This window comes from Mycobacterium sp. OAS707, assembly GCF_014873705.1.
Classification (GTDB): Bacteria; Actinomycetota; Actinomycetes; order Mycobacteriales; family Mycobacteriaceae; genus Mycobacterium.
The window spans coordinates 1,307,338-1,420,584 of the sequence record NZ_JADBDS010000001.1 but is presented as its reverse complement, the minus strand read 5'-3'; the positions used below and the strand labels follow the sequence as shown (position 1 = coordinate 1,420,584).

Here is a 113,247-nt window from a genome sequence, read left to right as displayed (position 1 = left end):
CCTCGACCGGCCTGCGCTCGGCGGAGGTGGAGGCGCTGGAGGCACTGCCGGACAGCGAGATCAAGGAGGCTCTGCAGGCGCTGCCTGAGGAGTTCCGGATGGCGGTGTATTACGCCGACGTCGAAGGCTTCCCGTACAAGGAGATCGCCGAGATCATGGACACGCCGATTGGGACTGTGATGTCCCGGTTGCACCGAGGCAGGCGCCAACTGCGCGAGTTGTTGGCAGACGTGGCACGGGACCGGGGCTTCATCCGCGGACAGCAGCTCGACACACCCGAGGAGGTGTCGTCATGAGCGACCGTAATGCCGAAGAACGCTGGTCCCCGCCGGTCGGCCCGGTAGACCCCGAGCACCCCGAATGTGCGGCGGTGATCGCGGAGGTCTGGACGCTGCTGGACGGCGAATGCACCGCAGAAACCCGCGACAAGCTCCGGCATCATCTAGAAGAGTGCCCGACGTGCCTGCGCTATTACGGCGTAGAGGAGCGGGTCAAAACTTTGATTGCGAAGAAGTGCAGCGGTGAGAAGGCGCCCGAAGGGCTACGTGAGCGGCTGCGGGTCGAGATCAGCCGCACCACGATCATCCGGCGCGGCTAGCGCCCCACCGATTTCGAACCGGCGTTCGGCCGCTTTCCGTGGTTGGCCTTTGAGTGTTTGCGGTCGCGCTTCTTGCGGCCACGCTTGGCCATGATGATTCTCCCGTTTTGTTGAAGGCTTGCTGAACTTGCGTCCATTGTCTCATGGCCTGCCGCAGCACCCGAACCGTGCCGTTGTGGTTCGATAGAGCGGCATGGAGCAGCCGAAAGGGGTGAAGATGGCCGAGGATGTTCGCGCCGAGATCGTAGCCAGTGTGCTCGAGGTTGTGGTTCACGAGGGCGACCAGATCGGTGAGGGCGACACCCTGGTGCTGCTGGAGTCGATGAAGATGGAGATTCCGGTGCTGGCCGAAGTAGCGGGCACCGTCAGCAAGGTGAGTGTGTCCGTTGGCGATGTCATCCAGGCCGGCGACCTCATCGCGGTGATCAGCTGACGCGCGCTCTTTTAGCCCCGGCGCCGGAGTAAGCCCCGATGTCCACTCTCGGTGATCTGCTCGCCGAGCACACGATTCTTCCCGGCAATGCCGTCGACCATCTGCACGCGCTGGTCGGCGAGTGGCAGCTGCTGGCCGACCTGTCGTTCGCCGACTACCTGATGTGGGTGCGCCGCGACGACGGGGTGGTGGTGTGCGTCGCGCAGGTTCGTCCGAACACGGCGCCGACGGTGCTGCTGGCCGATGCGGTGGGCACCGTGAAACACGCCGACAAGATGCCGTTGGTGACGTCTGCATTCCTGTCCGGTGCGATCGGCCGGGAAAACGGTGCGGGCCAACAGGATTCGGGCGGCCTCAAGGTGGAGGCAGTGCCGGTTCGGTATGGCAACGATGTGGTGGCAGTCCTGACGCATCAGACGGCGCTGGGATCGCGCAACGCGAGTCCGCTGGAGAGCGCCTACCTTGACTGCGCAGGCGATCTGCTGTTGATGCTGTCCGAGGGCACCTTCCCCAACGTCGGCGACCTCGCGATGTCACGCTCGAGCCCGCGCGTCGGCGACGGATTCATCCGACTCGACGAGGCGGGCGTCGTCACCTTCGCCAGCCCGAACGCGATCTCGGCCTATCACCGAATGGGCCTGGCCGCCGAACTCGAGGGCCACAACCTCGTCGCAGTGACGCGGCCGTTGATCGGCGATCCCTTCGAGGCGCAGGAGCTGGCCAACCATGTCCGCGACTCACTGGCCGGCGGGTCGAGCATGCGGATGGAGGTCGACGCAGGCGGAGCGGCGGTGCTGCTGCGCACGCTGCCATTGGTGGTGCACGGCAAGGCCGTTGGCGCCGCGGTGCTGATTCGCGACGTGACCGAGGTGAAGCGCCGCGACCGTGCACTGCTGTCCAAAGACGCCACCATCCGCGAGATCCACCATCGCGTGAAGAACAACCTGCAGACCGTCGCGGCGCTGTTGCGGCTTCAGGCCAGGCGCACCAACAATGCCGAGGGTCGCGAAGCGTTGATCGAATCCGTCAGGCGGGTTTCGTCAATCGCGCTCGTGCACGACGCGCTTTCGATGTCGGTCGATGAGGAAGTCAACCTCGACGAGGTCATCGACCGGATCCTGCCGATCATGAATGACGTTGCGGCGCCGGACAATACGGACGCTCCGATCCGCATCAACCGCGTCGGCGACCTTGGTGTGCTCGACGCCGATCGCGCCACTGCGCTGATCATGGTGATCACCGAGCTCGTGCAAAACGCCATCGAGCACGCTTTCGACGGCAGCAAGCAACAGGGCTGTGTGACGATCCGGGCGGAGCGCTCAGCGCGCTGGCTGGATGTGGTCGTGCACGACGACGGCAGGGGCCTGCCCGACGGCTTCAGTCTGGAGAAGTCCGATCGGCTCGGTCTGCAGATCGTGCGCACGCTCGTATCAGCCGAACTGGACGGTTCGCTGGGCATGCATGATGTGCCGACGGGCGGGACGGACGTGGTGCTGCGGGTACCGATCGGGCGCAAGGCGCGACTAGCGCAGTAACTCCACAGCAATGTCACAATTTGTGATGCGTTTTGGCAAATTGTCGTTGTGTGACGTAATTCTCATTAAATTGCATTTGCACATAGTTACGGCCCCGACAAGATTTGCCGGGGCCGTAGCCAAATTCGAATCGCTGGTGGCGGTCAGACCCCGCTGCGGGCCTTGGTGCGAGCGTTGCGCCGCTTGAGCGCACGCCGCTCGTCCTCGCTCATTCCACCCCACACGCCGGCGTCCTGGCCCGAATCCAATGCCCAGGTGAGGCACTCCGTGGTCACCGGGCAGCGGTTACAGACAAGCTTCGCGTCAGCGATCTGCGCGAGCGCCGGGCCACTGTTCCCCACGGGGAAGAACAGCTCCGGATCTTCGTCGCGACAGACAGCCTTGTGGCGCCAATCCATAGGTCCCAATCTCCTTACTGTGTGCGCAGCAGGGCGCACGAGCTATTTTCTTCGGCTGTTAACGCGTGCACTTGAAATGTTTCTGCACTGTTGCATCCGATGCTTTCACAGGCTGAACAGATGTCAATACTCGTGAGTTAACAAGTGGGTAATCTCACTAACGAGGGTCGTTAGCAGAACCCCCACTCGTTTGTACTACACTCAACCAATCTGCGCCCTCAATCGGAGGGGCGAAATCCATCAACGCTGGTCAGGCGCTTGTTTCGCGGGCGGTGCAACCACGCCCAGCGCGTCGGGAACCGCTGTGAACGTCATCGACCGCCTCGGACCCAGATAGTCGCCGTCGATCTGACACGCCACCGGCGTGTCGCTCGTCACCCGCACCCACGGCAGGTCGTCGTGGCGGATCAAGTGCTCGGCTTCCAGCCGTGGTCTCTTGGACACCATCTGTCGCACCAGCCTCAAATTGGCCCAGACGTTCATGCTGGTGATCGCGAACAGGCCGAGGCCGGTCTCGAACGTGGTCGCCGGATTCGTCCAGACCGGTCGCGTGTTCGCGTACGTCCACGGGCTCGAGTTGGACACGAACGCGAAGTGCACACCGGGGACGGGGTCGACGCCAGGCAGATGCAGTGTCAACGACGGTTCCTCGCGGGCGCTGGAGAGCATCTCCCTGACCGCGACCCGGATGTAGCGCGAAGCGGTCACCTTGCGGCCCTTGTCCCGCTGGGCCTCCACGGCAGCCACGACGTCGCCGTCCACGCCCATACCGGCGGTGAACACGCACCAGCGCTCACCGCAGTCCATCAACCCGATGCGGCGCCAGGTCTTGCGCCGCTTGTAGGCCGAAAGCAGGTCGACGAGCTGGTTGGTCGCCTCGAGCGGGTCCGGGCTGATGCCGAGCGCACGGGCGAAGACGTTGGCCGAGCCGCCGGGAACGATCCCGACCGCGGGAGCGGGCCCGCCAGGGCCGACCTCGCCGAGAATCCCGTTGACGACCTCGTTCACCGTGCCGTCGCCGCCGTGCACGATCAGCACGTCGACGCCCTCGCGCGCCGCGTCACGGCCGATCTCGATGGCATGACCCCGATGATCGGTGTGGGCGACGGTCAGCTTCACGCGGCTCTCCAGCGCGTGGGCCAGCAGGTCGCGGCCGGCAGGCGTGGTCGAGGTCGCATTGGGGTTGACGATCAGCACGGCGCGCACGGGGTCCGAGCCTATCCGCCAGCCTCTAGGCTCGACTCCGTGATCGTTCCCTCGCCATCCACTGTTCGGCAGGCAGCCGTCGCCGTCGCGCTCGAGGGCGCCGCGCTGGTCGGCGTCGCAGCGGTGCTGGTGGTGCGTCACCTCGGGGGTGTTCGGGATCAGCCGTGGCTCAGCGGGTACGGCACGGCCGCCTGGTTCGTCATCATGGGCGCCGGGGTGCTGGCCGCAGGATGGGCGTTGTGGACCGGCCGCCGGTGGGGCCGCGGCATTGCGGTGTTTGCCCAGCTGCTGCTGTTGCCCGTGGCGTGGTACATGGGCGTCGGCTCACAGCGTTGGGTTTATGCCATCCCGGTCGGTGTCGTCGCGCTGGCCACGCTCGGGCTTTTGTTCGCGCCGTCGACGCTGCAGTGGCTGGGTGCTCAGGATCCGGCCAGCGCCGACAACTCCGGGCCCGACACCCGGTAGGTGATCCACTCGGTCTGCGGCCGCCCCCCGACGGCGTCGTAGAGCGCGATCGCATTGACGTTCCAGTCCAGCACGGCCCACGACAGCCGCGTGTATCCGCCGTCGACGCAGACTTTGGCCAACGTGGACAACATCTTTCGGGCCAGTCCGCGGCGGCGGAACTGCGGGCGCACGAAGAGGTCTTCGAGATAGACACCCGCAACGCCGTCCCAGGTGGAGAAGTTGCGAAACCACAGCGCACCGGCGGCGGCCTGACCGTCGACCTCTGCGATGTGCCCGTATACCGTCGGGTGATCGGCGAAAAGGGCTTCCCGCAACTGACTTTCGGTAACCGTGCAGTCCGCGCTGGCGCGCTCGAACTCTGCCAGTTCGTGGATCATCGCGGTCAGTTCGGACTCGTCGCCGGGCTGCACCGGTCGGATGATTTCAGTCAAGGCTGTACTCCAAGGGCCGACAAGATCGTGTTGAATTTTGTTGTGGTTTCCGCGACTTCGTCGTCGGGATCGGATTCGGCGACGATGCCGCCGCCCGAGTGCGCGTCGGCGGTCCGCCGATCCGCCGACAGTTGCGCGCACCGGATGGACACCAGCCAGCGGCCGTCACCGCGCTGGTCGCACCAGCCGACCGCACCGGCGTAGAAGCCGCGGTCGCCCTCGAGCTCGTTGATCAATTCGGCCGCCGCCGACGCGGGCACTCCGCCGACGGCGGGCGTGGGGTGCAGCGCTATCGCCAAATCCAATGAGGTGGTGGATTTTTCGCGCAGCGTGCCGGTGATGGGGGTGTAGAGGTGCCAGACCGCCGCGGTCTTGCTCAGCTGCGGTGTCGGGGCGATCTGGAGATCGACGCAGAACGGTTCGAGGGCCTCGCGCATCGCGTCGACAACGAGTTGGTGTTCGTGACGATCCTTGGCCGAAGCGGCAAGGGCCGCGCCGCTGGCCTCGTCGGCCTCGGGATCGGGCAGTCGCGGCGCCGAGCCCGCGAACGGGCGGCAGGTCACCTGGTCACCGCGCCGCGCGACGAGTAGTTCCGGGCTGGCGCCGACCAGCGCGGCGCCCGAGTATCCGCCGCCCGCGGCGGTGAGGTCGACCAGATACGCGTTGGCTGCCGCGTCGTTGGCCACCAGTCGGTGCACGATGGTGCGGGCATCCAGTGGCCCGTCGGCGACCAGCCGCAACGCCCTGGCCAACACCACCTTGTGCAGGCCGCTGGCGGGATCCTGCAGTCGGCGCAGCGCCGCGCCGATGCGCGCGCGGTGCTCCTCGGGATCGGGCATCGCCTGCGCGATACGTACCGTCGGCAGCTCGCGTAGTGGCCAGTCGGGCAGCGCGTCGGTGAACTGCACCGCCTGCGGACGGATCAGCGCCGCAGGCTTGGTCAAGTCAAAAGGCAAGGCGCCCAAGATGATTGGTGTGCTGTGCGAGGCAAGCGCGGCTCTGGCTTCGGCAATCCGGGGAAAGGCGGTGTGCACACCCTCGGCGACCACCACGCCGGTGCGCCCCGCGAGCACGAAGGCCGGTTCGCGGGTCACGCCGGCAGGCACGGGTGGCGGTGGCCCGTCAGTCCTAGCGCGCTGATCTGGCGCACACCGTGTTCGAAGCCGCACACCGCGATCGACGCGGCCACCATCGCGAACCTGATCCCCTCGGAGATCTGAAGCTCCACCCACCGCGTCAGCACGGCGCGGGAGAAATGGCCATGCCCGACGAACAGCACGTCGCGCGACTCCATCTGCTCCAACGCATACGCGATCGCCTTGTCGGCCCGTTCACTGACCTGCTGCAGGCTCTCTCCGCCGGGGCAGCCGTGCGTCCAGACCAGCCAGTCGGGCACCTTCTCCTGGATCTGCTTGGTGGTCAAGCCTTCGTAGTCGCCGTAGTCCCATTCCGACAGCAGCGGAGACACCTCGTCGACTTTCAGGCCGGCCAGTTCGGCGGTGACCAACGCCCGCTGTCGAGGGCTGGAGACGACCAGCGGGTTGTCGAGGGTGAGCACCGAAAGCGCGTCGGCGGTCAGCTTGGCCTGTTCGCGGCCCGTCTCGGTCAGGTCGAGTTCGGTCCTGCTGGTGTGCTGACCTGACTTCGACCACTCCGTCTCGCCATGGCGAAGCAGAAACAGCCGATGCTGCACGAGGCCCACGCGGACTGATTCTGCCGCACGTCGGCTGCTGCGTGGGTACCCGTGCAACGATGAACACCGTGACGCGGGTACTTGCGGTCGCCAATCAAAAGGGTGGGGTCGCCAAAACGACGACGGTTGCGTCGTTGGGCGCGGCGATGGAGGAGAAGGGCAGACGGGTATTGCTCGTCGACCTGGATCCCCAGGGATGTTTGACGTTCTCCCTGGGCCAGGACCCCGACAAGCTGGCCGTGTCGATCCATGAGGTGCTGCTCGGCGAGGTCGAACCCGACGCCGCACTGGTCGACACGTCGGAGGGCATGACGCTGCTGCCCGCCAATATCGACCTCGCCGGAGCCGAGGCGATGCTGTTGATGCGGGCCGGCCGCGAGTATGCGCTCAAGCGGGCGCTGGCCAAGGTCGGCGGCACCTACGACGTGGTGATCATCGACTGCCCGCCGTCGCTGGGTGTGCTGACTCTCAACGGGCTGACCGCTGCCGACGACGTGATCGTCCCGCTGCAGTGCGAGACGTTGGCGCACCGCGGCGTCGGGCAGTTCCTGCGCACGATCACCGACGTGCAGCAGATCACCAACTCCGACCTCAAGCTGCTCGGCGCGCTGCCGACGCTCTACGACTCGCGCACGACCCACAGCCGCGACGTGCTGCTCGACGTCGCCGACCGCTACGACCTGCCGGTGCTCGCCCCGCCGATCCCGCGCACCGTGCGGTTCGCCGAGGCCAGCGCGTCGGGGTGCTCGGTGTTGGCTGGCAGGAAGAACAAAGGCGCGCTCGCGTACCGCGAACTGGCAGGCGCGCTGCTCAAGCATTGGAAGAACGGCAAGGCGCTGGCGACCTTCACCCCGGAGATGTAACCGGGCACCGATGAATCCGCGTCCTGCGGCGTATCTGAATTGCCATGACAACAATCGTGGACAAGACAGTTCTGATCACCGGAGGCAACCGCGGCATCGGCCGCGCGCTCGTCGAGGACGCGCTGAGAAGGGGCGCGAGAAAGGTCTATGTCGGCACCCGCAAGCCGGTGCCCAACTCCAATGCCGTACCGGTGCAACTGGATGTGACCGATGAGGAGCAGATCCAGCGGGCGGTCGCGCAGATCGGCTCGCTCGATGTTCTGGTCAACAACGCAGGCATCGCCGACTATGACGACCTCAGCGACCAGGCCGCACTGCAACATCACCTGGACGTCAACCTGTTCGGCACCTACCGGGTCACGCAGGCTTTCCTTCCCCTGCTGAGCAATTCACGCGGCTCCGTCGTCAACAACCTCTCGGTGAATGCGCTGGCTCCGTTACCGCTCATTCCCGCCTACTCGGTGTCGAAGGCCGCAGCGTTCTCGCTGACGCAGTCGCAGCGAACATTGTTGGCGGACAGGGGTATAACCGTTCATGCGGTCCTGACGGGAATCGTGGACACCGACATGACGCGGGGCCTCGAGGCGCCGAAGGCTTCGCCAGAGTCCGTCGCGCGCGCCATCTTCGACGGTGTGGAGAACGGCGAAGAGGACATCTTCCCCGATGCGATGTCGGTGTCGATGGCGCAGGGCTGGCGCAGCGGGCCTGCCAAGGCGCTCGAGCGACAGTACGCCGCATTGGCAGCGGCCGAATTAGCTAAGGCACAAGCGAATTCGGGCTGATCAGCCGATTGGTGGCGCTGGGATCGTGCGTCGGTACCACCGTCACGCGATCCCTGACGGCGTGCAGCCGGTGCAGCGTGCGGAACGCCTCGTCGCGGTCTTCGTCCGCGAGTCCTCCGGGATAGCTGGACTTCTGGCGGATGTCGTCGATCTGGTAGGTGTGCCACGCGGCGTCGCCGGCAAGCAGTACGGGACCGGCCGCGGTGTGCAGTAGCACGCCGACGCTGCCGGGAGTGTGTCCCGCGAGGTCGACGATGACGACTGAGCCGTCGCCGAACACGTCGTGGCTGCGGGTGAACGTCAGCACAGGTGGACCGTCGAGGTCGTATTCGACCGTGGTGCGGCCTTCCAGAGCATCGCGAACTCCACCCACAGGAGCCACGGATCCGGTTGTCACCCAAGCGTGTTCGACGTGGTGCAGGTGGATGGGCAGGCCCGGGAGGTCGAGGAGACCGCAGACGTGGTCCCAGTGCGCGTGCGTCGGCAGCGCGAAATCGATGTCCGACGCCGCGTAGCCCTGCTCCACAAGCGCGGACACTGTCGGGACGACGTCGGCCCCCGGTCGGACCGCCGCGCGCAGCACCGAGGGAAGTTGCACGACGGCACGCTCTGAAACGTTGACGCAGACACCGGGGTCCACGATGAACCTTGCCGACGGATGAGTCACGACGAAGGAGGTCAGCGCATTCTCGATGCGCCTCGGCTGCCTTCGGCCCTCCACGATCAATGCGGTCGGAACCGAGCGCGGCACCTGGCGCAGCGGCGAAACCGATACTGTCACAGCGGCATTCGGCAGGCCGGTATCGGGTAACGAGGCAAGGAACCGGGCGTCGGCGCGGCGCGGGCGAAGCATGCCCATCCCGACGCCGAGGAACGCGCCGCAGCAGGCGGCCAAGGACGGGGATCTGACTGGACTCGACATGTATGCCACGCTAGAACTTCAGGTCGACCTGAAGTAAAGGGGAAATCGTGACCGACAACGGCCAGCGGATCGGCGACGCGGCGGCCACGCTCGCGGTCGCCACCCACGTGTTGCGGCACTGGGAGGATGTCGGTCTGCTGCGGCCGCGCAGGCTCTCGTCGGGGCACCGCGCCTACGACGACCAGACGATCGGTCAGGCCCGGATGATCCAGATCTGTCAGCAGGCGGGGCTGTCGCTGGCGGAGATCAAGGAACTCGCCAGGCGCGACCGTGGACGCAGGATCGCGCTGATCGAGAGCAAGCGTGCCCAGATCGCCCAACAGGTTTCGAACCTTCGGCGTGCCGACAAGTTCCTCGAACACATCGCGCATTGCGAGCACCCGGTGATTTCCGAGTGCCCGGAGTGCTCGGCGCTGACTAACCCAGCGCGACCAGCTGGTCGCCGCGCTGCTCGATGATCGTCGACCCCGCCACCGCCGGTACCACCGCTGCCGAACTCGGCGGGCGTTGCACCGGAATGTGTTCGACGCCGGCTCCCGTGGCGGGATCGAATACGTCATAGCCGCCGGTGACAGGAACCAGCAATCGGCCGGCCATCATCGTCGCGGGGCCGAGCGGGATGTTGCTGCCCGCCGCGCTGACGCTGTAGCGGTAGTGAAGTCCGTTGGCGGAGAACACCATTACGGTGTCGCCGGTCCACCACGTGATCAGGTCGCCCGCACGGGACATCACCGCGTTCGGCGACGGCGGTTTGGCCACCAGTGTGCTGGCGACGGTAGCACCGGTCTCGTCGACGATGTTGACCGTCGGCTTCGGTGTTGGCACGTAGACCGCGGTCGTGGTGTCAGACACCGCGACCACGCGCGCACCCGAGCCGTCGGCGACGCCGGGCTGCGGCACGTATTTCAGGTCGGGTGTGTCTTCTTCGTCCGCGGGCCGCAGCAGCGTCAGCCGCAGATCGGTCTGCTTCGGGCAGGCCTCCAGCACCGAAACCGCCGTCGAACTCGACTCGGCCGACACCAGCCGGCAGATCGTCGACGCAGGCACGCTCGGCTTGATCCGAGCGTCGAGCGCGCCATACGACAGCATCCGGACCATGTCGGAGCGCCACAGCTCCAAGCGGCTGTCGCCGGCCGCGAGCACCACGGTGCCGTCGGAGGACAGCTTCACCTCTGGGTCGGCGTAGGCGGTGCGACTCGGTCCACGCTGGCCGGTCTTCGCGTCGATCGTGCTGACCTGCCCGCAGCCGCGGACGTCCGGATACACCGCGACCGCGTAGTTGTATACGTAGGTGACGCCACACAGTTCGAGGTCACGCGCATAGGTCCACCGCGCGTTCCCGGTGGCCGGATCACGGCCGTCGACCTCGCGGCCGTCGCCGGTGATGACATTGCCGCCGACCACCAACGGCGTAGTGGTCTTCGGGCTCGAAGCCGTCCACAGTTGCCGCAGCCCGGTGGGCACCGCCTTCGCCGACGGCAGGGTCGGTGCGGGCGTCGCAGCGGGCCTGCTGATCGTGGCCCTGGCATCGCTGGTCCACCAGATCAGAGCGGCGACGATGACGACCACTGCGGCGATCACCGCGGCCGCCACCAGGTCAGCCTTGGTGCGGCGTTCGGGTTTGACCATCCGTCGGACGGGGCCGGGCTAACCGGCGTTCGCGGCTGCGGCCTTGCGCGGGCGACGACGGCGACGGCGCTTGGCCGGTGATGCGCCGTCAGCGGTCGAATCGTCCTCGGCCGGTGCGCTCTGCTCGGGCGTCGCCTCCGGATGTCCGGCGGCCACCTGGCCGCCGCGGGTGCGCCTGCGATTGCGGGTGCGGTTGCGTGCCGGCTTGTCGGCGGGCTTGTCCGCCGGTGCACGCTTGGCCTGCGCCTTCTGCGGCTCGCCGATGGTGCCCTTCGCGTCCGTCGGGATGCCCAACTCCTCGTAGAGGTGCGGCGAGCTGGAATACGTCTCGGACGGATCGGGGCATGCCAGGCCCAGCGCCTTGTCGATCCCTTCCCAGCGGGCCAGCTCGTCCCAGTCGACCAGGGTGACCGCGACGCCGGTCTTGCCTGCGCGCCCGGTGCGGCCGATGCGGTGCACGTAGGCCTGCTCGTCCTCGGGGATCTGATAGTTGATGACGTGGGTGACGTCGTCGATGTCGATGCCGCGCGCGGCGACGTCGGTGGCGACGAGCACGTCGATCGCGCCGGTGCGGAATGACTTCAGCGACTTCTCGCGGGCGGCCTGCCCGAGGTCGCCGTGCACAGCGCCGACCTTGAAGCCGCGCTCGGCCAGCTCGTCGGAGACCTTCTGGGCGGTGCGCTTGGTGCGGGTGAAGATCATCGTGGCGCCGCGTCCCTCGGCCTGCAGGATCCGGGTGACCAGTTCGACCTTGTCGAGCGCGTGCGCGCGGTAGACGAATTGTTCGGTGGTGTCGTGAGTGGCCGCCGAATGCGGGGCCTCAGCCCGGATGTGCGTTGGCTGGTTCATGAACGTGCGGGCCAGCGTGATGATCGGGTCCGGCATGGTCGCCGAGAACAGCATGGCCTGCCGCTCGGCGGGAATCTGCTTGAGGATCCGCTCGATATCGGGCAGGAAGCCCAGGTCGAGCATCTCGTCGGCCTCGTCGAGCACCAGCATCGACAGCCCACCGAGCTGCAGGTGACCCTGCTGCGCCAGGTCGAGCAGACGGCCCGGTGTGCCGACGACGACGTCGACGCCCTTCTGCAGCGCCTCGATCTGCGGCTCGTAGGGCCTGCCACCGTAGATCGAGGTGACGGTCAGCTTGCGGTCAACCGCGGACAGATATTTCGCCGCCATCGCGAGATCTCCGTAGACCTGCAGGCACAGTTCGCGGGTGGGGACGACGATCAGCGCGCGGGGGATACCGGTCAGCGGGCGTTCCTCGTCGGTGGTGATGCGCTGCAGCAGCGGCACACCGAAGGCCAAGGTCTTGCCCATGCCCGTGCGGGCCTGGCCGATCAGGTCGTCGCCCGCGAGTGCGAGCGGCAACGTCAGTTCTTGGATAGCAAAGGGGTGTTCCTTGCCGTCTTCGGCCAATGCGCGCACTATTTCGTCGCGGACGCCGAGCTCAGCAAATTTTGGATTCAGATGAGTCATTCTTGGGGTACGTAGCCTTTCTGGGTCGAACCTCGTAAGTCCTCGCGGATTTCCACGCGCGCACGAGTTCGACGAAGCCACGGCCGAGGGCCCTGCGTTGAGGTCGCGGGCCGACTGGTGCACGCACATTTCTTAGGTAATGGCCGGTCAGTTTCGACCTTGTCAGTGCCAATGCCTGCACCCATGATAGCTGGCCGGGTTTGCCGGGCGCTCGGTGCGCTCAGCCAACCAGGTAAGGCCGTCTAGAGTTGGGCCATGAATTCGACGCCATCCGCGCCCTCTCCCGAGCAGACCGCACCGGGCGTGTCGGCCGACCATCCTGGCGTCAACGAACTCTTCGCGCTGCTGGCCTACGGCGAGGTGGCGGCTTTCTACCGGCTCACCGAAGAGGCGCGGATGGCGCCGAACCTGCGCGGCCGGATCAACATGGCGACCATGGCCGCCGCGGAGATGAACCACTACGAAGTTCTGCGGGATGCGTTGGAGCGCAGGGGAGTCGACGTGGTACCCGCGATGACGCGCTACGCCTCGGCGCTGGAGAACTACCACCGGCTGACAACGCCAAGCACCTGGCTGGAGGCTCTGGTGAAGACCTACGTCGGCGACGCGTTGGCCGCGGACTTCTATCTGGAGATCGCCGACGCGATGCCCGACGAGGTGGCCGACGTCGTGCGCGCCGTGCTGTCGGAGACCGGGCATTCGCAGTTCGTCGTCGCCGAGGTGCAGGCCGCGGTGACCGCCAGCGAGAAGCAGCGCCACCGACTGGCGCTGTGGTCGCGCCGACTGCTCGGTGAGGCCATCACCCAGGCCCAGTACGTCATGGCCGACCACGACGAGCTCGTCGACCTGGTGATGTCCAGCGGTGAGGGTCTGACGCAGATGACCGAGTTCTTCGATCGGCTGCAGCACACCCACAGCACCCGGATGCGCGAACTGGGCCTGGCCTAACCCGCTGGTCTACTTCGTGCAGTTCGCGATCATCGTGTTGTTGTTCTGCAGCGCAATCGTGGCGCCCGACGCGTCGGTGATGCTGCAGTTCAGCTGACCGGTCACGCTCGTCGCGGTAACGGAGCTCAGCGTCACACCGGGATCCAGCACAACGGTCTTGGCCCACGGCAGCGCCACGTTGACGTCGGTCTGTAGCGCGCCTTGGGAATCGGTGTAGATGACCGTCACGAGGTCGAGCAGGTTGCGGTTGCCCGTGACCCGGTAGGTGATCGTGTTCGGCGCCGCCGCGGGCGGGGGAGCCGCCTGGGCGGGCGTATCGGTCGGTGGGGCGCTCGCAGTCGGCGTCACGGTGGTGACGGTCTCCGGCGGTAGCGTCGCCGATGGCGGTGCGGCTGACGTGGTCGCGGGCGGCGCCGACGTGGCTGCCGGTTGGCTTGTGCTGACAGGCGGAGCGACCGTCGTTGAGACCGAGCCGCTGTCGCCCCCGCCGAGGATGACGACCGTGCAGATGACCGCGACGAGCAGAATCGCTCCTGCCACCCCGGCGACCCAGATCCACCGGCGATCGATCGGCTCGTAGTACTCCTCGATGTCGCCGTACTCGTCGTCGTACCCCTCGACACCCTCGTATTCGTCGTAGCGCTCGCGTTCGTCGTAGCGCCCACGGTCGAGATCGACGGTTTCGCCGCCGTCCGCCCAATCGCTGCGAATCCGTTCGGTCGGGGTCAAGGAATACGGTGAATGTGCGGTATATGGCCTGTTCATGCAGCTACCCCGGTCGTTTCGGTTAATGCCGGGCCTGATGCTATCGAGACCCATGTGACGAATGAGGTTGACGCGCTGGGCCTTTGGTCACGGTCCGGACTCGGTTCGGTCGCGGCTGCTTCGGTTTCGCTACTCGCACCGCATCGTCGTTCGCTGAGCGCACTACATCGTCGTTTCGCTGACCGCGAAGTGGCCGGGGCGGCGCCGCGCCGCGGGCGTCCACTAGCCTTCTGACCAGAAGCACACAAACGAAAGGGTCCAGGCGTGGAGGTCAAGATCGGTGTCACCGACAGCCCGCGCGAGCTGATCTTCAACAGCGCGCAGACACCCAGCGAAGTGGAGAAGGCCATCACCGACGCGCTCGGCAAGGATGCCGGCGTGCTGGCCCTGACCGACGAGAAGGGCCGTCGTTTTCTGGTGCAGGCGAAGAGAATCGCCTATGTCGAGATCGGCGCCGCAGACGTGCGCAGGGTCGGTTTCGGTGTTGGCGCCGTCGGCTCTGAGGCCGTCAAGACCGGGTAAGCGGCACGTGCGACAGGCCGCCCCAGATGAACTGCACCGTGCCCTCCACGGCGTCGTCCTTGGAGATCGGCCGGTCGTTGTTCAGCCAATACCGCGCTGAGTCGACGCTGATGCTGACCAGCCCGACCGCGATCATCCGCGCCCGGTGCGGCTCCAACCCGGAATCGTGGCTGATCAGGTCGAACACCGCGTCGGTGCACGCCTCGGTGGCGACCTTGACCTGCGCGGACACCTGAGGTTCGGTCACGTAGTCGTTCTCGAAGATCAGCCGGTAGCCCTGGCCGTCGTGCTCGATGAAGTCGAAAAAGGCGTCGACGGCCGCGCGCACCCGCTGACGGTTGTCGGTGGTGGTGCGCAGTGCCTGGCGCACACCGGAGACCAAATTGTCGGCGTGCCGCTGCAGCACGGCCAGATACAGCTCGAGCTTGGACGTGAAGTGTTGGTACAGAACGGGTTTGCTCACACCGGCCCGGTCGGCGATCTCGTCCATCCCTGCGGCGTGGTAGCCGCGGTCGACGAAAACCTCGCTGGCAGCAGCGAGTAACTGTCCGCGCCGCTCGTCGCGGGGCAGCCTGTTCCCCCGCCGGCCTGCCCCGGAACCGACGCCGGTCACCGCGCCGCCGTTCGCCGATTTTCTGGCGGCGGTGTTGGCGAGATCGCTCATCACGTCCTTCATCCGACTGCGTTTCGCAACGACACTACTACCGTTGCTTGGGGCTTTGCGGATCCACGCCATCGCGCCGTGGCGGTGGCGCGCCGGAAGTGCAAGCCCAGCAGTCTGTGCCATCCTGTTTCGGTGACCTACGACCCGGGGCGTCGCGGGAGCGGTCGCGTGCCCGTGTTGCGTGATGAGTGGCGAGAGCCATTGCGCGCGCAACGCGACCCGATCGCCGAGAGCTCCGGTCGGGTCAGGTCCAATCGCGACGAGCATCGCAGGGCCCGCAAGCAGACATGGCTGGGCCGCTTCATCCACACCTACGGATGGCGCGCCTATGCACTGCCGGTGTTGATCGCGCTGACCGTGATCGTCGTCTACCAGACCGTCACCGGAACCAGTGCACCCGCGCCCAAGCAAGCCGAGGGGCCGGTGCAGGGGCCGCCGACCATCGGCGTGGCCAGCACGCAGATCATCGGCGCACCGCCGAAGGGGCTGACTCAGTTCGACGCGAACCTGCCCACCGGAATCCTTCCCGAGGGTGGCCCGTTCACCGAGGCGGGCGCCAAGACGTGGCACATCGTGCCGGGGGCCGCACCGAAGGTCGGGGAGGGCACGGCCAAGGTGTTCACCTACACCGTCGAGGTGGAGGACGGCGTCGACACGACCGGATTCGGCGGGGACGACGGGTTCGCGCGAATGGTCAGCGAAACCCTTTCCAATCCCAAGAGCTGGACACACAACCCGCAGTTCGCGTTCACCCGCATCGACAACGGGGTGCCCGATTTCCGCGTTTCGCTGAGCTCGCCAATGACAGTGCGCGAGGGGTGTGGCTACGACATCCAGCTCGAGGCGTCCTGCTACAACCCCGCCTACGACAGTCAGCCGCGCGTGTTCATCAACGAGGCCCGCTGGGTGCGCGGCGCTGTGCCGTTCCAGGGTGACGTCGGCTCGTATCGGCAGTATCTGATCAACCACGAGGTGGGCCACGCGATCGGCTATCAGCGCCACGAGCCGTGCGGCGAAAACGGCGGGCTGGCGCCGGTGATGATGCAGCAGACGTTCTCGACGAACAACAACGACGCCGCCCGGTTCGACCCGGAGTCGGTCAAACCCGACGGCAAGGCGTGCCGGTTCAATCCCTGGCCGTATCCGATCGCCTGACATCTCGTCGGGAAGCATCGCGACCGGACTACCGTTGTGCTGGGTACTGCAGTGACCGTCAATCAAGGAGATTTCGTGTCGACATCGTTGCCGCCGCTGGTCGAGCCGGCGGGCGAACTGACGCGCGAAGAAGTTCAGCGCTACAGCCGTCACCTCATCATTCCGGACCTGGGTTTGGCCGGACAGAAGCGGCTCAAGAATGCCAAGGTGCTGGTCATCGGCGCGGGTGGACTGGGTTCGCCGACTTTGCTTTACCTCGCCGCGGCGGGCGTGGGCACAATCGGCATCGTCGAATTCGACGTCGTCGATGAGTCGAATCTGCAACGCCAGATCATCCACGGCCAGTCCGACATCGGCAGGTCCAAGGCGCAGAGCGCTCGCGACTCGATCCTGGAGGTCAATCCCCTTGTCGAGGTGCGGCTGCATGAGCTGCGCCTGGAGCCCGACAACGCGGTCGACCTGTTCAAGCAGTACGACCTGATCCTCGACGGCACCGACAACTTCGCGACGCGGTATCTGGTCAACGACGCCGCGGTGCTGGCCGGCAAGCCGTACGTCTGGGGGTCGATCTACCGCTTCGAGGGCCAGGTGTCGGTGTTCTGGGAGGACGCGCCAAACGGTCTTGGCCTGAACTACCGCGACCTGTACCCCGAGCCGCCGCCACCGGGCATGGTGCCGTCGTGCGCCGAGGGTGGCGTGCTCGGCATCCTGTGCGCGTCGATCGCGTCGGTGATGGGCACCGAGGCCATCAAGTTGATCACCGGCATCGGCGAGCCGCTGCTGGGCAGGCTGATGGTCTATGACGCACTGGATATGACGTACCGCACCATCAAGATCCGCAAGGACCCCGCGACACCGAAGATCACCGAGTTGATCGACTACGAGGAGTTCTGCGGCGTGGTGTCCGATGCGGCTGCCGAGGCCGCGGCCGACTCCACGATCACGCCCCGCGAGCTGCGCGAGCTGCTGGACTCCGGTAAGCCGTTGGCGCTGATCGACGTTCGTGAACCCGTCGAGTGGGACATCAACCACATCGACGGCGCGGAGCTGATCCCCAAGGGCGCCTTCGAAACCGGCGAGGCGTTGGCAAAGCTGCAGGTCGAGAAGACCCCGGTGTTCTACTGCAAGACGGGTGTTCGCTCGGCCGAGGTGCTTGCCATCGTGAAGAAGGCCGGTTTCTCCGACGCGATGCACGTGCAGGGCGGAATCGTCGCGTGGGGCAAGCAACTCGAACCCGACATGGTGATGTACTAACGGCTCGTTTGCCGTACCTCGCCTTAGGCTGAGGTGGTGAGTGTCGAACCGCCGCCGGATCATGTGCTGGCGGCGTTCGGATTGACGGGTGTGCGCCCCGTCGCGCTCGGCTCCAGCTGGGAGGGCGGCTGGCGCTGCGGTGAAGTCGTGCTGTCGATGGTCGCCGATCACGCGCGTGCGGCGTGGTCCGCCAAAGTTCGCGAGACATTGTTCGTCGACGGTGTCCGCCTGGCCAGGCCGGTGCGCTCGACCGACGGCCGCTATGTGGTGGCGGGCTGGCGGGCCGACACCTACGTCGCCGGAACGCCGGAGCCCCGCCACGACGAGGTGGTTTCGGCGGCGGTGCGGTTGCACGAGGCGACGGCCAAACTGGAACGGCCTCGCTTTCTGACTCAGCCGCCCGTCGCGCCGTGGGCCGACGTCGACGTTTTCATCGCGGCCGATCGGGCGGCATGGGAAGAGCGCCCGCTGCACTCGCTGCCTCAGGGAGCGCGAGTGTCGCCAGGATCTCCTGACGGCCAGCGTTCGGTCGAGCTGATCACCCAGCTGGCCTCGCTGCGCCGACCGACCAAGAGCCCCAACCAGCTGGTGCACGGCGACCTATACGGCACAGTGCTTTTCGCGGGCACCGCGGCTCCGGGCATCACCGACATCACGCCCTACTGGCGGCCATCGTCGTGGGCGGCGGGCGTGGTCGTCGTCGACGCGCTGTCGTGGGGCGAGGCCGACGACGGGCTGATCGAGCGGTGGAGCCCACTGCCGGAGTGGCCACAGATGTTGTTGCGCGCGTTGATGTTCCGGCTCGCGGTGCATGCACTGCATCCGAGGTCGACGGGCGCGGCGTTCCCGGGTCTGGCGCGCACGGCGGCGTTGGTGCGGTTGGTTCTGTAGCGCGAGTGTGGCTTATTGCACGCTCGGCGCTAGAACTCGTGTCGGACCTCTGACAATTTGATGCGGCCGTCGCTCGCCAACACTCCTTCGGCGCGCAACAGTTCGAGCTGTCGCGTCGTCAGGTGCGGCGCCGGCCGGCCCGACGCCCTGATCACCCGATGCCACGGCAGATCCGACGAATCCGTTCGCATGATCCAGCCGACGATGCGCGGGCTGGAAAGCCCGACCGCGTCGGCGATGTCGCCGTAGGTCGATACGCGCCCGGCTGGAATCGATGCGACCAGAGCCCGCACGGTTTCGACCTGTTCGTCGGTGACCGCGGGCACGTCAGCCGCGCTCCAACTGCTTGCGGATCACCGCCGCGGTATCGGCAGGCCGCGCCTGGGGAACCATGTGGTCGCAGTCGAACTCCAGCAGCGTGAAGTCGGGTCGCTCGCGCAATCCGGCGAGAAGTTCATCACTGACATACGGCGGGTCGGTTTTGGTGGCGAGCACGAGTGTGATCGGTATGCCATTGCGCGGTAACACAATTGGTCGCGCCAACTCACTCCAGTACGACAACATCGCCGGAATGCTGAGCCGCCAGCCCACCCGTCCGTTGGGCCGGTCTATCAGGTGCTCGTCGAGCTCGCGGTCCAGCTCGTCGGAGTCGACCTCACCCCACGACCCGTTCACCTTCTCCGAGCGGGCCTCTGCGCGGTCGGTGTAGTCCGGCGAGGCGAACATGTCGTCGGCGATGTCGCGCATCCAGCCGCCGTCGAGTCCGACCGCGGGATCGAGCAGCACCAACCCCGACACCAGATCAGGGCGTGCCGCAGCCAGATTCAAGGCGATCGCCCCGCCGAACGAATGCCCGACCACGACCACGGGTCCGTCCGCCTCGGCGTCGAGCAGCGCGGCCAGCGCGTCGACGTTCGCGTCGATGCTCCACGGTGCCGCCCACGACGACCGGCCGTGCCCGATCAGGTCCGGTGCGGCGATCGCGAATTCGGGCAGATGCCTGACCGCCAGGGTCTGCCAGCGCAGGCCGTGCCCGGTCAGCCCGTGCACGGCCAGGATCTGCGGCGGGCGGCTCGGTCCGTAACGATGCACATGCAGGCTCACGGCATTGATGCTGCCAGCAGTCGGTGACAGTCGCTTGTCGGACCCCCATGGTGTCATGCATTCATGTCCGCACCGCAGACCGAACTGACCCTCACCGCCCTCACTGAACCAGGCATGCGCGGTGTGGTGCGCGTGCTCGGCGGCGCCGGTACGGGCAAGAGCAGCTTGCTGATTCAGGCCGCGACGGCCCACATCGCCGCGGGCAGTGACCCCGAATCGGTTCTGCTGCTGACGGGTTCGGCGCGGCTCGGCAGCCAGGCGCGGGCAGCCATCACGTCGGCATTGTTGTCGGCGGGCAGCCGCGCTGTCGTCCGCGAACCGTTGGTCCGCACCCTGCACTCGTACGCGTTCGCCGTACTGCGGTTGGCGGCGCAGCGCAACGGCGATCCGCCCCCGCGACTGATCACCAGCGCCGAGCAGGACGGCATCATCCGTGAACTGCTCGCAGGTGACTTGGAAGACGGTGACGCGTCACCGGTGGGCTGGCCCAGCCAACTGCGTCCGGCGCTGTCCACTGTCGGGTTTGCCAACGAGCTGCGCGACCTGCTGGCCCGGTGCACCGAACGCGGCGTGGATCCCATTGCGCTGCAACGCATCGGACGAACCAGCGGCCGTCCCGAATGGCTGGCGGCTGGCAAGTTCGCGCAGGCCTACGAGCAGATCATGCTGCTGCGTTCTGCCGTCGGCATGGCGGCACCGCAGGCCACGGTGCCCGCGCTGGGCGCCGCCGAACTTGTCGGCGCCGCGCTCGAAGCGTTCGCGACCGACGCGGACCTGTTGGCGGCCGAACGCGCCAGGATCAAGCTGCTTCTCGTGGACGACGCGCAGCATCTCGATCCACAGGCGGCCCGGCTTGTTCGCGTGCTGTCGGCAGGTGCGCAGCTGACCGTCATCGCCGGAGACGCGAGCCAGTCGGTGTTCGGATATCGCGGCGCCGACCCGTCGCTGCTGCGCGGTGACGAGCCCGCCATCACGCTCACGCGATCGTTTCGCTGCGCGCCGGTCATCGCCGACGCAATCACCGCTGTTGCGCGCCGGTTGCCGGGTGCCGACGCGGCGCGGCATATGACCGGTGCCGAGGACCGGCCGGGCGAGCTGAATGTGCAGATCGCTGCGACGCCACACGCGGAATCCGCGTTGATCGCCGACGCCCTGCGCCGCGCCCACCTGGTCGACGGTGTGCCGTGGTCGCGGATGGCCGTGATCGTGCGGTCGGTGCCGCGGCTGGGCGCGCCGCTGGCCCGCGTTCTCGTCTCGGCCGGTGTGCCGGTGGACGCCCCGCTGCCGAGCACCCCGTTGGCCGATCAGCCCGCGGTGCGCGCGCTTCTGACTGTCCTCGACGCCACCGACTACGGTCTGGACGGCGAGCGCGCGCTGTCGCTGCTGACCGGGCCGATCGGCCGTGTCGATCCAGTGTCGCTGCCCCAGCTGCGACGGGCGTTGCGCAGAGCCGACGGCAGCCAACCGCCACGGGAGTTCACCGACCTGCTTGTCGAGGCGCTCGACAACGACACCGACCGACTGTCCGCCGAACTCGGTAGGCCGTTGCGCCGGGTACGGGCAGTGCTCACCGCCGCGCGCAGCAGCGCAGCACAAGGCCAAGATCCCCGCTACACGCTGTGGCAGGCCTGGCATCGGTCCGGCCTGCAACGACGCTGGCTGGCGGCCAGTGAACGCGGCGGCCTTGCGGGTGCGCAGGCGGACCGTGACCTCGACGCGGTCACCGCGTTGTTCGATATCGCCGAGCAATACGTGAGTCGCACGACGGGCGCGTCGCTGCGCGGGCTCGTCGACCACGTCGAGGCGATGGGCCTGCCTCCGACACCTCGCGAGCAACGGCCTGACCCCGACGCGGTCGCGGTCCTGTCCGCCCACGCGGCGCTCGGCAGGGAATGGGATTTCGTCGTCATCGCGGGAGTGCAGGAAGGGTTGTGGCCCAACACGACCCCGCGTGGCGGCGTGCTGGGCACCCAGCAGCTCGTCGACGTGATGGATGGAGTCGAGACGCAGGTCGATCGGGGCTTGTCGAGTCGCGCGCCGCTGCTGGCCGAGGAACGCAGGCTGTTGATCGCGGCGATGGGCCGCGCCCGCACCCGCCTGTTGGTGACCGCGGTCGACAGCGACTGCGGCGACGAGTCGATGCTGCCGTCACCGTTCTGCTACGAACTCGCGGCGCTCGCGACCGACCCGGAACCCGACCCGCCACAGCCGATCCATGCCCCGCGCGTGCTGGCCCCACCTGCGCTGGTCGGACGGCTGCGCGCGGTGGTATGCGCGGCGGATGAAAACATAGACGACAGCGAAAAGCTTTGTGCAGCAGCGCAACTCGCGCGGCTGGCGGAGGCCGGTATCGCCGGTGCCGACCCGGCTCAGTGGTACGGCATGACGCCGTTGTCCAGTGCGGAACCGCTGTGGGACGGTGACGACCACGTCGTGACGCTCTCACCGTCGACGCTGCAGATGCTGACCGACTGCCCACTGCGCTGGCTGCTCGAACGCCACGGCGGCTCCGACGGACGCGATGTCCGCTCAGCGATCGGATCGCTGTTGCATGCTCTTGTCGCCGAGCCGGGCAAGACCGAAAACCAGATGCTCAACGAACTCGAAAAGCTCTGGGCCAAGCTGCCGTTCGAATCGCAGTGGTTTTCCGACAACGAGCTGGCACGCCACCGTGCGATGCTGTCGACGTTCGCGCAGTGGCGTGCGCAAACCCGCGGCGAGCTGACTGAGGTGGGCACCGAGGTCGACATCGACGGCACAGTCGGTCCGGGGGTGCGGGTGCGTGGTCGCCTTGACCGGCTCGAGCGCGACGCCGAGGGCCGGTTGGTGGTCGTCGACATCAAGACCGGTAAGACGCCGGTCAGCAAGGACGACGCGCAACGCCATGCCCAGTTGGCCATGTACCAGCTCGCCGTCGCGGAAGGACTGCTGCCACAAGGTGATACACCCGGCGGCGGTCGGCTGGTGTATCTCGGCAAAACCGGATCGGGTGGGGCCACCGAACGCGAGCAGGACCCGCAGTCAGTCGACGCTCGCGCCGCTTGGCTCGCGTTGGTGCAGCAGGCGGCGGCCGCCACTCAAGGTCCCGAGTTCGTCGCGCGGGTCAACGACGGGTGCTCACACTGCCCGGTGCGCGCCATGTGTCCGGCCCAGGCCGTCGCCGGTGGGCGGTCATGACCCCTCGCTACAGCCCGGCCGAACTAGCCTCCGCGCTCGGCCTTTTCGCGCCGACCGACGAGCAGACGGCGGTGATCGCCGCCCCGCCCGGGCCGCTGGTCGTCATCGCGGGCGCAGGTGCAGGCAAGACGGAAACCATGGCGGCCAGGGTGGTGTGGCTGGTGGCCAATGGCTACGCCCGTCCCGGCGAGGTGCTCGGCCTGACGTTCACGCGCAAGGCCGCCGGGCAGCTGCTGCGCCGCGTCCGAACGCGGCTGGCCCGGCTGGCCGGCGCCGGTCTTGTTCCCGGCGGTGGCGAGGTGGCCGACGACCCCGCGACCGTCAGCACCTATCACGCGTTCGCCGGGAACCTGCTGCGCGAACACGGACTGCTTTTGCCCGTCGAGCCGGACACCCGCCTGCTCAGCGAAACGGAGCTGTGGCAGTTGGCTTTTCGTGTCGTGTGCGAGCATCCAGAGCACCTCGACACGGACAAGACCCCGGCCGCGGTCACCGCGATGGTGCTGCGGCTGGCTGGCCAGCTGGCCGAACACCTCGTGGACACCGAACAACTACGCGACACCCACGTCGAACTCGAGCGGCTGGTACACACCCTTCCGGCGGGTCCGTATCAACGCGACCGCGGACCCAGCCAGTGGCTGCTGCGCATGCTGGCCACCCAAACCGAACGCACCCAACTGGTTCCGCTGATCGACGCCCTGCATGCGCGCATGCGGGCCGAGAAGGTCATGGACTTCGGCATGCAGATGGCCTCGGCCGCCCGGCTGGCGGCCACCGTCCCGCAAGTCGGCCAGCAGCTGCGCGAGAGGTACCGGGTGGTGCTGCTCGACGAGTACCAAGACACCGGGCACGCGCAGCGCGTCGCGCTGTCGTCATTGTTCGGTCGCGGCGTCGACGACGGCCTCGCGCTGACGGCGGTCGGGGATCCGATCCAGTCGATCTACGGTTGGCGGGGTGCCTCGGCTACCAACCTGCCGCGGTTCACCACCGATTTCCCCCACGCCGACGGCACCCCGGCGCCTGCGCTGGAACTGCGGACCAGTTGGCGCAATCCGCCGCGGGCGTTGCACCTGGCCAATGCCGTGTCCGCGGAGGCGCGGCGGCGCTCCGTCGCGGTGCGTGCCCTTCGACCCCGACCCGATGCCCAGCCCGGCGTCATCCGGTGTGCGCTGCTGAATGACGTTGTCGCCGAACGTGATTGGGTCGCTGATCACCTGGCGGCGATCTATCACGGCGCGGACGGCCCTGCACCGACGGCAGCGGTGCTGGTGCGCCGGAACGCCGACGCGGCACCGATGGCGGATGCGCTGACCGCCCGTGGCGTCCCCGTCGAGGTCGTCGGTCTAGCCGGATTGCTGGCAGTGCCCGAGGTCGCCGACCTGGTGGCGATGCTGCGAATGGTCGCCGACCCCACCGCCGGCGCAGCCGCGATGCGGGTGCTCACCGGACCGCGGTGGCGCCTTGGCGGTCGCGACATCGCCGCGCTGTGGCGGCGTGCCGTCGAACTCGATGACCGGCCCACCCTCGAAGCCACCACCGAACAGATCGTGGCGCAGGCCGCCGCCGACGCCGATGCCGCGTGCTTGGCCGACGCGATCTGTGACCCCGGGCAGTCGGACGCGTATTCGCCTGCCGGGTATGCACGGATCGTCGCGCTCGGCCGTGAGCTGACTGCCCTGCGCGCCCATCTGACGCACCCGCTGCCCGATCTCGTCGCCGAGGTCCGTCGGGTGCTCGGGCTCGACGCCGAAGTACGGGCGGCCAGGCCGCTGGCCGCAGGATGGTCTGGCACCGAACATCTGGACGCGTTCGCCGACGTGGTGGCCGACGTCGGGGGCCGGTCAGGGGCGACGGTGCCGGGTCTGCTGGCGTATCTGGACGCTGCCGAACAGGTGGAGAACGGCCTGGCGCCCGCCGAGACGTCGGTCGCGACCGACCGGGTCCAGATCCTCACTGTGCACGCCGCGAAGGGGCTGGAGTGGCAGGTCGTGGCGGTGCCGCACCTGAGCGGCCGGGTGTTTCCGTCGACCGCGTCGCAAAGAACGTGGCTCACCGACGCGGGCGACCTGCCGCCGCTGCTGCGCGGTGACCGGGCCACGGCCTCCGAACTCGGCGTCCCGGTGCTGGACACATCGGACGTCAACGATCGAAAGCGGCTGTCCGACAAGATCTCCGAGCACAAGCGCAGCCTCGAGCAACGCCGCATCGACGAAGAGCGCCGGCTGCTGTATGTCGCGCTGACCCGCGCCGAGGACACCCTGCTGCTGTCGGGTCACCACTGGGGTGTGTCCGAGACCAAACCGCGCGGCCCTTCCGAGTTTCTGTGCGAACTCAAGGACATCATCGAGACGTCGGAGGCCGCGGGCGATCCGTGCGGCGTCATCGAGCAGTGGGCCCCCACCCCGGCCGACGGTACGCCGAACCCGTTGCGCGACAGGGCTATCGAGGCCATCTGGCCCACCGATCCGGCAGGCCCGCAACGAACACACCTCGACAACGGCGCGGTGATGGTAGCCAAGGCGATGTCGGGGGAGATCGACCTCAACGCCGACGATGTCGACGGCTGGGTGGCCGACGTCGATGCTCTGCTGGCCGAACGCGACCAAGCGACCGACGCGCCCGTTGCGCCGCTGCCGACGCAGCTGTCGGTGAGCACACTCGTCGAGCTCAGTCGTGACCCTGATGGCGTCGCGCAACGGCTGCGCCGTCGGCTGCCGACCCGTCCTGACCCGCACGCGTTGCTGGGCACGGCTTTTCACGATTGGGTGCAGCGGTTCTTCCACGCCGAGCGGCTGTTCGACCTGGACGATCTGCCAGGAGCCGTCGACCGCGAGGCCGGCGCCGCCGAGGAGCTCGCCGAGTTGCAGGCTGCGTTCGCGGTGTCGCCGTGGGCGGCGCGCACGCCGATCGACGTGGAGGTCCCGTTCGACATGGTCATCGGCGGGCGTGTCGTGCGCGGGCGCATCGATGCGATCTTCGCCGACGACGATGGCGGCACCACCGTGGTCGACTGGAAGACCGGCGATCCGCCGGACACCCCAGAAGCCAAGCAGCATGCGGCAATTCAGCTGGCCGTGTACCGGCTCGCGTGGGCGCAACTACACAACTGCCCCATCGAAGAAGTCCGCGCGGCATTCCATTACGTGCGGTCCGGTCGAACGGTCATCCCCGACTCGCTGCCCGACGCCGACGACCTCGTCGCGCTGATCGAGGCGGCCTAGGAGTTGCGGTAGATCTTCAGCGCGGAGGTGATCATCGGAATCTGCAGCGGCAGCCGGGCAATAGCGCCCAGCCGCATCACCAGCGGCTTGGCAGGGTCTTTGAACCACAGCCGCACCATGTTGACGTTGGCAGGGAAGACCGCGAGAAACAGGGCGACCGCGGACAGTGCGCCGAGCTTGCGGGTGCGTTGCGATAGAAGCAGGGCGCCGGTCGTCAACTCCGCCACCCCCGAGGCGTAGGTGTAGAACCGCGTGCTGCCCGGCAGTTCGACCGGGACGATGTCGTCGAACGGCTTGGGCGCGACGAAGTGCAGGGTGCCCATGCCCAACAACATCGCTCCCATCCGGAGGGCCGGTGCCGGGTTGGCAAGCTGCTGCAGTTCAGGCGGGGGTGAGGTCATGGTTACATTGTGGCGTGCGCCAACTCGGATCGATGACGGGTTCCTGTGGCTAAAGGCAAACTGCGAAGTCGGCTGGCGGCCGTCGAGGAGAATCTGACGTCGCGACCGGATGCCGCGCTCGTCGACGTCCTTCGCATTCCCGAGCCATTCGTCAGCCCTGGCCAGCGCATCTTCCGCCGGATCGTGTACGCGATGCTCGCGCTGTTCGCGGCGGTGGTCATCGTGTACCTGGACCGCCACGGATACCGCGATGTCCGCAATGAGATAAGCGACACGCCAGGCAACAGGGAGCTGTCGTTCCTCGACTGCTTCTACTACGCGACCGTCTCGCTGTCGACCACCGGATACGGCGACATCACCCCGATCACGTCGTCGGCGAGGCTGGTCAACGTCCTGGTGATCACGCCACTGCGGATCGCATTCCTGATCGTCCTCATCGGTACCACGGTGGAGACGCTGACCACGCAGTCGCGCCAGGCATTGAAGATCCAGCGATGGAGGAGCAGAGTGCGCAACCACACCGTCGTCATCGGATACGGCACCAAGGGCAGGACGGCCGTAGCCGCGATGGTCGGTGACGAGGTGGCACCGGCCGACATCGTCGTCGTCGACGAGAACGTCACCGCCCTCGAACGCGCGAAGAGCGCCGGGTTGGTCACCGTGCACGGCGACGCCACCAAATCCGAGGTGCTGCGGCTGGCCAGCGCCCAGCACGCCAAGTCGATCATCGTCGCGACCGACGACGACGCCAGCGCAGTGCTGGTCACCTTGACCGCGCGCGAACTCGCGCCGAACGCGAAGATCATCGCCGCGGCCCGCGAAGCCGAAAACCAGCACCTGCTAAGGCAATCCGGCGCGGACTCGACGGTGGTGTCATCGGAAACTGCGGGCCGTCTGCTTGGCATCGCGACGCAGACCCCGAGCGTTGTCGAGATGATGGAAGACTTGCTGACTCCCGACGCGGGCTTCGCACTGGCCGAGCGCGAGGTCGAGGCGAAGGAAGCCGGCGGCTCGCCGCGGCACCTGACCGACATCGTGCTCGGCGTCGTTCGAAACGGCGAACTCGTGCGGGTCGACGCGCCCGAGGTCGACGCGTTGGAGCTCGGTGACCGGCTGCTGTACATCCGCAGCGCGGAAGCCGACCGATGACATCCGGCGGGTTCCAGCTTCGCAATGTCCCGCTGCTGTCCCGCGTCGGTGCCGATCGGGCCGATGCGCTGCGCACCGACGTCGACGCGGCGATCGCCGGGTGGCCCGACGCCCTGGTGTTGCGGGTCGACCGACGCAACCAGGTGCTGATTTCCGGCGGCCAGGTGGTGCTCGGCAAGGCCGCCGGGCTGGGGGACAAGCCGCCGGAGAACGCCGTGTTTCTCGGCCGTCTCGCCGACGGGCGGCACGTGTGGGCGATTCGCGCCGCGCTCGAGGGACCAGAGGACCCGCACGCGGAGACCGAAGTGCTCGACCTGCGCCGCGCGGGTCAGATCTTCGACGACGTCAGCGCCCACCTCGTCGCAACCGCAACTGCCCTGCTGAATTGGCATGACAACGCACGGTTCAGCGCGGTCGACGGCGCGCCGACCAAGTCGATCAAGGGCGGGTGGTCGCGCGTCAACGCCACCAATGGCCACGAGGAGTTTCCCCGCATCGACCCCGCGGTGATCTGCCTGGTGCACGACGGCCACGACCGCGCGGTGCTGGCCCGCCAGACCGTCTGGCCCGAGCGGCTGTTCTCACTGCTCGCCGGCTTCGTCGAGGCAGGCGAATCGTTCGAGGCGTGCGTGGTCCGTGAGATCCGCGAGGAGATCGGCCTGACCGTGACCGACGTTCGCTATTTGGGCAGCCAGCCTTGGCCGTTTCCGCGGTCGTTGATGGTTGGATTCCACGCGCTCGGCGATCCCGACGAGGAGTTCGCGTTCAACGACGGCGAAATCGCCGAGGCGGCATGGTTCACCCGCGCCGAGATCCGCGAGGCGCTCGAACACGGCGACTGGAGCAGCGACTCACCGTCGCGGCTGCTGCTGCCCGGATCGATTTCGATCGCCAGGGAAATCATCGAGTCCTGGGCCGCACAGGACTGACGTCGCCGCCCCACATTTGGCGATTTAGCTGTCGAATAGTTTGCTGGCTGCCACGATTGGGGTCGTGTCTGCCGGTGTGGTGAGCCGTTCGGTCGAGTTCTCTGCGATCGCCGACTTTCTGACATCGGCACAGACCCAGCCGTCGGGATTGGTCATCGAGGGCGAGGCAGGGATCGGCAAAACCACGCTGTGGCTGGCCGCTGCCGAGCAAGCGAGCGAGCGCGGCATGCAGGTGCTGTCCGCCAGGACTGGGCAAGCCGAATCGGTGATGGCCTATACGGCGATGTTCGATCTCTTCGCGGCCGTGGACGACACCATCTTGGCGAAATTGCCTGGGCCGCAACGCCTTGCGGTCGACAGGGTGATGTTACGCGCCATCGAGGAGGGCCCCGCCACGGATCAGCGTGTGGTGGCCGCTGCGCTGCTGTCGGTGGTCAACCGGCTCGCGGCTGAAGCAACGGTTCTGCTGGCGATCGATGATGTGCAGTGGCTGGACCCGGCCAGCAAGGCGGTAATCGCTTCCGCGGCGCGCCGTCTCGATGGCTCGGTTGGAGTTTTGGTCACTGAGCGTTCGCACGCCAACGGCGGCGGCGCGGCCTCATGGCTGCAGATGCGTCGACCGGACGCGGTGAACCGCGTGCACGTCGGACCCTTGAGTATGGGTGGCCTACGTGAACTGATTTCGCAAAAACTGCACCTTTCGCCGCCTCGCCCGGCCATTGTGCGCATCGCCGAAATTTCAGGCGGGAACCCATTTTTCGCGCTTGAACTCGCGCGCGCGATAGACGATCGATCGCCCGCCGCGGACCTCGTTGTGCCGCCGACATTGGCCGAACTGATGCGCGCCCGCATCGGCCGCATCGAGGGTCAGGCGCGCGATGTATTGCTCGCTGCGGCATGTGTTTCCGCTCCAACCTTGGACCTGCTGGCGCAAGTCCTCGGCACCGGAGTCGACCGCATCGTGGAGTTACTCGAAGTGGCCGAGAGCAACGGCATCATCGTGATCGACGGCAATCTTGTGCGGTTTGCCCACCCGCTGCTGGCGCACGGTATCTACACGGACGCAGCTGCCAGTCGGCGGCGCAGAATGCACAGCGTCCTGGCCGAGACTGAAACGCAGCCTGAACTGAAGGCCCGGCATCTTGCATTGGCGTGCACGACCGAGGATCCGGCAACCCTTAAGGCTCTCGACACGGCCGCCGAAATGGCCCGCATCCGTGGCGCGCCCGCCGCGGCGGCCCAATTGATCGATCTCGCCCGAAACCTCGGCGGGGATACGCCATTGCGCCGGATCCGCTCGGCGAAGCACCATCTCGACGGCGGCAATGCCGCGCAGGCCCGGGCTCTGCTCGACGAGACGATCGGCCAGCTGCCGCCAGGCCCTCTGCGAGCCGAGGCGCTGACGCTCCTCGCAGTGGTGCGATTATCCGACGACAGTTTCATCGAAGCCGCGAAGGTGTTGGAACGCGGCCTCGGGGAGGTCGGTGATCATCCTGCGCTGAAAACGCAGATGCTGGTCATGCTGTGCTACGCCCTGCTCAATTCCGGCGACCTGGCGGTCGGCCTGCGGCATGCAGAAGAGGCGGTGGCAACTGCTACCCCCATTGGTCAGCCGCACCTGCTCAGCCAATCGCTGAGCATGCGGGTGTTCTTGAGCTTCATGCATGGAGCGGGTCTCGACGAAGCCGGCCTGCGGCGCGCCCTCGAATTGGAAGATCACGTGGCGACCACCCCCGCGCCGTTCCGCCCAAGCGTCCATAACGCGTTGCTGCTGGCCTGGGTCGGGCGACTGGAGGACGCTCGCGGCGAGCTGCTGAAGGTGTGGACCCACTGCGTGGATCACGGCGGTGAAGGCGAGTTGATGTTCCTCGCCATGCACAGGTTCTTGGTGGAGATCTGGAGTGCCGACCTCGACCGCGCCCATCAGATCGCCTCGGAAGCGATGGAACGGGCGTTACTGCTTGGCGGTGATGTCGCCATGTCTGTGGCTTTGACGACCCGTGCCGCCCTCGCCGCGTTCGCGGGAAACGCCGACGACGCGAGGCGCGATGTTGCCGACTCGCTGGCGGCGGCTGCAAGGGGTGAATCGCTCAGGCTCGCGGGCTGGTCGCTGACGACGTTGGCCTTCCTCGAGTTGTCTCTGGGCCGCCACGAGGAAGTGCTGGCGGCGCTTGGCCCGCTGTTGGCCCGGTTCGACGCGACGCCGGACGGCGCGGAGATCATCGTCGCAGCGTTCGTACCGTATGCCGCCGAAGCGTTGATCAACCTGCGTCGACTCGATGAAGCCGAGCCGTTGATCGAAAGACTCGAACGCAACGGTGTTCGGCTGAATCGCCCGTGGATGTTGGCGGAGGGGGCCCGGTGTCGCAGTATGTGGTTGGCTGCGCACGGCGACGTGGCCCTGGCTGCCGACAAGGCTCATCAGGCGATGCGTGAACACGCGAAGCTGTCGATGCCTTTCGAACGTGCCCGGACCCAGCTGGTGCTGGGCCAAATACAACGCCGCCAGCGCAAGAAGCATGCCGCCGAAGCAACGCTGCAGGAGGCGCTGCGCGCATTCGAAGACATCGGGGCGCCATTGTGGGCGGAGCGTGTCGGCAGCGAATTGGCCCGGACCAACGTGAGCCCGAGCCGTGACAGCCGCCTGACCCCCTCAGAACAACGTGTGGCAGAACTCGCGGCCACCGGCATGACGAACCGCGACGTCGCGGCGGCGCTGTTCGTCAGCCCGAAGACGGTCGAGTCCAATCTCTCGTCTGTCTATCGCAAGCTCGGCGTACGTTCACGGGCAGAACTCGGCCGCCGCATGGCCCAACCTGCGCAGGCTGACTAACTGGCCAGCTTCGCCAGCTTGGCCTTGACCTCCGCGCCGCTCGGGTTGGTCAGCGTCGAGCCGTCCGCGAATTTCAGCGTCGGCACCGTCTGATTTCCGCCGTTGACCGAGGCCACGAAGTCCGCAGCGGCCGGGTCGGTTTCGATGTCGACCTCGGCGAACGAAATCCCCTCCGACTTCAGAACCTTCTTAAGCCGGAAGCAGTAGCCACACCACGAGGTGCTGTACATGGTCAAAGCGCTCATAAGCCGTCCAACGTAACGGATACCCACAACATGCCCGCGCCGCACCCGGCATATGTCACAGCCCCCTGCCAAGATGGACCGCATGTCGGTCGAGGCGCCCATTTCGCGTGACGCACTCCTCGCCGACCTCGACGACGAGCAGCGCGAAGCCGTCCTCGCGCCGCGCGGGCCGGTCTGCGTGCTGGCAGGCGCGGGCACCGGAAAGACTCGCACCATCACCCGCCGCATCGCCCACCTCGTGACGGCCGGACACGTCGCGCCCCAGCAGGTGCTGGCCGTGACGTTCACGTCGCGCGCCGCCGGGGAGATGCGTGGCCGGTTACGGGCGCTCGATCAGGGCGTCGGCACCGGTTCGGTGCAGGCGATGACGTTCCACGCCGCGGCCCGCAGGCAGCTCTCCTACTTCTGGCCGCGCGTCGTCGGCGACACCGGATGGCAACTGCTCGACACGAAGTTCTCGGTCGTCGCGCAGGCCGCCAACCGCGCCGGGATGTCGACCAGCACCGACGACGTGCGTGACCTTGCGGGCGAAATCGAGTGGGCCAAGGCATCTTTGATCAGTCCCGAGGGCTACGGCGCCGCAGTCGCGCAGGCCGGCCGCGACATCCCGTTCGACGCAGCGAAGATCGCGGCGGTATACGCCGGATACGAAAAGCTCAAGGCCCGCCACGACGGCATGGCGCTCCTGGATTTCGATGATCTGCTGCTGCACACCGCCGCCGCGATCGAGAACGACGACGCCGTCGCCCAGGAGTTCCGCGATCGCTACCGATGCTTCGTCGTCGACGAGTACCAGGACGTCACCCCGTTGCAGCAGCGGGTGCTCGATGCGTGGCTCGGCAACCGCGACGACCTGACCGTCGTCGGCGATGCCAACCAGACCATCTACTCGTTCACCGGCGCCACACCGCGTTATCTGCTCGACTTCTCGCGGCGCTTCCCCGACGCCGCGGTCGTGCGACTGGAGCGCGACTACCGATCCACCCCGCAGGTGGTGTCGCTGGCCAACCGGGTCATCGCCGCCGCCCGCGGCCGGATGGCAGGCAGCAAGCTGCACCTCGTCGGTCAACGCGACCCCGGACCCAACCCGACGTTCAACGAGCATCCTGACGAGGTCGCCGAGGCCGCCGCGGTGGCCAAGAAGATCAAGAACCTGATCGAGTCGGGCACCGCGGCCTCGGAGATCGCAGTGCTGTATCGCATCAACGCGCAATCTGAGGTGTACGAAGAGGCGCTGACCGCCGCGGGGGTGCCGTTCCAGGTGCGCGGCGGCGAGGGTTTCTTCAGCCGTCAGGAGATCCGCCAGGCTCTGCTTGCGCTGCAGCGCGCCGCCGAACGGGATGTCGAAGGCGAACTGCCCGATGTCGTCCGCGCCGTCCTCGAACCGCTCGGCCTGACCGCCGAACCCCCGGCCGGTACCCGCGCCCGCGAGCGGTGGGAGGCGCTCGCCGGGCTTGCCGAACTCGTCGACGAGGAAGTGGCCCTGCGCCCGACGCTCGACCTGGCCTCGCTGCTCGTCGAGCTTCGTCAGCGCGCCGACGCGCGCCACCCACCCACAGTGCAGGGCGTCACGCTGGCTTCGCTGCACGCCGCCAAAGGCCTGGAGTGGGACGCGGTGTTTCTGGTCGGGCTGGCCGACAACACGCTGCCCATCTCACACGCGCTTGCGCATGGGCCCGACAGTGAACCGGTCGAAGAGGAACGCCGGTTGCTGTACGTCGGAATCACAAGAGCCAGAGTGCATTTGGCGCTCAGCTGGGCGTTGGCCCGGGCGCCGGGTGGCCGGCAGAGTCGACGGCCGTCGCGCTTCCTCAACGGCATCGCTCCGCAGTCACCCAGTGACGCCACCCCCAACCGGCCGCGCCGTCCCCGCGGTCCCACACCGCGCTGCCGCGTCTGCAACGGCACACTGACCACCCCGCCCGCAATCATGCTGCGGCGCTGCGAATCCTGCCCGTCCGACCTCGATGAGGAGCTGCTCGCGCAGCTGAAGGATTGGCGGCTGCGCACGTCGAAGGAGATGAGTGTGCCGGCCTATGTCGTGTTCACCGACAACACGTTGATCGCGATCGCCGAGACGCTTCCGGCAGACGATGCCGCACTGGTCGCGATCCCCGGCATCGGCGCGCGCAAGCTCGAGCAGTACGGGCCCGACGTGCTGGCGTTGGTCAAAGGCCGCAGCCGCTAGGCCGGCGACATTGAAGAGACGGCCAATCGTCGTAAAAATCGTGCCAAAACCGCTGGTCAAAAATTGATTGTCATCGAAAGCTGATACCGTTAGCCTCAAGATCACACCGCGAGTCGAAAGGAGGGTGCCCGGATCATGTTGAGCTTTAAAGCGTTACCCGGCGTAGGCGTTGACGTCATGGCTGCCGGCATGTCGCGCACCCTTCACATCGCCGAGGCTGTCGCCCCGGCGCATCCCGCTTTTTGGGCGTACCCAGGCGCGGGAAGGGCGGCCGCCATTGCGCCGCAGCGCAAGCGTCGCAACGCTACCGCGACTGGACAGTCCGTGGATCGAGGCACCACCTAGGTAGAGCCCCGAACGAAGCCGAAAGGCCACGGACCCAAAGTCAAGGATCCGTGGCCAATTTTTTTGGAGTCATTCGGACACCGAAAGACCTGGTCAAGGATCCATCAGAAGACAGATGGCCGACGAAACCAACGACCAGGAAGCAGAAGGTGCAGTCATGTCGACGGCGATGAGCGCTCGCGCGAAGAGCTTCGAATCAGAGACATGCCGTGAAAGACCGATGCTGTCGGTGCCATGTCATGTCGAGGATCCCGATCTGTGGTTCGCCGAGAACCCGCTTGACCTCGAACGCGCCAAGGCGCTGTGTGCGGATTGCCCGATCCGCCGCGAGTGCCTCGATGCGGCGCTGGCACGCCAGGAACCGTGGGGCGTTTGGGGTGGCGAGATCCTCGAGCGTGGCACGATCATCGCGCGTAAGCGCCCGCGTGGACGTCCACGCAAGAACACCGAGGAAAACCCGGCAGCCGCGTAAGGGCTGCCGGGTTTTCCCGTCTCAGGCGTCAATTAACTTGGGCGACAATGTCGCTCGAAGCCGTCGTGTCAGGCCGCTTCTTCAGCGAAACCCGGGATCAGTTCGGTGGCCAGTCGCCTGACCGGGATGTGCGCGTCGAGCTGACAAGCGATCGCGACGTTGGAAGCGATCACCCGCAGCGGAATCGCCAATTTCGCGGGGAGGTCCATCTGCCGGGCGGCCTTGATCTGGCCTGCGGCGCGGTCCGGCTTCATGTTCATGGCGGTGATCTTCTGCAGCCACTTTCGGGTGTAGTGGAACACCTCGACTTCGAGCGGTTCCACGTACTGCCGCATCATTTCGTCCATTTCGCGCTTGGAGACCTGCTCGCCCTTCTGGACGAAGCCGATCTTCTGCATCGTCGTCAGCAGATTCTCGTAGTCGTCGTTGAGCGCATAGCGCGTCGACAGCCCGATCTCGACCGGAATGCCGCCGGGCAGTGGAGCGACAGCGCCGAAGTCGATCACGCCCATCTTGTCGCCGGGCAGCAGCATGAAATTCCCGGGATGAGCGTCGCCGTGCATCATCTCCAGACGGCGCGGCGCGTCGTAGGTCAGCTCAAAAAGCCTGGTGCCCATGAGGTCTCGCTGTTCGGTGGTGCCCTCGCGGATGATCACCGACAACGGGATGCCCTCGATCCACTCCTGGATCACGACCTTCGGTGCGCTGGCCACGATGCGAGGCACGACGAAATGCGGGTGTCCCTCATAGGCTTTCGCGAACGCCCGCTGGTTGTCGGCCTCCAGCCGGTAGTCCAGCTCCATCTCGGTGCGCTCGATCAGCTCGTCGACCACGCCCTGCACGTCGGCACCCGGGGAGAGCTGCTTGAACACGCTGACCATCCGCTTCATGGTCTTCAGGTCGGCGCGCAGCGCCTCGTCGGCGCCGGGGTACTGAATCTTGACCGCCACCTCGCGGCCGTCTGACCACACCGCCTTGTGCACCTGGCCGATGCTCGCCGATGCGACCGGGGTGTCGTCGAACGAGGCGAAACGTTCCCGCCACTTGGTGCCCAACTGCGAGTCCAGCACGCGGTGCACTTTGGCGGCGGCCAGCGGTGGTGCCTCACGCTGCAGCTTGGTCAGCGCCTCGCGGTAGGGCTTGCCGTACTGCTCGGGGATCGCGGCCTCCATCACCGACAGCGCCTGGCCGACCTTCATCGCACCGCCCTTGAGCTCACCGAGCACGGTGAACAACTGCTGTGCGGCCTTGTCCATCAATTCGGCGTTGACCTCGTCTTTCGACGATCCGGTCAGCCGTTTGCCGAACCCCAGCGCGGCCCGGCCTGCCATGCCAACAGGCAAGCTCGCCAGCTTGGCGTTGCGCGCGGCCCGACCCCGTTTGATGTCAGTCACCAAACCATCATCCCTGACGTTTCTGAGTGGCCTGCAACGAGTTGGCAACAAACGTTTTCAACACCAGCAGCGCGGGTGCCGCGACCACCGGCGCGCCATGATCGCGCCGGCGTTGACGTCGAACTCCAACGTGGTGTCCAGGGTCGGCGGTGGCTCCGTGGATGTCTCGACATTCGGGTCCGATCCCACCGCCCTGATGACGCGGTCGATCTGGTTGAGCGCCAGCGCGGCCGTCGCCAACACAGTGGCCCGGTCGGCGTTGCCGACGGCGTTGCGCAACTGCGAGGCGACCGCAGGCCACGCCGCGTCGCGGTCGCTGCGATGCAGATCCGCGCAATCCAGGCAGCTGGTCACGCCCGGGATGACGAGCGGGCCCACCAAACCGGCGCCGTCGCGCAGTCGCACGGGCAGATGCGCGACGCCGGCACTGTGCAGGTCGCGAACGATCCGCGGTTCGGTGACCAGAAAGTCCGACAGCACAACAAGATCCGTCGTCGCCGGCGGCGGAGCCTGTGTGACGGTCGACCGCGTCACCCGAGCGCCCGAGCACCGCAGCGCGTTGGCCAAAACGTCGGAAAGCGGACCGCGGCCATGGATGCGGATCGACGCGCAGCGCGTCCGCGCGCGCACCGCAACGGTCACCACACCGGCCTGCGTCAACGACTCGACGAGTTCACCCGCGTCGACCTCGAAGCGCGCCTGCAGTTCGGGCAGTGTCGCGCCGGCCTGCAGCGTGCGCAACAGGTCGGCCAGGGCACCCGGCGTCAGCCCGGCGGGCGGCCGCACCAGCACCGCGCGGCGGGGATCCCAGCCGACCTGCACAGCACCGTCGGGGCGCAGCAGCACCGGCATCGCCGGATCAAGGGTGTAGCGCCCCATGCGCCGACTCTGCCACGAAGTCAGCGACGCCCCCGGAGGTTATCCACAGGCGCGGCGCTACTCCTTGCTGTCGTCGCCCTTGTCGGAATCCTTTTGCAGATCGGCGATCGCCTGATCGATGGCGTCGTCGATGCCGCTGGTGTCGCCGCCGATCATCCGGTCGATGAAACCGGCAGGCTCGTCGAGATCCTCGGCACTGGGCAGCAGGTCGGGATGCTGCCAGACGCCGTCGCGGGCGTCGGAGCCGACGGCCTGCGTCAGGCGTTCCCACAGCACCGCTGCCTCGCGCAGCTTGCGCGGCCGCAGTTCCAGCCCGACCAGTGTCGCGAACGTCTGCTCGGCGGGTCCGCCGGTGGCGCGCCTGCGGCGCAGGGTTTCGGAAAGCGCCGACGTGCCGGGAATCCGGTCGCCGAGCGCATCGGCGACGACGGTCTGCACCCAGCCCTCGATCAGCGCCAGCATCGTCTCCAGCCGCTCGAGCGCCGCGGTCTGCTCCGGCGTCGCCTTCGGTTCGAAGATGCCTTGATTGAGCAGCTCTTCCATTTGCGACGGATCGGTCAGCGACGCGGGGTTGAAGCCTTGCGCGAAGTCTTCGATGCCGCTCATGTCGATCTTCATGCCCTTGGCGAAGGCCTCGACGGCGTTGAGGAGTTGACTGGCCAGCCATGGCACGTGGCTGAACAAGCGGTGGTGCGCGGCCTCGCGGGCGGCCAGGAAGGTGAGGATCTCGCTGCGTGGCTGTTCGAGCCCCTCGGCCAGCGACTCGACGGCCTCCGGCATCAGCGCAGCCACCCCCTTGGGGCCCAGCGGTAGCCCAATATCGGTGGAGGTCAACACTTCTCGTGACAGCTTGCCCAGCGCCTGGCCGAGCTGCGAACCGAATGCCATGCCGCCCATTTGTGACATCATCGCCAGCAGCGGACCGGCCATGCTCTTGGCTTCCTCGGGCAGCGCCGAGGCCCACACCGTCGAAATCTGTTCGGCGACCGGATCGCACAGTCGCTTCCACGTCTCCAGCGTGTTGTCGAGCCAGTCGTTGGGGGTCCACGCGACCGCTTTCGTGGTGCCCGCCGGCAGTGCAGTGGCGCCGTCAAGCCACGTCTCGGCCAGGTGTACCGCGTCTGCGATCGCTGCGCTCGTCTTCTCGGGAACCGGTGCCACGAAACCGATCGCGCTCGACGCCAGTTGGCGGGCCAGGTCGTAGTTGACGGGGCCGGACTGCTTGCCGCCGGTCATCACGTTGCCGGCGCCGCTGAACATCTCGCCGAGCTTGCTGAAGATCTGCCCCAACTGGGACATGTCGAACTCGGACCCGCCCATCCCGAAGGGATCCCCACCCGAATCGGGGTCCTTCTTGCGCTTGTCGGGGTCGGGGTCGTCCCCGGGTGAGAAGCCGAAAGGCAGGTCAGCCATGCCCTCAACGGTACTCACCGGGTCTCGATCGCGTGGGTCGGCAGGTCACGCCGAGAGCGAACCGTAGATTGGTCGCCGTGAACAGGCGGATTTCGACGCTGCTGGTCGCCTTGGTGCCGATGCTGGTGTTCGGCGTGCTGGCGTGGGTGGTGACGGTGCCCTTCGTCTCGCTGGGGCCGGGGCCGACGTTCGACACCCTCGGCGAGGTCGACGGCAAACAGGTCGTCGACATCGAGGGCACCGACGTGCACAAGACCTCGGGGCATCTGAACATGACCACGGTCAGCCAGCGCGATGACCTGACGCTGGGGGAGGCGCTGACGTTTTGGATGTCGGGCCGCGAGCAACTGGTGCCGCGCGATCTGGTCTACCCGCCCGATAAGTCGAAGGACGAGATCGACCAGGCCAACAACACCGACTTCAAGCGGTCCGAGGACAGCGCCGAGTATGCAGCGCTGAGTTACCTCAAGTACCCGTCGGCGGTGACCGTGGCCAACGTCAGCGACCCCGGTCCTTCGGTTGGAAAGCTGCAACGCGGCGATGCGATCGACGGGTTCAACAACAAGCCGGTGGCCAACCTCGAGCAGTTCACGGCGTTGCTGAAGGCCACGAAGCCCGGCGAGACCATCGTGCTGGACTACCGCCGCAAGAACGCTCCTGCCGGCGTCGCCACCATCACGCTCGGCTCCAACCCCGACCGCGACTACGGATACCTCGGGGTCGGCGTGCAGGATGCGCCGTGGGCGCCGTTCTCCATCGATTTCAACCTGGCCAACATCGGCGGGCCGTCGGCCGGGCTGATGTTCTCGCTCGCGGTCGTCGACAAACTCACCACCGGAGATCTCAACGACGGCAAGTTCATCGCGGGCACCGGAACCATCGACAGCGACGGCAAGGTCGGCTCCATCGGCGGCATCACGCACAAGATGATGGCCGCGCGCGAGGCGGGCGCCACCGTGTTCTTGGTGCCCGCCGACAACTGTGACGAGGCCAAATCGGCACACGAAGATGGCCTGGAGCTGGTCAAGGTCGACAGCCTGACCCAGGCCGTCGACGCACTGCACGCGATTTCTGCCGGTGGCGAACCTCCTCGTTGCTGAGAAGTCGCCGTGCACCGAATGCGTAGAGTTGGGGCCACGTCGCCGGTAGACGTTTTCGACAAGCCAAGACTGGAGTTGACGAGTGGGTATGCGGCCCGCGGCACGAATGCCGAAGCTGACACGACGTAGCCGGATTCTGATCGGGGTCGCGCTGGCCGTCCTGGTGCTATTGCTGTTCGGCCCGCGCATGATCGACGCCTACGTGGACTGGCTGTGGTTCGGGGAACTGGGCTATCGCTCGGTGTTCACCACCCAGATCCTCACTCGGATCGTCGTCGGCCTGGTGGCGGGCGTTTTGATGGGTGCCATCGTGTTCGCCGCGCTCGCCGTGGCGTACCGCACCCGGCCGGTGTTCGTTCCGACGACCGGTCCCAACGATCCGGTGGCGCGCTACCGGACCGCGGTGATGACCCGGCTGCGGTTGATCGGCATCGGTGTGCCGGTGATCGTCGGAGTCTTCACCGGGTTCCTCGTGCAGACGTACTGGGATCGGGTGCAGTTGTTCCTGCATGGGGGCAGCTTCGGGATCGCTGACCCGCAATTCGGCAAGGACCTCGGGTTCTACGCGTTCGATCTGCCGTTCTACCGGCTGGTGCTCGGGTACCTGTTCGGTGCGACGTTCATCGCGTTCATCGCCAGCCTGGTGACGCACTACCTTTTCGGCGGCATTCGGCTGTCGGGCCGCACGGGGGCGCTGAGCCGCTCGGCGCGTATCCAACTGATCTCGTTGGTTGGCCTGCTGATGCTGCTCAAGGCCGCGGCGTACTGGCTTGATCGCTACTCGCTGTTGAGCAATACACGCCAAGGTAAGCCGTTCACTGGTGCGGGTTACACCGACATCAACGCGGTGCTGCCGGCGAAGCTGATCCTGATGGCCATCGCGGTGATCTGCGCGGCCGCCGTGTTCTCTGCAATTGTGTTGCGGGACTTGCGCATTCCAGCGATCGGGGTGGTGCTGCTGCTGTTGAGCTCCTTGGTCGTAGGTTGGGGCTGGCCGTTGGTCGTCGAGCAGATCAGCGTGAAACCCAATGCGGCGCAAAAGGAAAGCGACTACATCAGTCGAAGTATCACGGCAACCAGACAGGCGTACGGGCTGACGGCCGATACCGTCACGTACCGCGACTACAGCGGCAACACGCAGACGACCGCGCAGCAGGTCGCCTCCGACCGGGCGACGACGTCGAACATCCGGTTGCTCGACCCGACCATCGTCAGCCCCGCGTTCACCCAGTTCCAGCAGGGCAAGAACTTCTACTATTTCCCCGACCAGCTGTCCATCGACCGCTACAACGGCCCCGACGGCAACCTGCGTGACTACGTGGTCGCCGCGCGAGAACTCAACCCCGACAGGCTGATCGACAATCAGCGTGACTGGCTCAACCGGCACTTCGTCTATACTCACGGCAACGGCTTCATCGCCTCGCCCGCCAACACGGTGCGCGGGGTCGCCAACGATCCCAACCAGAACGGCGGCTATCCGGAGTTCCTCGCCAGCGTCGTGGGCGCCAACGGCAGCGTCGTCTCACCCGGCCCGGCCCCGCTCGACCAGCCGCGGGTGTACTTCGGTCCGGTCATCGCGAGCACAGGCGATGATTATGCGATCGTCGGCAAGAACGGCAATGACCGCGAGTACGACTACGAGACCAACACCGAGACCAAGAACTACACCTACGCCGGCAAGGGCGGTGTGCCGATCGGCAACTGGCTGGCCCGTGCCGTGTTCGCGGTGAAGTTCTCCGAGCGAAAGCTGGTGCTGTCCAACCCGATCGGGCCGGACAGCAAGGTGCTGTTCAACCGTGACCCGTCGGCGCGGGTGAAGGCGGTGGCGCCGTGGCTGACCACCGACACCAGCGTGTACCCGGCCATCGTGAACAAGCGGATGGTGTGGATCGTGGACGGCTACACGACGTTGGACAACTATCCGTACTCGCAGCAGATGTCGTTGTCGACGGCGACCGCCGACTCCAACGAGGTGGCGATCAACCGGCTGGCGCCCGACAAGATGGTGTCCTACATCCGAAACTCGGTGAAGGCCACCGTCGATGCCTACGACGGCACCGTCACGCTGTATGAGCAGGACGAGCGAGATCCCGTCCTGCAGGCGTGGATGAAGGTGTTCCCCGGCACGGTGAAGCCCAAGAGCGACATCTCACCGGAACTGCAGGCGCACCTGCGCTATCCCGAGGACCTGTTCAAGGTGCAGCGCGCGCTGCTGGCCAAGTATCACGTCAACGATCCGGTGACGTTCTTCTCCAACTCGGACTTCTGGGACGTGCCGCTGGATCCCAACCCGACCGCGAGCAGCTTCCAGCCGCCGTACTACATCGTCGCCAAAGACCTTGCGTCCAACGACAGTTCGGCGTCCTTCCAGCTGACCAGTGCGATGAACCGATTCCAACGCGACTTCCTGGCCGCCTACATCAGCGCGAGTTCGGATCCGTCGACGTACGGCAAGATCACCGTGTTGACCATCCCGGGTCAGGTCAACGGCCCGAAGCTGGCCAACAATGCGATCACGACGGACACGGCGGTCAGCCAGGACCTCGGTGTCATCGGCCGCGACAACCAGAACAGGATCCGGTGGGGCAATCTGCTGACACTGCCGGTCGCGCAGGGCGGTCTGCTGTACGTGGAGCCGGTGTACGCGTCACCAGGCGCCAGTGACGCGGCGTCGTCGTATCCACGATTGATCCGCGTCGCGATGATGTACAACGACCGCGTCGGTTATGGGCCGACGGTGCGAGACGCGCTGACCGAGTTGTTCGGCCCGGGTGCCGACGCGACGGCGACGGGTCCGGCGCCGGCCGGTCCGGTGAATGGGCAGCCGCCAGCGGCACCGCCACCCTCCGACGGTCAGTCACCGAACGCGCCGCCGCCCAGCCAGGGCCAGGCGCCCGAGGTGCCGACGCCGATCGCGGTGCCGCCGAACGCCAGCGCGACGCAGTTGTCGGCGGCGAAAGCCGCAGCGCTGCAAGAGGTCAACTCCGCGCTCGACGGTGTGCGATCCGCGCAGCAGAGCGGCAATTTCTCTCAGTACGGGGAGGCGCTGCAGCGCCTGGACGACGCGATGAAGAAGTATCAGTCCGCCAAGTAACAACTACGCCGAGCGTGCGTGTCTGCACGCAGACACGCCGCCAAACGGTGGCATTTTGCGCACGCTCGAGGCTGGCAACAGGCGATTTGGAAGTGAGGCGTTGCCTTCGGTAACCTTTCGTTTACCCGACGCGGGGTGGAGCAGCTCGGTAGCTCGCTGGGCTCATAACCCAGAGGTCGCAGGTTCGAATCCTGTCCCCGCTACCAGGTAAAACGGCCCTCGGAGGAGACTCCGGGGGCCGTTTTCATTCGCGTTGGGAAGGCGGCGCAACAGCTGAGAGGGCATAGTCGCGACAATCGGGCCATGTCTGCGACCGGCGAGTTCTGCGGCGGTTAGCCGTTCGCGTTGTGCGGTTCGGAATCGGGCAACGGCGAATCCAGTCCGTTTAGTCGCTTCAGTTGTCCCCGCAGAAGCACCCCTCGAGCCTCCATCAGACGACGCTGTACATCTGTATAGCACGCGTGACAGTGAGCCGACAACCGTGCTTGTGCTGCGAATCACAAGTGTGCTACCAATGACTCGACCGTGCTGTACGCCCGTACAGCGAGGTGGGATGGCCCGCTCTAGCAGATCGCTGGTGGCCTCCGAATCGATGACCACACCAGTGAGGATTGCATGAATACTTCATCAAGTCGTCGCCAGATCCCCACCGCGGCAGTCGTTGTCGCGGTTGCTGCAGGCCTTCTCGAATCGGCAGTGATGCTGAGCGCGACTGCCGGTGCGGAGCCGCCGGTACCGCCCAATGTCTGGATTCAATGCAGCAGCTTCTCGGGGCCCAACCAAACGTTTCCCCATCCGCTGGGAGGCTGCGTCGCCCGTGGTGAACAGCAGCCAGGGTCGGGCTATACGTCCAGGACAGCACCCGGAACAGAAACGATCTACTTCGACGCGCCGTTCCTCAACGGGGCTTCATTGCAGCTGACCAGTATCGCTACCGGTGCTCCGGCCGATGGGACGACGTGTCCGGCCGATCATCCTGCACGGGTGGGCGTCTCGGGTGTCATTTCGGCTACTGATCCCGGGACCAAGCAGTACGACGGTTCGCCCGTGTCGGCGACCATCTGCGGTAACGCGACCGACTTCGTCCTGGCGACCGGATCCAGCTTCACGATCTACAAGAAGTAGCCGGCTACCGTCCGCTCGGCCGAGTGATTCCATGACTACCGCTCGGCCGGGCGGCACGGTGTCTGTCGCGGAAAGATCATGGGGCGCCTAGTTTCGCGCGCCATGATCAGTGAGCCTTCGGGAGTGCCATGCCCCCACATCGATGTCGTCTTCATCCCCGGTCCGGTGGACACTCCGCTCAGCCGCTATGGAGGCGCGAATGTGCAGTCGGGCTCACCGATTCAGTTCCCGCTGGGACGGCAGGCGAGCTCGTGGGACATCGCTTACGCGACGGTGTTCATGTTGAGCGGGGAGGCCAGTTACATCACCGGAGAGTCTCTCGTCGTGGCTGACGGACTCGGCCGGATCCGCTGAGGCGCCGGCAGCCATCTCACCCGACGATCGCCGGCATGCTGTCCCAGCCGCGCACCGTCGATGTGCGCGACCGTCGGGCACCGGTCATGTCGATGTCCCACTCCGGCCAGCGCTTGAGAACTTCTTCGAGTGCGACGCGGCCCTCGAGCCGAGCCAGCGGTGCTCCGACGCAGAAGTGTGCTCCGCGACCAAAGGTGAGGTGGCCACCCGGCTTTCGGTGGATGTCGAACTTGTCAGGATCCTCGAAGTGCCGCTCGTCGCGGTTGGCTGAGGCCAGCATCATCAGCAGCGCACTACCCGCCGGTATGACCTGTCCCTGGAATCTCACGTCCTGCGACGCGACGTAGCGCGCCACGTGCGGACCCGGAGGCTCGAAGCGAAGAAGTTCCTCGATGGCCGTTGGGATCAACGAATGATCCTCGGCCAGTTCCTTGCGTTGGTCGGGGTGTTCGGCGAGCACCTTGCCCATCCAGCCAAATAGGCGACCCGTGGTCTCCACACCGGCTCCGGCGACGACGGCCAGAAACACGATGAGTTCTTGCTTCGCCAACTTGCGCGTGGTTCCGGTCTCATCTTCGAACTCGACATTGAGCAATTCGGTGATCAGATCGTCGGAGGGATGTTTCTCGCGCCACTCGACATACTCGCCGAACATCTCACCGGTGAAGTACCGATCCTTGTTGATCTCCATCGGCTTACCGGGTTCGTTGCGCAGCGCTTGATTGGCGTGCGCGCGTACCGCGGGCTGCTCGGCATCAGGAATACCGGCGAGCATGCCGACCGTACGCATGGGAAGTTCAGCGCCGAGGTCTTCGACGAAGTCGAACCGATCACCACCGACGAGCGGATCGAGACATGCGACGCAGAACGCGCGGATTTTGTCCTCGATCGCACGCATCTTCTTCGGGGTGAACGCCCGCGACACGATCGCCCGGTGGATCGTGTGCAGCGGTGGATCTTCGTTGATGAAGATTCCTGGGGGCATCAAGGGATCGGTCATCACCACTTCCAGGATGTCGCCCTTGGCCGAACTCAGCCGCGCGGTGTCCTTCAGCGCCGCATCCACGTCGGCGTAGCGGCTGACTCCCCAGAAGTCATGGCGGTCGTTGTAGTAGACCGGGCACTCATCACGCAGACGACGATAGGTCGGGTAAGGATCCAAGTCGATATCGAAATCCCAGGGGTCGTAGTACAAGTCGCTCAACGTCGGCTCCTCCAATGCGGTACAGCACATGCGCATGCCACGGCTGCTGTACGACTGTATAGGAGCAGTGATCAGTAGGCAAGCACGACTGATGCTTCGCAGACGGACGACTGTGCTATACGCTCGTACAACATCATGTCAGATACCGCGCCAGCGGCCGCCCGCCACAAATTTCAAGGAGCGCAATGTCTAGTCGATTCGCCTTGGACGGCCATGTCGCCGTCATCACCGGTGGAGGCACGGGAATCGGACGCGGTGCTGCTCTTGTCCTGGCAGAGCACGGCGCGGACGTGGTGTTGGCCGGCCGTCGACCTGACCCGCTGGAATCGACAGCCAAAGAGGTCATGGCCATGGGGCAGCGCGCCCTCGCGGTTTCCACCGACGTCACCAGCGCCGAAGCGTGTCGCGACCTGGTCGAAACCACTCTCGCCGAGTTCGGACGACTCGATGTGCTCGTCAACTGTGCAGGCGGCGCCGAAACCAAATCCATCCTCAAGTGGCCCGACGACGACTTCGAAAACGTATTGGCGCTGAATTTCAAAGCCGTCTGGCACTTGTCGAAGGCCGCAGCCAAGCCGATGATGTCGCAAGGCAAGGGAGCGATCGTCAACATCAGCTCCGGTGCCAGCCTTCTGGCGATGCCGCAGGCGGCTCCCTACGGCGCTGCCAAGGCCGCAGTCAACAACCTCACCGGATCGATGGCCGCAGCCTGGGCGAAGAAAGGCATTCGGGTCAACGCCATTGCCGTAGGCGCCGTTCGCGCTGCCACGCTGACCGACGACGCGGCCCGGTATGGCCTCGATCCGGAAGCGATTGCGCTCTCCAACGGTCTTGGCCGCCTGGGTGAACCCGACGAGATCGGCTACGGAGTCCTGTTCTTCGCCTCAGACGCATCAAGTTTCTGCTCGGGTCAGACGCTGTACATGCACGGCGCACCGGGCCCCGCGGGCGTATGACCGCACGGGCTTCTTGTGCCCGGATCGGCATCTGCTATACAGTCGTACAGCACATCTGGTGCAGCTAGCCGCAGTCGAGGAGTGGTGTCAATGAGCCGAACAGCGGTGGTGACCGGCGGCGGATCTGGCCTGGGGCATGCGATCAGCGCCAAACTTGCCGCCGACGGTCACAAGGTTGCCGTGCTGGACGTGAACGCCGAAGCTGCGGAAAAGGTTGTCGCCGAAATCCAAGCCGTCGGAGGTGGCGCGGTTGCATTAGGGGTTGATGTTTCGGACGAGACGGCAGTCGAAGCGGCTTTCGCAGAGGTGCGTGACTCGCTGGGCCCTGTGCAGATTCTCGTGAGCAGCGCGGCGATCGCTGGATTCACGCGGTTCGACAAGATCACGCTCGACGAGTGGAACCGTTATCTGGCAGTCAATCTCACGGGAACGTTTCTGTGCATCCGAGCCGCGCTGTCGGACATGGTGGTTGCCGGCTGGGGCCGCATCGTCACCATCTCCTCGGCCGCCGGACAGCAGGGCGCCCCGCGGCAGGGCCACTATTCGGCCAGCAAGGGGGGAGTCATCGCCATGACAAAGACGGTCGCGCTGGACTACGCGCGCAAGGGGATCACCGCAAATACCGTGCCGCCCTTCGTCATCGACTCGCCGATGCTTCGACAACAGCAGGCTGAAGGCAAGCTCCCGGGCACGGAGGTACTTACACAGGCCATTCCCGCGAGGAGGCTCGGCGTCGCTGAGGACGTGGCGGCGGTGTGCTCTTTCTTGTGCTCGGAGCAGGCGGGATACGTCAACGGTCAGGTGATCGGCGTCAACGGCGGAGCTGTCGTTTGAACCGACCAAATTCGAAGAGCCCAGCCACATAAGGAAGAGCAGGAGACCGTGCACTGCGAATCGACGAACACCAATGTCTGACAACACCATCATCGCGGTTGTGACAGGCGCCAGCCGAGGCGCGGGCGCAGGGATAGCCCGTGCGCTAGGCGCCCATGGCTGCACGGTCTATGTGACCGGCCGCACCAGCGACTCTAGTTCCGCGGCGGCGCCGGGCACCATCGACGAAACAGCTGCGCGCGTGACCGCCGCCGGTGGGAGCGGTATCGCTGTCGCCGTCGACCACAGCGACGACGCCCAGGTCGAGGCGTTGTTCGAACAGATCCGCGCGCAGCATGGCCGGATCGACATCCTGATCAACAATGCAGCGATCATCCGCGATGAGATGATGGGGCGAACGAAGTTCTGGGATGAACCCCTCAGTGTCATCGACACGCTCAACGTCGGTCTGCGCAGCAGCTATGTCGCCACGGTGTATGCAGCACCGCTGATGATTCCGCAAGGCAAAGGGTTGGTTGCTTTTTCGTCTTCGTCGGGGGCGGTTCACTACGCTTTCGGCCCCGCGTATGGGGTCCCCAAAGCCGGCACAGACAAGATGGCCGCCGACATGGCTTACGACTTCCGCGAATACGGTATCGCCGCCATATCCATCTGGATGGGATCGCTTCTCACTGAACGGGTTCGCACGATCATCGCAAGGAGCCCCGAGAAGCATGGACACATCCTCGACACCGCCGAAACGCCAGAGTTGACGGGCCACGTGATATGGGCGCTGTATAGCGATCCCGATCTGATGGCGCTGAGCGGCCAGACCGTCATCGGGGCGGAGCTTGCCAAAAAGTACGGCATCACCGACGAGGATGGTCGTCAGCCGCCGTCCTACCGCGACATGTTCGACGTGCACCCGCATCGTCAGTACCCGCATGTGATGCGGTGACCTACTGCCGTACGATCGTACAGCAGTAGAAAGCACCGTCTCAGCTGGTCGGCGGTCAGGAGAGCAACTGGAGGAGCGGGAATGTCCCTGCAGGGATTGGCTGGCCGGGTTGCGATCGTGGCCGGTGGTGCGACCGGTATCGGCGCAACCACGGCCGTCCGGCTCGGCGCCGAGGGTTGCCACGTCGTCGTCGGCGACATCGCCATCGACAGCGCACGACGCACCGCTGAGAGTATCTGTGAGGCAGGCGGATCCGCGCATCCGGTGGCCTTCGACTTAGCCGAACCTGAATCCATCGCAGTACTCGTAAACGACGCCGGAGACACTTTCGGCGGCGTGGACTTTCTGTTCACCGTCGGAGCGGACATGGGCGCGCTGCGGTCTGACACCGATGTCGTCGACATCGACTTGGACGTCTGGGATCGCGTGATGGCGGTCAACCTTCGCGGCTACGTCGCCGCCATGAAATACGTCATCCCAAAGCTGATGGCTCGCGGCGGCGGCGCGATTGTCAATATGTCCTCGGCGGCTGCGTTCCAGGGCGAACCAGCACGGCCTGCTTATGCCACCGCCAAGGCCGGAATCGGGGCCCTGACACGACACGTCGCCTCTCGCTGGGGCAAAGACGGAATCCGCTGCAACGCAGTCGCTCCGGGCTTCACCGCCACCGAGGCGATCCGCGCCGCCCCGCAGTGGGCCGAACTCGAAGCCGGCGCGCTGAGGCGCATTCGCGGTCCGCGGGTGGGGGAGACCGGCGACGTCGCAGCGCTGGTTGCCTTCCTGATGTCCGAAGAGGGTGCGTGGATCAATGGGCAGGTGCTCAACATCGACGGCGGGACCGTCCTCCGCTGAGACCGGCCTAGCGGGTCCGCCCCGCTGCGCGCCGGCGCGTGCTCGACTTTCGCTTGGGCGGATCGGCCGGCGGCTCCACGGATCCGATGTAGCGCTCGAAAGCCTTTGTGACCTCATCATGTCCGGACTTCACCCCGATGCCCTTCTCGAGGTTGAGGAATTTCGGTAGACCCGACATCAACAGCTGTAGCGCTGGAAGGGACAGGTCGCCGATCGGTCGAGCGTCCTTGCCATACTTGGCGACCAGTGCATCCAACTGCATTCGGCGCACGCTCTTGGTGACCGCCGCGATCTCGGTCCGCACGGACTCACGATGATTGCCCAGCGCCATGAACTCGGTGATCAGCGCGCCCGACGCCTCATCCCAGGAGTACTCCCACACAGCGCGCAGCGGATCCTCGGCACGACGCTTCAGCGACTCGGCGAGATATGTCAAACCGCGTTCTGAGTAACGCTTGATGGCAGCGACGAAGATGTCATCGAGGCTGGGGAAGTAGTACTGCACCAGACTGGGTGTGACACCCGCCTTCGTCGCGAGCGCCCGATAGGTGACGCTCGGATAACCCTCTTCGAGCATCATCTTTTCGACGCAGTCGAGAAGGACCTCGCGGGTCTTCGATGTCTCGGCGCCCACGCGCCGCGCCGCCGTCGCCATGGCTGCTCCGTTCGATCGGTTGATCCCTATTCTGCTATACGCCCGTCTGCTATACAGTCGTATAGTGGGCAGTGGCGTACCCATGAGCCGCCTTGAGGAGAACCATGACCGTTGACACCGACTTCGCAACGCTTCAAGCCGACGTGCGATATCTCCTGGACCGCACCGAAATCCTGGACTGCATCTGCCGGCACGCGCGCGGCCATGACCGCCATGACGTCGACCTGCTCACGTCGGCATATCACTCAGATGGTGTCGACGAGCACGGCGATGCGATCAACGCAGGCCCCGAGTATGCGCAGTGGGCGAACAAGACCCATGCCGAGACCTCACGGGTACACACGCACAACATCACAACCCACACCTGCGACATCGACGGCGAGACCGCGCACGCTGAAAGCTATGTCATCGTCGTCCTCATCGGGTCCGACACGAAAAGTGCCCAGTTCATCACCGGCCGCTATATCGATCGTCTCGAGCGACAAGACGGACAGTGGCGCATTGCGGTTCGCCGATCGACAGTCGAAGGAATGTTCATCGCCGATGCGCGAGTTCTGCAGTCGCCGTTCTTCACTGAGAAGGGGTATCCAATTGGTACCCGCGACCACACAGATCTCTCTTATCGGCGACCACTGACTATCGATGCGCCGGCACCCGCTCGCTGGTGACCCCGACTTGGGAACAGATGTCGGAACCAAACGCGGCGAAACCCGCGCTGACCGGTGCGACGATGTGCAACGGCGCGGACGTCGAAGAGGCACCGACCTGCAGGTATGAGACGGCGCGAGCACTCGCGAAGCCACGCTGCGTAGCTCATAACCCACAGGTCGCAGGTTCGAATCCTGTCCCCGCTACATCTTGTGAAGGTCCGTCAGGTCCAGCTTTCGAACTCGACGCAGATGCAGTGGTTGTCGCCAAAGGAATTGTCGCGACAGGCGCCGTGACCCTGCGCGGCCTCTTCGCGAGCCCTGACATGGTGCTTTGGATCTAGATGCACATTCAAGTCATGATGCTCTTTCGCGTGCCCGCAGACCTTGCAATACGTCGTTGTCGCCTCGGTCATCCGTCGATCCTTTCCATGGGCTACGGCGGACGCTACGCGCCGGCAGCGGCTCCCAATCAGATCCAATCGCCCCTGACTTGCAGTGCCATTGGTCCTTGGGTCTACAGCGCAGTAACGGCCGCCATCATCAGCTGGCGGCCGTTACTTGTCGACGTTGTGGGATCAGTAATCCCACACGGCCGGTACACAGCGGAACGTGTTGCCGGCGGCCGCCACCCGACAAACGGACGGGAATGGCAGATGAGTGGCCACCAATGCCTCCCCGGTCGACGCCAGCTCCCGCAACAGACGGATCCGGACCCGGGCAGCCTCGTCGGGGTCGTGTTCGAAACCGTTCTGCCACTCGGGATTATCGAACCCGACCTGAAATACTGCGTCGCCGGCGAACGTCAGCCGCTCGCCCTTGGACTCCACGCGGACCACGCTGTGTCCCGGAGTGTGGCCGCCGGTGCGAGTGATGAGGACTCCTGGCGCGACCTCGTATTCCGTCTCGAACGGCCGTAGGTGGCTGCGGTATTCGTCCAAGAACTGCGTTGCGGTTCGCCGCAGCACGTCGGGTATCGGCTGTGGCATGACGGTCCGCGAGAAATCAGGCGCCTCCCAGAATTCGGCTTCCCTGGCCGCCAGGTGGACTCGCAGGTCCGGACGCAGCCGTGCCTTTAGTCCGTCGGTGAGCAACCCGCCGACGTGGTCCATGTGCAGGTGGGTGAGCACGACGTCGGTCACCGATCCGGGGTCGATGCCGGCTGCCTCCAGCCGGTGGACTGTCTGCCCGGCCCGCGGGAAGTCGGGAAACTCCACCCCGAGCCCGGCGTCGACGAGGATGGTCCGGCCGCCCGTACGAACCACGACCACGTTGAGTGGCCAGTCGACCACGTCGGGCGCCAGGTACATGTCCGTCAGCCAGCCCGTCAAGTCGGCCGGGTCGGCATTGGTGGCCAACGTCGAGGCGGTAATCGGCAACACGCCATCGCTGATCACCAGCACTTCGATATCGCCGACCTGCTGCGCGTAGCGCGACGGAACCAACTCGTCGAGTCCCGTGCTGCCCAGCTGAGAAACGTTGTCCACGCTCATGTTTCCTCTTCTCTTGGCCGCCATACCCGGCGACGGTGTCACCCTCCCTTCTGGTGTTACGCGAGCTGGTCCTCGAGATCATCCCAACCGAACGCGGCGGGCTCAGTCCAGGTCGGCGAGGGCCTGGCGGGCCGCTTCCAGTTCGGCCTCGAGTGCGGCAACCTTGGCGGCCTGCACGGCGCGTGCCTCTTCGATGACCTCGTCGATCGGCATGGACAGGTCCTCATGCAGTTCCTTGGCCGCCCGGGAAACAGCGGCAGCGGCGACCGCGACGTTGCGGGCCAGGTATGTGGTGCCCCGTTTGAGTTCGGCGCGCCATTCGCCATCGGCGGTACCCGTGACCGTAAGAGTCAGCTCGAGAGTCTTGGTCTTCTTGGCGACCGCCTTCTTGGCCGGCGTATTCTTCGGCTTCTCGTCGGCAGGGGCGGCAGTGGCGGCCGCTTCGGGCGCCGGCCTGGTCTCAGGCGCGGAGCTCTCGCTGGAAGGTACGACGATTGCGGGGGTGTCGAACTCGGTGGACAGCGCTTCGGGTGCCAGAGTGTCTACAGTCATTGTTGCGGCGATCTCCTTTTTGAACATCGCCCGCAGTGAGCGGGCCTGCGAGAGCCCATTGGAACATATGTTCGACTCTCAAGCCACTCAACACTCGCGGTGAGTCGCCCCGGTTTTCACTGCTGCGTGGCGGACGCGAGGATCGGCAGCTTTTCGGGGCAGTAATAGCGCAGCGCGCCACCGAGAAACTGCCACGCCTGCTCCGTGGTGCTGCCCTTCGGCAGTTGCAGGAACACGAATTTCGCCGACTTGTCGGCGTCCTGGTCCAGCCCCTTGTCGAGTCGCTTGCACGTGATCTTCCCGATCCACGCGTTGTAGTCCTTGCCGCCGTAGATGCCATAGGTGTGCAGTTCGTTGGTGAAATCGGTGTCGGGGTCGGCCAACGCGGATGGGGCGAACACCAGCGCCGTCGCTATCGCCCCCGCGGCGACCGCTGCCAGTTTGGTCTTCATCTCATCCCTATCCGATTGGGCCCGTTGGATTCTCGTCGGAGGCGCCGACGCTGACCGGTGTATCGGGCGCGCGTTCTTTCGGCTTGGGCCACGGCGACGGTCTTGGCCGCATCCGGATGATCTGTGGCCACCAGAACCAGGGCCCCATCATCGCCGCGATCGCCGGCGTCATGAAAGACCGGATCACCAAAGTGTCGAAGAGCAGACCCAGACCGATCGTCGTGCCCACCTGCCCGGCCACCACCAGGTCGCTCACCATCATCGTCATCATGGTGAACGCGAACACCAGGCCTGCCGAGGTGACCACCGCGCCGGTGCCCGCCATCGACCGGATGATTCCGGTCTTGATGCCGGCGTGGATCTCTTCTTTGAATCGGGACACCAACAACAAGTTGTAGTCGGAGCCCACCGCCAGCAGGATGATCACCGACATCGCCAGCACCAGCCAGTGCAGCGGCCTGCCAAGGATGTGCTCCCAGATCAGCACGGACAAGCCGAAGGATGTGCCCAGCGACATCAACACCGTGCCGACGATGACCGCCGAGGCCATCACCGCCCGGGTGAGCAACAGCATGATGATGAAAATCAAACAGAGCGACGCTATTCCGGCGATCAGCAGGTCCCAGTTGGCACCTTCCTGCATGTCTTTGTAGGTCGAGGCGGTGCCCGCCATGTAGATCTTCGAGCCTTCCAGCGGTGTGCCCTTGATGGCCTCGAACGCCGCGCTCTTGATCTGTGGCACGAGTTTGATGCCTTCAGGAGTGGCGGGGTCACCTTCGTGAGAGATGATGAACCGCACGGCTTTTCCGTCCGGCGATACGAACATCTTCAGGCCGCGCTTGAAGTCGGCGTTGTCGAAGACTTCCGGTGGAAGATAAAACGAATCGTCGTTCTTCGACTGATCGAACGCGTGGCCCATGGCGCCCTGGTTCTCCTGCATCGCTTTCATCTGATCCTGCTGACTCTTCTGGCTCTGATACATCGTCAGCGTGATCTGCTGCATGCTCTTCATCGACTCGATCTGGGCGGGCATGATCGCGACCATCTGCGGCATGAGCGTGTCGAGCTTTTGCAGGTCTGGCAAGAGGTTCTTGATGTCGTCGGTCATCGTGTCGACGCCGTCGAGGGTGTCGAAGATCGAGCGCATCGACCAGCAGATCGGAATGTCGTAGCAGTGCGGTTCCCAGTAGAGGTAGTTGCGGATCGGGCGGAAGAAATCGTCGAAATCCGCTATGTGGTCGCGTAACTCCTCGAGATCGGCGGTGGTGACCACCATCTTGGTGACCATGTTGTGCGTGGTCGCGGCCATCTGCATGGTGATGTTCTGCATCTTCTCCATCGTGTCGATGGAGGTCTGCATGTCATTGGCCTGCGTCAGCATGTTGGCCATGACCTTGTCCATGTAGTCCTGATTCATCTGCTGGGTGGTGCCCTGCGCACCGACCATGAATGGAATCGAGGTGTGCTCAATCGGGACGCCCCGCGGTCTGCTGATGGCCTGCACCCGTCCGACGCCCTGGGTGTGGGCGATCGCCCTCGCTATCCGCTCGATCACCAGCATGTCGGCCGGGTTGCGTACGTCGTGGTCGGTCTCGACCATCAGCAACTCGGGGTTCATCCGGGCTTTGGGGAAATGCCGGTCGGCGGCCGCGTAGCCGATGTTGGCCGGGATGTCCGGTGGAAGGTAATCGCGGTCGAAGTAGCCCGGCTTGTAGGACGGCAGCGCCAAGAGTCCGATAAGCGCAAGGGCGACGGATGCGGCGAGAATCGGTCCGGGCCAACGCACTACGGCGGTGCCGACCCGCCGCCAAGTTCGGGTGTCGGTCTTCCGCTTCGGGTCGAACAGGCCGAAGCGGCTGCAGATCGTCAGCAGCGCGGGTGCCATCGTCAGCGCGGCGATGGTCGCGACGAGCATTCCGATGGACAACGGAATGCCCAACGATTCGAAGTAGGGCAGCCTGGTGAAGTGCAGACAGAACGTCGCACCCGCGATGGTCAGACCCGAGCCCAAGATGACGTGAGCGGTGCCGTGATACATGGTGTAGAAGGCGGTTTCGCGGTCCTCGCCGTTGTTGCGCGCTTCGTGGTAGCGGCCCAACAGGAAGATCGCATAGTCCGTACTTGCCGCTATCGCCAGCGTGGTGAGTAGATTGACCGCGAACGTCGACAACCCGATCAAGTTGTAATAGCTAAGGGCCGCAACGATTCCCCGGGCAGCGGACAACTCGATGAACATCATCACCAGAACCAGGAGCACCGTCACGATCGACCGGTAGACGAGCAACAGCATCACGAAGATGACGCCCATGGTGATGGCGGTGATCAGCTTGACGCTTTTATCGCCGGCGTGGTGCTGGTCGTTCGAGAGCGGCGTAGGGCCGGTGACGTAAACCTTGACTCCAGGCGGCGGGGACGACTGGTCGATGATCGTCCGCACGGCTTGCACGGACTCGTTGGCCAGGGTTTCGCCCTGGTTGCCCGCCAGGTACACCTGGACGTTGGCGGCCTTTCCGTCGGCGCTCTGCGCGCCCGTTGCGGTCAGCGGATCGCCCCAGAAGTCCTGAACGTGCTGGACGTGCTTGGTGTCGGCTTCGAGTTTCTTGATCAGGCCGTCGTAGTACTTGTGCGCGGCGTCGCCGAGTGGCTGGTCGCCCTCCAGGACGATCATCGCCGAGCTGTTGGAATTGAACTCCTGGAAATCGTGACCGATGCGCTGCATCGCCTGCATCGACGGTGCGTCCTTGGGAGCGAACGACACCGCGTGCGCCTCGCCGACGACTTCCAGCTGCGGGACGATGACGTTGACGATCACGACCAGTGCGATCCAGCCCAAGAAGATCGGCACACAGAACAGTCGGATGAATCGCGGGATCATCGGGTGCGCGCCGACGTGCGTATTACTCATGCGGTCACCTCGCAGGCTCGGTTACCGCATTCTGTGCCGATGATTCGCTCGCAAGCTTCGCTCATGCCGACTTCACCAAGCAGAAGGTCTGGGCGTTCACGCCGTTGGTCGTCCTCTCATCCTTGACCACGCCGTCGACGGTGATCCGGCAACTGATGGTGCCGCCGTCGCTCTGCGCGATGATGTTGGGGCTGGCTGCCGGAGCGGTGGTCGTCAGGGTGAGCTCCCACGGCAACGGCACATTCAGGGCCTTCTGCGGTTGAGCGTCCAGATCCAGGTAGTTGATTGTCGCGACCGACCCTGACCCGAAGATCTCGTACTTGACGACCTTGGGGTTGAACGGCTCCGGGTCATTGACCAGCCCGGCGCCCGGCTTGGTCAGCACCGTGTGGCCGAAGAAACCGCGGAAGCGGCCAACCACGAAAACCGCGATGGCCACGACCAGCAGGATGACCAGCAGCACCCAAATACGCTTGGCGAAACGCAGCATCAGGGGCCCTCCGTTCCTGCCCCGGACGCATCCCACGCAGGCATTTCGAAGCGATCAAGCCAGCGGTCGATGAACGCGGCGGCTTCGCGATGCCCGCGGGTGATGCCAAGTCCCTGTTCATGGAGCACCATCCGCGCCAGGCCGCCCATGATCATGGTCATGACCACCGGCGGGAACTGTTCGATGTCGATGCCGCGGGCCTTCAACGCCAAGGTGACTACGCCTTCTTCTAGGTCGCGGAATCGCATGGCATAGGCCACGATTTCGCTTCGAATTGCTTTGCGGTGGTTAGCCATCGCGAGGAACTCGGTGAACAACTGCGCATCGTGGGCGCTGCTCAGCTGCCAGAGCGCGTGCAGCGGTTGCGCCTCGGCGATTGCCTGACGCTGGCGTGCCAGATTGTCCTCGGCCTTGTCACGCAGAACGGCGACGAACAGATCGTCCATGCTTGGGAAGTAGTAGTGCACCAGCGCGGGCTTGACGCCGGCCTTGCCCGCGACCCTCCGTGACGTCGCCGCGGCGTAGCCTTCGTCGAGCATGATTTGGGCGGTTGCCTCGATTAGCGCAGCCCGAGTCGCCTCGCGTCGGACGCGCGGTCGCTCGTCAGCTGCAGTGCTGGACACGAAGGCAGACTAAGTGTTGAGCAGCCGCCCAACAACCATTTCTTGAGGAATTCGCTGGGCGGCGGGTCCGGCCCTGGCGCGACGGTGTCGGCTGGGTCACTTGCGACCGATTTTGTTGCGTATCGGGGTGCGTGTTGGTTTCCACGCAACAATGGTCGGAGTTGGCGACCAACCCAGGGGTCCTCTGTCATTCTGGCGTCTAGGGCCACAGGGGGAGGTGCCGGTTGGCGATGCCATCAATTCGATTGGCCGACCGGGTCATCACCCGGCTATTGCGGCTCCCGCCGCCCACCAATGCCTTCACGGTGACTCGCGACGTCGTCGTGCCGATGCGCGACGGGATAGATCTGCTGGCCGATCACTACGCGCCGTCGACGACGACACCAGCGGGCACGATCCTCATCCGCGGCCCCTACGGTCGCGGCCCGCTGGCCGCATTCCAGACAGTGCGGGCCTTTGCCTCGCGCGGATACCACGTCATCTTGCAAAGCGTGCGTGGCACTTTCGGCTCCGGCGGTGAATTCGAACCCGGCAGGCGAGAGGTCGAGGACGGCGCCGACACCGTGGCCTGGCTTCGGGCGCAGCCGTGGTTCACCGGGCGCTTCGCCACCATGGGCGGGTCGTACCTCGGCTTCACCCAGTGGGCCATGCTCGCCGATCCGCCACCAGAGTTGGCGGCAGCGGTGATTTCCGTTGGCCCGCACGACATAAGCGACGCCGTATGGGGCACCGGATCGTTTCTGCTCGGCGACTTCCTCGGCTGGAGCGATCTGGTGGCCCGTCAGGAGGACGGCAGATTCAAACCGTTCATCGTCGGCCTTGCGGGCCGTTGGCGCGTGGATCCCGCATTGCGTGCCCTACCACTGGGCGATGCTGCGAAGTCACTGCTTGGCGAGACCGCTCCGTGGTACCAGTCCTGGGTCGCGCACCCGGACACGACCGCCGAGTACTGGCACCCGACACAGTTGCGGTCGGCGCTCGACAAGGTCGATGTCCCCATCCTGTTGATCACCGGATGGCAGGACCTGTTCCTCGAGCAGACGCTGTATCAATTCCGGCACCTGCGGGCGCGTGGCGTCGACGTAGGCCTCACCGTCGGCCCGTGGACGCATGGACAGATCGGCCTGGGCGGGGCGGGCCAGACCACTCGTGAATCCCTGGACTGGCTCGCCGAACATCTGGCCCAAACGCATTCACGCGCGCGCAGAGATCGTGTCCGCATCTTTGTCACCGGAGCGCAGGAGTGGCGCGACTTGGCGCATTGGCCGCCCGATTACGACACGAAAGTGCTTTACCTGCACCCTGATTCGACATTGAGCAAGCAAGCGCCCGCCCCGCACGCCTCGTCGTCGCAGTTCGTCTACAACCCCGCCGACCCGACACCGACGATCGGTGGGCGGCTGTTGTCCACAGCGGCCGGATACCGCAATGACGCACGCCTCGCCAAGCGCGGCGACGTGCTCAGCTTCACCGGCCCCGCGCTCACCGAAGACCTCGAAGTGATCGGGACACTGTTCGTCGAACTCGTTCACAGCACCGACATCCCGTACGCCGACGTATGGGTGCGGGTCAGCGACGTCGACCCCAAGGGCCGCTCCCGCAACGTCAGCGACGGCTACGTCCGCCTCCCATCCGATCGGGCGCAACCGCTTCGGCTGGACCTCGACGCCATCGCGCATCGATTCGGCGCGGGCCACCGAATCCGGCTACTCATCGCGGGCGGGTCTCATCCGCGCTATGCGCGCAACCTCGGCACCGGCGAGCCGCCACTCACCGGCAGCCGACTCCAGCCGTCGACCCACACCATTGCGCACGGGAGCTCGCGGCTGGTGTTACCGGTGTGACCGTGCGCCCGAACGGTGTGCCGATCCCGCCCAGAATGAACGCGCCCGTCATGGCTTGAGCCTCTCAGTTGATCGCCGTTAGCGAGGCGTGAACAACTCTTCGGCGGCTACCGAGGCAACGCCGAGTTCTCCGGCGACGGCGTCGATTCCTCGCTGTGCGACGGCGAGATCCACGCCCCCGTCGGCGGTGAAGTACGGGCCGATGTAGCGCTCGTAATGCTTCTGCGCTTCCTCCCGGGTCAGCCGCGGTAATAATGCGGCGACGTAATCGATTGCCAGATTGGGCTTTTCGGCCATAGTGCGAAGCGCACGATGGTTGGCCCGCACTACCGCCTGCAGCGCTGGGCTGTCCGGCGGCGTATAAGCGGGAGCCACGGCAACACCCACGGTGGGAATCTGGAAATGATCGCCGACCCACGCGAGCACGTGGAAGCCTTCCTCCTCGGCGACTTGTTCGGGAGAAAGCGTGCTGCCCACGTAGGCGGCATCGATGGAGCCTTGGCGAAGGCGTCGCAGGTCCATCTGGTAGTCGGCGGGCGCGCGCACCACAGACTCCACATCACGGTCGGGGTCAAGACCGTGTGCACGCAACACGATCCTGGCGAAACAACCGGGTGGAGAATGAGGGGAGTGAACGGCCAGGCGCCGCCCGCGAAGATCAGCCATCGACGTCACATCGGGGCCGCCGAGGAACCAGAACAGCGGACGATGGGTGTTGACGCACAGCATCTTCCATTCGGTGCCGTCCGTCAGCCGCGACAGAAGTGCTCGGCCTAAACCGATCGTCGCGCCGAGGCGCACCCGTTCGATTGGCCACTCGACGCCGTCGCGCACGGCGACGTGCACCCCCTCGTCTTGGTAGTACCCCTCCTGGTCGGCGACGTACGCCACGAGTTCCTCGTGGATACCACGCCCGACAAAAGCCAGATCGATCGTCTGCATGAGCCTGCCTTCTTCCAAATCTATTGCTTCACAGCGAAGTTCAATCCATGGACAGGCCACCGTTGATGGTGAGGTAGTGGCCGGTGGTGAACCCTGAATCGTCGCTTGCCAGGAACGCCACCGTCCTGGCCACCTCGTCTGGGCGCACGAGCCGCCCCATGGGGTTGGTCGCGCCGAGATGATGAACTTGGTCGTCTGTCAACTGCTCGGTAACCTTCGTCTCGTCCACCGTGGCCGGGGCGACGAGGTTCGCGGTGATTCCGTGTGGCGCGACCTCGAGCGCGACGTACCTGACGAATTGGTCCAGCGCGGCCTTGGCGGTGCCCAACGTGATCATGCCCTCGCGCGGGCGCCGGGACAATCCGGTGCTCAGGTACACCAGGCGGCCATACCCGCGGGAAATCATGTTTGGCACAACAGCTTTGGTGACCAAAAAGGCAGCGCGCAGCTCGCCATCCAGCTTGTCACCCAGCTGCGCCCAGGTCAGATCGGCGAATGAGGTGACCTTGAACGGGATCATGGCGTTGTGCACCAGCACGTCAACCCCGCCCCACCGCTGCACGGTTTCGTCCATCATCGCGGTGACCGCATCGGCGTCTGTGACGTCGGCCCGAATCGCCACAGCTTCGCCACCCGCCGCCTTCGCGGCCCGGACAACTTCCTCCGCCTCGTCAGCACTGGACCTGTAATTGACGACCACCCGTAAGCCTCGCTCCGCGAGGACCAATGCGGTGGCCGCGCCGATTCCTCGGCTGGCTCCAGTGATTACTGCAACGCGACCCATCAGAGTGACCTCTCCGTCGTACTTGTACTGCCTAACACTGCGTCAGAACGCACACGGTTCGTTCGACTAATCGGGATCTTGGTCGCGGGCCGGCATTCACTCTGAACCCGTTTCCTGTGGTTCAGCTGTCAGGCAACTGCCCTTCGGCACCTGTTCGAATCCCGGCTCCCCGGCGTCGACAACCGAATTGAATCGAACCCGAGTCTTCAGGCGGGTGATCTCATCGACCGCGCTCTGGGGAAGCGCGGTGACATCGAAGTTCTCAACGATGCGTGCAGGCGTCACCGACGACGTGAGGACCGCGGAGTCGCGCTGAATGCCCCAAGCCAACAGCACTTGGGCGGGCGTCTTTCCGTAGCGCGCGCTGATATCGAGGATGAGAGGATCGTCGAGCAGGCGCGGCTCCAGCGCGTGTCCGAGTGGTGCGAATGCCAGCAGGACGATGTCCTCAGACCTGCAGTAATCATGGAGATCCCACTGCGGGTGATAGGGATGCGACTCGACCTCGACGACCGCCGGCTTGATCCGGGCCGAATCGACAATCCGACGAGTGCCGTCGACGCCGATGTCGGACAGGCCGATCCCACGGGTGAGTCCCTCGTCGACGAGATCCTCCATCGCGGCCCAGGTCTGCTCCAGCGTGACGCCGTCGTCGTAGATGACTGCGCCGTGGGCATCGCGGGGGTCTTGGTCGTCTCCTGGCTGAAACGCGAACGGCGTGTGCATCAGGTACAGGTCGACCGCGTCGAGTCCCAGTCGTTCCAGGCTGGCCTTGAGGGCGGCCCTGACCCGGTCCGGACGGTGGTTGTTGTTCCACAGCTTGGTGGTGACGAACAGGTGCTCTCGCCCGACGGTTCCGTCCTCGAACAGCTCTTTGAGCGCTGCGCCGACTTCCGTTTCGTTTCGGTACCTTTCGGCACAGTCGAGGTGACGGAACCCCACCTCGACCGCGGACTTGGTCGCGCGCCGCGTCTTCGTTTGGTCCGAAACCAGCGTTCCGAACCCCAGCGCGGGAATCTCGTCGCCGTTGTTCAAGGCCTTGCCGTGCTGAAACAGCTTGTCACTCAACGCCATGTCGATCGTTCTCCTTCATCTGTGCGACGGCTACGGCTGTGGTCCAGACCGCGCTCGCGAGGAATCGGTAGTTCACCAGCGCGGCCAGATAGCCGTCGCCTTCGGGAAGCCGTGGGCCTGCGGTGGCGTCTTTGACCACAGCCACCTCGAACCCTTGCTCGACGAGTTCGCGAAGATGGCCTTCCACGCAGAGGTTGGCGGCCATGCCCGCCAGGATGACCTGGTTCACGCCGCGCTTACGCAACTGCAGCACAAGGTCATTCGACTCGGGACCGACGATCTTGTGCGGCGACGCGATCACGGTTTGGCCGTCGTGGATGTGGTGCTGGTAGTCGGGCAGGAAGTCGGCACCCGAACCCGCGAAACCCTGCGTCGTGTACGCGCCCTGGCGGGTGAACATGCCGACGGAACCCATGAACTGTTCGAGCGGATCGCCGAACAACCACTGCTTGTCGGTGGGATAGAAGTAGTGCGGCGAGACCGCGACCGTGATGCCTGACAGCTTCGCGGCATCCAACAGCTCGCCGATGTGAGCGACGGTGTCGTTGTCGCGGATGCTGTCACCGAACACCGGCCATGAGACCCCGGCGGGGCTGAGGAAGTCGATCTGCGGATCGGTGATGACCAGTGCGGCGTGCGCGTGGTCGAGCTCGAAGCCGGACGGCGGGAGCGCCGGATGCTGTGGTTCCTGGTATGTGGACACGTCTTTGAGAATAGATGACCAGTCGTCTATAAATCAATGTGCGAAGGGTCACGTCGTGAACGGCAGGGGATCAGCGGAGCAGGGCTGGGACGGTAATGGCTTCGAACCGGTCATAGGGCGCGCGACTGCGCGTCACCTTGCCGCGAAGGGCCGCGCCCTCCCACGACTCGATCAACAGGGCGGCGAGTTCGGCCGCGTCGAGGTCCGAGCGAATGCCACCGGAGCGGCGCTGGCCGGCACGCACACATGCGGTGAGAGCCCCGCCCCAGCCGTCGAGGATGCGCTTGAGCTCGGCGCGGACAGGCTCGCTCGTTCCGCTGAGTTCTAGCGACAGATTGCCGATGAGGCAGCCGAGCAGGAAATCGCCTGCCGCGTGTTCGTCGGCAAGTGCATGGAAGAAGCGCTGAATTCTGTCCTGCGCCCGACCGTCCGAATCGAGGATCGGCAGCAGTCGCGCCTCGATGTCTGACCAGTAGTGGTCGAGGATCGCTGCGCCGAACGCCTCCTTGCTCGGGAAGTACGCGTAGAAGGAGCCCTTCGGCACACCGGCCGCGTCGGTGATGTCCTTGACGCCGCTGGCGGCGAAGCCGCGTGAGTGCACAAGGTCCAGGCCTGCGGCCAGCAGACGCTGGCGCACTTCGGGATTCGGCGGGCGTGGCATACCTTCGATAGTAGCCGACCGGTCACCTATCTTCGTTTCTGTCGAACGAGAACCTGGTGGGAGCCAGGGACCGATGCGAGACTGTGGGTTCATCAGTCCATCCCGAGACGCGAGGTGACTTCCCCATGGCCAAGGTTCTTTTCGTCGTGACCGGCGCGAGCTATTGGACACTCGCAGACGGCACGAGGCATCCGACGGGCTACTGGGCTGAGGAGTTCGCCGCTCCCTACAGCGAACTCACCAAAGCCGGCCACCAGATCGTCGTCGCGACACCCGGTGGTGTGGTGCCCCACGTCGACGTGATGAGCCTGCGTCCCGCGATGGCGGGCAGCGCGGAGATCGCCCTCGAACTCGAGGAGATCCTTCGTTCGGCGGAGGAGTTGCGCCACCCGATCGAGTTGGCCGACGCACGCGTCGAGGACTACGACGCCGTCTACTATCCCGGCGGGCACGGGCCCATGGAGGACCTGTGGGAGGACGCCGACTCCGGACGACTGCTGATCGCGGCGCTCGCATCCGGTAAGCCACTTGCCATCGTCTGTCACGCACCGGTCGCCATGATGGCTACTCGCCGCAACGGTACTTCCCCCTTCGCTGGATACCGCGTCACGGCGTTCACCAATGATGAGGAGGACGGGGTCGGCCTGCGCGCCAAGGCAAGGTGGACGGCCGAGGACGAATTGGTGAAGATGGGCGTCGATTTCCAGCGTGGCGAGATGTGGAAGCCCTACACGCTCGTCGACCGCAACCTGTACACCGGTCAGAACCCTGCGTCCGCAGGCCCATTGGCGCGCGAGTTCATGAAAGCACTCAGCTAGCGCTTCGACGCAGGAAGGCATCGTGAGCTCTACGCGAATCTCCGTTACGCGCCGATCGCCCGCGTACTGGCGAGTGACGTTCGACCACCCGCCGCTGAACATCTTCGGGCCGGAGAGCAGCCTGGAACTCGGGCGGGTGATCGCCGATCTGGAGAACGACGAGGACGTCAAGGTCGTCGTCTTCGACAGCGCCGTCGACGGGTTCTTCCTGACGCACTACGACTTTGACGACCGCTGGAGGAGTCGACCCGGCTACCGGTCGGCACGACCGGTCTGCAGTATCTGCCTGATCTTCTCGCCAGACTGAGCCGGGCCCCGTTCGTCTCGATCGCCGCAATTCGCGGCAGGGCAACGGGTGTGGGCAGCGAACTGGCGCTCGCAAGTGACATGCGTTTCGCCAGCCGGGAGAAGGCCGTCTTGTCGCAATGGGAAGTCGGCGCCGGCCTGGTGCCGGGTGGCGGACCGATCGCACGGCTGTCCCGGTTGATCGGTCGCGGGCGCGCCTTGGAAGTACTGCTCGGCGCGGACGACATCGACGGGGAGCTCGCCGAGCGGTACGGCTACGTCAACCGCGCGCTGCCCGACACGGAACTCGACACCTTCGTCGACGCGCTGGCGCTGCGCATCTCGTCGTTCGACAAGGAGGCCATCGCCGAAACGAAACACCTCGCGAATGTGAGCACCTTGCCGTCCGACGCCGAGATCGCCCCGGAGTGGGAGGCTTTCCTCGCTGCACTGGCCAGGCCCGCTGCCCAACAGCGGGTGCAGACGCTGATCGAACGCGGCTTGCAGAAGCCCGGAGACGTGGAGACGCGGTTGGGTTACCACGTCGGTCAACTCGGCGAAACGGATCATGCGTAGGACGCTGGGTGTGTGGCTCGCGGCCGCGTTGCTCGTCACAGTGGTTTCGGCGTGCTCGAACTCAGGCAGTGCGGCGAATCGGCCTCCAACCGAGCAACGGCCCGTGGCGTACAAGACTGCGGATGTCGACGGCCTTTCGATCTTCTATCGCGAAGCCGGTCCGACTGACGGGCCCGTTGTGCTTCTGCTGCACGGCTTCCCGTCGTCATCGCGGATGTTCGATCCGCTGTTCGCCCGGCTTTCAGACCGGTTCCATCTGATCGCCCCCGACCTTCCCGGCTTCGGCCACAGCGACTGGCCCGATCCAGCGAAGTTCGCCTACACCTTCGATCACCTGGCCACGGTGGTGGACCATTTCACCGAGAAGCTCGGCCTGTCGCAGTACAACCTCTCGTTCCAGGACTACGGCGCCGACGTAGGCATGAGAATGGTTGTCGCGCATCCGGAACGACTGCAGAGCCTCATCATCCAAAACGCCGCACTGCATGCTGACGCACTCGGGCCGCTGTGGGACGCGAGGCGAGCCTTCTGGGCCGACCGCGTGGCCCATGAGGCCCAGTTCCGGCGGAACTTTCTTTCCCTGGAGGCGACCCGGCAGCGGCATGTCGGCACCGATCCAAACATCGAGCGCTACGACCCCGATCTGTGGACCGACGAATACCGCTTCCTGACCGACCCGGCGCAGGGCAATATTCAGGTCGACTTGTTCTACGACTACCGGACCAACGTCTCGTCCTATGACGCCTGGGATGCGTGGCTGCGTGAACACAAGCCGCGCACCATGGTGCTGTGGGGAAAGTACGATCCGTCGTTCCTCATCGCGGAGACCGCCGCGGACCAACGGGACATTCCCGGCGCGGAGTTGCACATCGTCGACGGAGGCCATTTCGCGCTCGACACCGCCGCGTCAGAAATGGCGGACTACATTCGCAATTTCCTGTCAGCCAACCAGCATTGACTACCGGCACCGTCAAACAACAAGGGAGATTTCTATGGCAGTCACCGTGATACTCGAACTGAAATTCAAGCCTGAGTCGGTCGCGGCGGGCCGCGATGTCATGGGCCGGGCGCTTCAAGACACCCGCGCCTTCGACGGCAATCTCCGAACCGACGTCCTCGTCGATGAGGACGACGACGCGCACTGGCTCATCTACGAAATCTGGGAGACGGTCGAGCACGATGAGGCTTACCGCAGTTTTCGCGCGGGCGACGGCCGAATCACCGATTTACCTCCACTGCTCGCCGAGCCGCCCGTCAAGAAGCGGTACATCAGCAGCGACGTCTGACTCGACTAACTGTCGGTGGCGGCGACGGCGTCAGGCATCCGACGCCTCGCCTTGGCACGCCGCCGGTTCCAAGCGAACGAAAACCCCTTTGGAGGTTGGGGTGTTGCTGATGTCGGCGACGCTGTCGAGCGGAACGAGCACGTTGGTCTCCGGGTAATACGACGCCGCCGAACCTCGCGCAGCGGGATAGGCAACTACGCGAAAGTCCTTCGCCCGCCGCTCGATACCGTCTTCCCAACTGCTGACCAAGTCGACCCGCTGCGCATCGGCCAATCCGAGCGCATCGATGTCGGCGGGATTGACCAACACGATCCGGCGGGCGTTCTTGATGCCGCGGTACCGGTCGTTCGGGGCGTACGGCACAGTATTCCACTGGTCGTGTGACCGCATGGTCTGCAGTACGAGATGCCCTGTGGGGACCCGGATTCTGTCGAAGGTGTTGCGCGTGAACTGCGCCTTACCCGATGCCGTGTTGAACCGGTACTCGTTGACCGGATTGGTCAGTGCGAAGCCGCCCGGCCGACGCACCCGATCGTTGAAGTCCTCGAAGTCGGGGACCACCTGGGATATCGCGTCGCGGATCACGTCATAGTCGGATTCGAACTTCTCCCAGGAAATTTCCGGCCCGCTGTCCAGTGTGCGACGGGCGAGCCTGCACACGATCGCCACCTCACTCAGCAGAGTGTCAGATGCGGGCGTGAGCCTGCCGCGGGATTGATGCACGATGCTCATCGAGTCTTCGACCGTGACGAACTGCTCGCCGGTTGACTGGACATCGCGGTCGGTGCGGCCCAATGTCGGCAGTATCAACGCCGTCTGGCCGCACACCGCGTGGGAGCGATTGAGCTTCGTCGAGACGTGTGCTGTCAACCGGCAGTTGCGCATCGCACGTTCGGTCACATCGCTGTCCGGGGTGGCGCGCACGAAATTGCCTGCGAAGCCAACGAACACCTTGGCTCTGCCATCGCGCATCGCCCGGATGGAGTCGACCGCGTCCAAGCCGTGATGCGGCGGGGGAGTGAAGCCGAACTCCGCTTCGAGGGCATCGAGGAACGACTGTGGCATCTTCTCCCAGATGCCCATTGTGCGGTCGCCCTGGACATTGCTGTGCCCGCGGACCGGACAGACGCCGGTTCCCGGCCTGCCCAGGTTTCCGCGCAGCATCAGGAAATTCACCATCTCGCGGACTGTTGCCACGCCGTGCTTCTGTTGGGTGACCCCCATCGCCCAGCAGACGATGACCTTCGTGCTCTTCAGCACACGGTCGACCACGCTCTGGATTTCCTCACGCGAAAGGCCGGTCGCGTCAAGGACATCCGACCATGCGATCTGCCGAGCGTGATCGGCGAACTCGGCAAAGCCTGAGGTGTGGGTGTCGATGAACGCGAAGTCCAGCACTGTCCCGGGTGCGGCGTCCTCGGCCTTGAGCAGCAGCGCATTGATGGCCTGAAACAGCGCCAGGTCGCCGCACGGTTTGATGTGCAGGAACTGATCGGCAATCGGCGTTCCGCGGCCGACGATTCCGCTGAGCTTCTGTGGGTTCTTGAACCGGATCAGGCCTGCTTCGGGCAACGTGTTCACGGCGATGACATGGCCACCGTTGCGCTTGGTCTCCTCCAGCGCCGACAGCATCCGCGGCATGTTGGTGCCGGGGTTGAGGCCGACTGCGAGCACCAGGTCGGCCTCGTGCAGATCGTCGAGGCTCACGCTGCCCTTGCCGACGCCGAGCGTCTCGTTCAGGCCGGCGCCGCTGGATTCGTGACACATGTTGCTGCAGTCGGGCAGGTTGTTGGTGCCATACGCCCGGGCGAACAACTGCAGCAGGAAGGCCGCCTCGTTGCTGAGCCTGCCCGACGTGTAGAACAGCGCCTCGTCGGGTGAATCGAGGCTGCGCAGTTCGGCAGCCAGCAGGTCGAGGGCTCCGTCCCAGCTGATCGGTTCGTAGTGATCTGACCCTGGCGCCTTGACCATCGGCTCGGTCAGCCGGCCCTGCTCGTTGAGCCACATGTCGGACTTCGTGGCGAGCTCGGTTATCGAGTGCTCACGGAAGAACTCCCGCGTGAGCCGGCGCGTGGTGGCCTCGTCGTTGATGTGTTTGGCACCGTTTTCGCAGTACTCGTTCTTGTGTCGCTTGCCCGCCTCGGGCTCCGGCCAGGCGCAGCCAGGGCAGTCGATCCCGTTGGCCTGATTGATGCTGAGCAGATTGATCGCCGTTCGGACCAGCGACGTCTGCCCGAGCGAGTACTCCAGCGCGTGCATCACGGCGGGCACGCCTGCGGCTGACTTCTTGGGCGCCTTGATCTTTGGGTTCTCGACGCCCATGGTCAGAGAACCTTGAGTTCCTCGGCGACCTCGGTGACCGACTTCTTCGCATCGCCGAACAGCATGGTGGTGCCGTCGGCGTAGAACAACGGGTTTTCGATGCCCGCGAAGCCGGAGTTCATCGACCGCTTGAGCACGATCACCGACTTGGACTGGTCGACGTTGAGGATCGGCATGCCGTGAATTGGGCTCGACGGGTCGTTGCGCGCCGCTGGGTTGGTGACATCGTTGGCGCCGATGACGATGGTCACGTCGGTGCGCGAGAAGTCATCGTTGATGTCGTCCATCTCCTTCATCGCGTCGTACTCGACGTCGGCCTCGGCCAGCAGCACATTCATGTGTCCGGGCATCCGTCCCGCGACGGGATGAATCGCGTATTTGACTGGCACGCCGCGCTGTTCGAGCATGCCGGCCAGGTCCTTGACGGCGTGCTGCGCCTGGGCAACCGCCAAGCCGTAACCGGGCACGACGATGACCTGGTTGGCGTAGGCCATCTGGATCGCGGCGTCGGCCGCCGAGGTCGCCTTCACCACCTTCTCGACTCCGTCATCGCTCGACGCTGCCATTCCGCTGCCGCCAAAGCCGCCTGCCACGATCGCGGGAATGGAGCGGTTCATCGCCTTGGCCATCAGATTCGTCAGGATCGAACCGGACGCGCCGACGATCATGCCTGCGACGATCATCGATGTGTTGTTCAGAGCCAAACCCGCTGCAGCGGCCGACAATCCGGTGAGGGCGTTGAGCAATGAGATGACCACCGGCATATCGGCACCGCCGATCGGCAGCACCACCATCAGGCCCAGCACGCCCGCGGCCGCCAGCAGCCCGATCATCCACCACAATGCCGCCCCGCCGATGCCGGGATGCGCGCCAAGCCCGATAGCGACCGCGGCGGCCACCGCACCCAACAGCAGCAACAGGTTGAACGGCTGCTGCAGTTTCCCGATGCCGATCGGGCGGCCGGGCAGGATCTCCTGCAGCTTGCCGAACGCGATGATTGAACCCCAGAACGAGATCGAGCCGATGATCGCGGCGAACAGCGAGGCCACCACGATGTGCACCGTCGGCGACTCACCGTGCTTGAAATTCGAGAAGCCTGACGTATCAATGAATTCCGACAGTGCGATCAGCGCGACCGTACCGCCGCCCACCCCGTTGAACAGAGCGACCAGCTGGGGCATCGCGGTCATCTTCGTCAACCGCGCGGGTGGCACTCCCAGTGCCACGCCGAGCAGCAGGCCCGCGATGATGAGCCCCCAGTTTTCGGTGTGCCGGATCGCGATCAGTGTCGCCACCACCGCCAGGGCCATGCCAGCACCGGCGATCCAGTTGCCGCGCACCGCGGTCTTGGGACCGGTCAGCCCCATCAGGCCGTAGATGAACATCGCGAACGCGATGATGTAGAGCACTGTGACGAGATAGTTCATCGCGCGGCCTTCTTGCCCTTGAACATGCCCAGCATCCGATCGGTGACCACGAAACCGCCGACCACATTGAGTGTTCCGAACACCACGGCGACGAACAGGATGACCTGGATAGCGAGCGACGGATGCTCGACGCGGCCGAGCACCACCAGCGCGCCGATCAGCACGATGCCGTGAATGGCGTTGGTGCCCGACATCAACGGCGTGTGCAAGGTGTTGGGGACCTTGGAGATCACCGAGAAACCGACGAATCCCGACAACGCCAGGATCGCCAGGTTCGCCAACAACTGGTCGTACACGTCAGTTCGTCCTCTCGCGTGTGACGCAGGAAGCAGCGACGACTTCGTCGTCGAAATCCGGTGCTACCTCGCCGTCTTTGATCAGCAGATCCAGCAGTGCCGCAATGTTTTTGGCATACAACTCGCTGGCGTGCTCGGGCATGGTGGCTGGCAGGTTCAGCGGAGACGCGATCGTCACGTCGTGTTTGACGACGGTTTGTCCCGGTTCGGTCAGCTCGCAGTTGCCGCCGGTCTCGCCGGCCAGGTCGACCACGACGCTGCCGGGTTTCATGCCCTCCACCGCGGTCGCAGTCACCAACCGGGGGGCAGGGCGGCCGGGCACGAGCGCGGTGGTGATGACGACGTCGAACCCGGTGATCGCCTTCTCCAGTGCGTCCTGCTGCTGCGCCCGCTCCGCTTCGGTGAGTTCGCGGGCATAGCCGCCCTCACCGGCCGCGTCGATGCCGAGGTTCAGCCATTGCGCGCCGACCGAGCGCACCTGGTCGGCCACTTCGGGACGTACGTCGTAGCCGGTGGTCTTACCGCCCAGTCGCTTCGCCGTCGCCAGCGCCTGCAGACCCGCCACCCCGACGCCGAGCACCAGCACGGTAGCCGGCTTCACGGTGCCCGCGGCCGTCGTGAGCATCGGGAAGAACCGGGTGGATTCCGACGCCGCCAGCAACACCGCCTTGTATCCCGCGACGTTGGCCTGCGATGACAACGCATCCATGGCCTGCGCGCGGGAAATGCGGGGAATCGCTTCCATCGCAAAGCCGGTCACCCCAGCCAGTCGTAAGCCGTCGGCGACCTCGGGGCGAGTTCGCGGTGCCAGAAACCCGACGACGGTGGATTCCGGCTTCAGCAGCGCGATCTCATCGGTGGTCGGAGGGTTCACCTTCACCACAAGGTCTGCCGGCCATGGGTCGCCAATGCTGGCGCCCGCCTGTTCGTATTGTTCGTCGGGAATCAATGCTCCTGTGCCAGCACCACTTTCGACGACGACGGCAATGCCCGCGGCATGCAGTTTCTCAACGACCTTGGGGACCAACGCGACACGACGTTCATCCGCCGCTGTCTCACGCGGCACTCCGATCAGCGTCATATTCCTCTTCCTGGCAGGGCGGGACCATTGCCACAGTAGAGGAGATCGCATACTGTATGCAACCAGTCCAGACCATACCCAAGGAGTCGCCGTGAGAATTGCAGTCGTCGGGGCCGGAGCGATCGGCGCCTACTGGGGCGCCGCACTGCACCGGGGTGGTGCGGAGGTCCACCTGATCGCGCGCAACGAGCATCTGCGGGCGATGCGCGAGAACGGCGTCCAGGTTCTCAGCCCGCGGGGTGACTTCGTGGCTCACCCGCACGCCACGGACGACCCCGCCGAGATCGGCCCCGTCGACTACGTCTTCCTCGGACTCAAGGCGCACAGCTACCCGACGTGCGGTCCACTGGTCGAACCGCTACTCGGCGAGCACACCGCGGTGCTTCCCGCGCAGAACGGGATCCCGTGGTGGTACTTCCACCAACTGGCAGGCCCATACGAGGGTCGTCGCATCGAGGCGGTGGATCCGGGCGGGGCGACCAGTGCCGTGTTGTCACCCGAGCGCGCCATCGGTTGCGTGGTGTATCCGGCGACAACGATCGAGGCGCCGGGCGTGATCCGGCATCTGGAAGGCACCCGGTTCTCCATCGGCGAGCCGTCCGGGGAGGTCTCGCCGCGCTGTAAAGCGTTGAGCGACGCCATGATTGCCGGTGGGCTGAAGGCGCCGGTCGAGCCGAATCTGCGTGACGACATCTGGATCAAGTTGATGGGCAACGTCGCGTTCAATCCAATCAGTGCGCTCACCAGAGCGACGATGGTCGAGATCTGCCAAAACCCGCACACCCGTCAGATCGTCACTCAACTGATGGAAGAGACGCTCGACATCGCCGCGAGAGTTGGTAGTAAGCCGGACATTTCGATCGAGAAGCGCCTGCGCGGAGCGGAGAACGTCGGCCACCACAAGACGTCGATGCTGCAGGACCTCGAGGCGGGCAAACAACTGGAACTCGACGCGATCGTCACCGCGGTCGTCGAGATGGCCGACCTCACCGGTGCGCCTGCTCCGACGCTACGCACCGTCCACGCGGCCACCGACCTGCTCTCACGGACATGCGTGCCGGGCGCGTGGCACGCCGACGCCATCCCCGCCCTGCGCTGAAAGGAATACCGTGAATCGACGCGCAAAGATCGTCTGCACGCTCGGGCCTGCCACATCCTCTGTTTCGCGACTCACTGAATTGATCGACGCCGGAATGGATGTGGCGCGGCTCAACTTCAGCCACGGCACACGGGCAGAGCATTCCGCTGTCTATGACACCGTGCGCCGGATCGCTGCCGAGCGCGGTCGCGCGGTAGGCGTGCTCGCCGACCTGCAGGGCCCGAAGATCCGGCTGGGCCGCTTCGCCGACGGGCCGGTGTTCTGGGCCGACGGCGAGCAGATCGTGATCACCACCGCGCCCTGTGCCGGCGACCACGACAGGGTGTCGACGACGTATGACGGCCTGGCTTCCGACGTCGGGCCTGGTGATCGGCTGCTCGTCAACGACGGCAAGATCGAACTGCGGGTGCTCGATGTGGATATCGACGACGTCCGCTGCGAGGTTGTCCATGGCGGGCCCGTCAGCGACAACAAGGGCATCTCACTGCCGGGTGTCGCGGTCAGCGTTCCGCCCCTGTCCGAGAAGGACATCGAGGATTTGAGGTTCGCACTCGAGCTTGGTGTCGACATGGTGGCCATGTCATTCGTCCGCGCTCCCGAGGAGGTCAAGCTCGCGCATGCGGTGATGGACGAGATGGGCAAGCGTGTTCCTGTCATGGTGAAACTCGAGAAACCGGAGGCGGTTTCGGACCTGAGTGCGATCGTCGACGCGTTCGACGGATTGATGGTTGCCCGCGGCGACCTCGGGATCGAGATGCCGTTGGAGCAGGTTCCGCTGGTTCAGAAGCGGGCGATCAGTCTGTGCCGGCAAGCGGCCAAGCCGGTGATCGTGGCGACTCATATGCTCGACTCGATGGTCGCCGATCTGCGTCCGACTCGGGCCGAGGTCTCCGACGTCGCCAACGCGGTCTTCGATGGTGCCGACGCGGTGATGCTGTCCGCAGAGACCAGCGTCGGTGCCTATCCCGCCCACACCGTCGAGACCATGGGTCGCATTGTGGTGACGGCCGAAGATGCACTGCGCCAACGCAATGTGGCCGAAGCCGTGCTGCGGGAAGACGAGGATGCCGGCATCAGCGATGCCGTGGCAGCGGCCGCCTGCGATCTGGGCAGGCGGATCGGGGCGGTGGCGCTGTGTTGTTTCACCCGTTCCGGAGACACGGCGATGCGGCTGGCTCGGCAGCGATCGCCCCTGCCGTTGATCGCCTTCACGCACAACGACGCTGTCAGGGCGCGGTTGGCGTTCTCCTGGGGCATTCAGTCTGCGGTGCTGGCGCCGTCAAGCACGCCCGAGACCATGCCCGCCGACGTGAGCCGGGGTCTGTCCGCCTTGGGTGTCTCCCATCCGGGCAGCCTCGTGGTCGTGGTGTCCGGAAGCCGCAGCGGGGTGGCCGGTTACACCGACCGGATGCGTGTACTTCGGATCGAATGACGAAGGGGTGGGGGCCGCTCAGGCCGGCCCCACCCGGCTTTCGAGTTCGGAGATCTTCGCGCGCAACTCGCGTTCTGCGTTACGTCGTTCGCTGACCTCACGCATGATCGCCGAGATGCCGACGATCTGGTCGGCGCCGTCGCGCAACAGCGCCACGCTGAACTCGATCGACAACCGTTGGCCGTCGCGATGGGTGGCGGGCACGCTCAACAGCTTGTCGCCGTAACGGGTGTAGCCGGTGGCCATCGTCTGGAAGTAGCCCTTCCAGTGCCGGTCGCGCAGCTTCTCCGGAATGATGATGTCGAGGTTCTGGCCGATCGCCTCTTCGACGGAGTAGCCGAACATTCGGGCGGCCCCTTCGTTCCACAGTCGGATGATCCCCGCCGGGTCGGTCACCACGATGGCCTCGGCTGACTCCTTCACGACCGCCGTGGCAAGCCATTCCTCGGTCACACCGGCCACGTTTGCGCCTTCAGTCACATCACACCCCGTTCCTTATCCGTCACTCGCTGGACATCCGCGCAGCGGAGCCTTAGCATACGCAATATCGAATACTGAATACAATCCTGCATGACGCCTGAAGGAGGACCTGTGCTGCTGCGCCAGCTGGAGTACTTCGTGGCCGTGGCCAGGGAGCGGCACTTCGCACGCGCGGCCGAGAGCTGTTACGTGTCGCAGCCTGCGCTGTCGACGTCGATCGCCAAGCTGGAACGGGAGCTGAGCGTCACCCTGATCAATCGTGGCCAGAACTTCGAGGGCCTGACGCCCGAGGGGGAGCGCCTCGTCGTTTGGGCCAAGCGCGTACTCGCCGAACACGATGCCCTCAAAGCGGAGGCGGCCGCGATGCGGTCAGGCATCTCCGCGACGCTGCGGCTCGGGATAGGCCCCACCGTTTCGACGACCGCCGCGCTTCCCGTCGCGGCGTTCTGCGCGCTGCACCCGCTGGCCAGGGTCAAGGTCTGTTCGCGGCTCTCCTCAACCGAGTTACTTCGTCAGCTGCGTGACTTCGAGTTGGACGTCGCCATTGCGCATTTCGGCCCCGATGACCAGTCAGGCCTCGAGGTGGTGCCGCTCTACGAAGAGCAGTATGTGTTGCTGGTGTCGGGTGATCAGCTGGTGCCCGCCGAGCGAACCATCACGTGGGCCGAAGCGGCGCAGCTGCCGCTGGCGCTTCTGACGCCGGACATGCGGTTCCGCCAGTTCATCGACAAGGCGTTCGCCGACAGCGGTGCGACGGCCGCACCGCAAGTGGAGACCGATTCTGTCGCATCGCTTTACGCGCATGTCGCCACCGGCGCCTGGGCCAGCGTGGTGCCACACACCTGGTTGCGGGCGATGCCCGTGAACGGAGCGGCACGGGCCATTCGCCTCGTCGAACCGGATACCAGAGCGAAGATCTCGATGGCGATCCACGCGGGCACGCCAGGTTCGGTTGCCGCTAGAGCGTTTCTGAACGTCGCGATCGGAACACCGCTGAACGACATCTTTGAACTCCACGGAAAGGACCTCGTCCACGTCGCGTAATGACGCAATGTGCGGGCACTGTCGTGTCTCACGGTGATAACCGGCGGTTATCACGCGATCACAGACAAGTCTTGGACGCCGAAGGTCGCGACGCGGAAAGTTAACTCCAACAAAGCAATAAGCGCGAAACAGCCAGGAAGGGCTCACACCATGACCATTGCTTCCCTGCCGGACACGGAGGTAGACAGCACCCCAGATCCGCAAGGGCCAGGTGCTCTCACCGACGGGATCCACCTGGTGGTCGACGCGCTCAAGCTCAACGATGTGCACACCATCTACGGGGTCGTTGGTATCCCGATCACCGACCTGGCCCGCCTCGCGCAAGCCTCTGGGATCCGCTACATCGGCTTTCGTCACGAGAGCGACGCGGGCCACGCCGCCGCTGCGGCCGGCTTTCTCACCAAGAAGCCCGGCATCTGCCTGACGGTTTCGGCTCCTGGCTTCCTCAACGGGCTTGTCGCGCTTGCCAATGCGACCACGAACTGTTTCCCGATGGTGCAGATCTCCGGATCGAGCGAGCGCCACCTGGTCGACCTTCAGCGCGGTGACTACGAGGAGATGGACCAGCTGGCGGCGGCCAGGATGTTCGCTAAGGCGGCGTACCGAGTATCGCGCGCCGAGGACGTCGGCCGCGGCATCGCCCGCGCGATCCGCACCGCGGCCTCCGGTCGTCCTGGCGGGGTTTACCTGGACATCCCAGCCGCCGTGCTCGGCGAGGTGATCGATGCGCAGGAGGCGGCCAAGACACTGTGGCGTGTCGTCAACCCTGCGCCGCGCCAGTTGCCGGAGACCGAGATGGTCGACTCCGCAATCGATCTGCTGGCGAATGCGAAGCGGCCGCTGATCGTGCTGGGCAAGGGCGCGGCCTACGCGCAGGCCGACGAGCAGATCCGCGAGTTCGTCGAGACGACCGGTGTGCCGTACCTGCCGATGTCGATGGCAAAGGGACTGCTGCCCGATGACCATCCGCAGTCGGCCGCCACCGCCCGCTCGCTGGCCCTGAAACGGGCCGACGTCGTGATGCTCGTCGGTGCCCGGCTGAACTGGCTGCTCGGACACGGCGATGCGCCGCAATGGAATCCGGATGCCAAGTTCATCCAGGTCGACATCGCGGCCAACGAGATGGACAGCAACCAACCGATCGCCGCACCCCTCGTCGGCGATGTCGGCTCGGTGATGGAGGCGCTTCTCGAGCGCGCGAAGCCCGGCCAGATCACGGTTCAGAACGAGTGGCGCGAAGAGCTCGAGGCCAAGTCGTCCGGGAACGTCGCAAAGATGGCGGGTCGGTTGGAAGCAGCGCTGACCGCACACCCGATGAAGTTCCTCGGCGCACTGCAGGCCATCCGCGACGTCCTGCACGACAACCCGCAAGCCTACGTCGTCAACGAGGGAGCCAACGCACTCGACCTGGCGCGCAACACCATTGGCATGCAGGTACCGCGGCACCGGCTGGATAGCGGGACGTGGGGTGTGATGGGTATCGGCATGGGCTACGCCATCGCCGCCGCGGTCGAGACCGGTCAGCCAGTCGTTGCGATCGAGGGCGACAGCGCATTCGGGTTCAGCGGAATGGAGCTGGAGGCGGTTTGCCGCTACAACCTGCCCATCGTCACCGTCATCTTGAACAACAGCGGTGTCTACCGCGGCGACGAGGCGTCAACCACGGCCGACCCCGCTCCGACGGTGCTGCAGGCCCGGCACGAGTACATGATCAAAGCCTTCGGCGGCAAGGGATATCAGGCCACCACACCCGCGGAGGTCGGCGCGGCGTTGCGCGAGGCCCTCGCCTCGGGCCGGCCTGCGCTCATCGACTGCGTCATCGACCCCTCCGACGGCACCGAGAGCGGCAATATCGCGCACCTCAATCCCAAGGGCATCACCGCAAAGCACTGAACACCGACACGATCAACAAACGAAAGGAAACGTGTCATGACCGATTTACCGCTCTCCGGGATCAAGGTGATCGACTTCACCGGGGTCCAGGCGGGCCCGGCGTGCACTCAGATGCTCGCCTGGTTCGGAGCCGACGTACTCAAGGTGGAGCGCACCAGCGGGGGCGACGTGACGCGTAATCAGTTGCGCGACATCCCCGATCTGGACGCGCTGTACTTCACCATGCTGAACAGCAACAAGCGCTCACTGGCGATCAACACGAAGTCACCCGAGGGCCTGGAGGTGATGGAGAAGCTGATCCGCGGGGCAGACGTACTGGTCGAGAACTTCGCGCCGGGCGCCATGGACCGCATGGGCCTTTCGTGGGAGAAGATCCAGGAATGGAACCCGCGGCTGATCTTCGGCTCGGTCAAGGGATTCAACGACGACTCGTCCTGGAACGACCTGAAGGTCTACGAGAATGTCGCGCAGTGCGCAGGCGGCAACGCCTCCACCACCGGATTCTGGGATGGTCCGCCGACGGTGGCCGGCGCCGCTCTCGGCGACAGCAACACCGGAATGCACCTGCTGATCGGCATCCTCACGGCGCTGATCCAGCGGGACAAGACCGGCAAGGGGCAAAAGGTCTCGGCCGCAATGCAGGACGCGGTGCTGAATCTGTGCCGGGTCAAGCTGCGTGACCAGCAGCGCCTGGAACGCGTCGGCTATCTGGAGGAATACCCGCAGTGGCCGAACGGCGAGTTCGGTGAGGCCGTTCCGCGTGGCGGCAACGCCGGCGGCGGCGGTCAGCCCGGCTGGGTGGTCAAGTGCAAGGGCTGGGAGACCGACCCCAACGCTTACATCTACTTCACCATCCAGGAGCAGAACTGGAAGCGCACCGCCGAGGCGATCGGCAGGCCCGAGTGGGTGGACGACCCCGGCTATGCCACCGCGCGTGCCCGCCAAGACAAGATCTTCGACATCTTCGCCGAGATCGAGAAGTGGCTGGCCGACAAGACGAAGTGGGAGGCAGTCGACATCCTGCGCGAGTGGGAAGTGCCCTGTGCGCCGGTCATGTCGATGAAGGACCTCGCTGACGACAAGGATCTGCGCAAGAGCGGCAGCATCGTCGAGGTGGAGCAGCCGGGCCGGGGTACTTACCTGACCGTCGGCAGCCCGATTAAGTTCTCGGCATTCAAGCCCGACATCAAGGGCGCACCGCTGCTCGGTGAGCACACCGACGAGGTTCTCGCCGAACTCGGCTATGACGCGGACACCATCGCCGCCTGGCACGACAAGAAGATCGTCGTCTAACCCGCCCGCCCGGTGAGAACCGCCCCAGTTCCCCCCTGGGGCGGTTCCACCCTTTTCCTCTGGGAGTCGAGGCATGAGTACAGCGCTTGTCCGAGATATCGTTGCCACCCATCGAGGGCAGCGCGGCGCCCTGCTCCCCATCCTGCACGCGGTACAGGAGACGCTGGGTTATGTTCCGCCCGAAGCGATTCCGATGCTCGCCGAGGAGCTCAATCTGTCCCGTGCGGACGTGCACGGAGTGGTGTCCTTCTACCACGACTTCCGCTCGGCACCGGCAGGCCGCACCACCGTGCGCATCTGCCGTGGCGAGGCGTGCCAGTCGGTCGGTGCGGAGCGACTGGTGAACCATGTGCAAGAAGCGTGCGGCATGTCCTTGGGTGAGACAAGCCGCGACGGGTCATTGACTGTCGAGCAGGTCTTCTGCCTTGGCAACTGTGCGCTCGGGCCCGCCGCGCAAGTGAATGGCAGGCTGCGCGGCCGGCTCGATGAGGCGCGGTTGTCGGCGATATTCGACGAGGCGGCCGCGCAATGATGACACCGGTCACCGTGTATGTGCCGAGGGATTCTGCGGCGCGGTCGGTCGGCGCTGACGACGTCGCCGACGCAATTGTGAGCGCCGCGGCACGACATGGCCGCTCGATTCGGTTGGTGCGCAACGGCTCTCGCGGCATGCTGTGGCTGGAGCCACTGGTTGAGGTGGCGACACCCGACGGGCGCATCGGCTATGGCCCGGTGGCTTCGCGCGACGTCGACGACCTCGTGGCGGCCGGCATGTTGGACGGAGCGGCGCACCCGCAGCGGTTGGGCGTTGTCGACGAATTGCCGTGGCTCGCCGCGCAGAATCGGGTCACCTTCACCAGGGTGGGCGTCACCGATCCGCTGTCGCCCGACGACTACCTGCGTCACGGCGGGCTGGTCGGACTGGTTCGCGCACTGGAGAATTCACCTGCCGACGTCGTCGTCGAGGTCACAGAATCCGGTCTACGCGGCCGGGGCGGTGCGGGCTTCCCGGCGGGCATCAAATGGAAGACAGTGCTTGACTGCGCCGACGAACTGAAGTTCGTCTGCTGCAACGCCGATGAAGGCGACAGCGGGACTTTCGCCGACCGGATGTTGATGGAAGGTGATCCGTTTCTGCTCATCGAGGGCATGACGATCGCCGCCTACGCCGTCGGCGCCACCGAGGGCTACATCTACATCAGGTCGGAATACCCCGACGCGATCGCGACAATGCGCGCCGCCATCGAGATCGCCTACGGGCGAGGATGGCTGGGCGACAGCGTGCTCGGTTCGTCGCTCAACTTCGATCTTCATGTGCGGGTGGGCGGCGGCGCCTACATCTGCGGCGAGGAGACCTCGATGCTGGAAAGCCTCGAGGGCAAGCGCGGGATGGTCCGCGCGAAGCCGCCGATCCCGGCGATCCACGGCCTGTTCGGCAAGCCGACGGTGGTGAACAACGTCCTCACGCTTGCCACCGTGCCGACGGTTCTTGCGCACGGCGCGCAGGCGTATCAAGAACTCGGCGTTGAACGTTCGCGCGGCACACAGGTGTTTCAACTCGGCGGCAACATCAAACACGGCGGCATCGTCGAGACCGCGTTCGGGATCACGCTCGGTGAGCTCGTGGACGGCTACGGCGGCGGCACCCGGTCCGGTCGGCCTGTGCGCGCGGTCCAGGTCGGCGGGCCGCTCGGGGCCTATCTGCCGAGAACAAAGTTCGACTTACCCATGGACTACGAGGCATTCGCAGCGGCCAACGCGATGGTCGGCCACGGCGGCATCGTGGTGTTCGACGAAACCGTCGACATGGCGGCGCAGGCCAGGTTTGCGATGGAGTTCTGCGCGGCGGAGTCGTGCGGCAAGTGCACACCGTGCCGCGTTGGCGCGGTGCGCGGCGTCGAGGTGATCGACCGCATCACCTCCGGCGAACACCGCGACGAAAACCTGGCGCTGCTCGAAGACCTGTGCGATGTGATGACCGAGGGTTCGTTGTGCGCGATGGGCGGGCTCACCCCGATGCCGGTGCGCAGTGCGATCGTCAATTTCCCAGACGACTTCCATGCCAGGCAACCGATTGCGAGGACGGAAGGTACGACATGAGTCTGCTCAAGGAACCCGACTTCGGCACTCCGGCCAAAGAGGGCGAGGCGACGCTCTCGCTCGAAGTGGACGGGCTGCCGATCGCGGTTCCCGAGGGCACGTCGATCATGCGCGCGGCGGCGCTCGCGGGCGTCGACGTCCCGAAGCTGTGTGCCACCGATCGGCTCGACGCGTTCGGTTCGTGCCGGCTCTGCTTGGTGGAGATCGACGGTCGCCGTGGCACCCCGGCTTCGTGCACCACGCCGGTGGCCGAGGGCATGGTCGTGCGGACGCAGACGCCGAAACTCGCGAAGCTGCGCGAGAACGTCATGGAGCTTTATATCAGCGACCACCCGCTGGACTGCCTCACGTGTGCCGCCAACGGCGACTGCGAATTGCAGGACATGGCAGGCACTGTCGGGCTGCGTCAGGTCAGGTACGGCTATGAGGGCGAGAACCACTTCGACGCGGTCAAAGACCAAAGCAACCCCTACTTCGACTTCGACCCGTCGAAATGCATTGTCTGCTCACGCTGTGTGCGTGCCTGCGACGAGATTCAGGGCACGTTCGCGCTGACCATCGACGGCCGTGGCTTCGACTCGAAAGTCTCACCGGGCGCGGGCGAGTTGTTCATGGACTCCGAATGCGTGTCCTGCGGCGCATGTGTGCAGGCCTGCCCGACGGCCACGCTGCAGGAGCGTTCGGTGATCGAACTGGGCATGCCCTCGCGCTCGGTCATCACTACGTGCGCCTACTGCGGCGTCGGGTGTTCGTTCAAGGCTGAGCTGCGCGGTGACGAACTGGTTCGCATGGTGCCCCACAAGGACGGCGGCGCCAATGAGGGTCACTCATGTGTGAAGGGCCGCTTCGCCTTTGGCTACGCCACCCATCCGGACCGCCAACTCAAGCCGATGGTCCGCGACACCATCACCGAGCCGTGGCGCGAGGTCGAGTGGGACGAGGCGATTGAGACCGTCGCGCGCCGGATGCTCGACATCAGGCGACGGCACGGCGCAGGCGCGATCGGTGCGATCACCTCATCGCGGTGCACGAACGAAGAGGTCTACGTCGTCCAGAAGATGGTGCGTGCCGCGTTCGGCAACAACAACGTCGACACCTGCGCGCGGGTGTGCCATTCGCCGACTGGCTATGGGCTGAAGCAGACTTTTGGTGAATCGGCAGGCACGCAGGACTTCCGGTCCGTCGCGCAAGCCGATGTGATCATGGTGATCGGCGCCAACCCCACTGATGGGCATCCCGTGTTCGCGTCGAGGATGAAGCAGCGGATACGACAGGGCGCAAAGCTGATCGTCGTCGACCCGCGTCGCATCGACCTCGTGCGCTCGCCGCACGTGGAGGCCGATCACCACTTGCAGTTGGCGCCGGGCACGAACGTGGCGGTGGTCAACGCGATCGCGCATGTGGTGGTCACCGAAGGCCTTGTGGACCAATCGTTCATCGCGGACCGCTGCGAGGGATTCGCCGAGTGGGCGGAGTTCATCGCTCGCCCCGAGAACAGCCCGGAGGCCGTGCAGCCGATCACGGGCGTGCCCGCCTCCGAGGTTCGGGCCGCCGCGCGCCTCTACGCGCAGGCGCCGAACGGTGCCATCTACTACGGCCTCGGCGTGACCGAACACAGCCAGGGTTCGACGATGGTAATGGGCATGGCGAACCTGGCGATGGCGTGCGGCAACATCGGTCGTGACGGCGTCGGTGTGAACCCACTGCGCGGCCAGAACAACGTGCAAGGCTCCTGCGACATGGGCTCGTTCCCGCATGAACTACCCGGGTATCGGCATGTATCGGACGACGCGGTGCGCGGCATCTTCGAAAACCTCTGGGGAACAGCGCTTCTACCCGAGCCTGGGCTGCGCATCCCGAACATGTTCGACGCCGCGATCGAGGGCACGTTCCGGGGGCTGTTCGTCCACGGCGAGGACATTGCCCAGTCGGACCCGAACGTCGGCCACGTCACCGCCGCGCTGGCTGCGATGGAACTGGTGGTCGTGCAGGACCTGTTCCTCAACGAGACCGCGAAGTTCGCGCACGTGTTTCTGCCAGGGGCATCGTTTTTGGAGAAGGACGGCACGTTCACCAACGCGGAGCGGCGGATCAACCGGGTTCGCGCGGTGATGAAACCGAAGAACGGCATGCACGAGTGGGAGATCGTGTGCAGGGTCGCGACCGCGATGGGCTACCCAATGCACTATGACCACCCGAGCCAGATCATGGATGAGATCGCCGCTCTGACACCGACGTTCGCCGGGGTGTCATTCGACAGGCTCGACGAGCTGGGCAGCATCCAATGGCCCTGCGACGACGAGACCCCGCAGGGCACGCCGATCATGCACATCGACGGGTTCACCAGAGGCAAAGGCAGGTTCGTGCCGACCCCGTTCGTGCCCACCGACGAGCGCAGCACCCGCCGCTTCCCGTTGATCCTCACGACGGGTCGCATCCTGTCCCAGTACAACGTCGGAGCGCAGACCCGCCGGACGGCCAATATCGCCTGGCACCAGGAGGATCTGCTGGAGATCCACCCCCACGACGCCGAGGACCGCGGAATCACCGACGGTGACGAGGTCACCTTGGCCAGCCGCGTCGGCACGACGAAGTTACGCGCGAAGATCTCCGACCGGATGCCGACCGGCGTCGTGTACACCACGTTCCATTACCCGGTCACGGGTGCGAACGTCGTCACCACCGACAACTCGGACTGGGCCACGAACTGCCCCGAATACAAGGTGACGGCTGTGCAGGTCGCCCTGGCGCATCCCGTGATCAGAGAACAAGAACTGGATGGCGTGCTGACTGCGGAATTGGTGGATTGATATGGGGCTCAATGCTCCTGCTGAGATCAGGATGATCAACAATATCGCTGCGCACTTCGGCTACCTGCACACCGACCAGGCTGCGACCGCGGTCGCAGACCACATCAGACGGTTCTGGGACCCGCGGATGAAGCAACGGCTGCTGCTGCTCGTCGCCTCGGACACAACGGATCTCGATCCGGTTTCGGTGGCCGCAGCGGGGCTGCTGCGCTAGCGGCGCCGCCCGGCTTAAATCGCTTCTAGCTTGGCCGCCTGCTCGTTGAAGAGCTTCACCAGGGTGTCGGTGTCGGTGGGCGACATGTCTGCGGCCGGGCGCTGGATGAAGTTCGCAGAAATGTAAAGACCACGGCAATAGCCCATGATGTCGGCGCCGGTAGCTCCCCGAGTGGCCACGCGCGTTGCGACGGCCCAGTCCGGCAGTCCCTGTGCGGGTAGCGGCGAGTACGTAGCGGTGACGCCTTCGTGCTCGATACTCGCGCATCTGCTCAGCAGGCTCTTGAGGTCCGGCCGCTCTCGCGGAACCGAGATCGACAGCAAATAACCTCCATGGTCGGCGTTCAGAGCTTCGCCGGTCGCGCTCACTGTCGCCCATTTCACGTCTCCGGATTGCGTGTCGGCTGGGCCGCTGAAGATCGGACCGCATTCGGACGGATAAACCGGCGGGTTCGGGCCTGTGTCGTTACGTATGCTGGGTCCGGCGAACCGCATCGGGAGGTTTGCGGGGACGGCCGACCGATCGACGAACATTGAGTTGGTCACCTGTGTGAGATCTGCTTTGTGTGGTGTCTCGTCGCTGCTCGGCGCCGCGGACTCGGGGATTGCCGACGAGCACGAAACCGTCATCACTGCCAAGTACGCAGCCGCGGTCAACACCAGCGGCCGATGCACGGGGGCACGCACCGACGCAGTTGCTCTTGCCCGTAAGGCGACGACTCGGTGCATCCTCCGGTCCTCCTGACTCTGTCATGCACAGGATTTCAGAAGAAGTGCTGTTTCACGCGGACATTCGAGGTGAAGTGCCGCTGAGCGTAGTTTCTTCACTCAGGCGCGGAGTCCGCCTATTCCCTCGTGGTCGACGTCTCGCCAGAAGTCGTGGTCGTACTGGGTGTCGGGAATCTGGATGAGTTGCCTCGATGCCACGGGCCGGGCGAGCCCTCTGGTCGCCTCCAGCTCTTCGACGTCGATCTCCAACCGGTGTATGCCGTTCAGAATACGACGGGTTGCCCGGCAGTCGCCATACGTCGCGGCAAGCCCTGTCACTGATCCCCGCAGGTCGTCGATCAGCCGCTGCAGCTCGTCTACTTTTAGCGCCAGGGACATTGGATCTCCTTGTGATGATTAGTAATTCGGGTCTACCGCGGTAACCGGGCAATGAGATGCCCGGGCTGACGCAGCAGTCGCGTGGTGACAGCTGCGCAGAGGCCGATGAGCCCTGCGGTGACGAACACCGCGTTCAGCGCGGGGGAGGACACCGCGAACGCAGGCAGTCCGATCCCGATGAGACCGCCAAATAGCTTGGCGCTGTAGACAACTCCGAAATTTCGCACAGCGTTGCGCTCGCCGAAATAGTCGGCCACCAGGCTTGCCAGCAGCGGATAGAACGCGCCGCCTGCCAACCCGCTGAGCCCGGCGAACGTCACGAAAGCCTCGGCCTGATGAACAGAGGCCGAGTACACCAGGCCCAGCTGTGCGCACCCCGCCAGCAGCAGTGCAACGCTGAGCGTCTGCCGTCGTCCGAAGCGGTCGGAGATGCGACACGCGATCGCGCGCCCGCCGCCACTGACGACGGCGAGCAGCCCGACGGCTGACGCAGCCACCACCGGTCCGAATCCGTTGGAAACGGCGATGGTTGGGACGTATGCCACGGCTAGCAGAAAGGTGGCGGCGGCGAACACCATGATGAGGTACATCACCACGAACGGGGTCGTCCGCACGGCCTGTCCCGGCGCGTATTGCCGAGCCGCGGGGGCATTGCTGCACAGACTGCGATTGATTCGCTTGTCGATGGCCCACAAACGGGGGTCGACGTCGGGCGGCCACCAGCCCTGCGGGGGATCGCGAAAGAAGATGCCGCACAACGCCACCACGGCCAAGACGACGACAGCCACACCGGTGAAGAGGTCGCCATGGTTGGCGGGAGTCAGACCGCTAGCGAACAGGATGATGAACGGCACGGCGCCGTAGCCGAATGCGCCAGTGGCGAAACCGATTCGCAGGCCCCGCGCTTCGGGATACCACTTCGCGACCGTTGAGCTGCACGTCGCGTACACGATGCCTGCACCGCTGCCGCACAGCGCGGAGTAACCGAGCACAGCCAGGCCGAAGCTATCGCTGTAGGCGAGTGTCAGCGGTCCGGCGGCGCACAGCACCGCGCCGACAAGCATCGCGCGCGACGGGTGCACAGCCGCGTGGTGACGCAGTGCGGCGGTCAGGGCAGCCGCGCCGGCCTGGAACATCACCCAGAGTGCGAGCACCCAGAACGCAGCGGCACCGGACGGTTGCAGTGCGATGGCAGCGACGCTGTAGCCGTACTGCAGCACGCTGATCCCTGCCATGGCCGCCGCGGGGAGCCAGAACATCCAGGCACGGGAGCGCCCCATGATGTCCTGTGGTCGTTCCCCGACCCGGTAGGAGCGTCCGTGCATATCCCGAACCTCGGCGACTGCGACTCCGCGTGCGCTGCTGGTCATGCCGGCCTCCAAAGGATACGATTGCATACAGTATGCGACTAGCATAGCTATGACGTGGATCACTTGTCCACCTTTTTGGGAGAGGCTCGGCATGGGACGCGTAACCAGCAGATATCGAGTCGTTCGACTGGCCGACGGAGTCGCCAGCGCCCGTCCGGACTCGCTCGCTGCGGAGGAACCGCTGGAAATTCGCGTCGCAGGCCGTCCCCTCACGGTCACGATGCGAACCCCGGGCAACGACTTCGACCTCGCCCGCGGTTTTTTGGTCAGCGAGGGAGTCGTTTCGGCCCCCTCCGAGATCGCCGGGATCCGGTATTGCGCGGGAGCCACAGCCGACGGTGTCAACACCTACAACGTGCTCGACGTGCTGCTGGCCGACGGCGTGCCACCGCCTGACGTGTCCGTGGAGCGCAACTTTTACACGACGTCATCGTGCGGCTTGTGCGGCAAGGCCAGCCTCGAGGCAGTGCGCACGATCAGCAGGTGGCACGTCGACCGAGACCCGTTGCAGCTCAACCCCGCAACGATTGCTGCCCTGCCGGACAAACTCAGGGCTGCACAGCGTGTCTTCGACCGCACGGGCGGATTGCATGCGGCCGGACTCTTCGACGCGACAGGGGACCTGTGGTGCGTGCGAGAAGACGTCGGCAGGCACAATGCGGTGGACAAGGTCGTCGGATGGGCACTCGATCAGGGCCACCTGCCGCTGACAGGCACCACCCTGATGGTCAGTGGCAGAGCCTCATTCGAGTTGGTGCAGAAGGCGGTGATGGCCGGAATCCCTGCGCTGACAGCTGTATCCGCGCCGTCATCCCTTGCGGTCGATCTGGCAAGGGAGATGGGCCTTACGCTGATCGGTTTTCTGCGCGGCTCATCGATGAATGTCTATGCGGGCGCCGAGCGGATCCAGTCGGAGCAGCTACTCGGACGCTGACTTGGTCTGCCGCTGGTCGTGGTAGACCTTCCGCGTGTGCTCCGTGTGGTTTTGCATGATGCTGCTCGCCAGATCGGCGTCACCGGCCGCGATGGCCTTGATCAGTTCGGCATGTTCGGTCCACGCACCCTGACCGCGCGGCTGTGCGATCGGCAGGTAATACCAGTGCCACCGCCGTTCGACTAGTCCAATGTGCCTGGCCAGCACCGAGTTTCCCGCTATCTCGGTGATCGCCTCATGTAGGTTCACGTTCGCGGTCACCAGCGCTTCGGAGTCGTTGGCGGCCAACGCGTTGAGGCCGTCCTGCTGCAACTCCCACAGCCGGTTGACGTCTTCGGCGGTGGCGTTTTCCGCCGCCAGGCGGGCCGAGTACGTCTCGAGCACGGTGCGGACACCGAGCAGCTGATCCACCTCGTCTTCGGACGGTGTGTGGACAAACGCGCCCTGCGCAGGCCGAAGGTCGATCCACCCGTCGGTCTGCAACCGCTGCAGTGCTTCGCGTACCGGCTGCCGACTCACGCCCAGATACTCGGCGAGTTCGTTCTCGACAAGATGCTGGCCGCGCTGCAGTGTGCCCTGCACGATCAGGTCCACGATCGCGTCGTAGACGGCCTGGCGCAGGGGAGCGGGGCGTTGCACGCGGCGTGAGGCGCCGTCGGTCAGCGTAGGCGCGCGCTTACGGGGACTCGGGGTGGGAAGTGACATCGCGCATTCCTCCGCTATCTGTGGCTGCGGACAACAGAGTACCGGCTTTCGTATGCAATAAACCGCCATTGCCGCACACTGTGGTGGTCGAACCCCGTCGGCCGGCAACGCAACACCCCGGGTGTGAGGCCCTGAGCAGGCCTTCTCATCACCCGGGGTGCTGTGCGCCGAAGCCGATTAATCGACTACGAGTACCTTGGCCTCGACCTGTGTCGGATCGGATGACCGCGTCGGTGTTGGCTCATTGAGCTTGGGCTGACGCAACAGAATCGACAGGAAGGCGCAGGCGATGCCGACCGAACCGGCGATTCCGAATGCGGCGCCGTAACCCCACGTATCCACGACGACCGCACCCAAACCGGCGCCGACCAGACCCGACACCAGCTTCGAGCTGTAGACCAGGCCGTAGTTGGTGGCGTTGTTGTTCTCACCGAAGTAGTCGGCGGTCATCGCCGCGAACAGCGGGAAGATCGCGCCACCGCCGAAGCCGGACACCATCGACGCCAACAGGAACAGCGGCATGCTGCCGATCGACCCGGAGAAGTACACCGCGAACTGGGCCAGGCCCAGCACCACGCACACGATGATGAGCGTGTCTCTGCGGCCGACCCGGTCGGAGATCCAGCCGATCACGCCGCGGCCGGTGCCGTTGACGATCGCCTTGAAGCTCATCGCGAGCGCGACGATGCCGCCTGCGAAACCCATCTCCTTGCCGAACGGCACCTGCATTGCGATGCCGAAGATGTTGATGCCCGCGGTGCACAGCAGGACGAACCACATCAGCGGCAGGATGCCGGTCTTGATGGCTTCCTTCGGGGTGTACTGCTTGACCGCCGGTGGGTTCTTTCGCAGTGCGCGGCGAATCTTGGGGTCGTCGTTGACTTTCAGCGGGTCGACGTGCGGCGGCCACCAGTTCTTCGGGGGGTCGATGAAGAAGAAACCGCAGAGCGCGACGACGGCCGCCAGGAAGATGCCGACCGCCAACAGGATGCCCTCGTAGTTCTCCAGGTCCATGTAGTTGGTGAACAAGAAGATGAAAGGCACCGAGCCGTAGGCGAAGCCGCCGTTGACGAAGCCCGTCTTGCCGCCCTTGCGTTCCGGATACCACTTGCCCACCATGTTGATGCACGTGGCGTAGACGAAGCCGGCGCCGCCGCCGCCGAACAACCCGAAGCCGAGGTAGGCAAGGAGGACGTGCGGGGCGTAGGCCAGCGACAGGTATCCGAGGAACGCCCCGCCCGCACCGAGCAACATCGCGGAACGAGCCGACAGCTTGCCGCTCTCCCGCATTTGACCGACGGGGAATGCCACCGCGGCCTGGAACATCACCCATACACCCAGCAACCAGAAGATATGGGCGCCGTGCCAACCGTGGGCCTCTGACAGCGTGTCGTCGGCTGAGGTGAATGCATATTCGGATGAGCTGATGGCCATCATCGAGATCCACGGGAGCCACACCATCCAGGCCCGGGACCGTCCCAGGATGTCGCGGTCGGTCTCGCCGACTCGATACACCCGGCCGTTATCGTCGACTACCTCGCGGTATGCCGGCTGAGCTGACGCGTTCATGCCTGTCGAATCTCCTTTTCGTCTCTGTATACTGCCGACTGTCTGCTTTTTTGGTGGCGGAATCGTTAGATGACTCCCTTCGCCTTCAGCGCGGAGAGCTGGTCGCCAAGCCCGAGCTCGTCGCCGTAGATGTGTGCGTTGTGCTCGCCCAGCAAAGGGGAGCGTTCGACGTCGACAGGGGAGTCGGACAGCTTGATCGGGCAGCCGACCGTGGTGAACTCGCCGCGCTCGGGGTGATCCACCCGCACGACCATGTCGTTGGCTGCCAACGAGGCGTCGTCGATGATTTCCTTCGTGGAAAGGATTGGGCCGCAGGGGATGTTGTGCTCGGTCAGCTGCGCGAGCGCCTGCCACTTGCCGAGGCCCATCGTCCACTCCTCGATGAGCTGGAACATCTTGTCCAACTTGTTCAGTCGCGCCTGCGGCGTGCTCCACTCGGGATCGGTGACCAGCTCGGGCCTGCCGATCAGGTGCGCGATCGGCTCCCAGCCCACCGGCTGCACGACCACGTAGATGTAGTCGTTGGGCCCGCCGGGTGCGCATTTCACCGCCCAACCCGGTTGACCGCCACCCGAGGCGTTGCCCGATCTCGGCACGCAGTCTCCGAAATCCTCATTGGGGTATTCACCGAGCGGTCCGTGCTGCAACCGTTGGTGGTCGCGCAGCTTGACCCGGCACAGGTTCAGCACCGCATGTTGCATGGCGACGGTCACGCGCTGCCCGCGACCCGTGTGCTCGCGCTGGTACAGCGCGGCGAGAATGCCGGCCACCGTGTGGATGCCGGTGCCGGAATCGCCGATCTGCGCGCCGGTGGCCAGTGGTGGTCCGTCTTCGAAGCCGGTTGTGCTCATCGATCCGCCCATCGCCTGCGCGATGACTTCGTACGCCTTGTAATGCGTATACGGGCCGTCACCAAAACCCTTGATGGAGGCGAAGATCAGCCGAGGGTTGATGCGCTGCAATTCCTCCCACCCGAAGCCCATGCGCTCGATGGCGCCAGGGCCGAAGTTCTCGGCGAGGATGTCGAACCGGGGGAGCAGATCGGTGAAGATGCGCTTGCCCTCTTGGGACTTCATGTTCAGCGTGATGCTGCGCTTATTGCAGTTGAGCATCGTGAAGTAGAGGCTGTCGGCGCCCGGGATGTCGCGCAGCTGCTTGCGTGTCACGTCGCCGGCGGGTGCCTCCAGCTTTACGACGTCCGCGCCCAGCCAGGCCAGGATCTGGGTGCACGACGGCCCTGACTGGACATGCGTCATATCCAGGACGCGCACGCCTTCGAGTGCCTTACCCAAGACAGTCCCCTTATTGGTGGAACGTGTGGTTAGCGACCCCGGCAACCGCACAGGCTGCGCAGTTTTGCGCGCCGAAGTCGGACCACACGTTGATCAGTGACCGCTTGCCGGACCCGGCACAGCTCGCTGCTATCGAATGGTTTGTGAAGGCAGTCACTCGCTGTGTCAGAAAGTAACCGACATCACACGGCGTACGGTATACCTCATACAATCTGGACGCAAGCCCCTAGTTTCCTGTCAATCGGCTGACGTCTCTTCAATTGCCCGCCACGGCCGCCTACGATGCCGCGGCACCGCGCGCATCTTCGTCTGCACGACACCGCTATCGGGAATGGCCAGTTGCAGGGATCGGGTCGTCGAATCCGAAGGCGTAATACGGTGCGGCACAGGCGTTTTACTTGAGAAAGCAATCGGGCAATCCGGCCGGCGCCGCGCCATTTTGGCGCCCCGCACCTGGGCTGGACGCGCGACGAAATTCGTCTGCCGCCGGGTGTCAACGGGACGTGGTTTTCATCCCTGACAGAGAAGTCTGTGAGTACTGACGGATCGCTGGACAACGCCGTGTTGCGTACACCACACTGTTGTCTACCTCATACGGTATGCAATCTTGTGACGAGCTTCTCCGCACGAGGAGGCAACCGGCTCGAGTGAAGGAAGAGTGCACATGGTTCAGGTCCCCTCAGCCAGCGACACGGGCATCGTGGAATCCGGTCCGCCGACAGGTAAGGCTCTTTCCGGCGTTCGGGTGCTCGACATGACGCACGTGCAGTCGGGTCCCTCGGCCACCCAGTTGCTCGCATGGCTGGGCGCCGATGTCATCAAGCTCGAGGCACCCGGCACCGGCGACGTCACCCGCACCCAGCTGCGCGATGTGCCAGACGCGGACAGCCTGTACTTCACGATGCTCAACTGCAATAAGCGCAGCATCACGCTGAACATGAAGTCCCAAGAGGGCAAGCGGATCTTCACCGATCTGGTGTCGCGTGTCGACATCCTCGTGGAGAACTTCGGTCCCGGCGTCGTCGACCGGTTCGGCTTTTCTTGGGAGCGGCTGCGCGACATCAACCCACGGCTGATCTATGCGTCCATCAAGGGGTTCGGTCCGGGGAAGTACTTCGACTTCAAGGCCTACGAAGTCATCGCGCAGGCGATGGGCGGCTCGATGGCCACCACCGGTTTCGAAGACGGTCCACCGGTGGCAACAGGGGCGCAGATCGGTGACTCGGGCACCGGAATCCATCTGGTGTCAGGAATTTTGGCCGCGCTGTACCAGCGCACGAACACCGGTCGCGGACAGCGTGTCGAGGTCGCCATGCAGGAGGCGGTGCTCAATCTCTGCCGTGTCAAGCTTCGTGATCAGCAACGGCTCGCTGCGGGCCCGCTTCGCGAGTATCCCAACCAGCACTTCGGCGACGAGGTCCCGCGGTCGGGCAACGCCTCGGGCGGCGGCCAACCCGGGTGGGCGGTCAAGACCAAGGGCGGGGGCCCCAACGACTACATCTACGTGATCGTGCAGCCGGTGGGCTGGGCGCCGCTCGCGGAACTGATCGGCAGGCCCGACCTCGCCGATCACCCTGATTGGGCGCGGCCGGAGGATCGGCTTCCGAAGCTGGACAAGGTTTTCGCCCTGATCGAAGACTGGTCGGAGCGGCACACCAAATGGGAGGCGTTGGAAGCACTCAACGCGCTGAACATCCCGTGTGGTCCGGTGCTCTCGACTCGGGAGCTGATCGAGGACGAGACGCTGACCGAACTCGGAGCCATCGTCACCGTCGAACATCCTGAGCGCGGCGCCTTCAAGACGGTCGGCTCTCCGCTGCGGCTGTCTGATTCCCCGGTCGACATCGTCCGCTCACCGCTGCTCGGTGAGCACACCGAAGAGATCTGCACTGAGCTCGGCTATTCGCCTGAGCAGCTCGAGCTGTTCAGGAATGCCGGCGTCATCTGAGCAATGCGCGCTGTGAGGAAAGGACAGAACAGTATTGGGATAGACCGGGCGGCGCGTGCCGCACGAAAGCCGCAACAGCGGTGAGCGATTGCTTCACGTGGGCTGGCACCCGGGTGAAGCGAGTCTTCATCAATTCGTAGAAAGAGATTCAAGCATGTCGTCAACTTTCGCAAGTTATCGGGAGGTCATCGACGCGAACGGGCGGGTTTACCGGGTCGGTGAAACCGACCGTGAACTGCTCGGTAGATCGCGGTCATGGATGATCTGGCTGCCGTGGATGGCCATGATGGCAGTGAGCGTGTACGAGTACGGCTACGGTGCCGCCGCGAAATCGATTCGGGAAGCCCATCATTGGAGCCAGCCGCAGACGTTCTGGCTGCTGTCGATCTGGGCTTTCTTCCAGGCCGGCATTGCCTTCCCGGCAGGCAAGTTGCGGGAGAAGGGCATTCTGTCGCCCCGTGCGGCGATGCTGATCGGCGCGGTCCTTTCGGCGCTCGGATTCGCCAGCATCACCCAGGGCAACCTGATGCTCGCCTACGCCGGCTTCGCGGTATGCGGCGGCATCGGCGCGGGCCTGGTTTATGCGACGTGCATCAACCTGGTCGGCAAGTGGTACCCGGAACGACGAGGCGGGAAGACGGGCTTCGTCAACGGTGGATTCGCTTATGGTGCAGTGCCGTTCATCTTCATCTTCAGCTACGCGTTGCATCCCAACACCTACGTCTGGGTGCTCGACCTGGTGGCCGCGTACATGCTGATCGTGTGCGCCGCATGTGGCTGGTTGTTCCGCGACCCGCCCAAGAACTGGTGGCCTTCCGACGTCGACCCGGTGAAGTGGGCGGACAGCAAGAGCGGCGCGGCGAGTCTGAAGAAGAACCCGCCTGCTGCGCGGCAATACACCCCGATGGAGGCGATCAAGACCGGGATGCTGCCGCTGATGTGGCTTTCGCTCGGAATCAGCGCCGGTGTATCGCTTTTCGGCATCAGTTACATGGTGCCGTTCGCCAAGGACCTCGGGTTCGGCCCGCTGATCGCGGCGTCGTCTGCTGGTGTGCTGTCTGTCATCAACGGTACGGGACGAACGGTGACGGGCTGGCTGTCCGACAAGTTCGGGCGCAAGCAGACCCTGCTCGTAGTGTTGCTCATCGAGGCCCTGTCGTTGGTGGGCTTGCTGTATGCGGGCAAGGCCGAGAGCGAAATCGCATTCCTCGGCTTCGCGTTCCTCGTCGGCTTCGGCGGCGGCGCGTTCTACCCGATGTTCGCCTCGCTCACGCCTGACTACTTCGGCGAGAACAACAACGCCAGCAACTACGGCCTGGTCTACAGCTCCAAGCTGGTTGGCTCGATCGTGGGAATCGGCGTGGGCGCCAGCGTAATCGACTCGTGGGGCTACGCCGGTGCTTACTGGCTTGCCGCGACGAGTGCGCTGGTGTCAGCGGCGATCGCGGCCTTCCTCCGGCAGCCCGGTCGCACCCGAGTATCGGCGCAGTCAAGCGCATCCGTCGCGGAGAGGTCGCCAACGCCGGCGTTGGCCGACTGACGGAGTGCCGAGGCGGCCAAGGGTGAACGACTAGTTCCCCTTGGCCGCCTTCTGGCGCCGCTGTTCCTGATAAATCTCCCTGGTGCGCTCGGTGTGCAGTCGCATCAGGGTGCAGGCGCGTCCCGCGTCTCGATTGGCGATTGCTTCGATCAACTCGGCATGCTCCTCCCAGGCGGCTTTCGAACGCACCTGGGCAATGGGCAGGTAATACCACCGCACCCGGTGCTCGACCGAAGCCCTGAGGTCGGCGAGAACCTTGTTGGCCGACATCGTCACGATATGGGTGTGTAGCGACGCGTTCGCCGAGACGAGGACCTCCTCATCGTCCACGGCCAGCGCTTCCTCACCGATGCGTTGAAGCTCGTGCAGGTGCTCGATCTGTTCGGGCGTCGCGTGCTCGGCGGCCAGTCGTGCTGACTCGGCCTCCAAAAGGCTGCGTGCGGCGAGCAGTTGGTCTGCTTCGGACTCGGTGGGGATGTGGACGAACGCGCCGAGCGCAGGGCGCAGGTCCACCCAGCCTTCGGTATGCATGCGCTGCAACGCTTCTCGAACAGGTTGCCTGCTGACTCCGAGCGCATCGGCCAGATCCTTTTCAACCAGATGCTGACCTGGCTGCAACTCGCGAGTGATGATCATCTCGACGAGGGCCTCGAAGACAGCCTCGCGCAGCGGTGCGGGACGCTCGACAACCGGCGTCCTCTTCCGCGCCGGACCGCCATCGAGGGCGGCGGTCGGTGCTAGCGGGTGGACCATTGGGCCGCCTTTCTAGTCGCGGCAGGGTGTTAACAGCATACAGTCGTCAGGATCCAATCCACGCAAGGTTGCTGGGGTGGACACGGGTCCCCGATAATTTCGCTATACGGAATAAGCTTGTCACTTCGCGGCGAATCGGAGGACGCTGGTGGCTGACGGTGTGCAATCGGTTGAGCGCGCCTTCGAGCTGCTCGAGATCATGTCGAACTCGGGCGGCAGCGTGGCGCTGGGGGAGTTGGCCGCACGCGCCGAGCTACCACAGCCGACGATTCACCGGCTGGTACGCACGCTGCTGGCGATGGGCTACGTGAGGCAGCTCGAGAACCGGCGATACGCTCTGGGGCCCAAGCTGATTCGGTTGGGCGAAAGCGCCGCCCAGCTGATCGGGGCGTGGTCGCGGCCCCACCTGACCGAACTGGTCGAGCGGACGGGCGAGAGCGCCAACATGGCCGTGCTCGACAACGACATGGCGGTCTACGTCGCGCAGGTGCCGTCACCGCACGCGATGCGGATGTTCACCGAAGTGGGTCGCCGGGTGCACCTGCACTGCACCGGCGTCGGCAAGGCGCTGCTCATGCAACTCCCCAACGACAGCGTGGAGGCGTTGATGAAGCGCGCGGGGATGCCGGCGTCCAACGAGAATTCGTACACCACCCCGGAAGCGCTGATCCGCGACATCGAGTTGAGCCGGTCTCGCGGCTACGCCGTCGACGAAGGCGAGCAGGAGATCGGCGTCCGGTGCTTCGCCGTTCCCGTACCGGACGCCCCCACCCCGACCGCGATCTCGATCTCCGGGCCGGCCGCGCGCCTCACCCTGAAGTCGGCGATGAAGGTGACGCCGCTGCTCAAGCGCGTCGCCCGCGACATCGCCTCGGAGTTCGACCAAGCGCCCGCCTAGCTCCCGCCGAGTGTGGGCTTGTGTCACGCTTCAAGCGGCGTAAGCGTGCGGGTAACCCACGTTCGGCGTTAGTCCAATAAGAGCAGTGCGGCGGCTGTCGGTGCGTCCTCGAGTGTTTCGGCGAGATCGTTGAACTCCATGATGTTGTCGATCTCGGTGCCCATCGCGATGTTGGTGATCTTCTCCAGGAAGATCTCCACCACCACAGGAACCTTGTGCTCATGGGCCAGTTGCTGCGCCCGCACCAGTGACGGACCGATATCGGCAGGCTCGACCACTTGGATTGCCTTGCAGCCCAGGCCCTCCGCCACGCGAAGGTGGTCGACGCCGTAGCCCTTGGGAACGTCGCTGTCGGACTCTTGGGCATTGATGTTGTCGAAGCCAAGCGACACGTGGTAGTTCATGTCGAAGTTGCGTTGCGCCTGACGGATCAGTCCCAGATACGAGTTGTTCACCACCACATGGACATACGGCAGGTTGAATTGCGCGCCGACCGCGAGCTCCTCGATGAGGAATTGGAAGTCGTAATCGCCCGACAGCCCGACCACTGTCGCCTTCGGATCGGCGGCGACGACACCGAGCGCAGCGGGCACCGTCCACCCCAGCGGACCGGCCTGGCCGCAGTTGATCCAGTTCCGCGGTCCGTACACCTGAAGAAACTGTCCGCCGGCGATCTGCGACAGCCCGATCGCGGTGACGTACCTGACATCGCGGCCGAACGCCCGGTTCATCTCCTCGTAGACCCGCTGCGGCTTGATCGGAACGTCGTCGAAGTGAGTCTTGCGGTGCATGGTCTGCTTGCGCTGCCTGCAGTCCTCGACCCAGGTGGTCCAATCCGGCAGGGTGCCAGCCGCGCGTCGCTCCTTGGCGACGGCGACGAACTGCTCGAGCGCGGCCTTCGCATCCGAGACGATCCCGAAATCCGGTGCGAAGACACGGCCGATCTGTGTCGGCTCGATGTCGACGTGAACGAACCGCCGGCCCTGTCGATAGGTGTCCAGTCCGCCGGTGTGGCGGTTGGCCCACCGGTTGCCGATTCCGAGAACGAAGTCGGAGGCGAGCATGGTCGCGTTGCCGTAGCGATGCGACGTCTGCAGGCCGACCATGCCTGCTGCGAGCACGTGATCGTCCGGAATGCTGCCCCACCCCATAAGGGTCGGCACCACAGGGACATTGAGGATCTCGGCGAGTTCGACCAGCAGATCCGAGGCGTCGGCGTTGATGATGCCGCCGCCGGCAACGATCAAGGGCCGATCGGCGGAAACCAGCATGTCGATCGCCTTGACGGCCTGAGCCCGCGACGCCGCGGGCTTGTAGACCGGTAGCGGCTGATAGGCCTCCGGGTCGAAGTCGATCTCGGCGAGCTGGACGTCAATGGGCAGGTCGATGAGCACGGGGCCCGGTCGTCCCGACCGCATCAAGTGGAACGCCTGCGCGAAAGCCCCTGGCACTTGGCCGGGTTCGAGCACGGTCATCGCCATCTTGGTGACGGGGGCAGCGATCGAGGCGATGTCGACGGCCTGGAAGTCCTCCTTGTGCAGCCTGTCGACCGGAGCCTGGCCGGTGATCGCGAGAATCGGAATGGAATCCGCTGAGGCCGAGTACAACCCGGTGATCATGTCGGTGCCCGCGGGACCGGAGGTCCCGATGCACACGCCGATGTTGCCCGCCGCAGCGCGGGTGAAGCCCTCGGCCATGTGGCTGGCCGCCTCCACGTGGCGGGCCAGCACATGCTTGATGCCGCCGTGTGCGCGCATGGCCGAGTAGAACGGGTTGATCGCCGCTCCCGGCAGGCCGAACGCCTGAGTCGCCCCCTCGATTTCGAGGATCTTGACCGCCGCGTCGACCGTTCGCATACGCGTCATTGAGCCGTTTCCTTGCCTGACAGTCGCTCGACACCCAACAACAGCGCCGAATGGTCCAGTCCGCCATCGCCGTTGGCCAACGCCGACGCCATCAGTTGGGCGACCAGTGAACCGAGCGGCGTGACCACACCCGCTTCGCGTGCCGCGGCGGTGAGGATGCCCATGTCCTTGTGGTGCAGCGCGATCCGGAACCCCGGATCGAAGTTTCGGGTCAGCATCTTGGAGGCCTTCTGATCGAGCACGGCCGAACCGGCCAGCCCGCCGCCGAGCACCTTGACGGCGGCCTCGATGTCCACGGCGTATGCCTTCAAGAACGTGATGGCCTCGGCGAGCAGTTCGATGTTGCCCGCGACGATCAACTGGTTGGCTGCCTTGACGGTTTGGCCGGCGCCGTTGGCGCCGACGTGCACGATGGTCTTGCCGACTGTGTCGAAAATCGGTTTGGCTGCGGCGAAGTCGTCCTCCGACCCGCCGACCATGATCGACAGCGTGGCGTTCACGGCGCCGGGTTCACCCCCGGACACCGGCGCGTCAAGGATGCGCAGCCCGCGCTCGGCGCCGATCTTGGCGAACTCCGCGGTGACATCGGGCCGGATGGACGAGAAGTCGATCACCAGCGTGCCGGGCTGTGCGTGAGCGAACACCCCGTCGTCTCCCAGCAGCACCGCCTGCACCTGTGGGGAGTCGGGCACCATGATGGCCACCACGTCGGCGTCCTTGACGGCCTGTTCGATGGAGTCGGCCGCCGCGCCTCCGGCTTCCACCAAGGCGCCGGTGCGCTCGGGCGACGTGTCCACCCCGACGACGGTATGACCGGCCTTGACCAAGTGGGTCGCCATCGGGCTGCCCATGATGCCCAGTCCGATGAAAGCGATTGTGCTCATTAGATCCTCGTTTCTGCTTGTGCTTGCAACGCGCCGCGTTCTGCCCGCGGCAGCCATTCGAAGGTGTCGGGTTTGGTCGCCTTGTACTCCAAACCGACGTACCCCTGGTAGCCCTGCGCGGCCAACTGCTCGAGATAGGTACGCAGCGGGATTTCCCCGGTCCCTGGTTCGCCCCGCCCCGGGGCGTCGGCGATCTGGACGTGGCCGACTCGGGGGCCGTAATCGGTTATGGCGGTGGCGATGTCGTCGCCGTTGACGTGCAGGTGGTAGAAGTCGGCCAGCAATCGCAGGTTGGTCGATCCGTGCTGGTCGTGCACCCGGTCGATCACACGGATCGCGTCGGCCGCTGTCAGCAGCGGATACCGGGGTGCCCCGCTTACCGGTTCGATGAGGACCGTGGCCCCGATCCGGTCCGCGGCCCGTGCGGCATAGCCAAGGTTCTCGGCGGCGACGTCATCCTGGTTCGCGGCCGAGTTGTCATCGATGCGGTTGCCGTACAGCGCGTTGAACGCACGGGTGCCGAGCGTTTCGGCGATTCCGACGGCAATCTCGACGTTGTCGCGAAACGCTTGCGTCAGAGTCGGATTCGACAAGATACCGCGATCGCCGGCGGGCATGTCGCCTGCGGCGAAGTTGAGACCCGTCAACTGGACACCCGCATCCTGGATGGCCCGGACGAAGGCAGTGACATCGGCGTCCGGTGGTGTCGGGGTGTCGAAGGGCCACCAGAACTCGACTGCCTCGAACCCGGCGTTCCGGGCCGCCTGCGGCCGATCCAGCAGGGGTAGATCGGTCAGCAGGATCGAGCAGTTGACCGTATAGGCCGTCATCTCGATGTTCCTTTCTCGGGACGTCGCACACGTTGGTGGCTAGTAATTCCGTATTGCGGAATAAATATCTCGCTATACAAAATAGTGAACCGGTCGTCCGGGCTGCTTGTCAAGGGCGACCCCGCGGTAGCGCGGGCTCGTCCTGCGATGCTGTTGACGGGACCATGGCCGGTATGCCAGCGTTAAACATCGGAATTATGATTCCGTAATACGGAATAATGCAGATGGATGGTGGTCTGATGCGTGGCCATGTGGTGATCGCGCCCGACAAGTTCAAGGGCTCACTGACGGCCGCGGAGGCTGCCGCTGCGATATCTGTGGGTCTCAAACGGGCTGACCCTACGGTGGCGACGGTGCACTGCCCGGTCGCGGACGGCGGAGACGGCACGCTCGGCACCGTGTTGGCGGCGGGCTTCGAGCGGATACCGATCTATGCCAAGGGGCCGACGGGTCAGGTCGTCCACACCGCGTACGCGCGAAGCGGTAGGACTGCCGTCATTGAAATGGCGGAAATCTGTGGCTTACAACGGCTTCCGGGCGGCATGCCCGCCCCGATGACCGCTACCAGCCGTGGCCTCGGTGAAGTCGTTGTGCAGGCCCTTGATCACGGCTGCCGCGACATCATCATCGGCGTCGGCGGAAGTGCGAGCACTGATGGCGGCGCGGGGTTCCTCAGCGCCCTTGGCGCGGCAGTTCGCGATCGAGACGGGGTACGTCTTCCCGCGGGCACGCCCGTCGGGGAGGCAGCGCACCTGGATCTCACCGCGTTACACCCCGACATCGCCTGTGCCTCATTCACTCTCGCGTCTGATGTCGACAACCCGCTGTATGGTCCGCTTGGCGCGGCCAGCGTTTATGCGCCACAGAAGGGGGCCGGACCGGATCAGGTCCTCGAGCTCGACCGCGCCCTTCGTCGCTGGGCCGACATCCTCGAGCGCGAAACGAAAGTGGATTACCGAAACGCCGCAGGCGCAGGCGCCGCAGGCGGCGTGGGCTTCGCGGCGATGGCCGTACTCGGCGCACAGATGCGGCCCGGCATCGACGTCATCATCGACCGCATCGAGTTGGACAGGTATCTGACGGGTGCATGCGCGGTCGTCACCGGTGAGGGCTCACTGGATCGACAGTCGTTGCGCGGCAAGGCCGCAATCGGTGTGTGTCGTCGCGCCGGCACGCACGGCGTACCCACGTTCGCTGTCGCGGGCGTATCGGCGCTGACTCCGGCCGAAGTCAACGCCGCGGGGTTCGCAGGGGTGTACACGCTCAGCGACTTGGAGCCCGACCCTGTGCGGTCGATGAGACATGCGGCCGAGCTGCTCACAAAGGTGGGGGAGAGGCTCGCGCCCACGCTCATCGGGGTTATCGGCTCTTCGCGCTAGCGCTCATCGCAACTTGACGACGACCTTGCCCTTCGCGGTCCGGTCCTCCAGCGAGGCGATCGCATCGGCGGCCTGCTCGAGCGGGTAGACGATCGGCTCGGGCGCCGACACCCTGCCCGATGCCAGGAGCGGCTCCAGCTCGGCCCACTGCTCGCCCAGATAACCGGGGTGAGTCAGGCTCCAGGCGCCCCAGCCGACGCCGACGGCATCGACGTTGTTCAGCAGCAGCCGGTTGACCTTCACGGTCGGGATGTCGCCGCCGGTGAAGCCGATGACCAGTAGTCGTCCGCCGGGTGCCAGCGACCGCAGCGAGTCAGTGAACCGGTCGCCGCCAACTGGGTCGACGACGATGTCGACGCCGCGCCCGCCGGTCAGTTCCTTGACGGCGTCTTTGAACCCGTCGGCCAGCACCACGTCCGAAGCGCCCGCCGCTTTCGCGATCGCGATCTTGTCCTCGGTGCTGACCACCGCGATCGTGCGCGAAGCGCCCCACGCCGGAGCCAGCCGCAGCGTCGATGTCCCGATGCCACCGGCCGCGCCGTGCACCAGAACCGTCTCGCCCTCGGCGAGCCGACCGCGTGTGCGCAGCGCGTGATGCATGGTCAGGTCGTTGAACAGTAGGCCCGCGCCTGCCTCGAACGACACCGTGTCCGGCAGCTTGAACACTCGATCGGGTTGCAGCGCAACGACTTCCGCCATCGCGCCGCACAGCATGGTCAGTGCCGCAACGCGATCACCCGCCGCCACGTGCGCGCCATCAGGTGCGCTGCGCACCACGCCCGCGATCTCCGCGCCCGGTGTGTAGGGCATCTCTGGCTTGTACTGGTAAAGCCCGCGTGATTGCAGGGCGTCGGGGAACGCCACACCGGCGGCGTATACGTCGATGAGGACCTCGCCGTCACCGGCAGTCGGCTCGTCGATCTCGACGATCTTCGCAGCTTGCGGGCCATCGAGCTGGGCAATTTGAATCGCGCGCATCGCACCATTTAACTCCTGCGGCGACAGCGCCCAACCGACCGGTAGGCTGCTTTTGACGGCAGCGTTGCCGAACTCGATGGGAGCACGTATGGGACGTGGCCAGGAGGCCGGTTCGCCGGCCAGAAAATTCGCCGCGGCTGAGGCATTACCCAAGGGCCGCGTCGTTCCCGTTCGCTCCAAAGACGGCATCCGCCTGCACGCCGAGGTCTTCGGACCAGAAGACGGCTACCCGATCGTGCTCGCCCACGGCATCACCTGCGCTCTTCGGGTGTGGGCCTACCAGATCGCGGATTTGTCCAACGATTACCGCGTCATCGCATTCGACCACCGCGGCCACGGCAAGAGCGCGGTGCCGCCCCACCGCCACCGCTACAGCCTCGACATCCTCGCCGAGGATCTCGACTCTGTGCTGGACGCGACGCTGGCGCCCGGTGAGCGCGCAGTCATCGCGGGCCACTCGATGGGCGGCATCGCAATCACGTCGTGGGCCGACCGGTTCCCGGACCGGGTCCCGCAACGCGTCGACGCCGTCGCGCTGATCAACACCACGACCGGTGATCTGCTGCGCAACGTGAAATTTCTTCCGGTGCCCCCGCCGCTGGCCGATGCCAGGGTTCGTGCGGCGGGCACGCTGCTCAGAACTTTCGGTGCGGCACCGCTTTTGCGCGCAGTGGATCGTCCGAGTCGGCGATTTGTCTCGACGATCGCGGTCGGACGCGACGCCGATCCCGCCATCGTCGACTTCATCTACGAGTTGTTCACCTCGACGCCGCCGGCGGGCCGTGGCGGTTGGGCCCGCGCGCTGGTCGACACTCTCGGTCCCGAGCACATCGGGCTGAAAAACCTGACCGCGCCGACGCTGGTCATCGGAAGCACGAAAGACCGTCTGCTGCCGATGGTTTCGTCGCGGCACATCGCCAGGATGGCGCCGAACCTGGCGTCGTTCGTCGAGCTACCAGGCGGGCATTGTGCCATCGTCGAGCGTCCCGACGACGTCAACAAGCATCTGCGGATGCTGATCGAGTCGGCGAGCCGGCAGCGCAGCGCCTGACCAAGTCATCCGCCAGAGGCGCGCAACGCGATCACGCCCGCGACGACAAGCGTGATGCCGGTCAGTCGCAGCGCTGTCACCGGGTCGCCGTACGCCACGATGCCCAGCACCACCGCGCCCGTCGCACCGATCCCGGTGAACACGGTGTAGGCCGTGCCGACCGGAATGCCCTGCATGGCCCGAGTCAGCGGATAGACGGCGGCGACTCCGAGGACGAAGCACAGGAGGGTGGGAAGGACCCGCGTGAAGCCATCGGTGGGCTTGATGCTCTGCGACCATGCGACTTCCGCCGCGGCGGCGGTGAGCAGCCACGCCCAGGGGTTCACCGGGCCACCCGAACCGGGGAGGTGGCCAGTGCGTGGCCCAAAATGCGCGCCTCTTCCGTCGCTCGCTTCCGCTCTGCGGCAAGCGTTTCGCTTGGATGCGTTGGCTGTATCCGTAATTCGTGAATGTCGGCTATGCCGCAGTACCGGAGCCACCATCCGAAATAGGTGGACTGGTGATCGATACCGAAGGCAGGGGGCACATCTGGGGCGTAGACCCTGCTGGCGTAGGCCACCACTGCGCGACGACCGCCCAGCAACCCCGAGTATCCCGTCGCAGGGTCGAAGCGAAACGCCACCCCAGGCTGGGTGACGATGTCGATGAAAAGCTTTAGCGACCAAGGTATTCCGCCGTTCCACATCGGCACCGCGAAGACCAGCGTATCGGCCGCCTGCACTCGAGCCGCGACCTCGAGTACTTCCGCCCAGTGCTTCCTCGCGGTCTCCGGTACCGGACCGCGCGCGATGACCGCCATCTTGGCGCTGACGTGTTGTGCGTCGAACGTCGGCAGATCGGTGAAGGTGTTGAGCCGGTCCACCTCTGTGTTCGGCAGCACACTGCGGTAACTGTCAAGAAACGCTTGCGCGAGATGGACGGAATGCGAGTCCTTCCGTGGCGAAGCGGTCACGAACAGCACCCGCGACGTAGTGGGTGCGCTTGTCGAGTCGTTCACGTGTGCCCCTTCCAGGTACGGAATTATGTTCCGCACCTGATAACGACCGGGTGCGGAACTCTATTCCGCATCTAGGATGGTAGCTATGTCAGAGCGGGCATCCGAGGGTGGGCCGTGGCGCCCTCAGCGTGAAGCGGCGGCACGCAACGAGGAACGGCTGCTGCAGACGGCGCGATCCCTGTTGCGCTCACCCGAGGCGACCAAGCTCGATATGCGTGACATCGCGCAAGCAGCAGGCGTCGGCGTCGGCACGCTGTATCGGCGCTTCGGCGACAAGGCCGGACTGCTGGCCGCGGTGATCGGGGACGACGAGCGCACGCTGCAGGAGGCCATCCTGCGGGGGGCACCGCCGCTAGGGCCCGGCGCCCCCGCTGACGAAAGATTGGCGGCATTCATCGACGCGTTGGTGGCGTTGACCGAGCGCAATCTGGGCGCACTTCTGGCTACTGAAGCCACGCCGCCGGGCCGGCTGAAGGTCGGCGCCTACGGCGGTTGGCGTCAGCATGTCGTCCTCCTCCTGCGTGAGCTGCGGGCGGACCTGGACGCCAAGGACGCCGGCTGGTACGCCGACATGCTGCTCGCGTCGGTGGATGCCCAGCTGTACGCCTTCCAGCGCCGAGAAGCCAAGCTCAGTCAACGCCGCATCGCCACTAACGCAAAGGCGCTCGCCCGCACGATCGTCGCAGGCCCTTGAGTTTTCGCGTTCGTCTCCGCCGCTAACCGGTCAGCGCCCGGTGCACTTCGTCGGCTGCCCGCTTACCCGAGCGCACCGCGCCGTCGAGAAATCCCGTCCATTCGTCGGCGGTCTCCGTCCCCGCCCAGTAGATGCCGTCGATCGGCTTGCGCAGCCACGGCCCATACGTCGTCCATGACCCTGGTGGAACAGCGGCCGTCGGGCCGCCTGGCGCGAATTCCTCTGCGCCCCAGCAATGGTCGAGATAGTCGATCGGCTGGCGGGCTTTGTCACCGAACAGCGCCGCGAACCCGTCGAGCGCCTGGGCGCGCCGTTGCTCGGCAGGAAGCGGGTCGAATGTGCGCGCGTCGGTGAAGCCCAGCAAGATGCCGGGCCCCGCGTCGCCGGGGCTGACGTCGAAGGTGATGAACACCGGCCCTTCGTCAGAGAGCGCTTCACCGGAGCAACCGTTGGTGCGCCAGAACGGCGTCTCATAGGCCACGTACGCCTTACTCAAGTTGCCTTGCGGCCAGTGCTCCGTAAGCTTTTCGTACTCGGGCGGCAGCGGTGGGTCGAACGCGATGCCTGCCCGGTGCTGTGGAGGTATCGCCACGATGACGGCCTTAGCCGTGACGTCGCCACGGTCAGAGCTGACGACAAGTGTTCCGTCGGAACGCCGTTCGATGTTGTGCACCACCGCGCACAGCACTACGCGATCGCCGAGCTCGTCGGCGATCCGCAGCGCAATCTGTTGTGTGCCACCGGGAAAGCGGTCTTGCTGGGCGCCGTTTTCGACATCGAGCATTCGGCCGAGTCCACCCGCAGCCTTGATGTAGCGGGTGGCGTGCAACATGGAGACTTCCTCGGGTTCGCACCCCCATGTCACGCGGGACATGATCGCCATCAGATTCCGCGTCGATGCGCTCGCATGCACATAGCGCAGCCACTCATCAAGGGTCTTGGAGTCGAGGATCTCGGCGATCGGCGACGTCCATGGTTTGTCCACCGGAACCCGCCTGCAGACGCGTTCGAATCGCCACTGAATCCGGGACACGTCGAGCAGTTCGATGATCGACAACTTCGGAATCGTGCTGCGATACGACCGCACCTTGCCGTGCCACCGGATCAGGTTCTTGCCTCGGCTGTACGTCCGCACCGTCTCACAGCCGAGTTCCTTGGCCAGGGCAACGACGGCATCCTGGGTCGGCCCGACGAATGTTCCGCCGAGATCGACCGGTGTGTCCGCGATCGTCGTTGTTGACGAACGTCCCCCGACGCGGTCACGGCCTTCGAGTACCACGACGTCGTGACCCAACCGCACCAGGTCACGTGCGGCCGCCAGCCCCGCGAACCCGGCACCAACGACGACGACGTCGACATTGGCTGTCTGCTCTTCGCGCGAGCGCTCATCGCCGGCTGCAATGCTCACGCCACTAGGCTCTCACGTCGTGAGGGTGATGACAGCGCTGTTCGGGCCGACGGATGCCAAGGAACGCGCCCACGTGCTGCACGAAGCCGGTGCCTGCGGGGTGTTCACCTTCGAGGGGCCGCACGACGTGTTCACACCGCTGGCCCTGGCCGCGGCTGTCGAAGGCCTCGATCTGATGACCAACGTCGCGATTGCGTTTCCCCGCAACCCGATTCATCTCGCCCACCAAGCCAATGACTTGCAGTTGCTGACCAAGGGTCGGTTCACGCTCGGCCTCGGCACGCAGGTGCGGGCGCAGATCGAGAAGCGGTTCGGCGCCGAGTTCGACCGGCCGGTTGCCAGGATGACGGAATTGGTGCGCGCATTGCGGGCCATCTTCGCGGCGTGGAACTCCGGCCAACGGCTCGACTTCCGCGGGGAGTACTACCGGCACACGCTGATGACGCCGACCTTCAGCCCCGGCGCCAACCCGTACGGCCCGCCGCCGATCTACGTCGGGGCGCTCGGGCCGCGGCTGACACGGGCCACCGCCGAGGTCGCCGACGGTTTGCTTGTCATGCCGTTCGGCTCCAAGCGGTTTCTGCAGGAAGCGACGATGCCGGCCGTGCGGGAGGGGCTTGCCGCTGCTGGCCGCGCCGAGGGCGACTTCGCGGTGGTGCCGGAGATCATCGTGTCTGCAGGCGACAAAGACGAAGACCACGCCGCCACCCGCAGGCTGCTTGCGTTCTACGGGTCGACGCCCGCCTACCGGCCCGTCCTGGACGTGCACGGCTGGGGTGAGCTGCAGCCCGAGCTCAACAAGCTGTCCAAACAGGGCCGGTGGGAGGACATGGGCGCGCTGATCGACGACGAGGTGCTGCACACCATCGCGGCATGCGGCAGCCCCGCCGACATCGCCGCGCACATCCGCGACCGGGTGGCAGGAGTGTCCGACCGAATCTGCATCTACCAGCCAGGACCGATCGCGGTGGAGTCGCTCGCCGCGATCGTCGACGCACTCAACCGCTGAGCCCCTATCGTGGTACCCAGCCGGACCAAAGGGGGTTGGGTATGACCGCGACAGACGTCGAATACTCCGACGTGCTGATCATCGGCGCAGGAATTTCGGGAATCGGCGCCGCATACCGGATCCATGAGAAGAATCCCGGGCTGTCGTACACGGTGCTGGAACGGCGTGGCCGCATCGGCGGCACCTGGGACTTGTTTCGCTATCCCGGTATCCGCTCCGACAGTGACATCTTCACGCTCAGCTACCCGTACGAGCCGTGGCGACGGCCGGAGAACGTGGCCGACGGCTCCGACATCCGCGCGTACCTGAGCGAAACGGCTCGCAAGCACGGCATCGACGAGCACATCCGGTTCAACACCCGGGTGCTGTCCGCAGACTGGGACTCGACCACCGATACGTGGGCCGTCGAGACGGAGCAGAACGGTAGCCCGAAGACCTACCGCGGTCGGTTCGTCTTCTTCGGCACCGGCTACTACAACTACGACGAGCCGTATCGCCCGGAGTTTCCGGGCATCGAGACGTTTACCGGCGAAGTCTTACACCCCCAGTTCTGGCCAGAAGGCTTCGACTACACGGGCAAACGGGTGGTGGTGATCGGCAGCGGTGCAACCGCTGTGAGCATGATCCCGTCGCTTTCCGAGAAGGCCGGCCACGTGACCATGTTGCAGCGGTCCCCGACCTACATGTTGTCGGTGCCCCGGATAAACCCCGTGGTGCAGGCGCTCCGAAAAGTGTTGCCGCCGCGGGTCGCACTCGCCGCCGTTCGGCTGTACAACACGTTGTTCACCGTGCTTACGTACGCGATCGCGCGCAAGGCGCCGAAGCTCAGCCGACGATTGATCCGCGCACTTGCGAAAAATGCTCTCCCAGAGGGCTATCCGGTCGACGTTCACTTCAAGCCCAGGTACGACCCATGGGATCAACGCGTGTGCGCGATCCTCGACAACGATCTCTACAGCGTGGTGGGCCAAGGCCGCGCCGAAGTCGTCACCGACACGATCGATCACATCGACGACAGTGGCATCGTGCTGAACTCCGGCCGCCACCTGAATGCTGACGTGATCGTCACCGCAACGGGCCTGCAACTGCAGGCGCTGGGTGGGGTGGCGATCAGCATCGACGGTGCCGAGATCAAGCCGCAGGACCGGTTCGTCTACAAGGAGCACATGCTCGAGGACATCCCGAACATGGCGTGGTGCGTCGGCTACATCAACGCATCGTGGACACTGCGCGCCGACCTCACCGCGCGTTCGGTCGCAAAACTGTTGGCCTACATGGACGGTCACGGGTACACCCACGCCTACCCGCACCTTGGCGACAAGCCGATGCCGGAGAAGCCGGCGTGGAACATCAACGCGGGTTATGTGCAGCGCGCATTGCACGCGCTGCCGAAGTCCGGCACGCGCCGACCGTGGAACGTGCGGCACAACTACGTACTCGATGCCATCGACCATCGTCTCGACCGCATCGAGGAGTCGATGGTGTTCGGCCGCGCGGAGGCTCGGGAGGCGAAACCCGCCTAGGAGGTGCCAAGGTGAGCGAACCCGAATATTCGGATGTCCTGATCATCGGTGCCGGCATATCCGGCATCGGCGCCGCGTACCGGATCCGCGAACGCAATCCGCACCTGTCGTTGACGATCTTGGAGCGACGGGAGCGGTTGGGCGGTACTTGGGACCTGTTCCGGTATCCGGGAATTCGATCGGACAGCGACATCTACACGCTGTGCTTTCCGTGGGAGCCGTGGACCCGGCCGGAGATGATCGTCGACGGGGAACATATCTGGGAATACCTCGATCAGACCGCGCGCAAGCACGGCATCGACAAGCGTATTCGTTACCGCACCTACGTCCGTTGCGCTGACTGGGACTCGACGACCGACACGTGGACACTGCAGGTTGACCAGGATGGCCACCCCGCGACGTACCGTAGCCGGTTCGTGTTTTTCGGCACCGGCTACTACAACTACGACGAGCCCTATGCGCCAACGTTTCCCGGAATGGAGTCCTTCAATGGCCAGGTCGTGCATCCCCAGCACTGGCCCGAATCGCTGGACTTCGCAGGCAAACGAGTCGTGGTCATCGGCAGCGGGGCGACCGCGGTCAGTCTCATCCCGTCGCTGACGGACAGGGCCGCCCACGTGACGATGTTGCAGCGCACGCCGTCGTACATGATCTCCTCAGTCAAGGTCGAGCCGACGGCAGTGGCACTCCGGAAGTTCTTGCCGCTGAAGCTCGCTCACTGGATCGTCCGCTGGCGCAACGCGATCGTCGGGGTGGTCATGTGGGTCGTCGCCCGCCGGGCGCCCGAGTTCAGCAGGCGCTTTCTCCGCCGCACCGCCGAGAGCACGCTGCCGGCGGACTACGACATCGACACGCATTTCAATCCGCCGTACAACCCGTGGGATCAGCGGTTGTGCTTCATCATCGGCGCCGATCTGTACAAGGAGATCGCCAAGGGCCGGGTCGAGATGGTGACCGACCACGTCGATCACATGGATGCCACGGGCATCGTTTTGCGCTCGGGCCGCCATTTGGACGCCGACGTGATTGTCACCGCGACGGGACTGCAGTTGCAGTCGCTTGGCGGCGCGCGGATCAGAGTGGACGGCAGGCAGGTCGACCCGCATGATCGGTTTCTGTATCGCCGCCACATGCTCGAGGACGTTCCGAACGCCGCGTGGTGTGTCGGCTACACCAACGCTTCGTGGACCCTGGGCGCCGACCTGACCGCGAAGTCGTTCGCAAATTTGTTGGCGTACATGGATTCTCATGGCTACACCCATGCCTATCCGCATGTCGGCACCGTTGGCATGTCCGAGGAGCCTGCGTTCAAACTGGAATCGGGTTACGTGAAGCGGGGACTGCACATGCTGCCGAAGACGGGCAATCGCAGGCCGTGGCAGATATCGCAGAACTTCCTGCTCGACGTGCTTCGCCGGCCATTCGAGTCCATCGAGGAATCGATGGTGTTCGGGCGTGCGGCTACGGCGTCCGCAGGGTCAGTCCCGTCCCGAGCAACTGGGACGCGGACAACCCGTATGTCGTCTTGAACCTGTCGGCCAGGTGCGACGGGCTGGCGAAACCCGACTTCATCGCCGCCGTGGTGAGGTTGTCACCCGCCGCGATGGCCGCTCCCGCGTGCGTCAACCGCACCCACAGCCGATAGCGGCGCAAACTGGTGCCGAGTTCGTCGCGAAACAGGTGCAGGAACCGTGACTCGGAAAGTCCTGCGGCAGCGGCGAGTTCGCGCGACGCAACCGATCCCGCGGGGTCGTCACGTATTGTGCGCGCCGCGGCGACAATGCGGGGATCGATGTGCCGCTGCGCGGCGGGCGCCGCCAAATCGAGCCAGTGCGAAGCGGTTTCGTCGTCGGTCGGGCTGAACTGCAGGCGTTCTTCGTCGACGTGTCGTAGGCCGACTTCGCCTTGCCAGTCGTCGAACTTGGGTCTGCTCGCGTTGGCGCGCTCCGATGTCGGCTCCAGATAGCAGGAGACCAGCCCGGCGCCGTGGCAGGTCAGCTGGTGGACCATCCTCGGCGGAATCAGGACGCTGAGCGCCGTGCGTTTGACTCCGTCTTCCGTCGCGACGGTGAGCGGCCCGTCGATGCCGACCGCGAGGCACCACACCGAGCCCGAATGCGGTGCGAGGTTCAGGCTGGGACCTGCATAAAGCGCCTGGCCCGGCCACAGCCAGATCGACGGATAGCAGGTTTGTGGAAGCGCCGCGCCGGCCTTTGCCGTCATGCTGGCCTCCTCACGTCAACTCGACAGGAGGTTATCGTGGCCAGCCCAATCGGCACTGCAGTCATCGGCGTCATCGCCGTGTTCTTCCTCGGTATGGGCGTGTACGCGCTTGCCGCGCCCGCCGCGCTGGTGCGCCCATTCGGCACGACGCTCGGGGGAGACGCATCACGGTCGGAGGTGCGCGCGGTCTACGGCGGCTTCGGGCTGGCTATCGCGGCGGTGCTCGCATACGCGGCGGCTGCGGACGGCGACCTGCGAAGGGGCATCTTGATCACCGTTGCGGCCGCCTTGGTAGGGATGGCCGTTGGACGCGTGGCCGCTGCGATCCTGGGCGACCGCACCGCGTTCTATCCGAACTGGTTCTACTTCTTGGTCGAATCACTGGCTGCCGGCGCGCTCTTTGCGACTTCGGCGCGCTAACCGTCGCTGCGCGTGGATACGCGCGCCGAATCACCTGCCGTCACCGGTCGGTGCGCCACGCAACGGTCGCCCAAAGCAACAGAAAACCGGCGACGACAAAGTAAGCGGGATGGGTGGCGAAGCCGAGCAGAAGGAACACCAACGCGAGTACCAGCGGCGCTCGCCACGTCACGGCGGAGTGATGGCCGAAAAGTTCCACTCCGAACGCGGCAACGTGGTTGACGATCTTCTCCGCGGTTGACTCGTCCGCTTGTCGAAGGTGACGGGGTCCGGGATCGGCCGCTAGCGGTTGCCCGGAGCGGCGCGCCACCTCAACCGCCACGCGATGAAGAAACGCATCAACTTCCTCTTCGTCATATCCGCGCCTTCCGATCGGCGCCCTGGAGAACGCCGCGTTGCCGATGTCCGCCGCAGTGAGGCGGTCACTTGTCGGATCTCGTAGCGTTGCCTCGACGCGGTCCAGAAACGCGTCAACCTCGTCTTCGTGGTAGCCGCGACGTCCGCCCTTCGCACTCGAGAATGCCTGGTTATGGACATCGTCTGGGGTTAGTCCCAAACCATCGGCTGCTCGTTCCGGCTGCGCGACGTGATTCCGGTCGGCCAACTGGCTTTCCAGCTCGTCGATCCGCCGCTCGGGGTCATCTTGGTCCACCAGCGAATGGTCCCACCGGAAGGTTTCCGGGACCCGGCATTTGGTTAAGGCGCGACGGTCAACCAGTCGGCGAAGCCCGACGGATCGTGCCGGCCGAGCGCGCCGTGTTCGAACAGGCCCCAACCCTCGCGTTCGACGCCGTCGGCTTCGCGGCATACCGCCCGGCCGACGTGGTCGATGACGCCGAAGCCGGCGCGCCCGACGATCGCGGGATCGGTCATGTCGTAGGTGAGGCGTTCAGTGAAGTTGTCGCCCTTCCACATTCCGTGCAGCCAGTCGGAGTCCCCGCCGTACCCGCCGCCGACGTGAATGGGCACCGGCAGTTTCGACTCGACGTCGAAATGCACTGGGCTGCCGTCGAATGCGGTCGCCTCGATGGTAGCACCGGTCGGGATCCGTGTACCGGAGCGGTAGTGGATCTTGACCCGCGGCCAACCCAACTGTTCGACGCGGCCGTCCTTCCAGATGCGGGTGCAGTCGTTGAGTGACCGGAAGCCCTGCGGGTCCTCCTGGATGATCACCACGATGCCGAAGTCGTCGAACGCCATCGGCACGTACAGCCACCACATGCCTTCGAACGGCGGATCATCGGGGCGTCCCGCGGGTTCGGCTTCTCCGATTGGCCGGATACCCCAAGACCGATCGCGCGAGCCGATCCAGCAGGACGGATCGACAGCGATCTCTTCGCCGTCGACCACCAGGTGTCCACTCCAGGCGCCCACCTGAGCGAACCGCTGCGCGTCGAGAGTCACGCGGTTGCCGCGCCGCATGATGTGCGGTTGCTCCTGCACGACGTCGAACAGCCCGTCCCACGTCAGATCCGCTGCGATGCCCTCGGTTTCGTCGAGCACGATGCGCAGCTTGTGCAACGGCTCGATCACCTCGACGCGGTAATTGCCGACGTGCTGGTTCAGCCGGTCCTGATCGATGGCACCGCTGAGGTGCACCGCCGTCTGCACGTCACCCCGCCTCACCAACAGGAATGCGTCTTTGACACCGAGATTCGGGTAGTAGCCGATACCCGAGATCACGAATATGTCGCCGGTGCGGTCGTGTGCGTTGAAGTAGGAGCGGTCGTAGAAATTACGGTCGCTCGAACCCGGCCATGCAATGGGCTGCGGAATCTGATGTACCGGGTATTCGTCCATGGGGCCGAGCATTACGCCTCTCCGATCAGTCGCTTGAGCACCGAGCCGTGGTAGAACAGCGACTCCACATCGTCGGGTTTCTCGATCTCGCCGAACCGCACGCGCCGCGCACTGGTCCGCATGAACACACACGCCCAGATCACGCCGGAGTACACGTAGAACCAGTGCAGGTCGCCGAGTTCGACGCCGGTGAGCTGTGAATAGGTCGCCTTGACGTCCTCTTCGCGCATGAAGTCGGGTAGCCCGGGCAGCCCGGCCATGCCAGCGAGTTCCTGAAAGACCATGTGGGCGAAGATGATCCAGGCCACGTCCATCTCACGCGGACCGAGCACCGCCATCTCCCAGTCCAGCACGGCCACCGGCCGGTAGTCGGAGTACAGCACGTTGCCTACTCGCGAGTCGCCCCACACCAGCACCGGATCCGTTGCGGCGACGTCGGCGGGCCAGTTCGACTCGAGCCAGTCCAGCGCCCGCTCCAGTAGTTCCGAACGGCCGATATCGGGTACCGCGAACTGATACCACGACTGCAACCAGTTGAGATTGCGCCGCAACGCATTTGGTTCCGATCCGTCGGCAAGGAACCCAAACGTCGTCTCGGCGTCCGGGATCGAATGCAGTTTGGCGATCACCTCGACCGTGCTGTCCTGCAGTTCGCGTTGCCGCTCGGCGGGAGAGTCGGCGAACCAGTTGTTGCCGAAGGTGTACGGCATGACGTCAGGCGGCACTTGGCCCTCGACGTAATCCATCAGGAAAAACGGCGTCCCCAGCACCGAGCCCGTCGGCTCCAGCCAGCGCACGCGCGGAACCGGAACATCGGTCATTTCGCCAACCAGTCGGATCACGTCGAACTGGTGGTCCATTCGGTACGACGAAAACACCGGCACGTCCTGTGCGGTGGGGGCCACCCGCGCCACCCACTTCTCTTCCCGCGGTTGGCCGTCCTCGTTC

Annotated in this window: 109 protein-coding genes, 1 tRNA gene and 1 pseudogene (2 of these 111 cut by a window edge); 56 read left to right on the top strand and 55 right to left on the bottom strand. The window is 65.3% G+C overall.

Going from position 1 to position 113,247, the window contains the following annotated elements; all coding sequences use genetic code 11:
- Both GGC64_RS07015 and rsrA read left to right on the top strand, forming a co-directional pair.
- Positions 1-296 carry the end of a sigma-70 family RNA polymerase sigma factor gene (locus GGC64_RS07015; protein ID WP_225951554.1) on the top strand. Its footprint begins 394 nt before the window's first position, so the window shows 296 of its 690 coding nt (coding positions 395-690); its start codon lies beyond the left edge, outside the window; the stop codon is at positions 294-296.
- Positions 293-598, top strand: coding sequence for a mycothiol system anti-sigma-R factor (rsrA, locus tag GGC64_RS07010; RefSeq protein ID WP_192721685.1), 306 nt, complete (start codon positions 293-295; stop codon positions 596-598). Before GGC64_RS07015 ends, rsrA begins: the two co-directional genes overlap by 4 nt.
- Here the strand turns inward: rsrA and GGC64_RS35245 are convergent.
- On the bottom strand, positions 595-690 hold the full coding sequence (locus GGC64_RS35245) for a 50S ribosomal protein bL37 (RefSeq protein WP_006245863.1): 96 nt from the start codon (positions 688-690) through the stop codon (positions 595-597). The two genes, rsrA and GGC64_RS35245, sit on opposite strands and share 4 nt — an antisense overlap.
- Positions 691-815: 125 nt before the next feature.
- Here GGC64_RS35245 and GGC64_RS07005 point away from each other — a divergent pair, with 125 nt between their 5' ends.
- Positions 816-1,031 (top strand): biotin/lipoyl-binding carrier protein, encoded by a 216-nt coding sequence (locus tag GGC64_RS07005; protein WP_006245864.1) that lies wholly within the window; start codon positions 816-818, stop codon positions 1,029-1,031.
- A gap of 38 nt (positions 1,032-1,069) precedes the next feature.
- Positions 1,070-2,566, top strand: coding sequence for a sensor histidine kinase (locus GGC64_RS07000; RefSeq protein ID WP_192721684.1), 1,497 nt, complete (start codon positions 1,070-1,072; stop codon positions 2,564-2,566).
- Positions 2,567-2,709: 143 nt separating this feature from the next.
- On the opposite strand, the gene whiB1 is transcribed toward GGC64_RS07000, so the two are convergent.
- Together whiB1 and GGC64_RS06990 are read right to left on the bottom strand one after the other, a co-directional pair.
- Positions 2,710-2,964: a transcriptional regulator WhiB1 gene (whiB1, locus tag GGC64_RS06995; RefSeq protein WP_015305418.1), complete on the bottom strand. Its 255-nt coding sequence runs from the start codon at positions 2,962-2,964 to the stop codon at positions 2,710-2,712.
- Positions 2,965-3,204: 240 nt separating this feature from the next.
- Positions 3,205-4,170, bottom strand: coding sequence for a diacylglycerol kinase family protein (locus GGC64_RS06990; RefSeq protein WP_192721683.1), 966 nt, complete (start codon positions 4,168-4,170; stop codon positions 3,205-3,207).
- 39 nt (positions 4,171-4,209) lie between these two features.
- Between GGC64_RS06990 and GGC64_RS06985 the strand changes: the two genes are divergently transcribed.
- Complete coding sequence (locus GGC64_RS06985) at positions 4,210-4,635, top strand: hypothetical protein (RefSeq protein ID WP_192721682.1); 426 nt, start codon at positions 4,210-4,212, stop codon at positions 4,633-4,635.
- Here GGC64_RS06985 and GGC64_RS06980 read toward each other — a convergent pair.
- Genes GGC64_RS06980 through GGC64_RS06970 form a run of 3 tightly spaced genes read right to left on the bottom strand, consistent with a single transcriptional unit; the run spans position 4,590 to position 6,771 of the window.
- Entirely contained in the window at positions 4,590-5,069 is a 480-nt protein-coding gene (locus tag GGC64_RS06980; RefSeq protein WP_192721681.1) for a GNAT family N-acetyltransferase, read from the bottom strand. The two genes, GGC64_RS06985 and GGC64_RS06980, sit on opposite strands and share 46 nt — an antisense overlap.
- Positions 5,066-6,163 carry an isochorismate synthase gene (locus GGC64_RS06975; protein ID WP_192721680.1) on the bottom strand — a complete coding sequence of 366 codons (1,098 nt, stop codon included), beginning with the start codon at positions 6,161-6,163 and terminating at the stop codon, positions 5,066-5,068. Before GGC64_RS06975 ends, GGC64_RS06980 begins: the two co-directional genes overlap by 4 nt.
- Positions 6,160-6,771, bottom strand: coding sequence for an acid phosphatase (locus tag GGC64_RS06970; RefSeq protein ID WP_192721679.1), 612 nt, complete (start codon positions 6,769-6,771; stop codon positions 6,160-6,162). The genes GGC64_RS06975 and GGC64_RS06970 overlap by 4 nt, the downstream gene beginning before the upstream one ends.
- Before the next feature lie 50 nt (positions 6,772-6,821).
- Between GGC64_RS06970 and GGC64_RS06965 the strand changes: the two genes are divergently transcribed.
- A complete protein-coding gene (locus GGC64_RS06965) occupies positions 6,822-7,625 on the top strand; it encodes a ParA family protein (RefSeq protein WP_192721678.1) in 804 nt (267 codons plus the stop codon).
- 44 nt (positions 7,626-7,669) lie between these two features.
- Positions 7,670-8,407, top strand: coding sequence for an SDR family NAD(P)-dependent oxidoreductase (locus GGC64_RS06960; RefSeq protein ID WP_192721677.1), 738 nt, complete (start codon positions 7,670-7,672; stop codon positions 8,405-8,407).
- On the opposite strand, the gene GGC64_RS06955 is transcribed toward GGC64_RS06960, so the two are convergent.
- Positions 8,382-9,329 (bottom strand): MBL fold metallo-hydrolase, encoded by a 948-nt coding sequence (locus GGC64_RS06955; protein WP_192721676.1) that lies wholly within the window; start codon positions 9,327-9,329, stop codon positions 8,382-8,384. The two genes, GGC64_RS06960 and GGC64_RS06955, sit on opposite strands and share 26 nt — an antisense overlap.
- A gap of 47 nt (positions 9,330-9,376) precedes the next feature.
- On the opposite strand from GGC64_RS06955, the gene GGC64_RS06950 reads away from it, so the two are divergent.
- Positions 9,377-9,787, top strand: a complete 411-nt coding sequence (locus GGC64_RS06950) for a MerR family transcriptional regulator (protein ID WP_192721675.1) — start codon at positions 9,377-9,379, stop codon at positions 9,785-9,787.
- Here GGC64_RS06950 and GGC64_RS06945 read toward each other — a convergent pair.
- Positions 9,747-10,958 (bottom strand): PQQ-binding-like beta-propeller repeat protein, encoded by a 1,212-nt coding sequence (locus tag GGC64_RS06945; RefSeq protein WP_192721674.1) that lies wholly within the window; start codon positions 10,956-10,958, stop codon positions 9,747-9,749. The genes GGC64_RS06950 and GGC64_RS06945 overlap by 41 nt on opposite strands.
- A gap of 18 nt (positions 10,959-10,976) precedes the next feature.
- Positions 10,977-12,437, bottom strand: coding sequence for a DEAD/DEAH box helicase (locus GGC64_RS06940; RefSeq protein WP_192721673.1), 1,461 nt, complete (start codon positions 12,435-12,437; stop codon positions 10,977-10,979).
- Between the two features lie 255 nt (positions 12,438-12,692).
- On the opposite strand from GGC64_RS06940, the gene GGC64_RS06935 reads away from it, so the two are divergent.
- The gene (locus GGC64_RS06935; protein ID WP_192721672.1) at positions 12,693-13,385 is read left to right on the top strand and encodes a ferritin-like fold-containing protein; all 693 of its coding nucleotides are present in this window, start codon (positions 12,693-12,695) and stop codon (positions 13,383-13,385) included.
- Between the two features lie 9 nt (positions 13,386-13,394).
- Here the strand turns inward: GGC64_RS06935 and GGC64_RS06930 are convergent, their stop codons facing one another.
- Positions 13,395-14,150 carry a hypothetical protein gene (locus tag GGC64_RS06930; RefSeq protein WP_192721671.1) on the bottom strand — a complete coding sequence of 252 codons (756 nt, stop codon included), beginning with the start codon at positions 14,148-14,150 and terminating at the stop codon, positions 13,395-13,397.
- Between the two features lie 264 nt (positions 14,151-14,414).
- Here GGC64_RS06930 and GGC64_RS06925 point away from each other — a divergent pair, with 264 nt between their 5' ends.
- On the top strand, positions 14,415-14,672 hold the full coding sequence (locus tag GGC64_RS06925; protein ID WP_192721670.1) for a DUF3107 domain-containing protein: 258 nt from the start codon (positions 14,415-14,417) through the stop codon (positions 14,670-14,672).
- Here GGC64_RS06925 and GGC64_RS06920 read toward each other — a convergent pair.
- On the bottom strand, positions 14,659-15,336 hold the full coding sequence (locus tag GGC64_RS06920) for a TetR/AcrR family transcriptional regulator (protein WP_192721669.1): 678 nt from the start codon (positions 15,334-15,336) through the stop codon (positions 14,659-14,661). The genes GGC64_RS06925 and GGC64_RS06920 overlap by 14 nt on opposite strands.
- A gap of 132 nt (positions 15,337-15,468) precedes the next feature.
- Between GGC64_RS06920 and GGC64_RS06915 the strand changes: the two genes are divergently transcribed.
- The 3 genes from GGC64_RS06915 to GGC64_RS06905 all read left to right on the top strand — a co-directional run bounded on the left by GGC64_RS06915 (position 15,469) and on the right by GGC64_RS06905 (position 18,636).
- Positions 15,469-16,491 (top strand): DUF3152 domain-containing protein, encoded by a 1,023-nt coding sequence (locus tag GGC64_RS06915; RefSeq protein ID WP_192721668.1) that lies wholly within the window; start codon positions 15,469-15,471, stop codon positions 16,489-16,491.
- A 75-nt stretch (positions 16,492-16,566) separates the two neighbouring features.
- Complete coding sequence (gene moeZ, locus GGC64_RS06910) at positions 16,567-17,745, top strand: adenylyltransferase/sulfurtransferase MoeZ (RefSeq protein ID WP_192721667.1); 1,179 nt, start codon at positions 16,567-16,569, stop codon at positions 17,743-17,745.
- 36 nt (positions 17,746-17,781) lie between these two features.
- A complete protein-coding gene (locus GGC64_RS06905) occupies positions 17,782-18,636 on the top strand; it encodes a TIGR02569 family protein (RefSeq protein WP_192721666.1) in 855 nt (284 codons plus the stop codon).
- 29 nt (positions 18,637-18,665) lie between these two features.
- On the opposite strand, the gene GGC64_RS06900 is transcribed toward GGC64_RS06905, so the two are convergent.
- Together GGC64_RS06900 and GGC64_RS06895 are read right to left on the bottom strand one after the other, a co-directional pair.
- Positions 18,666-18,962 (bottom strand): MGMT family protein, encoded by a 297-nt coding sequence (locus GGC64_RS06900; protein ID WP_192721665.1) that lies wholly within the window; start codon positions 18,960-18,962, stop codon positions 18,666-18,668.
- A gap of 1 nt (position 18,963) precedes the next feature.
- Entirely contained in the window at positions 18,964-19,740 is a 777-nt protein-coding gene (locus GGC64_RS06895; RefSeq protein ID WP_370582010.1) for an alpha/beta fold hydrolase, read from the bottom strand.
- Between the two features lie 63 nt (positions 19,741-19,803).
- Between GGC64_RS06895 and GGC64_RS06890 the strand changes: the two genes are divergently transcribed.
- Both GGC64_RS06890 and GGC64_RS06885 read left to right on the top strand, forming a co-directional pair.
- Entirely contained in the window at positions 19,804-22,917 is a 3,114-nt protein-coding gene (locus GGC64_RS06890) for an ATP-dependent DNA helicase (RefSeq protein ID WP_192721663.1), read from the top strand.
- Positions 22,914-26,138 (top strand): ATP-dependent DNA helicase, encoded by a 3,225-nt coding sequence (locus GGC64_RS06885; protein WP_192721662.1) that lies wholly within the window; start codon positions 22,914-22,916, stop codon positions 26,136-26,138. Before GGC64_RS06890 ends, GGC64_RS06885 begins: the two co-directional genes overlap by 4 nt.
- On the opposite strand, the gene GGC64_RS06880 is transcribed toward GGC64_RS06885, so the two are convergent.
- Positions 26,135-26,539, bottom strand: a complete 405-nt coding sequence (locus tag GGC64_RS06880) for a hypothetical protein (protein ID WP_192721661.1) — start codon at positions 26,537-26,539, stop codon at positions 26,135-26,137. The two genes, GGC64_RS06885 and GGC64_RS06880, sit on opposite strands and share 4 nt — an antisense overlap.
- A gap of 45 nt (positions 26,540-26,584) precedes the next feature.
- On the opposite strand from GGC64_RS06880, the gene GGC64_RS06875 reads away from it, so the two are divergent.
- From GGC64_RS06875 to GGC64_RS06865, 3 genes are all read left to right on the top strand, one after another.
- On the top strand, positions 26,585-27,688 hold the full coding sequence (locus GGC64_RS06875) for a potassium channel family protein (protein WP_192721660.1): 1,104 nt from the start codon (positions 26,585-26,587) through the stop codon (positions 27,686-27,688).
- Entirely contained in the window at positions 27,685-28,617 is a 933-nt protein-coding gene (gene nudC, locus GGC64_RS06870) for an NAD(+) diphosphatase (protein ID WP_192721659.1), read from the top strand. Before GGC64_RS06875 ends, nudC begins: the two co-directional genes overlap by 4 nt.
- Before the next feature lie 64 nt (positions 28,618-28,681).
- Entirely contained in the window at positions 28,682-31,450 is a 2,769-nt protein-coding gene (locus GGC64_RS06865; protein ID WP_192721658.1) for an AAA family ATPase, read from the top strand.
- Here the strand turns inward: GGC64_RS06865 and mrx1 are convergent.
- Complete coding sequence (mrx1, locus tag GGC64_RS06860) at positions 31,447-31,695, bottom strand: mycoredoxin Mrx1 (RefSeq protein ID WP_192721657.1); 249 nt, start codon at positions 31,693-31,695, stop codon at positions 31,447-31,449. The genes GGC64_RS06865 and mrx1 overlap by 4 nt on opposite strands.
- Positions 31,696-31,777: 82 nt before the next feature.
- Between mrx1 and GGC64_RS06855 the strand changes: the two genes are divergently transcribed.
- Positions 31,778-33,883: an ATP-dependent DNA helicase UvrD2 gene (locus GGC64_RS06855; RefSeq protein WP_192721656.1), complete on the top strand. Its 2,106-nt coding sequence runs from the start codon at positions 31,778-31,780 to the stop codon at positions 33,881-33,883.
- 502 nt (positions 33,884-34,385) lie between these two features.
- Positions 34,386-34,700, top strand: coding sequence for a WhiB family transcriptional regulator (locus GGC64_RS06850; protein WP_192722432.1), 315 nt, complete (start codon positions 34,386-34,388; stop codon positions 34,698-34,700).
- Between the two features lie 68 nt (positions 34,701-34,768).
- Here GGC64_RS06850 and GGC64_RS06845 read toward each other — a convergent pair whose 3' ends face one another.
- The 3 genes and pseudogenes from GGC64_RS06845 to GGC64_RS06835 all read right to left on the bottom strand — a co-directional run bounded on the left by GGC64_RS06845 (position 34,769) and on the right by GGC64_RS06835 (position 38,404).
- Entirely contained in the window at positions 34,769-36,142 is a 1,374-nt protein-coding gene (locus tag GGC64_RS06845; protein ID WP_192721655.1) for an AarF/ABC1/UbiB kinase family protein, read from the bottom strand.
- A 9-nt stretch (positions 36,143-36,151) separates the two neighbouring features.
- Positions 36,152-36,973 (bottom strand): cyclodehydratase, encoded by an 822-nt coding sequence (locus GGC64_RS06840; protein ID WP_192721654.1) that lies wholly within the window; start codon positions 36,971-36,973, stop codon positions 36,152-36,154.
- Between the two features lie 20 nt (positions 36,974-36,993).
- Positions 36,994-38,404, bottom strand: a pseudogene (locus GGC64_RS06835) (zinc-dependent metalloprotease).
- Positions 38,405-38,463: 59 nt separating this feature from the next.
- Between GGC64_RS06835 and GGC64_RS06830 the strand changes: the two are divergent.
- From GGC64_RS06830 to GGC64_RS06810, 5 genes are all read left to right on the top strand, one after another.
- A complete protein-coding gene (locus GGC64_RS06830; RefSeq protein ID WP_192721652.1) occupies positions 38,464-39,486 on the top strand; it encodes a PDZ domain-containing protein in 1,023 nt (340 codons plus the stop codon).
- A gap of 82 nt (positions 39,487-39,568) precedes the next feature.
- Positions 39,569-42,580, top strand: a complete 3,012-nt coding sequence (locus tag GGC64_RS06825; protein ID WP_192721651.1) for a UPF0182 family protein — start codon at positions 39,569-39,571, stop codon at positions 42,578-42,580.
- A 129-nt stretch (positions 42,581-42,709) separates the two neighbouring features.
- Positions 42,710-42,786 (top strand) — tRNA-Met (locus GGC64_RS06820).
- 409 nt (positions 42,787-43,195) lie between these two features.
- On the top strand, positions 43,196-43,705 hold the full coding sequence (locus tag GGC64_RS06815) for a hypothetical protein (protein WP_192721650.1): 510 nt from the start codon (positions 43,196-43,198) through the stop codon (positions 43,703-43,705).
- Between the two features lie 102 nt (positions 43,706-43,807).
- Entirely contained in the window at positions 43,808-44,059 is a 252-nt protein-coding gene (locus tag GGC64_RS06810; RefSeq protein WP_225951187.1) for an SDR family oxidoreductase, read from the top strand.
- Positions 44,060-44,075: 16 nt separating this feature from the next.
- On the opposite strand, the gene GGC64_RS06805 is transcribed toward GGC64_RS06810, so the two are convergent.
- Complete coding sequence (locus GGC64_RS06805) at positions 44,076-45,263, bottom strand: cytochrome P450 (protein ID WP_192721648.1); 1,188 nt, start codon at positions 45,261-45,263, stop codon at positions 44,076-44,078.
- Between the two features lie 185 nt (positions 45,264-45,448).
- Between GGC64_RS06805 and GGC64_RS06800 the strand changes: the two genes are divergently transcribed.
- The 4 genes from GGC64_RS06800 (at position 45,449) to GGC64_RS06785 (ending at position 48,842) form a co-directional block, all read left to right on the top strand.
- The gene (locus GGC64_RS06800) at positions 45,449-46,219 is read left to right on the top strand and encodes an SDR family NAD(P)-dependent oxidoreductase (RefSeq protein ID WP_192721647.1); all 771 of its coding nucleotides are present in this window, start codon (positions 45,449-45,451) and stop codon (positions 46,217-46,219) included.
- Positions 46,220-46,309: 90 nt separating this feature from the next.
- Positions 46,310-47,053 (top strand): SDR family NAD(P)-dependent oxidoreductase, encoded by a 744-nt coding sequence (locus tag GGC64_RS06795; protein WP_192721646.1) that lies wholly within the window; start codon positions 46,310-46,312, stop codon positions 47,051-47,053.
- Positions 47,054-47,126: 73 nt separating this feature from the next.
- The gene (locus GGC64_RS06790; protein WP_192721645.1) at positions 47,127-47,990 is read left to right on the top strand and encodes an SDR family NAD(P)-dependent oxidoreductase; all 864 of its coding nucleotides are present in this window, start codon (positions 47,127-47,129) and stop codon (positions 47,988-47,990) included.
- A gap of 81 nt (positions 47,991-48,071) precedes the next feature.
- The gene (locus tag GGC64_RS06785; protein WP_192721644.1) at positions 48,072-48,842 is read left to right on the top strand and encodes an SDR family NAD(P)-dependent oxidoreductase; all 771 of its coding nucleotides are present in this window, start codon (positions 48,072-48,074) and stop codon (positions 48,840-48,842) included.
- Between the two features lie 7 nt (positions 48,843-48,849).
- On the opposite strand, the gene GGC64_RS06780 is transcribed toward GGC64_RS06785, so the two are convergent.
- A complete protein-coding gene (locus tag GGC64_RS06780; RefSeq protein WP_192721643.1) occupies positions 48,850-49,497 on the bottom strand; it encodes a TetR/AcrR family transcriptional regulator in 648 nt (215 codons plus the stop codon).
- A 104-nt stretch (positions 49,498-49,601) separates the two neighbouring features.
- Here GGC64_RS06780 and GGC64_RS06775 point away from each other — a divergent pair, with 104 nt between their 5' ends.
- Entirely contained in the window at positions 49,602-50,165 is a 564-nt protein-coding gene (locus tag GGC64_RS06775; protein WP_192721642.1) for a nuclear transport factor 2 family protein, read from the top strand.
- A 203-nt stretch (positions 50,166-50,368) separates the two neighbouring features.
- On the opposite strand, the gene GGC64_RS06770 is transcribed toward GGC64_RS06775, so the two are convergent.
- The 7 genes from GGC64_RS06770 to GGC64_RS06740 all read right to left on the bottom strand — a co-directional run bounded on the left by GGC64_RS06770 (position 50,369) and on the right by GGC64_RS06740 (position 56,659).
- Positions 50,369-50,560 carry a hypothetical protein gene (locus GGC64_RS06770; protein ID WP_192721641.1) on the bottom strand — a complete coding sequence of 64 codons (192 nt, stop codon included), beginning with the start codon at positions 50,558-50,560 and terminating at the stop codon, positions 50,369-50,371.
- 162 nt (positions 50,561-50,722) lie between these two features.
- Positions 50,723-51,637 (bottom strand): MBL fold metallo-hydrolase, encoded by a 915-nt coding sequence (locus GGC64_RS06765; RefSeq protein ID WP_192721640.1) that lies wholly within the window; start codon positions 51,635-51,637, stop codon positions 50,723-50,725.
- A 102-nt stretch (positions 51,638-51,739) separates the two neighbouring features.
- Positions 51,740-52,189 carry a DUF6319 family protein gene (locus GGC64_RS06760; RefSeq protein WP_192721639.1) on the bottom strand — a complete coding sequence of 150 codons (450 nt, stop codon included), beginning with the start codon at positions 52,187-52,189 and terminating at the stop codon, positions 51,740-51,742.
- Positions 52,190-52,305: 116 nt separating this feature from the next.
- Positions 52,306-52,641, bottom strand: coding sequence for a DUF732 domain-containing protein (locus GGC64_RS06755; protein ID WP_192721638.1), 336 nt, complete (start codon positions 52,639-52,641; stop codon positions 52,306-52,308).
- Positions 52,642-52,648: 7 nt separating this feature from the next.
- Positions 52,649-55,546: an RND family transporter gene (locus tag GGC64_RS06750; protein ID WP_192721637.1), complete on the bottom strand. Its 2,898-nt coding sequence runs from the start codon at positions 55,544-55,546 to the stop codon at positions 52,649-52,651.
- 61 nt (positions 55,547-55,607) lie between these two features.
- Positions 55,608-56,036 carry an MmpS family transport accessory protein gene (locus GGC64_RS06745; protein WP_192721636.1) on the bottom strand — a complete coding sequence of 143 codons (429 nt, stop codon included), beginning with the start codon at positions 56,034-56,036 and terminating at the stop codon, positions 55,608-55,610.
- Entirely contained in the window at positions 56,036-56,659 is a 624-nt protein-coding gene (locus GGC64_RS06740) for a TetR/AcrR family transcriptional regulator (protein WP_192721635.1), read from the bottom strand. The genes GGC64_RS06745 and GGC64_RS06740 overlap by 1 nt, the downstream gene beginning before the upstream one ends.
- A gap of 230 nt (positions 56,660-56,889) precedes the next feature.
- On the opposite strand from GGC64_RS06740, the gene GGC64_RS06735 reads away from it, so the two are divergent.
- Entirely contained in the window at positions 56,890-58,503 is a 1,614-nt protein-coding gene (locus tag GGC64_RS06735) for a CocE/NonD family hydrolase (protein ID WP_192721634.1), read from the top strand.
- 78 nt (positions 58,504-58,581) lie between these two features.
- Here GGC64_RS06735 and GGC64_RS06730 read toward each other — a convergent pair whose 3' ends face one another.
- The 5 genes from GGC64_RS06730 to GGC64_RS06710 form a co-directional block, all read right to left on the bottom strand.
- Positions 58,582-59,445 (bottom strand): ABC transporter substrate-binding protein, encoded by an 864-nt coding sequence (locus tag GGC64_RS06730; RefSeq protein WP_192721633.1) that lies wholly within the window; start codon positions 59,443-59,445, stop codon positions 58,582-58,584.
- A 40-nt stretch (positions 59,446-59,485) separates the two neighbouring features.
- Positions 59,486-60,229: an SDR family NAD(P)-dependent oxidoreductase gene (locus GGC64_RS06725; RefSeq protein ID WP_192721632.1), complete on the bottom strand. Its 744-nt coding sequence runs from the start codon at positions 60,227-60,229 to the stop codon at positions 59,486-59,488.
- Positions 60,230-60,325: 96 nt separating this feature from the next.
- On the bottom strand, positions 60,326-61,303 hold the full coding sequence (locus GGC64_RS06720; protein WP_192721631.1) for an aldo/keto reductase: 978 nt from the start codon (positions 61,301-61,303) through the stop codon (positions 60,326-60,328).
- Positions 61,290-62,006, bottom strand: coding sequence for a cysteine hydrolase (locus GGC64_RS06715; RefSeq protein WP_210084479.1), 717 nt, complete (start codon positions 62,004-62,006; stop codon positions 61,290-61,292). The genes GGC64_RS06720 and GGC64_RS06715 overlap by 14 nt, the downstream gene beginning before the upstream one ends.
- 70 nt (positions 62,007-62,076) lie before the next feature.
- Positions 62,077-62,667 carry a TetR/AcrR family transcriptional regulator gene (locus GGC64_RS06710; RefSeq protein ID WP_192721630.1) on the bottom strand — a complete coding sequence of 197 codons (591 nt, stop codon included), beginning with the start codon at positions 62,665-62,667 and terminating at the stop codon, positions 62,077-62,079.
- Positions 62,668-62,792: 125 nt separating this feature from the next.
- On the opposite strand from GGC64_RS06710, the gene GGC64_RS06705 reads away from it, so the two are divergent.
- From GGC64_RS06705 to GGC64_RS06690, 5 genes are read left to right on the top strand one after another with little or no spacing between them, the layout of a single operon-like run.
- Positions 62,793-63,485: a type 1 glutamine amidotransferase domain-containing protein gene (locus GGC64_RS06705; RefSeq protein WP_192721629.1), complete on the top strand. Its 693-nt coding sequence runs from the start codon at positions 62,793-62,795 to the stop codon at positions 63,483-63,485.
- 22 nt (positions 63,486-63,507) lie between these two features.
- Positions 63,508-63,792, top strand: a complete 285-nt coding sequence (locus GGC64_RS34610; protein WP_225951186.1) for a hypothetical protein — start codon at positions 63,508-63,510, stop codon at positions 63,790-63,792.
- The gene (locus GGC64_RS06700) at positions 63,720-64,346 is read left to right on the top strand and encodes an enoyl-CoA hydratase/isomerase family protein (protein ID WP_370582054.1); all 627 of its coding nucleotides are present in this window, start codon (positions 63,720-63,722) and stop codon (positions 64,344-64,346) included. The genes GGC64_RS34610 and GGC64_RS06700 overlap by 73 nt, the downstream gene beginning before the upstream one ends.
- Positions 64,339-65,304, top strand: coding sequence for an alpha/beta fold hydrolase (locus GGC64_RS06695; RefSeq protein WP_192721628.1), 966 nt, complete (start codon positions 64,339-64,341; stop codon positions 65,302-65,304). The genes GGC64_RS06700 and GGC64_RS06695 overlap by 8 nt, the downstream gene beginning before the upstream one ends.
- Positions 65,305-65,338: 34 nt before the next feature.
- The gene (locus tag GGC64_RS06690; RefSeq protein WP_192721627.1) at positions 65,339-65,632 is read left to right on the top strand and encodes a putative quinol monooxygenase; all 294 of its coding nucleotides are present in this window, start codon (positions 65,339-65,341) and stop codon (positions 65,630-65,632) included.
- A gap of 30 nt (positions 65,633-65,662) precedes the next feature.
- Here GGC64_RS06690 and GGC64_RS06685 read toward each other — a convergent pair whose 3' ends face one another.
- Genes GGC64_RS06685 through GGC64_RS06670 form a run of 4 tightly spaced genes read right to left on the bottom strand, consistent with a single transcriptional unit; the run spans position 65,663 to position 70,758 of the window.
- Positions 65,663-67,954 (bottom strand): FdhF/YdeP family oxidoreductase, encoded by a 2,292-nt coding sequence (locus GGC64_RS06685; protein WP_192721626.1) that lies wholly within the window; start codon positions 67,952-67,954, stop codon positions 65,663-65,665.
- Between the two features lie 2 nt (positions 67,955-67,956).
- Entirely contained in the window at positions 67,957-69,381 is a 1,425-nt protein-coding gene (locus GGC64_RS06680) for an NAD(P)(+) transhydrogenase (Re/Si-specific) subunit beta (RefSeq protein ID WP_192721625.1), read from the bottom strand.
- Positions 69,378-69,677 carry an NAD(P) transhydrogenase subunit alpha gene (locus tag GGC64_RS06675; protein ID WP_192721624.1) on the bottom strand — a complete coding sequence of 100 codons (300 nt, stop codon included), beginning with the start codon at positions 69,675-69,677 and terminating at the stop codon, positions 69,378-69,380. Before GGC64_RS06675 ends, GGC64_RS06680 begins: the two co-directional genes overlap by 4 nt.
- A gap of 1 nt (position 69,678) precedes the next feature.
- Positions 69,679-70,758: a Re/Si-specific NAD(P)(+) transhydrogenase subunit alpha gene (locus GGC64_RS06670; RefSeq protein ID WP_192721623.1), complete on the bottom strand. Its 1,080-nt coding sequence runs from the start codon at positions 70,756-70,758 to the stop codon at positions 69,679-69,681.
- Positions 70,759-70,849: 91 nt separating this feature from the next.
- On the opposite strand from GGC64_RS06670, the gene GGC64_RS06665 reads away from it, so the two are divergent.
- Both GGC64_RS06665 and pyk read left to right on the top strand, forming a co-directional pair.
- Positions 70,850-71,857, top strand: coding sequence for a 2-dehydropantoate 2-reductase (locus GGC64_RS06665; RefSeq protein ID WP_192721622.1), 1,008 nt, complete (start codon positions 70,850-70,852; stop codon positions 71,855-71,857).
- Positions 71,858-71,867: 10 nt separating this feature from the next.
- On the top strand, positions 71,868-73,289 hold the full coding sequence (gene pyk / locus GGC64_RS06660; RefSeq protein WP_192721621.1) for a pyruvate kinase: 1,422 nt from the start codon (positions 71,868-71,870) through the stop codon (positions 73,287-73,289).
- An 18-nt stretch (positions 73,290-73,307) separates the two neighbouring features.
- Here the strand turns inward: pyk and GGC64_RS06655 are convergent, their stop codons facing one another.
- The gene (locus tag GGC64_RS06655) at positions 73,308-73,769 is read right to left on the bottom strand and encodes a PAS domain S-box protein (protein WP_192721620.1); all 462 of its coding nucleotides are present in this window, start codon (positions 73,767-73,769) and stop codon (positions 73,308-73,310) included.
- Between the two features lie 111 nt (positions 73,770-73,880).
- Here GGC64_RS06655 and GGC64_RS06650 point away from each other — a divergent pair, with 111 nt between their 5' ends.
- The 7 genes from GGC64_RS06650 to GGC64_RS06620 all read left to right on the top strand — a co-directional run bounded on the left by GGC64_RS06650 (position 73,881) and on the right by GGC64_RS06620 (position 83,123).
- Positions 73,881-74,813 (top strand): LysR family transcriptional regulator, encoded by a 933-nt coding sequence (locus GGC64_RS06650; RefSeq protein ID WP_192722430.1) that lies wholly within the window; start codon positions 73,881-73,883, stop codon positions 74,811-74,813.
- A 150-nt stretch (positions 74,814-74,963) separates the two neighbouring features.
- Positions 74,964-76,706, top strand: coding sequence for an oxalyl-CoA decarboxylase (gene oxc / locus GGC64_RS06645; protein ID WP_192721619.1), 1,743 nt, complete (start codon positions 74,964-74,966; stop codon positions 76,704-76,706).
- A gap of 36 nt (positions 76,707-76,742) precedes the next feature.
- A complete protein-coding gene (gene frc / locus GGC64_RS06640; protein WP_192721618.1) occupies positions 76,743-77,999 on the top strand; it encodes a formyl-CoA transferase in 1,257 nt (418 codons plus the stop codon).
- A 73-nt stretch (positions 78,000-78,072) separates the two neighbouring features.
- Positions 78,073-78,531, top strand: coding sequence for a formate dehydrogenase subunit gamma (locus GGC64_RS06635; protein WP_192721617.1), 459 nt, complete (start codon positions 78,073-78,075; stop codon positions 78,529-78,531).
- Entirely contained in the window at positions 78,528-80,099 is a 1,572-nt protein-coding gene (locus GGC64_RS06630; protein WP_192721616.1) for an NADH-quinone oxidoreductase subunit NuoF, read from the top strand. The genes GGC64_RS06635 and GGC64_RS06630 overlap by 4 nt, the downstream gene beginning before the upstream one ends.
- The gene (fdhF, locus tag GGC64_RS06625) at positions 80,096-82,909 is read left to right on the top strand and encodes a formate dehydrogenase subunit alpha (protein ID WP_192721615.1); all 2,814 of its coding nucleotides are present in this window, start codon (positions 80,096-80,098) and stop codon (positions 82,907-82,909) included. The genes GGC64_RS06630 and fdhF overlap by 4 nt, the downstream gene beginning before the upstream one ends.
- Before the next feature lies 1 nt (position 82,910).
- Entirely contained in the window at positions 82,911-83,123 is a 213-nt protein-coding gene (locus GGC64_RS06620) for a formate dehydrogenase subunit delta (RefSeq protein WP_192721614.1), read from the top strand.
- Between the two features lie 14 nt (positions 83,124-83,137).
- On the opposite strand, the gene GGC64_RS06615 is transcribed toward GGC64_RS06620, so the two are convergent.
- The 3 genes from GGC64_RS06615 to GGC64_RS06605 form a co-directional block, all read right to left on the bottom strand.
- Positions 83,138-83,491 (bottom strand): hypothetical protein, encoded by a 354-nt coding sequence (locus tag GGC64_RS06615; protein WP_192721613.1) that lies wholly within the window; start codon positions 83,489-83,491, stop codon positions 83,138-83,140.
- A gap of 459 nt (positions 83,492-83,950) precedes the next feature.
- The gene (locus GGC64_RS06610; protein WP_192721612.1) at positions 83,951-84,229 is read right to left on the bottom strand and encodes a hypothetical protein; all 279 of its coding nucleotides are present in this window, start codon (positions 84,227-84,229) and stop codon (positions 83,951-83,953) included.
- A 32-nt stretch (positions 84,230-84,261) separates the two neighbouring features.
- Positions 84,262-85,599 carry an OFA family MFS transporter gene (locus tag GGC64_RS06605; RefSeq protein ID WP_192721611.1) on the bottom strand — a complete coding sequence of 446 codons (1,338 nt, stop codon included), beginning with the start codon at positions 85,597-85,599 and terminating at the stop codon, positions 84,262-84,264.
- 91 nt (positions 85,600-85,690) lie between these two features.
- Here GGC64_RS06605 and fdhD point away from each other — a divergent pair, with 91 nt between their 5' ends.
- Positions 85,691-86,533 carry a formate dehydrogenase accessory sulfurtransferase FdhD gene (fdhD, locus tag GGC64_RS06600; protein ID WP_192721610.1) on the top strand — a complete coding sequence of 281 codons (843 nt, stop codon included), beginning with the start codon at positions 85,691-85,693 and terminating at the stop codon, positions 86,531-86,533.
- Here the strand turns inward: fdhD and GGC64_RS06595 are convergent.
- The 3 genes from GGC64_RS06595 to frc (GGC64_RS06585) all read right to left on the bottom strand — a co-directional run bounded on the left by GGC64_RS06595 (position 86,519) and on the right by frc (GGC64_RS06585) (position 90,099).
- The gene (locus tag GGC64_RS06595) at positions 86,519-87,238 is read right to left on the bottom strand and encodes a GntR family transcriptional regulator (protein ID WP_192721609.1); all 720 of its coding nucleotides are present in this window, start codon (positions 87,236-87,238) and stop codon (positions 86,519-86,521) included. The genes fdhD and GGC64_RS06595 overlap by 15 nt on opposite strands.
- Positions 87,239-87,415: 177 nt before the next feature.
- Positions 87,416-88,807, bottom strand: coding sequence for an OFA family MFS transporter (locus GGC64_RS06590; RefSeq protein WP_192721608.1), 1,392 nt, complete (start codon positions 88,805-88,807; stop codon positions 87,416-87,418).
- A gap of 65 nt (positions 88,808-88,872) precedes the next feature.
- Complete coding sequence (gene frc, locus GGC64_RS06585; protein ID WP_192721607.1) at positions 88,873-90,099, bottom strand: formyl-CoA transferase; 1,227 nt, start codon at positions 90,097-90,099, stop codon at positions 88,873-88,875.
- Positions 90,100-90,763: 664 nt separating this feature from the next.
- On the opposite strand from frc (GGC64_RS06585), the gene frc (GGC64_RS06580) reads away from it, so the two are divergent.
- Both frc (GGC64_RS06580) and GGC64_RS06575 read left to right on the top strand, forming a co-directional pair.
- Positions 90,764-92,047, top strand: coding sequence for a formyl-CoA transferase (gene frc / locus GGC64_RS06580; protein ID WP_192721606.1), 1,284 nt, complete (start codon positions 90,764-90,766; stop codon positions 92,045-92,047).
- Between the two features lie 154 nt (positions 92,048-92,201).
- Positions 92,202-93,587: an OFA family MFS transporter gene (locus GGC64_RS06575; RefSeq protein WP_192721605.1), complete on the top strand. Its 1,386-nt coding sequence runs from the start codon at positions 92,202-92,204 to the stop codon at positions 93,585-93,587.
- 30 nt (positions 93,588-93,617) lie between these two features.
- On the opposite strand, the gene GGC64_RS06570 is transcribed toward GGC64_RS06575, so the two are convergent.
- Complete coding sequence (locus tag GGC64_RS06570; RefSeq protein WP_192721604.1) at positions 93,618-94,340, bottom strand: GntR family transcriptional regulator; 723 nt, start codon at positions 94,338-94,340, stop codon at positions 93,618-93,620.
- Positions 94,341-94,488: 148 nt separating this feature from the next.
- Between GGC64_RS06570 and GGC64_RS06565 the strand changes: the two genes are divergently transcribed.
- Entirely contained in the window at positions 94,489-95,238 is a 750-nt protein-coding gene (locus GGC64_RS06565; protein ID WP_192721603.1) for an IclR family transcriptional regulator, read from the top strand.
- Positions 95,239-95,306: 68 nt separating this feature from the next.
- On the opposite strand, the gene gcl is transcribed toward GGC64_RS06565, so the two are convergent.
- Genes gcl through GGC64_RS06550 form a run of 3 tightly spaced genes read right to left on the bottom strand, consistent with a single transcriptional unit; the run spans position 95,307 to position 98,823 of the window.
- Entirely contained in the window at positions 95,307-97,103 is a 1,797-nt protein-coding gene (gcl, locus tag GGC64_RS06560; RefSeq protein WP_192721602.1) for a glyoxylate carboligase, read from the bottom strand.
- Entirely contained in the window at positions 97,100-97,987 is an 888-nt protein-coding gene (locus GGC64_RS06555) for a 2-hydroxy-3-oxopropionate reductase (protein WP_192721601.1), read from the bottom strand. Before GGC64_RS06555 ends, gcl begins: the two co-directional genes overlap by 4 nt.
- Positions 97,987-98,823, bottom strand: coding sequence for a TIM barrel protein (locus tag GGC64_RS06550; protein ID WP_192722429.1), 837 nt, complete (start codon positions 98,821-98,823; stop codon positions 97,987-97,989). Before GGC64_RS06550 ends, GGC64_RS06555 begins: the two co-directional genes overlap by 1 nt.
- Positions 98,824-99,056: 233 nt before the next feature.
- Between GGC64_RS06550 and GGC64_RS06545 the strand changes: the two genes are divergently transcribed.
- A complete protein-coding gene (locus tag GGC64_RS06545; protein ID WP_192721600.1) occupies positions 99,057-100,196 on the top strand; it encodes a glycerate kinase in 1,140 nt (379 codons plus the stop codon).
- A 3-nt stretch (positions 100,197-100,199) separates the two neighbouring features.
- Here the strand turns inward: GGC64_RS06545 and GGC64_RS06540 are convergent, their stop codons facing one another.
- Entirely contained in the window at positions 100,200-101,174 is a 975-nt protein-coding gene (locus tag GGC64_RS06540) for an NADPH:quinone oxidoreductase family protein (RefSeq protein WP_192721599.1), read from the bottom strand.
- Positions 101,175-101,262: 88 nt separating this feature from the next.
- On the opposite strand from GGC64_RS06540, the gene GGC64_RS06535 reads away from it, so the two are divergent.
- The gene (locus GGC64_RS06535) at positions 101,263-102,225 is read left to right on the top strand and encodes an alpha/beta fold hydrolase (RefSeq protein ID WP_192721598.1); all 963 of its coding nucleotides are present in this window, start codon (positions 101,263-101,265) and stop codon (positions 102,223-102,225) included.
- 5 nt (positions 102,226-102,230) lie between these two features.
- On the opposite strand, the gene GGC64_RS34605 is transcribed toward GGC64_RS06535, so the two are convergent.
- Together GGC64_RS34605 and GGC64_RS34600 are read right to left on the bottom strand one after the other, a co-directional pair.
- Positions 102,231-102,551: a multidrug efflux SMR transporter gene (locus tag GGC64_RS34605; protein WP_370582007.1), complete on the bottom strand. Its 321-nt coding sequence runs from the start codon at positions 102,549-102,551 to the stop codon at positions 102,231-102,233.
- Complete coding sequence (locus tag GGC64_RS34600; RefSeq protein WP_370582006.1) at positions 102,548-103,222, bottom strand: FMN-dependent NADH-azoreductase; 675 nt, start codon at positions 103,220-103,222, stop codon at positions 102,548-102,550. Before GGC64_RS34600 ends, GGC64_RS34605 begins: the two co-directional genes overlap by 4 nt.
- A gap of 85 nt (positions 103,223-103,307) precedes the next feature.
- Between GGC64_RS34600 and GGC64_RS06525 the strand changes: the two genes are divergently transcribed.
- Positions 103,308-103,916: a TetR/AcrR family transcriptional regulator gene (locus GGC64_RS06525; protein ID WP_192721596.1), complete on the top strand. Its 609-nt coding sequence runs from the start codon at positions 103,308-103,310 to the stop codon at positions 103,914-103,916.
- A 22-nt stretch (positions 103,917-103,938) separates the two neighbouring features.
- Here GGC64_RS06525 and GGC64_RS06520 read toward each other — a convergent pair whose 3' ends face one another.
- Positions 103,939-105,324, bottom strand: coding sequence for a flavin monoamine oxidase family protein (locus tag GGC64_RS06520; protein ID WP_370582005.1), 1,386 nt, complete (start codon positions 105,322-105,324; stop codon positions 103,939-103,941).
- Between the two features lie 28 nt (positions 105,325-105,352).
- Between GGC64_RS06520 and GGC64_RS06515 the strand changes: the two genes are divergently transcribed.
- Genes GGC64_RS06515 through GGC64_RS06505 form a run of 3 tightly spaced genes read left to right on the top strand, consistent with a single transcriptional unit; the run spans position 105,353 to position 109,385 of the window.
- Entirely contained in the window at positions 105,353-106,333 is a 981-nt protein-coding gene (locus tag GGC64_RS06515; protein WP_192722427.1) for a TIGR03617 family F420-dependent LLM class oxidoreductase, read from the top strand.
- Between the two features lie 41 nt (positions 106,334-106,374).
- Positions 106,375-107,856 (top strand): NAD(P)/FAD-dependent oxidoreductase, encoded by a 1,482-nt coding sequence (locus GGC64_RS06510; protein WP_192721595.1) that lies wholly within the window; start codon positions 106,375-106,377, stop codon positions 107,854-107,856.
- 11 nt (positions 107,857-107,867) lie between these two features.
- Positions 107,868-109,385, top strand: coding sequence for an NAD(P)/FAD-dependent oxidoreductase (locus GGC64_RS06505; RefSeq protein WP_192721594.1), 1,518 nt, complete (start codon positions 107,868-107,870; stop codon positions 109,383-109,385).
- On the opposite strand, the gene GGC64_RS06500 is transcribed toward GGC64_RS06505, so the two are convergent.
- Positions 109,318-110,079 (bottom strand): helix-turn-helix transcriptional regulator, encoded by a 762-nt coding sequence (locus GGC64_RS06500; RefSeq protein ID WP_192721593.1) that lies wholly within the window; start codon positions 110,077-110,079, stop codon positions 109,318-109,320. The two genes, GGC64_RS06505 and GGC64_RS06500, sit on opposite strands and share 68 nt — an antisense overlap.
- Positions 110,080-110,115: 36 nt before the next feature.
- Between GGC64_RS06500 and GGC64_RS06495 the strand changes: the two genes are divergently transcribed.
- Positions 110,116-110,499 (top strand): DUF4345 domain-containing protein, encoded by a 384-nt coding sequence (locus tag GGC64_RS06495; RefSeq protein ID WP_370582004.1) that lies wholly within the window; start codon positions 110,116-110,118, stop codon positions 110,497-110,499.
- A 40-nt stretch (positions 110,500-110,539) separates the two neighbouring features.
- On the opposite strand, the gene GGC64_RS35135 is transcribed toward GGC64_RS06495, so the two are convergent.
- The 3 genes in view from GGC64_RS35135 to GGC64_RS06480 are tightly spaced (at most 44 nt apart) and all read right to left on the bottom strand, a layout consistent with a single transcriptional unit that may run on beyond the window.
- Positions 110,540-111,151: a DivIVA domain-containing protein gene (locus GGC64_RS35135; RefSeq protein ID WP_369434955.1), complete on the bottom strand. Its 612-nt coding sequence runs from the start codon at positions 111,149-111,151 to the stop codon at positions 110,540-110,542.
- A 44-nt stretch (positions 111,152-111,195) separates the two neighbouring features.
- Entirely contained in the window at positions 111,196-112,311 is a 1,116-nt protein-coding gene (locus tag GGC64_RS06485; protein ID WP_192721591.1) for a hypothetical protein, read from the bottom strand.
- Positions 112,311-113,247, bottom strand: partial view of a phosphotransferase family protein gene (locus GGC64_RS06480; RefSeq protein ID WP_192721590.1) — the 3' portion only. The gene runs 194 nt beyond the window's last position; the window shows 937 of its 1,131 coding nt (coding positions 195-1,131); the start codon falls outside the window, past its right edge; the stop codon is at positions 112,311-112,313. The genes GGC64_RS06485 and GGC64_RS06480 overlap by 1 nt, the downstream gene beginning before the upstream one ends.

What these genes read in the sequence shown, in the direction of transcription:
- GGC64_RS06605 (WP_192721611.1), bottom strand. Translation starts at nt 85,599, where the DNA reads ATGACCAGCAGCGCACGCGGAGTCGCAGTCGCCGAGGTTCGGGATATG.
- GGC64_RS06735 (WP_192721634.1), top strand. Translation starts at nt 56,890, where the DNA reads ATGCCATCAATTCGATTGGCCGACCGGGTCATCACCCGGCTATTGCGG.
- GGC64_RS06965 (WP_192721678.1), top strand. Translation starts at nt 6,822, where the DNA reads ATGAACACCGTGACGCGGGTACTTGCGGTCGCCAATCAAAAGGGTGGG.
- GGC64_RS06705 (WP_192721629.1), top strand. Translation starts at nt 62,793, where the DNA reads ATGGCCAAGGTTCTTTTCGTCGTGACCGGCGCGAGCTATTGGACACTC.
- mrx1 (WP_192721657.1), bottom strand. Translation starts at nt 31,695, where the DNA reads ATGAGCGCTTTGACCATGTACAGCACCTCGTGGTGTGGCTACTGCTTC.
- GGC64_RS06575 (WP_192721605.1), top strand. Translation starts at nt 92,202, where the DNA reads ATGTCGTCAACTTTCGCAAGTTATCGGGAGGTCATCGACGCGAACGGG.
- GGC64_RS06670 (WP_192721623.1), bottom strand. Translation starts at nt 70,758, where the DNA reads ATGACGCTGATCGGAGTGCCGCGTGAGACAGCGGCGGATGAACGTCGT.
- GGC64_RS06515 (WP_192722427.1), top strand. Translation starts at nt 105,353, where the DNA reads ATGACAGCGCTGTTCGGGCCGACGGATGCCAAGGAACGCGCCCACGTG.
- GGC64_RS07000 (WP_192721684.1), top strand. Translation starts at nt 1,070, where the DNA reads ATGTCCACTCTCGGTGATCTGCTCGCCGAGCACACGATTCTTCCCGGC.
- GGC64_RS06725 (WP_192721632.1), bottom strand. Translation starts at nt 60,229, where the DNA reads ATGGGTCGCGTTGCAGTAATCACTGGAGCCAGCCGAGGAATCGGCGCG.
- GGC64_RS06815 (WP_192721650.1), top strand. Translation starts at nt 43,196, where the DNA reads ATGAATACTTCATCAAGTCGTCGCCAGATCCCCACCGCGGCAGTCGTT.
- GGC64_RS06775 (WP_192721642.1), top strand. Translation starts at nt 49,602, where the DNA reads ATGACCGTTGACACCGACTTCGCAACGCTTCAAGCCGACGTGCGATAT.
- GGC64_RS06635 (WP_192721617.1), top strand. Translation starts at nt 78,073, where the DNA reads ATGAGTACAGCGCTTGTCCGAGATATCGTTGCCACCCATCGAGGGCAG.
- GGC64_RS06510 (WP_192721595.1), top strand. Translation starts at nt 106,375, where the DNA reads ATGACCGCGACAGACGTCGAATACTCCGACGTGCTGATCATCGGCGCA.
- GGC64_RS06810 (WP_225951187.1), top strand. Translation starts at nt 43,808, where the DNA reads ATGATCAGTGAGCCTTCGGGAGTGCCATGCCCCCACATCGATGTCGTC.
- GGC64_RS06610 (WP_192721612.1), bottom strand. Translation starts at nt 84,229, where the DNA reads ATGTCCCTGGCGCTAAAAGTAGACGAGCTGCAGCGGCTGATCGACGAC.
- GGC64_RS35245 (WP_006245863.1), bottom strand. Translation starts at nt 690, where the DNA reads ATGGCCAAGCGTGGCCGCAAGAAGCGCGACCGCAAACACTCAAAGGCC.
- GGC64_RS06945 (WP_192721674.1), bottom strand. Translation starts at nt 10,958, where the DNA reads ATGGTCAAACCCGAACGCCGCACCAAGGCTGACCTGGTGGCGGCCGCG.
- GGC64_RS06840 (WP_192721654.1), bottom strand. Translation starts at nt 36,973, where the DNA reads ATGGGGCGCTACACCCTTGATCCGGCGATGCCGGTGCTGCTGCGCCCC.
- GGC64_RS06500 (WP_192721593.1), bottom strand. Translation starts at nt 110,079, where the DNA reads ATGACGGCAAAGGCCGGCGCGGCGCTTCCACAAACCTGCTATCCGTCG.
- gcl (WP_192721602.1), bottom strand. Translation starts at nt 97,103, where the DNA reads ATGACGCGTATGCGAACGGTCGACGCGGCGGTCAAGATCCTCGAAATC.
- GGC64_RS06730 (WP_192721633.1), bottom strand. Translation starts at nt 59,445, where the DNA reads ATGCAGACGATCGATCTGGCTTTTGTCGGGCGTGGTATCCACGAGGAA.
- GGC64_RS06765 (WP_192721640.1), bottom strand. Translation starts at nt 51,637, where the DNA reads ATGAGCGTGGACAACGTTTCTCAGCTGGGCAGCACGGGACTCGACGAG.
- GGC64_RS06785 (WP_192721644.1), top strand. Translation starts at nt 48,072, where the DNA reads ATGTCCCTGCAGGGATTGGCTGGCCGGGTTGCGATCGTGGCCGGTGGT.
- GGC64_RS06940 (WP_192721673.1), bottom strand. Translation starts at nt 12,437, where the DNA reads ATGACTCATCTGAATCCAAAATTTGCTGAGCTCGGCGTCCGCGACGAA.
- GGC64_RS06770 (WP_192721641.1), bottom strand. Translation starts at nt 50,560, where the DNA reads ATGACCGAGGCGACAACGACGTATTGCAAGGTCTGCGGGCACGCGAAA.
- fdhD (WP_192721610.1), top strand. Translation starts at nt 85,691, where the DNA reads ATGGGACGCGTAACCAGCAGATATCGAGTCGTTCGACTGGCCGACGGA.
- GGC64_RS06780 (WP_192721643.1), bottom strand. Translation starts at nt 49,497, where the DNA reads ATGGCGACGGCGGCGCGGCGCGTGGGCGCCGAGACATCGAAGACCCGC.
- GGC64_RS06760 (WP_192721639.1), bottom strand. Translation starts at nt 52,189, where the DNA reads ATGACTGTAGACACTCTGGCACCCGAAGCGCTGTCCACCGAGTTCGAC.
- GGC64_RS06955 (WP_192721676.1), bottom strand. Translation starts at nt 9,329, where the DNA reads ATGTCGAGTCCAGTCAGATCCCCGTCCTTGGCCGCCTGCTGCGGCGCG.
- GGC64_RS06855 (WP_192721656.1), top strand. Translation starts at nt 31,778, where the DNA reads ATGTCGGTCGAGGCGCCCATTTCGCGTGACGCACTCCTCGCCGACCTC.
- GGC64_RS06920 (WP_192721669.1), bottom strand. Translation starts at nt 15,336, where the DNA reads ATGAGCGATCTCGCCAACACCGCCGCCAGAAAATCGGCGAACGGCGGC.
- GGC64_RS06755 (WP_192721638.1), bottom strand. Translation starts at nt 52,641, where the DNA reads ATGAAGACCAAACTGGCAGCGGTCGCCGCGGGGGCGATAGCGACGGCG.
- GGC64_RS06960 (WP_192721677.1), top strand. Translation starts at nt 7,670, where the DNA reads ATGACAACAATCGTGGACAAGACAGTTCTGATCACCGGAGGCAACCGC.
- GGC64_RS06690 (WP_192721627.1), top strand. Translation starts at nt 65,339, where the DNA reads ATGGCAGTCACCGTGATACTCGAACTGAAATTCAAGCCTGAGTCGGTC.
- GGC64_RS06930 (WP_192721671.1), bottom strand. Translation starts at nt 14,150, where the DNA reads ATGAACAGGCCATATACCGCACATTCACCGTATTCCTTGACCCCGACC.
- GGC64_RS06800 (WP_192721647.1), top strand. Translation starts at nt 45,449, where the DNA reads ATGTCTAGTCGATTCGCCTTGGACGGCCATGTCGCCGTCATCACCGGT.
- frc (WP_192721606.1), top strand. Translation starts at nt 90,764, where the DNA reads ATGGTTCAGGTCCCCTCAGCCAGCGACACGGGCATCGTGGAATCCGGT.
- GGC64_RS06745 (WP_192721636.1), bottom strand. Translation starts at nt 56,036, where the DNA reads ATGCTGCGTTTCGCCAAGCGTATTTGGGTGCTGCTGGTCATCCTGCTG.
- GGC64_RS06935 (WP_192721672.1), top strand. Translation starts at nt 12,693, where the DNA reads ATGAATTCGACGCCATCCGCGCCCTCTCCCGAGCAGACCGCACCGGGC.
- GGC64_RS06880 (WP_192721661.1), bottom strand. Translation starts at nt 26,539, where the DNA reads ATGACCTCACCCCCGCCTGAACTGCAGCAGCTTGCCAACCCGGCACCG.
- GGC64_RS06790 (WP_192721645.1), top strand. Translation starts at nt 47,127, where the DNA reads ATGTCTGACAACACCATCATCGCGGTTGTGACAGGCGCCAGCCGAGGC.
- frc (WP_192721618.1), top strand. Translation starts at nt 76,743, where the DNA reads ATGACCGATTTACCGCTCTCCGGGATCAAGGTGATCGACTTCACCGGG.
- GGC64_RS06570 (WP_192721604.1), bottom strand. Translation starts at nt 94,340, where the DNA reads ATGGTCCACCCGCTAGCACCGACCGCCGCCCTCGATGGCGGTCCGGCG.
- GGC64_RS06620 (WP_192721614.1), top strand. Translation starts at nt 82,911, where the DNA reads ATGGGGCTCAATGCTCCTGCTGAGATCAGGATGATCAACAATATCGCT.
- GGC64_RS06540 (WP_192721599.1), bottom strand. Translation starts at nt 101,174, where the DNA reads ATGCGCGCGATTCAAATTGCCCAGCTCGATGGCCCGCAAGCTGCGAAG.
- GGC64_RS06680 (WP_192721625.1), bottom strand. Translation starts at nt 69,381, where the DNA reads ATGAACTATCTCGTCACAGTGCTCTACATCATCGCGTTCGCGATGTTC.
- rsrA (WP_192721685.1), top strand. Translation starts at nt 293, where the DNA reads ATGAGCGACCGTAATGCCGAAGAACGCTGGTCCCCGCCGGTCGGCCCG.
- oxc (WP_192721619.1), top strand. Translation starts at nt 74,964, where the DNA reads ATGACCATTGCTTCCCTGCCGGACACGGAGGTAGACAGCACCCCAGAT.
- GGC64_RS06555 (WP_192721601.1), bottom strand. Translation starts at nt 97,987, where the DNA reads ATGAGCACAATCGCTTTCATCGGACTGGGCATCATGGGCAGCCCGATG.
- GGC64_RS06885 (WP_192721662.1), top strand. Translation starts at nt 22,914, where the DNA reads ATGACCCCTCGCTACAGCCCGGCCGAACTAGCCTCCGCGCTCGGCCTT.
- GGC64_RS06890 (WP_192721663.1), top strand. Translation starts at nt 19,804, where the DNA reads ATGTCCGCACCGCAGACCGAACTGACCCTCACCGCCCTCACTGAACCA.
- GGC64_RS06545 (WP_192721600.1), top strand. Translation starts at nt 99,057, where the DNA reads ATGCGTGGCCATGTGGTGATCGCGCCCGACAAGTTCAAGGGCTCACTG.
- whiB1 (WP_015305418.1), bottom strand. Translation starts at nt 2,964, where the DNA reads ATGGATTGGCGCCACAAGGCTGTCTGTCGCGACGAAGATCCGGAGCTG.
- GGC64_RS06695 (WP_192721628.1), top strand. Translation starts at nt 64,339, where the DNA reads ATGCGTAGGACGCTGGGTGTGTGGCTCGCGGCCGCGTTGCTCGTCACA.
- nudC (WP_192721659.1), top strand. Translation starts at nt 27,685, where the DNA reads ATGACATCCGGCGGGTTCCAGCTTCGCAATGTCCCGCTGCTGTCCCGC.
- GGC64_RS06710 (WP_192721630.1), bottom strand. Translation starts at nt 62,667, where the DNA reads ATGCCACGCCCGCCGAATCCCGAAGTGCGCCAGCGTCTGCTGGCCGCA.
- GGC64_RS06750 (WP_192721637.1), bottom strand. Translation starts at nt 55,546, where the DNA reads ATGAGTAATACGCACGTCGGCGCGCACCCGATGATCCCGCGATTCATC.
- GGC64_RS06485 (WP_192721591.1), bottom strand. Translation starts at nt 112,311, where the DNA reads ATGCTCGGCCCCATGGACGAATACCCGGTACATCAGATTCCGCAGCCC.
- GGC64_RS06795 (WP_192721646.1), top strand. Translation starts at nt 46,310, where the DNA reads ATGAGCCGAACAGCGGTGGTGACCGGCGGCGGATCTGGCCTGGGGCAT.
- GGC64_RS07005 (WP_006245864.1), top strand. Translation starts at nt 816, where the DNA reads ATGGCCGAGGATGTTCGCGCCGAGATCGTAGCCAGTGTGCTCGAGGTT.
- GGC64_RS06850 (WP_192722432.1), top strand. Translation starts at nt 34,386, where the DNA reads ATGTCGACGGCGATGAGCGCTCGCGCGAAGAGCTTCGAATCAGAGACA.
- fdhF (WP_192721615.1), top strand. Translation starts at nt 80,096, where the DNA reads ATGAGTCTGCTCAAGGAACCCGACTTCGGCACTCCGGCCAAAGAGGGC.
- GGC64_RS06525 (WP_192721596.1), top strand. Translation starts at nt 103,308, where the DNA reads ATGTCAGAGCGGGCATCCGAGGGTGGGCCGTGGCGCCCTCAGCGTGAA.
- GGC64_RS06720 (WP_192721631.1), bottom strand. Translation starts at nt 61,303, where the DNA reads ATGGCGTTGAGTGACAAGCTGTTTCAGCACGGCAAGGCCTTGAACAAC.
- GGC64_RS06590 (WP_192721608.1), bottom strand. Translation starts at nt 88,807, where the DNA reads ATGAACGCGTCAGCTCAGCCGGCATACCGCGAGGTAGTCGACGATAAC.
- GGC64_RS06685 (WP_192721626.1), bottom strand. Translation starts at nt 67,954, where the DNA reads ATGGGCGTCGAGAACCCAAAGATCAAGGCGCCCAAGAAGTCAGCCGCA.
- GGC64_RS06595 (WP_192721609.1), bottom strand. Translation starts at nt 87,238, where the DNA reads ATGTCACTTCCCACCCCGAGTCCCCGTAAGCGCGCGCCTACGCTGACC.
- GGC64_RS06535 (WP_192721598.1), top strand. Translation starts at nt 101,263, where the DNA reads ATGGGACGTGGCCAGGAGGCCGGTTCGCCGGCCAGAAAATTCGCCGCG.
- GGC64_RS06630 (WP_192721616.1), top strand. Translation starts at nt 78,528, where the DNA reads ATGATGACACCGGTCACCGTGTATGTGCCGAGGGATTCTGCGGCGCGG.